107 protein-coding genes and 1 pseudogene (1 of these 108 cut by a window edge) are annotated in these 115,343 nt (G+C 31.8%); 75 read left to right on the forward strand and 33 right to left on the reverse strand.

The genetic code is table 11. The annotated features are described in order from the left end of the window. Positions 1-195 carry the start of a penicillin-binding protein PBP4 gene (gene pbp4, locus MUA21_RS01880; protein ID WP_064209566.1) on the reverse strand. It extends 1,098 nt beyond the left edge of the window, so the window shows 195 of its 1,293 coding nt (coding positions 1-195); its start codon is at positions 193-195; the stop codon falls past the left edge of the window. A 241-nt stretch (positions 196-436) separates the two neighbouring features. On the opposite strand from pbp4, the gene MUA21_RS01885 reads away from it, so the two are divergent. The 12 genes from MUA21_RS01885 to MUA21_RS01940 all read left to right on the forward strand — a co-directional run bounded on the left by MUA21_RS01885 (position 437) and on the right by MUA21_RS01940 (position 13,976). Further along, a complete protein-coding gene (locus tag MUA21_RS01885) occupies positions 437-2,155 on the forward strand; it encodes an ABC transporter ATP-binding protein (RefSeq protein WP_105873850.1) in 1,719 nt (572 codons plus the stop codon). A gap of 338 nt (positions 2,156-2,493) precedes the next feature. Continuing rightward, positions 2,494-3,723 (forward strand): NupC/NupG family nucleoside CNT transporter, encoded by a 1,230-nt coding sequence (locus MUA21_RS01890; RefSeq protein WP_070657593.1) that lies wholly within the window; start codon positions 2,494-2,496, stop codon positions 3,721-3,723. A gap of 634 nt (positions 3,724-4,357) precedes the next feature. Then, a complete protein-coding gene (locus MUA21_RS01895) occupies positions 4,358-5,194 on the forward strand; it encodes a YitT family protein (RefSeq protein ID WP_046207325.1) in 837 nt (278 codons plus the stop codon). A 312-nt stretch (positions 5,195-5,506) separates the two neighbouring features. Next, entirely contained in the window at positions 5,507-6,310 is an 804-nt protein-coding gene (locus MUA21_RS01900; RefSeq protein WP_046207326.1) for an ABC transporter ATP-binding protein, read from the forward strand. 8 nt (positions 6,311-6,318) lie between these two features. Next, positions 6,319-7,320, forward strand: coding sequence for a FecCD family ABC transporter permease (locus MUA21_RS01905; protein ID WP_107525578.1), 1,002 nt, complete (start codon positions 6,319-6,321; stop codon positions 7,318-7,320). After that, complete coding sequence (locus tag MUA21_RS01910) at positions 7,317-8,333, forward strand: FecCD family ABC transporter permease (RefSeq protein ID WP_262561697.1); 1,017 nt, start codon at positions 7,317-7,319, stop codon at positions 8,331-8,333. The genes MUA21_RS01905 and MUA21_RS01910 overlap by 4 nt, the downstream gene beginning before the upstream one ends. A gap of 236 nt (positions 8,334-8,569) precedes the next feature. Continuing rightward, positions 8,570-9,538 carry a dihydroxyacetone kinase subunit DhaK gene (dhaK, locus tag MUA21_RS01915; protein ID WP_262561698.1) on the forward strand — a complete coding sequence of 323 codons (969 nt, stop codon included), beginning with the start codon at positions 8,570-8,572 and terminating at the stop codon, positions 9,536-9,538. A 31-nt stretch (positions 9,539-9,569) separates the two neighbouring features. Further along, the gene (dhaL, locus tag MUA21_RS01920) at positions 9,570-10,145 is read left to right on the forward strand and encodes a dihydroxyacetone kinase subunit DhaL (RefSeq protein ID WP_070657597.1); all 576 of its coding nucleotides are present in this window, start codon (positions 9,570-9,572) and stop codon (positions 10,143-10,145) included. 1 nt (position 10,146) lies between these two features. Then, on the forward strand, positions 10,147-10,512 hold the full coding sequence (gene dhaM / locus MUA21_RS01925) for a dihydroxyacetone kinase phosphoryl donor subunit DhaM (RefSeq protein WP_046207331.1): 366 nt from the start codon (positions 10,147-10,149) through the stop codon (positions 10,510-10,512). 179 nt (positions 10,513-10,691) lie between these two features. Continuing rightward, positions 10,692-11,192, forward strand: coding sequence for a hypothetical protein (locus MUA21_RS01930; protein WP_046207332.1), 501 nt, complete (start codon positions 10,692-10,694; stop codon positions 11,190-11,192). A 537-nt stretch (positions 11,193-11,729) separates the two neighbouring features. Further along, complete coding sequence (locus MUA21_RS01935) at positions 11,730-12,797, forward strand: YkvI family membrane protein (protein ID WP_262561700.1); 1,068 nt, start codon at positions 11,730-11,732, stop codon at positions 12,795-12,797. 147 nt (positions 12,798-12,944) lie between these two features. Then, entirely contained in the window at positions 12,945-13,976 is a 1,032-nt protein-coding gene (locus tag MUA21_RS01940) for an alpha/beta hydrolase (protein ID WP_262561701.1), read from the forward strand. Between the two features lie 369 nt (positions 13,977-14,345). On the opposite strand, the gene MUA21_RS01945 is transcribed toward MUA21_RS01940, so the two are convergent. Further along, positions 14,346-14,852 (reverse strand): GNAT family N-acetyltransferase, encoded by a 507-nt coding sequence (locus MUA21_RS01945; protein WP_262561702.1) that lies wholly within the window; start codon positions 14,850-14,852, stop codon positions 14,346-14,348. A 121-nt stretch (positions 14,853-14,973) separates the two neighbouring features. Between MUA21_RS01945 and MUA21_RS01950 the strand changes: the two genes are divergently transcribed. The 5 genes from MUA21_RS01950 (at position 14,974) to MUA21_RS01970 (ending at position 19,914) form a co-directional block, all read left to right on the forward strand. Then, a complete protein-coding gene (locus tag MUA21_RS01950) occupies positions 14,974-15,891 on the forward strand; it encodes an NAD-dependent epimerase/dehydratase family protein (protein ID WP_107525574.1) in 918 nt (305 codons plus the stop codon). Positions 15,892-15,904: 13 nt separating this feature from the next. Beyond that, positions 15,905-16,579 carry a response regulator transcription factor gene (locus MUA21_RS01955; protein WP_262561703.1) on the forward strand — a complete coding sequence of 225 codons (675 nt, stop codon included), beginning with the start codon at positions 15,905-15,907 and terminating at the stop codon, positions 16,577-16,579. Then, positions 16,572-17,597 (forward strand): sensor histidine kinase, encoded by a 1,026-nt coding sequence (locus MUA21_RS01960; protein WP_046207338.1) that lies wholly within the window; start codon positions 16,572-16,574, stop codon positions 17,595-17,597. The genes MUA21_RS01955 and MUA21_RS01960 overlap by 8 nt, the downstream gene beginning before the upstream one ends. A 678-nt stretch (positions 17,598-18,275) precedes the next feature. Next, entirely contained in the window at positions 18,276-18,893 is a 618-nt protein-coding gene (locus MUA21_RS01965) for a DUF47 domain-containing protein (RefSeq protein ID WP_019468170.1), read from the forward strand. Between the two features lie 13 nt (positions 18,894-18,906). Next, positions 18,907-19,914 (forward strand): inorganic phosphate transporter, encoded by a 1,008-nt coding sequence (locus tag MUA21_RS01970; protein ID WP_046207339.1) that lies wholly within the window; start codon positions 18,907-18,909, stop codon positions 19,912-19,914. 580 nt (positions 19,915-20,494) lie between these two features. Here the strand turns inward: MUA21_RS01970 and MUA21_RS01975 are convergent. After that, on the reverse strand, positions 20,495-21,304 hold the full coding sequence (locus MUA21_RS01975) for a LysM peptidoglycan-binding domain-containing protein (RefSeq protein ID WP_107525571.1): 810 nt from the start codon (positions 21,302-21,304) through the stop codon (positions 20,495-20,497). Between the two features lie 451 nt (positions 21,305-21,755). Here MUA21_RS01975 and MUA21_RS01980 point away from each other — a divergent pair, with 451 nt between their 5' ends. From MUA21_RS01980 to MUA21_RS02000, 5 genes are all read left to right on the forward strand, one after another. Beyond that, entirely contained in the window at positions 21,756-22,418 is a 663-nt protein-coding gene (locus MUA21_RS01980) for a Bax inhibitor-1/YccA family protein (RefSeq protein WP_046207341.1), read from the forward strand. A gap of 463 nt (positions 22,419-22,881) precedes the next feature. Then, positions 22,882-25,032: a helix-turn-helix transcriptional regulator gene (locus MUA21_RS01985; RefSeq protein WP_262561704.1), complete on the forward strand. Its 2,151-nt coding sequence runs from the start codon at positions 22,882-22,884 to the stop codon at positions 25,030-25,032. Positions 25,033-25,198: 166 nt separating this feature from the next. Then, a complete protein-coding gene (locus MUA21_RS01990) occupies positions 25,199-25,555 on the forward strand; it encodes a transcriptional regulator, SarA/Rot family (protein WP_070038999.1) in 357 nt (118 codons plus the stop codon). A gap of 1,018 nt (positions 25,556-26,573) precedes the next feature. Beyond that, positions 26,574-27,290: a YebC/PmpR family DNA-binding transcriptional regulator gene (locus tag MUA21_RS01995; protein WP_107525569.1), complete on the forward strand. Its 717-nt coding sequence runs from the start codon at positions 26,574-26,576 to the stop codon at positions 27,288-27,290. A 1-nt stretch (position 27,291) separates the two neighbouring features. Further along, entirely contained in the window at positions 27,292-27,795 is a 504-nt protein-coding gene (locus MUA21_RS02000; protein ID WP_107525568.1) for a cupin domain-containing protein, read from the forward strand. 68 nt (positions 27,796-27,863) lie between these two features. Here MUA21_RS02000 and MUA21_RS02005 read toward each other — a convergent pair whose 3' ends face one another. After that, positions 27,864-28,976, reverse strand: a complete 1,113-nt coding sequence (locus MUA21_RS02005; RefSeq protein WP_064209556.1) for a 5-methyltetrahydropteroyltriglutamate--homocysteine S-methyltransferase — start codon at positions 28,974-28,976, stop codon at positions 27,864-27,866. 210 nt (positions 28,977-29,186) lie between these two features. Here MUA21_RS02005 and MUA21_RS02010 point away from each other — a divergent pair, with 210 nt between their 5' ends. From MUA21_RS02010 to MUA21_RS02030, 5 genes are all read left to right on the forward strand, one after another. Beyond that, on the forward strand, positions 29,187-29,903 hold the full coding sequence (locus tag MUA21_RS02010) for a ribonuclease FAU-1 family protein (protein WP_107525567.1): 717 nt from the start codon (positions 29,187-29,189) through the stop codon (positions 29,901-29,903). A 170-nt stretch (positions 29,904-30,073) separates the two neighbouring features. After that, positions 30,074-30,928, forward strand: coding sequence for a LysR family transcriptional regulator (locus MUA21_RS02015; RefSeq protein WP_046207348.1), 855 nt, complete (start codon positions 30,074-30,076; stop codon positions 30,926-30,928). Positions 30,929-31,016: 88 nt separating this feature from the next. Continuing rightward, positions 31,017-32,225, forward strand: a complete 1,209-nt coding sequence (locus tag MUA21_RS02020; RefSeq protein WP_107525566.1) for a sugar efflux transporter — start codon at positions 31,017-31,019, stop codon at positions 32,223-32,225. Between the two features lie 6 nt (positions 32,226-32,231). Continuing rightward, on the forward strand, positions 32,232-32,720 hold the full coding sequence (locus tag MUA21_RS02025; RefSeq protein ID WP_107525565.1) for a DUF456 domain-containing protein: 489 nt from the start codon (positions 32,232-32,234) through the stop codon (positions 32,718-32,720). A 158-nt stretch (positions 32,721-32,878) separates the two neighbouring features. Next, positions 32,879-34,039, forward strand: coding sequence for an MFS transporter (locus MUA21_RS02030; RefSeq protein WP_046207351.1), 1,161 nt, complete (start codon positions 32,879-32,881; stop codon positions 34,037-34,039). Positions 34,040-34,115: 76 nt separating this feature from the next. On the opposite strand, the gene MUA21_RS02035 is transcribed toward MUA21_RS02030, so the two are convergent. Beyond that, positions 34,116-34,799 carry a DUF1129 family protein gene (locus MUA21_RS02035; RefSeq protein ID WP_262562231.1) on the reverse strand — a complete coding sequence of 228 codons (684 nt, stop codon included), beginning with the start codon at positions 34,797-34,799 and terminating at the stop codon, positions 34,116-34,118. Between the two features lie 98 nt (positions 34,800-34,897). Here MUA21_RS02035 and MUA21_RS02040 point away from each other — a divergent pair, with 98 nt between their 5' ends. From MUA21_RS02040 to MUA21_RS02055, 4 genes are all read left to right on the forward strand, one after another. Beyond that, positions 34,898-35,359, forward strand: a complete 462-nt coding sequence (locus MUA21_RS02040) for a GNAT family N-acetyltransferase (protein ID WP_107525564.1) — start codon at positions 34,898-34,900, stop codon at positions 35,357-35,359. Between the two features lie 53 nt (positions 35,360-35,412). Continuing rightward, positions 35,413-35,625, forward strand: coding sequence for an SA0632 family lipoprotein (locus MUA21_RS02045; RefSeq protein ID WP_107525563.1), 213 nt, complete (start codon positions 35,413-35,415; stop codon positions 35,623-35,625). A 251-nt stretch (positions 35,626-35,876) separates the two neighbouring features. Continuing rightward, entirely contained in the window at positions 35,877-36,173 is a 297-nt protein-coding gene (locus tag MUA21_RS02050) for a hypothetical protein (RefSeq protein ID WP_262561706.1), read from the forward strand. A gap of 94 nt (positions 36,174-36,267) precedes the next feature. Further along, entirely contained in the window at positions 36,268-36,822 is a 555-nt protein-coding gene (locus tag MUA21_RS02055; RefSeq protein ID WP_064209553.1) for a GNAT family N-acetyltransferase, read from the forward strand. 125 nt (positions 36,823-36,947) lie between these two features. On the opposite strand, the gene MUA21_RS13305 is transcribed toward MUA21_RS02055, so the two are convergent. After that, positions 36,948-38,491 (reverse strand): IS3 family transposase gene (locus MUA21_RS13305; RefSeq protein WP_437129139.1). Its coding sequence is split into 2 segments (ribosomal slippage): positions 36,948-37,814 and positions 37,817-38,491, totalling 1,542 coding nucleotides; the frame shifts between segments, so codons are not numbered across the junction. Between the two features lie 199 nt (positions 38,492-38,690). After that, positions 38,691-40,121 (reverse strand): annotated as a pseudogene (locus MUA21_RS02070) (aminotransferase-like domain-containing protein). A 304-nt stretch (positions 40,122-40,425) separates the two neighbouring features. Here MUA21_RS02070 and MUA21_RS02075 point away from each other — a divergent pair. Next, on the forward strand, positions 40,426-41,043 hold the full coding sequence (locus tag MUA21_RS02075; RefSeq protein ID WP_107525562.1) for a LysE/ArgO family amino acid transporter: 618 nt from the start codon (positions 40,426-40,428) through the stop codon (positions 41,041-41,043). Positions 41,044-41,102: 59 nt separating this feature from the next. On the opposite strand, the gene MUA21_RS02080 is transcribed toward MUA21_RS02075, so the two are convergent. The 4 genes from MUA21_RS02080 to MUA21_RS02095 all read right to left on the reverse strand — a co-directional run bounded on the left by MUA21_RS02080 (position 41,103) and on the right by MUA21_RS02095 (position 43,880). Continuing rightward, positions 41,103-41,669: an LOG family protein gene (locus MUA21_RS02080; RefSeq protein ID WP_046207358.1), complete on the reverse strand. Its 567-nt coding sequence runs from the start codon at positions 41,667-41,669 to the stop codon at positions 41,103-41,105. A gap of 3 nt (positions 41,670-41,672) precedes the next feature. Continuing rightward, on the reverse strand, positions 41,673-42,137 hold the full coding sequence (locus tag MUA21_RS02085; protein WP_262561708.1) for a YaiI/YqxD family protein: 465 nt from the start codon (positions 42,135-42,137) through the stop codon (positions 41,673-41,675). A gap of 5 nt (positions 42,138-42,142) precedes the next feature. Beyond that, the gene (locus MUA21_RS02090) at positions 42,143-42,844 is read right to left on the reverse strand and encodes a hypothetical protein (RefSeq protein WP_262561709.1); all 702 of its coding nucleotides are present in this window, start codon (positions 42,842-42,844) and stop codon (positions 42,143-42,145) included. 160 nt (positions 42,845-43,004) lie between these two features. Beyond that, entirely contained in the window at positions 43,005-43,880 is an 876-nt protein-coding gene (locus MUA21_RS02095) for an undecaprenyl-diphosphate phosphatase (protein ID WP_262561710.1), read from the reverse strand. A gap of 388 nt (positions 43,881-44,268) precedes the next feature. On the opposite strand from MUA21_RS02095, the gene MUA21_RS02100 reads away from it, so the two are divergent. Continuing rightward, positions 44,269-45,894, forward strand: coding sequence for an ABC transporter ATP-binding protein/permease (locus tag MUA21_RS02100; RefSeq protein WP_262561711.1), 1,626 nt, complete (start codon positions 44,269-44,271; stop codon positions 45,892-45,894). Beyond that, the gene (gene cydC / locus MUA21_RS02105) at positions 45,891-47,567 is read left to right on the forward strand and encodes a thiol reductant ABC exporter subunit CydC (protein ID WP_262562232.1); all 1,677 of its coding nucleotides are present in this window, start codon (positions 45,891-45,893) and stop codon (positions 47,565-47,567) included. Before MUA21_RS02100 ends, cydC begins: the two co-directional genes overlap by 4 nt. A 242-nt stretch (positions 47,568-47,809) precedes the next feature. Here the strand turns inward: cydC and mgrA are convergent, their stop codons facing one another. Beyond that, complete coding sequence (gene mgrA / locus MUA21_RS02110) at positions 47,810-48,253, reverse strand: global transcriptional regulator MgrA (protein WP_046207364.1); 444 nt, start codon at positions 48,251-48,253, stop codon at positions 47,810-47,812. A gap of 226 nt (positions 48,254-48,479) precedes the next feature. Between mgrA and MUA21_RS02115 the strand changes: the two genes are divergently transcribed. The 5 genes from MUA21_RS02115 to mdh all read left to right on the forward strand — a co-directional run bounded on the left by MUA21_RS02115 (position 48,480) and on the right by mdh (position 52,516). Continuing rightward, on the forward strand, positions 48,480-49,406 hold the full coding sequence (locus tag MUA21_RS02115; protein ID WP_262561712.1) for a CobW family GTP-binding protein: 927 nt from the start codon (positions 48,480-48,482) through the stop codon (positions 49,404-49,406). A gap of 37 nt (positions 49,407-49,443) precedes the next feature. Continuing rightward, on the forward strand, positions 49,444-50,352 hold the full coding sequence (locus tag MUA21_RS02120) for an aldo/keto reductase (RefSeq protein WP_107525558.1): 909 nt from the start codon (positions 49,444-49,446) through the stop codon (positions 50,350-50,352). 25 nt (positions 50,353-50,377) lie between these two features. Further along, positions 50,378-50,677, forward strand: a complete 300-nt coding sequence (locus MUA21_RS02125) for a hypothetical protein (RefSeq protein WP_064209544.1) — start codon at positions 50,378-50,380, stop codon at positions 50,675-50,677. A gap of 43 nt (positions 50,678-50,720) precedes the next feature. After that, complete coding sequence (locus MUA21_RS02130; RefSeq protein ID WP_070039025.1) at positions 50,721-51,338, forward strand: DedA family protein; 618 nt, start codon at positions 50,721-50,723, stop codon at positions 51,336-51,338. Positions 51,339-51,577: 239 nt separating this feature from the next. Beyond that, positions 51,578-52,516: a malate dehydrogenase gene (gene mdh / locus MUA21_RS02135; protein ID WP_262561713.1), complete on the forward strand. Its 939-nt coding sequence runs from the start codon at positions 51,578-51,580 to the stop codon at positions 52,514-52,516. 76 nt (positions 52,517-52,592) lie between these two features. Here the strand turns inward: mdh and MUA21_RS02140 are convergent, their stop codons facing one another. The 3 genes from MUA21_RS02140 to MUA21_RS02150 form a co-directional block, all read right to left on the reverse strand. Beyond that, entirely contained in the window at positions 52,593-52,868 is a 276-nt protein-coding gene (locus tag MUA21_RS02140; protein ID WP_070657624.1) for a hypothetical protein, read from the reverse strand. Then, a complete protein-coding gene (locus MUA21_RS02145; protein WP_438873798.1) occupies positions 52,865-53,530 on the reverse strand; it encodes a DUF1361 domain-containing protein in 666 nt (221 codons plus the stop codon). The genes MUA21_RS02140 and MUA21_RS02145 overlap by 4 nt, the downstream gene beginning before the upstream one ends. A 735-nt stretch (positions 53,531-54,265) precedes the next feature. Next, complete coding sequence (locus tag MUA21_RS02150; protein WP_064209540.1) at positions 54,266-54,685, reverse strand: PPC domain-containing DNA-binding protein; 420 nt, start codon at positions 54,683-54,685, stop codon at positions 54,266-54,268. A gap of 205 nt (positions 54,686-54,890) precedes the next feature. On the opposite strand from MUA21_RS02150, the gene norA reads away from it, so the two are divergent. From norA to MUA21_RS02205, 11 genes are all read left to right on the forward strand, one after another. Next, positions 54,891-56,051, forward strand: coding sequence for a multidrug efflux MFS transporter NorA (norA, locus tag MUA21_RS02155; protein WP_046207372.1), 1,161 nt, complete (start codon positions 54,891-54,893; stop codon positions 56,049-56,051). A 427-nt stretch (positions 56,052-56,478) separates the two neighbouring features. Beyond that, a complete protein-coding gene (locus tag MUA21_RS02160) occupies positions 56,479-57,225 on the forward strand; it encodes a hypothetical protein (protein WP_262561714.1) in 747 nt (248 codons plus the stop codon). Between the two features lie 164 nt (positions 57,226-57,389). Continuing rightward, positions 57,390-58,262: a UTP--glucose-1-phosphate uridylyltransferase GalU gene (gene galU / locus MUA21_RS02165; RefSeq protein ID WP_046207374.1), complete on the forward strand. Its 873-nt coding sequence runs from the start codon at positions 57,390-57,392 to the stop codon at positions 58,260-58,262. A 75-nt stretch (positions 58,263-58,337) separates the two neighbouring features. Beyond that, positions 58,338-58,817: a Cys-tRNA(Pro) deacylase gene (gene ybaK, locus MUA21_RS02170; protein ID WP_107360216.1), complete on the forward strand. Its 480-nt coding sequence runs from the start codon at positions 58,338-58,340 to the stop codon at positions 58,815-58,817. A gap of 808 nt (positions 58,818-59,625) precedes the next feature. Next, positions 59,626-60,384 carry a DeoR/GlpR family DNA-binding transcription regulator gene (locus MUA21_RS02175; protein ID WP_046207377.1) on the forward strand — a complete coding sequence of 253 codons (759 nt, stop codon included), beginning with the start codon at positions 59,626-59,628 and terminating at the stop codon, positions 60,382-60,384. Next, the gene (gene pfkB, locus MUA21_RS02180; RefSeq protein WP_107526257.1) at positions 60,381-61,304 is read left to right on the forward strand and encodes a 1-phosphofructokinase; all 924 of its coding nucleotides are present in this window, start codon (positions 60,381-60,383) and stop codon (positions 61,302-61,304) included. The genes MUA21_RS02175 and pfkB overlap by 4 nt, the downstream gene beginning before the upstream one ends. 1 nt (position 61,305) lies before the next feature. After that, positions 61,306-63,243 (forward strand): PTS fructose transporter subunit IIABC, encoded by a 1,938-nt coding sequence (locus MUA21_RS02185; protein ID WP_262561715.1) that lies wholly within the window; start codon positions 61,306-61,308, stop codon positions 63,241-63,243. A gap of 170 nt (positions 63,244-63,413) precedes the next feature. After that, on the forward strand, positions 63,414-64,574 hold the full coding sequence (nagA, locus tag MUA21_RS02190; protein ID WP_107526258.1) for an N-acetylglucosamine-6-phosphate deacetylase: 1,161 nt from the start codon (positions 63,414-63,416) through the stop codon (positions 64,572-64,574). A 298-nt stretch (positions 64,575-64,872) separates the two neighbouring features. After that, positions 64,873-66,225, forward strand: a complete 1,353-nt coding sequence (locus MUA21_RS02195) for a hemolysin family protein (protein WP_262561716.1) — start codon at positions 64,873-64,875, stop codon at positions 66,223-66,225. Positions 66,226-66,480: 255 nt separating this feature from the next. Continuing rightward, positions 66,481-67,320 carry an aldo/keto reductase gene (locus tag MUA21_RS02200; protein ID WP_107526260.1) on the forward strand — a complete coding sequence of 280 codons (840 nt, stop codon included), beginning with the start codon at positions 66,481-66,483 and terminating at the stop codon, positions 67,318-67,320. 524 nt (positions 67,321-67,844) lie between these two features. Continuing rightward, a complete protein-coding gene (locus tag MUA21_RS02205; RefSeq protein ID WP_107526261.1) occupies positions 67,845-68,945 on the forward strand; it encodes a glycosyltransferase family 2 protein in 1,101 nt (366 codons plus the stop codon). 539 nt (positions 68,946-69,484) lie between these two features. Here the strand turns inward: MUA21_RS02205 and MUA21_RS02210 are convergent. From MUA21_RS02210 to queC, 5 genes are all read right to left on the reverse strand, one after another. After that, positions 69,485-69,739, reverse strand: coding sequence for a GlsB/YeaQ/YmgE family stress response membrane protein (locus MUA21_RS02210; RefSeq protein WP_070039046.1), 255 nt, complete (start codon positions 69,737-69,739; stop codon positions 69,485-69,487). Between the two features lie 59 nt (positions 69,740-69,798). After that, the gene (locus tag MUA21_RS02215; RefSeq protein ID WP_107526262.1) at positions 69,799-70,395 is read right to left on the reverse strand and encodes a hypothetical protein; all 597 of its coding nucleotides are present in this window, start codon (positions 70,393-70,395) and stop codon (positions 69,799-69,801) included. Positions 70,396-70,637: 242 nt separating this feature from the next. Next, entirely contained in the window at positions 70,638-71,354 is a 717-nt protein-coding gene (gene queE, locus MUA21_RS02220; protein WP_262561717.1) for a 7-carboxy-7-deazaguanine synthase QueE, read from the reverse strand. Beyond that, positions 71,347-71,772 carry a 6-carboxytetrahydropterin synthase QueD gene (gene queD, locus MUA21_RS02225; protein WP_262561718.1) on the reverse strand — a complete coding sequence of 142 codons (426 nt, stop codon included), beginning with the start codon at positions 71,770-71,772 and terminating at the stop codon, positions 71,347-71,349. Before queD ends, queE begins: the two co-directional genes overlap by 8 nt. A 1-nt stretch (position 71,773) precedes the next feature. Continuing rightward, on the reverse strand, positions 71,774-72,445 hold the full coding sequence (gene queC / locus MUA21_RS02230; protein ID WP_046207388.1) for a 7-cyano-7-deazaguanine synthase QueC: 672 nt from the start codon (positions 72,443-72,445) through the stop codon (positions 71,774-71,776). A gap of 250 nt (positions 72,446-72,695) precedes the next feature. Here queC and MUA21_RS02235 point away from each other — a divergent pair, with 250 nt between their 5' ends. The 7 genes from MUA21_RS02235 (at position 72,696) to ltaS (ending at position 80,165) form a co-directional block, all read left to right on the forward strand. Further along, positions 72,696-73,289, forward strand: a complete 594-nt coding sequence (locus MUA21_RS02235; protein ID WP_262561719.1) for an anthranilate synthase component II — start codon at positions 72,696-72,698, stop codon at positions 73,287-73,289. Beyond that, positions 73,273-74,412, forward strand: coding sequence for a chorismate-binding protein (locus MUA21_RS02240; protein WP_046207390.1), 1,140 nt, complete (start codon positions 73,273-73,275; stop codon positions 74,410-74,412). The genes MUA21_RS02235 and MUA21_RS02240 overlap by 17 nt, the downstream gene beginning before the upstream one ends. Beyond that, the gene (locus MUA21_RS02245) at positions 74,412-75,020 is read left to right on the forward strand and encodes an aminotransferase class IV (protein WP_262561720.1); all 609 of its coding nucleotides are present in this window, start codon (positions 74,412-74,414) and stop codon (positions 75,018-75,020) included. Before MUA21_RS02240 ends, MUA21_RS02245 begins: the two co-directional genes overlap by 1 nt. A 197-nt stretch (positions 75,021-75,217) precedes the next feature. Beyond that, the gene (locus MUA21_RS02250; protein WP_071562148.1) at positions 75,218-75,421 is read left to right on the forward strand and encodes a hypothetical protein; all 204 of its coding nucleotides are present in this window, start codon (positions 75,218-75,220) and stop codon (positions 75,419-75,421) included. Positions 75,422-75,443: 22 nt separating this feature from the next. After that, positions 75,444-76,151, forward strand: coding sequence for a 5-oxoprolinase subunit B family protein (locus tag MUA21_RS02255; protein WP_107526267.1), 708 nt, complete (start codon positions 75,444-75,446; stop codon positions 76,149-76,151). Continuing rightward, positions 76,139-77,143, forward strand: a complete 1,005-nt coding sequence (locus MUA21_RS02260) for a 5-oxoprolinase subunit C family protein (protein ID WP_262561722.1) — start codon at positions 76,139-76,141, stop codon at positions 77,141-77,143. Before MUA21_RS02255 ends, MUA21_RS02260 begins: the two co-directional genes overlap by 13 nt. A 1,081-nt stretch (positions 77,144-78,224) precedes the next feature. Beyond that, the gene (gene ltaS / locus MUA21_RS02265; protein WP_046207394.1) at positions 78,225-80,165 is read left to right on the forward strand and encodes a polyglycerol-phosphate lipoteichoic acid synthase LtaS; all 1,941 of its coding nucleotides are present in this window, start codon (positions 78,225-78,227) and stop codon (positions 80,163-80,165) included. 521 nt (positions 80,166-80,686) lie between these two features. Here the strand turns inward: ltaS and MUA21_RS02270 are convergent. Then, positions 80,687-81,505 carry a ZIP family metal transporter gene (locus MUA21_RS02270; protein WP_046207395.1) on the reverse strand — a complete coding sequence of 273 codons (819 nt, stop codon included), beginning with the start codon at positions 81,503-81,505 and terminating at the stop codon, positions 80,687-80,689. 112 nt (positions 81,506-81,617) lie between these two features. Here MUA21_RS02270 and MUA21_RS02275 point away from each other — a divergent pair, with 112 nt between their 5' ends. From MUA21_RS02275 to MUA21_RS02300, 6 genes are all read left to right on the forward strand, one after another. Then, positions 81,618-83,498, forward strand: coding sequence for an ABC-F family ATP-binding cassette domain-containing protein (locus tag MUA21_RS02275; protein WP_064209524.1), 1,881 nt, complete (start codon positions 81,618-81,620; stop codon positions 83,496-83,498). Between the two features lie 13 nt (positions 83,499-83,511). Beyond that, complete coding sequence (gene recQ, locus MUA21_RS02280; protein WP_262561725.1) at positions 83,512-85,290, forward strand: DNA helicase RecQ; 1,779 nt, start codon at positions 83,512-83,514, stop codon at positions 85,288-85,290. Positions 85,291-85,577: 287 nt separating this feature from the next. Then, positions 85,578-86,540 (forward strand): ABC transporter ATP-binding protein, encoded by a 963-nt coding sequence (locus MUA21_RS02285; RefSeq protein ID WP_107526268.1) that lies wholly within the window; start codon positions 85,578-85,580, stop codon positions 86,538-86,540. After that, complete coding sequence (locus MUA21_RS02290) at positions 86,537-88,051, forward strand: ABC transporter permease/substrate-binding protein (protein WP_262561726.1); 1,515 nt, start codon at positions 86,537-86,539, stop codon at positions 88,049-88,051. Before MUA21_RS02285 ends, MUA21_RS02290 begins: the two co-directional genes overlap by 4 nt. A gap of 186 nt (positions 88,052-88,237) precedes the next feature. Next, positions 88,238-89,293 (forward strand): histidinol-phosphate transaminase, encoded by a 1,056-nt coding sequence (gene hisC / locus MUA21_RS02295; RefSeq protein ID WP_107526270.1) that lies wholly within the window; start codon positions 88,238-88,240, stop codon positions 89,291-89,293. A gap of 230 nt (positions 89,294-89,523) precedes the next feature. Further along, positions 89,524-90,072: a 5' nucleotidase, NT5C type gene (locus tag MUA21_RS02300; protein ID WP_107526271.1), complete on the forward strand. Its 549-nt coding sequence runs from the start codon at positions 89,524-89,526 to the stop codon at positions 90,070-90,072. A 238-nt stretch (positions 90,073-90,310) separates the two neighbouring features. Here MUA21_RS02300 and MUA21_RS02305 read toward each other — a convergent pair whose 3' ends face one another. The 5 genes from MUA21_RS02305 to MUA21_RS02325 all read right to left on the reverse strand — a co-directional run bounded on the left by MUA21_RS02305 (position 90,311) and on the right by MUA21_RS02325 (position 96,339). Next, the gene (locus MUA21_RS02305) at positions 90,311-91,252 is read right to left on the reverse strand and encodes a diacylglycerol/lipid kinase family protein (RefSeq protein ID WP_438873800.1); all 942 of its coding nucleotides are present in this window, start codon (positions 91,250-91,252) and stop codon (positions 90,311-90,313) included. 218 nt (positions 91,253-91,470) lie between these two features. Beyond that, on the reverse strand, positions 91,471-92,979 hold the full coding sequence (locus MUA21_RS02310) for a peptide MFS transporter (RefSeq protein ID WP_070039070.1): 1,509 nt from the start codon (positions 92,977-92,979) through the stop codon (positions 91,471-91,473). Between the two features lie 261 nt (positions 92,980-93,240). Next, entirely contained in the window at positions 93,241-94,755 is a 1,515-nt protein-coding gene (locus MUA21_RS02315; protein WP_262561730.1) for a peptide MFS transporter, read from the reverse strand. Between the two features lie 182 nt (positions 94,756-94,937). Beyond that, a complete protein-coding gene (gene queF / locus MUA21_RS02320; protein WP_046207405.1) occupies positions 94,938-95,438 on the reverse strand; it encodes a preQ(1) synthase in 501 nt (166 codons plus the stop codon). A gap of 13 nt (positions 95,439-95,451) precedes the next feature. Further along, the gene (locus tag MUA21_RS02325) at positions 95,452-96,339 is read right to left on the reverse strand and encodes a DMT family transporter (RefSeq protein ID WP_262561731.1); all 888 of its coding nucleotides are present in this window, start codon (positions 96,337-96,339) and stop codon (positions 95,452-95,454) included. A gap of 711 nt (positions 96,340-97,050) precedes the next feature. Here MUA21_RS02325 and nrdI point away from each other — a divergent pair. The 8 genes from nrdI to MUA21_RS02365 all read left to right on the forward strand — a co-directional run bounded on the left by nrdI (position 97,051) and on the right by MUA21_RS02365 (position 105,645). Continuing rightward, positions 97,051-97,449: a class Ib ribonucleoside-diphosphate reductase assembly flavoprotein NrdI gene (gene nrdI, locus MUA21_RS02330; RefSeq protein ID WP_262561732.1), complete on the forward strand. Its 399-nt coding sequence runs from the start codon at positions 97,051-97,053 to the stop codon at positions 97,447-97,449. Further along, positions 97,412-99,517 carry a class 1b ribonucleoside-diphosphate reductase subunit alpha gene (gene nrdE, locus MUA21_RS02335; RefSeq protein ID WP_262561733.1) on the forward strand — a complete coding sequence of 702 codons (2,106 nt, stop codon included), beginning with the start codon at positions 97,412-97,414 and terminating at the stop codon, positions 99,515-99,517. Before nrdI ends, nrdE begins: the two co-directional genes overlap by 38 nt. A 238-nt stretch (positions 99,518-99,755) precedes the next feature. Next, positions 99,756-100,724: a class 1b ribonucleoside-diphosphate reductase subunit beta gene (nrdF, locus tag MUA21_RS02340; protein WP_019469517.1), complete on the forward strand. Its 969-nt coding sequence runs from the start codon at positions 99,756-99,758 to the stop codon at positions 100,722-100,724. A 464-nt stretch (positions 100,725-101,188) separates the two neighbouring features. After that, complete coding sequence (locus MUA21_RS02345) at positions 101,189-102,157, forward strand: ABC transporter permease (RefSeq protein ID WP_262561735.1); 969 nt, start codon at positions 101,189-101,191, stop codon at positions 102,155-102,157. After that, entirely contained in the window at positions 102,147-103,106 is a 960-nt protein-coding gene (locus MUA21_RS02350; RefSeq protein WP_107360119.1) for an iron chelate uptake ABC transporter family permease subunit, read from the forward strand. The genes MUA21_RS02345 and MUA21_RS02350 overlap by 11 nt, the downstream gene beginning before the upstream one ends. Then, positions 103,103-103,903, forward strand: coding sequence for an iron ABC transporter ATP-binding protein (locus tag MUA21_RS02355; protein ID WP_046207411.1), 801 nt, complete (start codon positions 103,103-103,105; stop codon positions 103,901-103,903). Before MUA21_RS02350 ends, MUA21_RS02355 begins: the two co-directional genes overlap by 4 nt. Before the next feature lie 106 nt (positions 103,904-104,009). Further along, a complete protein-coding gene (locus MUA21_RS02360; protein WP_262561736.1) occupies positions 104,010-105,059 on the forward strand; it encodes a ferrated catecholamine ABC transporter substrate-binding lipoprotein SstD in 1,050 nt (349 codons plus the stop codon). Between the two features lie 256 nt (positions 105,060-105,315). After that, complete coding sequence (locus MUA21_RS02365; RefSeq protein ID WP_107525900.1) at positions 105,316-105,645, forward strand: PH domain-containing protein; 330 nt, start codon at positions 105,316-105,318, stop codon at positions 105,643-105,645. Positions 105,646-105,773: 128 nt separating this feature from the next. Here the strand turns inward: MUA21_RS02365 and MUA21_RS02370 are convergent, their stop codons facing one another. From MUA21_RS02370 to MUA21_RS02380, 3 genes are all read right to left on the reverse strand, one after another. After that, positions 105,774-106,088 carry a CHY zinc finger protein gene (locus tag MUA21_RS02370; RefSeq protein WP_070657651.1) on the reverse strand — a complete coding sequence of 105 codons (315 nt, stop codon included), beginning with the start codon at positions 106,086-106,088 and terminating at the stop codon, positions 105,774-105,776. Between the two features lie 12 nt (positions 106,089-106,100). Beyond that, positions 106,101-107,024 (reverse strand): UDP-N-acetylmuramate dehydrogenase, encoded by a 924-nt coding sequence (gene murB / locus MUA21_RS02375; protein ID WP_046207415.1) that lies wholly within the window; start codon positions 107,022-107,024, stop codon positions 106,101-106,103. A gap of 124 nt (positions 107,025-107,148) precedes the next feature. After that, positions 107,149-107,691, reverse strand: coding sequence for a GrpB family protein (locus tag MUA21_RS02380; RefSeq protein ID WP_046207416.1), 543 nt, complete (start codon positions 107,689-107,691; stop codon positions 107,149-107,151). 127 nt (positions 107,692-107,818) lie between these two features. Between MUA21_RS02380 and MUA21_RS02385 the strand changes: the two genes are divergently transcribed. From MUA21_RS02385 to MUA21_RS02400, 4 genes are all read left to right on the forward strand, one after another. Then, positions 107,819-108,706 carry an EMYY motif lipoprotein gene (locus MUA21_RS02385; RefSeq protein WP_073343194.1) on the forward strand — a complete coding sequence of 296 codons (888 nt, stop codon included), beginning with the start codon at positions 107,819-107,821 and terminating at the stop codon, positions 108,704-108,706. 153 nt (positions 108,707-108,859) lie between these two features. Continuing rightward, complete coding sequence (ytxJ, locus tag MUA21_RS02390; protein WP_019469507.1) at positions 108,860-109,180, forward strand: bacillithiol system redox-active protein YtxJ; 321 nt, start codon at positions 108,860-108,862, stop codon at positions 109,178-109,180. Positions 109,181-109,414: 234 nt separating this feature from the next. Further along, positions 109,415-110,539 carry a glycerate kinase gene (locus MUA21_RS02395; RefSeq protein ID WP_107525901.1) on the forward strand — a complete coding sequence of 375 codons (1,125 nt, stop codon included), beginning with the start codon at positions 109,415-109,417 and terminating at the stop codon, positions 110,537-110,539. Between the two features lie 154 nt (positions 110,540-110,693). Continuing rightward, positions 110,694-110,852: a hypothetical protein gene (locus MUA21_RS02400; protein ID WP_176745311.1), complete on the forward strand. Its 159-nt coding sequence runs from the start codon at positions 110,694-110,696 to the stop codon at positions 110,850-110,852. 143 nt (positions 110,853-110,995) lie between these two features. Here MUA21_RS02400 and pepT read toward each other — a convergent pair whose 3' ends face one another. The 4 genes from pepT to gdpS all read right to left on the reverse strand — a co-directional run bounded on the left by pepT (position 110,996) and on the right by gdpS (position 114,960). After that, on the reverse strand, positions 110,996-112,234 hold the full coding sequence (pepT, locus tag MUA21_RS02405) for a peptidase T (protein WP_262561737.1): 1,239 nt from the start codon (positions 112,232-112,234) through the stop codon (positions 110,996-110,998). Between the two features lie 11 nt (positions 112,235-112,245). Continuing rightward, a complete protein-coding gene (locus MUA21_RS02410; RefSeq protein ID WP_046207420.1) occupies positions 112,246-112,746 on the reverse strand; it encodes a threonine/serine exporter family protein in 501 nt (166 codons plus the stop codon). 14 nt (positions 112,747-112,760) lie between these two features. Beyond that, positions 112,761-113,522, reverse strand: a complete 762-nt coding sequence (locus MUA21_RS02415; protein ID WP_262561738.1) for a threonine/serine exporter family protein — start codon at positions 113,520-113,522, stop codon at positions 112,761-112,763. Positions 113,523-113,889: 367 nt separating this feature from the next. Continuing rightward, entirely contained in the window at positions 113,890-114,960 is a 1,071-nt protein-coding gene (gene gdpS, locus MUA21_RS02420; protein WP_046207422.1) for a GGDEF domain-containing protein GdpS, read from the reverse strand. Positions 114,961-115,343 lie beyond the last annotated feature (383 nt).

Raw genomic sequence — 115,343 nt, forward strand, 5'->3', positions numbered from 1 at the left:
ATCAGCGTTATATTGGTAAAGAATTTGACCGGTTTGGGCAATATTTACTGCACCTTCAGGTTGATAATTATCAGTAACATTATAACCATATTGATTTGCCGCCTGTGTAGGTGTGACTGTTTCAGCGTTGGCAAAAGGTGTTATAATTGAACCGACGAAGAGTACAGTTACAATTGCCAGAATTAACTTTCTCATAATTACATTCCCTCTTAATATGTTCTGTTTTATTGCAATAGAGGTATTTTAGCATATTGTATGTAGTTTATAAAATATTAAACAGAAGAATATTTTCTATAAATAATTTATTGAAAATTATTGTGTAAAACATGATAAAATAAATTGAAATTAATTTAACTTAATACTTTAAAATTAATCTGCTCAAAATTAATGTAAGTAAGAGGTAATTTAAAATATTTTTAGAAGAGGTAATTTAGATATGAATCAAGAGAATCCATTATTCTACTTATTTAAAAAATTATCATGGCCTGTTGGACTGATTATCATAGCTGTTTTAATTTCTTCATTAGGTAGTATTACAGGACTAGTAGTTCCTTTTTTTACAGGTAAGCTCGTAGATAAATTTTCTTTTGAAAATATTAATTGGATGTTTATCATAGCATTTATTTCTATATTTATTATGAATGCGTTGCTTAGCGGTATAGGATTATATTTATTGAGTAAAATTGGTGAGAAAATCATTTATGCAATTCGATCCGTTTTATGGAAACACATCATCCACTTAAAAATGCCATTTTTTGATAAAAATGAAAGTGGACAATTGATGAGTCGTTTGACAGACGACACAAAAGTAATCAATGAATTTATTTCACAAAAATTGCCCAACTTATTGCCTTCAGTATTGACTATTATCGGCTCTTTAATAATGTTATTTGTGATGGATTGGCAAATGACTTTGCTGACTTTTATCACGATACCTATATTTGTATTAATTATGATTCCATTAGGTAAAATCATGCAAAATATTTCTAAAAAAACACAGGCAGAGATTGCGAATTTTAGTGGCTTACTAGGTCGTGTATTAACAGAAATGCGCTTAGTTAAAGTTTCACGTACTGAAAAAATAGAGTTAAATAATGCGCATAAGAATTTACAAGAAATATACTTTTTAGGACTAAAGCAAGCTAAGATTACAGCTATTATACAACCTATATCTGGTGTAATTATGCTTTTAACGATTGCAGTTATCTTAGGTTTTGGTGCAATTCGAATTTCTACTGGAGCAATCACAGCAGGAACCTTAATTGCAATGATTTTTTATGTTATTCAACTTACGCAACCTATCATTAATTTATCAACTTTGGTTACAGATTATAAAAAGGCTGTAGGGGCAAGTAGTCGTATATATGAAATCATGGAAGAACCTACTGAAGTTTTTGAAATAGAACAAGCAAAACCAATGATTGATGGTAATTTAACATTTGAAAATGTGCATTTTAAATACGGTAATAAACCAATTCTTACAAATGTGAGTTTTGATATACCATCTGGTAGTATTACTGCTTTTGTAGGACCTTCTGGTTCAGGTAAGAGTACAATTTTCAATATTATTGAACGAATGTATGACATAGAACAAGGTGATATCACTTATGGCGACCAATCGATTTATGATATAGATCTAGGACATTGGCGTGAGAAAATAGGTTATGTCATGCAATCTAATTCAATGATGAATGGCTCAATCAGAGACAACATTTTATATGGCATTAATCGTGAAGTCTCAAACGAAGAATTAATTTACTATGCAAAATTAGCAAATTGTCACGAATTTATTGTAGCGTTTGAAGATGGATATGACACAATTGTTGGCGAGCGAGGTTTGAAATTGTCAGGTGGCCAACGTCAACGTATAGATATTGCCAGAAGTTTTGTTAAAAATCCAGATATCTTATTATTGGATGAGGCAACCGCTAACTTAGACAGCGAAAGTGAGCGAAAGATTCAAGATGCTTTAGAAGAATTGATGGAAAACAGAACAACAATCGTGATTGCCCACAGACTATCTACAATTAAAAAAGCTGAACAAATTATTTTTATTGATAACGGTAGTGTGACAGGCATAGGCACTCATCAGGATTTGATTGGTAATCATGAAAAATATCAACAATTTGTTCATACACAAAATTTAACGAAGTAATATTGAAAACACGTATGATTGGATGCTGGATAAATATATTTTTTGACTATAAACGAACCATAAAATTTTTATTTTATATAATGTACATGCATGGTATAATTATTGTGAATTCATAAGTGACAATCATTTGGGGAATGATAGATTTTTATCAAGAATGAAATTAAATAAATGGATTACAAAATTTAAGATGAGTATATTCGCTGCTATATAACTAAAATTGATAATTAACTTAATGAGCGAGAGCAGATATACTCATCTTAATAATTCTTATACATAATCGAGTGTTGCTTTTAAATATTCAAGTAGTTATTTATTCAATAAGAAATGGTGGGTGTATGATGTTTTTACTTATTAATATTATTGGGTTAATTGTGTTTTTAGGTATTGCTGTACTTTTTTCCAGAAAGAAATCAGATATCCAGTGGAAATCTATTGGCATTTTAGTCGTAATTAACTTATTCTTAGCATGGTTCTTTATGTATTTCCCTTGGGGGAAATTAGCGGTTCAATTATTGGCAAATGGTATATCATGGGTTATTGATTCTGCACATGTAGGTACAGGATTTGCTTTTGCCAGTTGGACAAATACAGAAATGATGGATATGGCTGTGAGTGCGCTATTTCCAATTCTATTAGTAGTACCACTTTTTGATATTTTGATGTATTTTAATATTTTACCCAAAGTTATAGGTGGTATTGGTTGGGCTTTAGCTAAAATTACACGTCAGCCAAAATTCGAATCTTTCTTTGGTATAGAAATGATGTTTTTAGGCAATACAGAAGCATTAGCAGTTTCAAATGAACAATTGAAACGCATGAAAGAAACACGTGTGTTAACAGTGGCAATGATGTCCATGAGTTCGATATCTGGTGCAATTGTTGGCGCGTATGTATCGATGATACCAGGTGACTTAGTACTAACTGCTATTCCTTTAAATATCATTAATGCAATTATAGTTTCTTCTATTTTAAATCCTGTTTCTGTGGAAGAAAAAGAAGATATTATTTATAGTATCCGTAATGAAGAAATTGAAAAACAGCCGTTTTTCTCATTTTTAGGAGATTCAGTATTAAATGCAGGTAAATTGATTTTAATCATCATTGCTTTTGTTATCAGTTTTGTTGCACTTTCTGATTTAATTGACCGTTTTATTAATTTAATCACAGGTATTATCGGTGGTTGGGCTGGTATAAAAGGAAGTTTTGGCCTAGATCAAATTCTCGGTACTTTTATGTATCCATTTGCTTTATTACTAGGATTACCGTTTGATGAGGCATGGATAGTGGCACAACAAATGGCGAAAAAAATTGTGACAAACGAATTTGTGGTGATGGGTCAAATTAAAGATGTTATTGATTCATACTCACCACACAGACGTGCAGTTATTGCAACATTTTTAGTATCGTTTGCGAACTTCTCAACAATAGGGATGATTATTGGAACATTGAAAGGCATTGTAGATAAGAAAACATCTGATTTTGTTTCGCAATATGTTCCAATGATGTTGCTTGCAGGAATTTTAGTATCGTTAATGACAGCTGGATTTGTTGGTTTGTTTGCTTGGTAATGATTGGTTGTAAGTGAATGACTCACTTAAAGATGATATATGTCGAAATAATTGTCTAGGTCTATCAAGCATATAAGATAATTAAATACAGTGAATTTATAATCGATCGTCTTGAAGTAAAAGTTGTATTAATTACTTAGTTGATATCAATAGACGGTAAAAAAAGGAGCGTTATTGATATCAATAACGCTCCTTTTTTATATTAATGCTTGTTCGTATATGTATTATGATGATTTTAAAATAAAAAATAAAGCCAAGTAATTGACGTGAGGAGACACATGCAATATTACTTGGCTTTTACGGGAAATGAATTAATTGTATATTAATAGTAAGGACTAGGTACTAAAAATATACTCGAGCAAAAATTGTTTTGTATGTTACTATAAACAACACAAAGGAGATGGCTTCTTATTGGCAATCAATAAGAAGATAAATTTTATTATAGCAAAGGAAAGTGTATAAGTAAACCGAAAATTCAGAATTTTTGAACTTTTAAAAGTGTAATAAAAAGAAATCTTATAATATCAAGGTTTTACAAGTAAGTGATTCAGAATTTTTTTCAAATATTGTTGTGGTATGTTCGATAGTTTGCTAATATTCAATTGATTGAAGTTAATATGAGGGGGTCATGTGGGTGAATAAAACAGTACGAGATTTGTTATTCGTTATAATTGGGTCATTTATATTTTCAGCAGGCGTTAATACTTTTATTATATCTGCTGATTTAGGCGAGGGAGGCGTGACCGGTATAGCTATCGTACTTTATTATGCCTTTCACATATCTCCTGGTGTAACAAACTTTGTATTTAATGCAGTACTTATCGCTATAGGTTACAAGTTTCTAAGTAAGAGAAGTATGTATTTAACGATAATAGCGACAATATTAATCTCACTATTTTTAGAATTAACAGTGAGTTGGAAAATTGAGACAGGTAATATTTTAGTTAATGCAGTATTTGGTGGCATGTCTGTAGGTCTAGGTATTGGTATTATCGTACTTGCTGGAGGGACAACTGCAGGAACAACGATTTTAGCTAGAATTGCTAATAAATATTTAGATGTTAGTACACCTTATGCACTGTTGTTCTTTGATTTAATTGTTGTTGCAATTTCATTAACAGTAATTCCTGTTCCGAGTGCGTTGGTTACAGTAATCTCACTTTATATCGGTACAAAAGTAATGGATTATGTCATAGAAGGTTTAAATACGAAAAAAGCAATGACGATTATTTCTAGTAAACCAGATGAAATAGCTAAAGTGATTGATGAACAGGTAGGACGTGGGTTGACAATTTTAAATGGCAGAGGCTATTTCTCTAAACAAGAAAAAGACATATTGTATGTTGTTATTACTAAAACACAAGTTAGTAAAGCGAAACGTTTAATCAAACGCATTGATAACGAAGCATTCTTAGTGATTCATGATGTTCGTGATGTTTATGGTAATGGTTTTTTAATTGATGAACATTAAAAATGAAAAAATGCTAATTAAAACCTTGATGTATGGATTAGATCCTACATCAAGGTTTTAATTTGTGTATCGTTACAATAATCCGATAACTAAGAAATTACTTATATCGCTAAAAAACTGTGTGGCAATTTTAAATATATTCATAAACCATACATTTTGCTTGCTATCATAAAACATTTATTAGTCATCATATCTAAAAAATGATATAATATCATCTGTGATAATGATTATCATTTAAAGGACAAATTACAATAAAAATGACATAGATATAGATTGTTTTTGGTACATTTTGTATTAGGAAGAAGGGAAATTATGACTCGATTAGAAGGAGAACAAGTTACGATAGGTTATGGGGATAATGTTATTGTAGATAATTTAGATGTTCATATTCCGACTGGTAAAATCACATCTATTATAGGACCCAATGGTTGTGGAAAGTCTACATTACTAAAAGCATTGTCACGTCTTTTACCGATTAAAGATGGCGAAATTAAATTAGATGGTGAAAATCTGCATACACAATCAACAAAAGAAGTTGCCAAAAAAATTGCGATTTTACCACAATCACCAGAAGTGGCCGATGGACTTACGGTTGGAGAGCTTGTTTCATATGGTCGCTTTCCACATCAAAAAGGATTTGGGAGACTTTCTGCGGAAGATAAAAAGGAAATTGATTGGGCCATGAATGTAACAGGTACTTATGAATTTCGATTACGTTCTATCAACGATTTGAGTGGTGGTCAACGTCAAAGAGTATGGATTGCGATGGCATTGGCTCAAAGAACGGATATTATTTTCTTGGATGAGCCTACAACATATTTAGATATTTCACATCAATTAGAAATTTTAGAATTAATTACCCAATTAAATCAAGAACAAGGTTGTACTATTATTATGGTGTTGCATGATATTAATCAAGCAGTTCGATTCTCAGATCATCTGATTACGATGAAACAAGGAGACATTGTTGCTGCTGGAGGTACAGAAGATGTTTTAACCAAAGAAAACTTAGAAAAAGTATTCAATATAGATGTAGAGATTAGTACAGACCCTAGAACAGGGAAACCTATGCTAGTTACCTATGATTTATGTAGAAAAAGCTATTCAGAAATTTAGGTGTAATCATGGCTACGCAAAAAAAGGGAAAATTAAGCTTCACAACAACATTAATAATTAGTTTGGTTCTGTTAGTCATTGCTTTGATGGTATCAATATTGATTGGAGATGCTAAAATTCACATTTCTACAATATTTGATGCGATATTTAATTATGATAATAAGAATCAACAACATAATATCATTAGTGAAATACGTATACCAAGAGATATAGGAGCAATGCTTGTGGGTGTAGCATTAGCGACTTCAGGTGCAGTCATTCAAGGCGTTACTAAAAATGGTTTAGCAGATCCGAGTTTAATCGGATTAAATTCAGGCGCTTCATTTATGTTAGCGCTAACTTTTGCATTTTATCCAACAGCACCATTTATAGTGCTTATGATTGCAGGATTTATCGGAGCAATCATGGGTGGATTTATTGTATTGATGATTGGCAGGTCAAGAAGTGATGGCTTTAATCCGATGAGAATTATACTGGCCGGAGCTGCCGTAAGTGCTTTGCTAACAGCCTTAAGTCAAGGTGTAGCGTTATTGTTTAGATTAAATCAAAGTTTAACATTTTGGAGCGCTGGTGGAGTTTCTGGTACGACTTGGGGGCAGCTTGTTTGGGCAGCACCATTTATTATTATTGCATTAGTTATCATTATTGCGATGAGTAAACATCTAACTATTTTAAATTTAGGTGAAACTTTAGCAATTGGATTGGGACAAAATGTTGCTTTAACACGTGCAATTGCTTTGATTATATCCATGGTTATGGCAGGTATTGCCGTAGCAATGGTGGGTCAAATAGCATTTGTAGGACTAATGGTTCCACATATTGTACGTTATTTAGTTGGTACAGACTACGCTCGTGTTCTGCCATTAACTGCTGTTATTGGCGGGTTATTGCTACTCGTTGCTGATACGGTAGCGCGCATGTTAGGTGAAGCTCCAGTAGGTGCAATCATTTCATTTATTGGCGTACCTTACTTCTTGTATTTGGTTAAACGAGGAGGACGCTTTTCATGATAGACCCAAAATTAAGATATAAACAGTTCATTACCATGATTATTCTTATAATATTGGTGGTATTCGCATGTGCTTGGAGTATGACTTCAGGTGAATATAAGATGTCTATAGGTACTTTTTTTAAAACGCTTATAGGTCAAGGTGAATATACCGACACACTCATACTTATGGAATTTAGATTTCCGAGAATGGTTATTACTATTTTAGCTGGTGCTGCTTTAGCAATGAGCGGAGCTATCATACAAAGTGTAACTAAAAACCCTTTAGCGGAACCTGGTATTTTAGGTATAAATGCAGGAAGTGGGTTTGCTATAGCACTATTTATTGTAGTTGGTCAAGTGAATGCAGATAATTTTGTATATGTATTACCAATTATAAGTATGATCGGTGGTATACTGACTGCGCTAGTTATTTTTTCATTTAGTTATAATAAAGGAGAAGGTATCACACCAGCAAGTATGGTGTTAGTAGGCGTGGGTATGGCTACTGCTTTAAGTGGTGGGTCCTGGACGTTAATGTCAACATTTGACGAAGATCAATCAGAGTTTATTGCTTCATGGCTTGCGGGTAATATTTGGGGCGATGAATGGGCGTTTGTAATTGCCTTTTTACCTTGGGTCATTGTACTGATACCGTTTTTATTATTAAAAGCGAATGTTTTAAATTTATTAAATACGCATCAACATATTGCTCAAGGTGTAGGTGTGAAAATTGGTAGAGAACGAATTGTATTATTGTTAATAGCAGTAGTTCTGTCGTCAGCTGCAGTATCCGTGGCAGGAGCTATTGGTTTTATAGGTTTGTTAGGTCCACATATTGCTAAATCAATTGTTGGTCCGAGACATCAAATGTTTCTACCAATTTCCATATTTATTGGTGCCTTTTTACTTGTGTTGGCAGACACTGTCGGACAAGTGATATTACAGCCTTCTGGTATGCCAGCTGGTATTGTTGTATCAATCATAGGCGCACCTTATTTTTTATATTTAATGTATAAAACAAAATCAGTTTAAATATGAAAATAGAAATCATTAAATGTTTGTGTGTAATAAATAAGTATGCAATAAAATTTCGTTATAACTAGATAGTCATTTAAGAAAAACATACAGATGGGGGGGTTTAGAATCAATTTTGAAAAAGATTGATTGAGAACCCGCTCTTTTTTTAAATAAACCCTTTGAGTTGTTAGCGTTTACATTTGTGTGTAGGGTATACTATAAGTGAATAGTGAAAACAGGAGGTCCTCAATATGAAAAAGCTCATTAAAGATAAAACACAATTTTTACCAGATATGTTAGATGGTCTTTCGATTTCAAATAAAAATGTCGAAGTAATTGCTGATACGGTGGTTGTACGTAAACATAAAAAAGAAAAAGGCGTAGCGATTGTATCTGGTGGTGGCAGTGGTCATGAGCCAGCACATGCAGGTTACGTAGCGCAAGGTATGTTAGATGCTGCAGTGTGTGGTGAGGTATTTACATCTCCAACGCCAGATAAAATTTTAAGTGCGATTAAAGCTGTGGACAATGGAGATGGTGTACTGCTTGTTGTTAAAAACTATGCAGGTGATGTCATGAATTTTGAAATGGCACAAGAAATGGCAGAAATGGAAGATATCCAAGTAGAAACCGTTGTGGTCAAAGACGATGTTGCTGTTAGTGATGAAGCACAACGTAGAGGTGTTGCTGGTACAGTATTTGTGCATAAAATAGCTGGATATTTAGCAGAAAACGGAGCCTTACTATCGCAAATTAAAGAAAAATTAAATGAATTATTACCAACTATCAAATCAATAGGTATGGCATTAACGCCACCATTGGTTCCAACAACAGGTCAATATGGCTTTGATATAGATGATAAATCTATGGAGATTGGTATCGGTATACATGGTGAAAAAGGTTTCTCACGCCAAAAAGTTGAAAGTGTAGATTTAGTCGTAGAACGATTGATTGCCGAACTATTGAATGAGATAGATGATGAACGACTTATTGTGATGATAAACGGTATGGGAGCTACACCTTTATCTGAACTAAATATTGCAACTAAATACGTGGCACAACAACTCGAAGATAAACAAAAAGACGTAAAATTATGGTTAGTTGGAGACTATATGACTTCATTAGATATGGAAGGTTTATCAATAACATTTTTACCATATACGGAACAAGTTTATGAAGCATTGATTGCACCGACAAGTAGTCCATACTTTAATGCTTAAATAAAAAATATAGGTTAGGAAGTGAAGCGGAATGAATGTGTCAGAGTTAAAAGAGAGATTGCTTAATTTAGTTGATGTCTTTGAAGAGAAAGAATCATTATTAACAGAATTAGATAGAGCAATTGGTGACGGTGATCATGGCGTAAATATGTTAAGAGGGTTTAAAGCTTTACCCGACCAGCTAGATGATAGCTCTGTGTCTGCATTATTAAAATCTACTGGTATGACTTTAATGTCTAATATTGGTGGTGCTTCTGGTCCACTTTATGGATTTAGTTTTGTGAAAATGTCTCAAGTTGTCGGTGATGAAATTGATAAAGAGAATTTAAAAACAATGCTTAACACATTTTCGGAGGCAGTTGCGCAACGTGGAAAAGTAGAGTTAAATGAAAAGACAATGTATGACGTCATTGAACGTACCAACAAAGCGATAAATAATGGTGAAACTTTATCATTTGAAGATTTACAATCTTTAGCAGAAGCAACTAAAGATATAGAAGCAACGAAAGGTAGAGCAGCCTATTTTAAAGAAGCGTCAAAAGGGCATGTGGACCCGGGTGCACAAAGCAGTGTATATATTTTAAACGCATTAATAGGAGCTGATTAATATGACACAAATTATTATTGTAAGCCATAGTAAAGAGATAGCAGATGGTACAAAAGCGTTGGTAAATCAAATGGTAGGAGAGAATATTAAGATTACTGCACAAGGTGGTGTGCATGGTGAAATTGGCACATCATATGATGATATCCAAACAATGGTGAATCAAGTAGATGACGACGCATTATGTTTTTATGACATAGGTTCTGCTGAAATGAATACAGATTTAGCGATTGAGATGTATGAAGGAGAGCATCGTTTAGAAAAAATAGATGCCCCGATTGTTGAAGGTACTTTTACTGCAGCAGTAAATCTTTCTGTAGGAAAAACGATAGATGAAGTGTTAGATGAGTTGAATACGAAATTTGGCTAAGTCAACGTATTAATCAATGATCTCTTTCAAGTAGTTATAATGATATATATAGCGTATGTCGTTCTAACTGCTTCAATTAACTTGACAAAAATATTCTTTTTTATATGAATATATAATTAAGATATGGTAAAATGAGACTTAACTGTTAAAGAAATCTGGATATCTAGGAGGACATTGCAATGAAAGAATTGATACAAAAGCATGTCTTAAACGGCGAATTTGAATCAGTATACCGTCTTATGTCCCAGACAGATTTTATGGAATTTGAAGAAGCTTATATCTCAAGCGCTCATGAAGTGGAAAGTATCATGTTTTATACGTGTATTTTAGATATGATGAAAACTGAAGAAACAGCAGAAATGCATGACTTAGCTTTTCTACTACTCGTTTATCCATTAAGTGAACTACAAGGTGCTTTAGATTCTGCATATTATCATGCAGAGTCATCCATAAAACTTACTGACGGCAAAGAAGTAAAAAGCTTATTACAGATGTTGTTATTACATGCAGTTCCTGAACCAGTCATTTCTGATAAAAAAGCATTAGAGATTTCTCGTCAAATACTTAAACTAGATCCAACAAATAGCGTTGCGCGTAATGTACTAAAAGAAACAGCTAAACGTTTAGATAATGTTGTCGTTGATTTCAATGAACTTAATCGTTTTAAAAATGCACATTAACTTGAGTAAGTGACAGTTAAATCATAGAATAGTGTTTAATTCTGATGTGAAAACAATTGTATATGAAAATGACTTTTTGAGGTTGAGACAAATTGATTGTCTCAACCTTTTTCATGAGCATAGCTCAGGTATTTATTTTAAATCAGTAAAGTTTCTGCTCCGTTTTTATTTTCATTATTGTTATAACATTAATGAAAATAAGACTTAAATTTATTTTTTATATTTGTTTGGTATAGTGGATGATGATGCAATGAAAATTTTTTCAAAAAATTTTTCATTATAATTTTTGAATTATTATGAAATTTAGAAATGTATAAATTTGCAAAAAGTTATTGAAATTTATTCATATTTATAGTGTATCTTGGAATTGACGATTTATTTTTAAAAGATAAAATGAATTATTAAAAAGAAATATATTGCTTAACTATTATGTTTAATTTTAATGAATTGTGCAAATCTTAATTTTCTCATGTTGCAAATTACAGTCAGTACGTTATAATTACAAAATGTGTTAACTATGAGGAGGTTATTTATCACATGGGGTTGAATAAAGAAGCTATAAAAATTGGTTTCGCTTATGTCGGTATCGTAGTAGGTGCTGGCTTTTCAACAGGACAGGAAGTTATGCAATTCTTCTCGCCATATGGCTTATGGTCATATATTGGTGTTTTACTTTCTGGGCTAATTTTAGGATTTATTGGTAGACAAGTTGCGAAAATTGGTACTGCGTTTGACGCACAAAACCATGAATCAACTTTGGACTACTTATTTGGAAATGCGTTCAGTAAAATCGTAGATTACTTACTAATCTTTTTCTTATTTGGTATTTCAGTTACTATGATTGCTGGAGCAGGATCAACATTTCAAGAAAGTTTCGGTGTACCAACGTGGTTAGGTGCATTGATAATGGTAATTGCAATATATATCACACTATTGATGGACTTTAATAAAATCGTACGAGCTTTAGGTATTGTTACGCCATTCTTAATTATATTAGTAGTTATTATTGCTGCTTACTATCTTTTCAATGGTAGTATTTCATTAGGTAAAGTTAACGAAACTGTACCAAGTGACAGCTTATGGTTAGGTATACTTAAAGGTATTAACTATGGTGGTCTTGCATTTGCGGTAGGATTCAGTACTATTGTCGCTATAGGCGGCGATGCTTCAAGACGTCGTGTTTCAGGCGCTGGTGCGCTATTTGGTGGTATTATTTATACCGTGTTATTAGCGTTAATAAACTTTGCATTACAGTCTGAATTTCCAAAAATCAAAGATGCAGATATTCCGATGTTAACATTAGCAAATGCAATTAATCCTTGGATAGCACTAGTGTTATCAGTAATTATGTTAACAGTAATGTATAATACAATTCTTGGTTTAATGTATTCATTTGCAGCGAGATTTACAGAACCGTATAGTAAAAAATATCATATCTTTATCATAGTTATGGTGCTTGTGGCTTATGGTTTAAGCTTTGTAGGTTTCGCAGGTTTAATCAACTATTTATATCCAATAATGGGATATGTTGGTCTTATTGTTGTTATTGGAGTACTTATTAAGTATTACAGTAGAAAACGACAAAACAAGAAATTTATTGCTTAACTTTTAAAAGTGAAAAATTGTAAATTGATATATGATATAACTCAGCTTGCTAACGTTAGCAAGCTGAGTTTTCTAGTTTATTATCCTTGTAATACTATTGTGAACTTATTTATTATGGTACAATGCTTCCGAAAGGAAAGGTAATCTATGAAGAAAAAACATAAATGGACCCTTATCACAACGTTTATCATATTCACGGTTGTAGTAGTGATGGCAGTACTTTTAAAACTACAGTATGATAGACAAAACTCGAGTAGAGTAAATGAAAAAGTTCAAATTAATAATAAAAATGTGAATGCTTTTACAAATATCACATATGGAAAAGGGGCACCCAATAGTCGACTTGATATATTAACGCCAAATGAATTAGATCAAGATAACAAACTTCCAGTCATTTTTTGGATGCATGGCGGAGGATTTATTGCGGGAGATAAACAATATAAAAACCCATTATTATCTAAAATTGCTGAACAAGGATATATTGTGGTGAATATTAATTATGCACTTGCACCAGATTTTAAATATCCTACCCAGTTACAACAGATTGATCAAGCGGTAAGTTTTATTAAGAGAAATAAACATGAGTTACCAATTGATTTCAATCAAGTTATTTTTGGCGGTGATTCCGCAGGTGCGCAGTTATCAAGTCAATACACAGCAATACAAACGAATAAATCTTTAAGAGAGGATATGAACTTTAAGCAACAATTTGAAGCAGATCAGCTTAAAGCAGCTATCTTTTTTGGTGGCTTTTATGACATGAAGACAGTTAGAGCAACAGAATTCCCAAGAATTCAGCTCTTTATGGAAAGCTATACTGGAAAACGAGATTGGGAACAGCAATTTAAGTATATAAGTGAGATGTCTACCATCAATCAAGTTACAGAAGATTATCCGCCAACATTTTTATCTGTGGGCGATGCCGACCCATTTTATAGTCAGAATATTGAATTCTATAAAAAATTAAAGTCAACAGACGTACCGGTAGATACATTATTTTATGACGGTTCTCATAAATTGAGACATCAGTATCAATTTCATATGGAATTGCCAGAATCACAGCAAAATATGAAAGACGTCTTAAGGTTTTTAAGCAGAAATACAACTTCTTCAGGCGTTGAAACAGAATATCAATCTGAAGAAGCGAATCCAAATGGAGTTGAATTAAACCCATATTAGATATCGATGATGTAACTATGTTTGATTTAAATAACATCAATGTTTTAAGAAAATTAAAAAACACTTTCGTTGAATGCAAATGAGATGTATTCATACGGAAGTGTTTTTTTATTAATAATGTATAGACTCGATTTAACTTAGTCGTTCTTTTGACTCAACGATTGAAATTGAAATAGAAGGATATACAGAACATATGGAAGTGATAATCTAAAGGTGTAAGCAAGCTAGGTTTGGTTGGTATCATATACACTTCAATAATGGTTTAATTGTTAAAATATAGATGAAGACGAAGTTGTCATTTGGATATTTATCCAAAAACGATTAAACTGCAAATAAGGAACTATTTACTAATTTATTACATTAAAATCATTAAATTAGTAATTTTGCCATGATATATTTATTATAATATCGATGATCAATAAACAATTTATCTTTAAGTTCTCCTTCGACTTGATAGTTTGCACTTTTAAATAAATCAACAGCGGTCGTATTTTCGGGAACTACTTCAACTTCAATACGGTGAATGTCATGGTTTAAGCACCAAGCTTTTATGGAATTAATTAATGATTGTCCTAATCCTTTTTCACGATAATGCCTTATAACTCCCATAGAAAAGTGTGCTTCATGTCGTGTACGTTCGAAATTTTCGGTAGTGACAATTGCAAATCCTACGAGTTCGCCATTGTTTTCTGCAATATAAATTGCATTAGAAGGAGAAGTTATATAATGTTCTAAGGTTGCAATAGCATCCGTATTAGAGGGCGCATACTCACCAGGATTGTATATCAAATAATCAGATTCATCATAGATTGTACTTAATAGTTTTATAAAAGGTTCTATATCGTTGATACCAATTTCTCGAATTTGATGAACCATATTTGTCCACTCCTCATTTCTAATTTTTAAAACTCAGTTATAGTATAACTTAACATCATTAACATGAATTTACTAGGGAATATTAAAAACAAGAAAAATATATGATAAAGGATGTCGTATAATGAAACCAAATATATTGCTTGCGGGTGTTACAGGTTATATAGGAAAATATCTAATTGAATCCATTAAAGATGAAGGAATCTTATATACATTGTCTAAGTATCCAAAAGAAAAAGAATATCAAGAAATTATTTGGCTTGAAAAAGATATTTATAACTATAATGATGTTTTAACTGCTATGGACGGTATAGATATTGCAATATTTTATTTAGATCCAACCAAGCATTCTGCTAAGCTGACGCATGCAACTGCTAGAGATATCAATTTGATAGCTGCAGATAATTTTGGGAGAGCTGCAGCCAAACAAGGTGTGAGTAAGATAATATATATTAGTGGTAGTCGCTTTGATGTTGAAACGAAGCAGCGTTTATCAGCATACGGTACTAAAGTAGAAGAAACGACGGCAGAAGTGGCCCGCCCTCACGTAGCAGTTGAGTTACAGACTTCGAAATATGATGATGTCAGAAGTGCGTTAAGTATACAACTACCGATGAATTGGACATTAAGCCAAATGGTAACATATTATTTTAAGTGGCTAGATGAAACGAAAGGAACATTGTTGCATACAGCAAAACAAGGGGATAATTTCATTGTGTACATGAAAAACAAATGCAAACCTATACTAGTATTGTGCAAAGAGAATACTGAAAAAGACATCATTACGTTGTATCTTGTGAGTGGTAGAATTGTAAAACCTAATTTAAAAAAGCAAGGGAAATTAGAATTTCGCAAATTAAAAGACACACAACAAGTCATCGTTCATTTGTTTGATTATATTCCTAAATTAATTTGGCCTGTTTATTACTTAATGCAATCACCTTTCCAAGATTTAATGATGCGAGGATTTGAAATTGATTGCCGCATTAAACATTACCAAGGTCGAATTAACTCCGGGGAAAATATAAAATATACAAAATAATTGAGGTGAGCTTATGGAAATTTTATTAGTGGAAGATGATATGACTTTATTTAAGGAACTTAGTGAAGAGTTGGAACAGTGGGACTTTAATGTTAATGGTATCGAAGATTTTAATCTTGTAATAGAGAAGTTTAAAGCGGTTGATCCGGCAATAGTTATTATGGATGTTAAACTACCCAAATATGATGGGTTTTACTGGACGAGAAAGATTCGCGAAATATCAAACATACCAATTTTATTTTTATCTTCAAGAGATAATCCAATGGATCAGGTAATGAGCATGGAATTAGGCGCAGATGACTATGTTCAAAAACCATTTAATACAAACATTTTAATTGTTAAACTACAAGCGATTTATAGACGCGTTTATCAATTTAGTATAGATGAGAAAAGAGTCATAACTTGGCAACAAGCGACACTGGACCTTACTAAGGATAGTATTAATAAAGACGATCTAGTCATATATTTATCTAAAACAGAAATGATTATTTTAGAGATGTTAGTGAAAAAACAAGATACGATTGTTACTAGAGATACATTAATAACTGCACTTTGGGATGATGAAGCATTTGTCAGCGATAATACCTTAACAGTCAATGTGAATCGGTTAAGAAAAAAGCTTGCAGATATTAATATGAAAGATGCAATTGAAACGAAAATCGGTAAGGGATATATGGCTCATGGATAGTATGAAATGGGTATGGTTATTCCTGCGTTCACGTAAAAACTGGATATTTTGGTTGCTCGTTTTACAATTCATCTTTTTAGGTATTGCTTTTTTAGATTATGATTTAAATGTAAATAGTGTTTTATATATAATTATTTTAAATATAGGGTTAAGCTGTATTTTCTTATTATTTACATATTTAAAAGAAGTTAAGTTTTATAAGCACTTAGATGATAATATAGAACCCGAAGCGTTAAAGCATAAATCATTGGCAGATACTCCGTTCCAAGAAGAAATGTTAGCATATTTATATCATCAAATTACGACACAAAAAAGTTTAGTGACTAAGCAAAAACAACAAATCAAATCTACGGAAGCTGCGTTAACAGATTTTGTGCATGATATTAAGACGCCTGTCACTGCTTTAAAATTATTAATTGAAAAAGAAAGCGATGATAATAGAAGACGTGCACTCTTATTTGAATGGACACGTATCAATGACATGCTAGATAAACATCTATTTCTGACTCGATTAGAGTCGCAAAATAAAGATATGTATTATGAAAATGTTTACTTAAAACGTTTAGTTATCGACGAAATACAAATCACTAGATATATTAGCCAAGCGAAAGGTATAGATTTTGAACTTGAATTTGATGACAATTATAAAGTATATACAGATACGAAATGGTGTCGCATGATGATAAGACAAATTCTTTCCAATGCTGTTAAATACAGTGAAAACAGCACGATTCATGTAAGCGGCAAACTACTCGAAAACCATGTGACGTTGGAAATTAAGGATGAAGGTAGAGGAATCAGCAAAAAAGATTTGCCAAGAATTTTTGATAAAGGTTTTACTTCAACGGAAAATCGTAATGAAACGACATCTTCTGGAATTGGTTTATATTTGGTGAAAAATGTAAAAGAGAAATTAGGGATAACTGTTCATATCAATTCTGAAGTTAATAATGGAACGAAAGTGCAATTTGTTTTTCCAAACCAAAATGAAATTGTTAGCATGTTATCTGATTATTGATATTGCTCATGTACGTTGTATAAAAAACTCTATAACCATTAAAAAAGCGACGTTTGACGCATAAATGATGCGATGAACGATAAGAAGGCAATTTCTAATTTTATGGAGAAATTGTCTTTTTTTATTATCAACCTTTGATGCAATTAAAATAAAACATATCTACATTTAACTTTATTTAGGATGAAATAGAGCGCAGAATAAAATTTTTGATAGTATCTACAAATTCAAAAAATCAACTTTCTTTTGAACTAATTGTATCTAATTTAAGTTTGATATATAGAAAAATAATTGTTGCTTAAAAATAGTAATTATGCAAATATTGCTATTGTGTGTTTCGATATATGAATTTATAGATTTTAAAATCATTTTTGAAAAATTATAAATTTCACAGAACAATATACACAAAATTATTAATTTAACGAAAATGTAATGTTAAGAATTTGTAAATTTAATTGTAGGATTGTTAAATTTGTGCTATTTTCAAATAAGGACAAATCAACATTTGTGAGATTTTTTAAACCTAGTAAGCAAAAACTCATTTACATAATTTTAATAAAATTAAAACAGTAATGGGTCTATTGTAAATCTTGCCAATCTTAATTTGTCTAGAAAAGAATGTAATTTTTTAAATTTATTGAAGGTGATTGTATTGGTCACTGTAAATGGAGGATTTTTTGAATGTTTAACAAGAAAAAAGATAAGTTCATGGTGAAACTTGAAGAAATGGTTTTCAACTTAGACCGTGCAGCAATTGAATTTGGTAAAATGGATTTTAATACACACTTAGACCTTAAAGCATACTCAGATAATATTAAAACTTACGAATCACATGGTGACGAGCTCATGCATCAAGTGATTTCGGATTTGAACCAAACATTCATTACACCTATTGAACGTGAGGATATCCTCTCTTTATGTAACGCTATTGATGATGTTTTAGATGCAATAGAAGAAACATCAGCAATGTTTGAAATGTACTCTATAGAATATACCGATGAATATATGGCTGAATTTGTTGATAATATCCAAAAAGCTATTGCTGAAATGAAATTAGCAGTAGGCTTACTTGTCGATAAAAAATTATCTCACATGCGCATTCATTCTATTAATATTAAAGAATTTGAAACTAACTGTGATGGTATATTACGTCAGTCAATTAAACATATTTTTAACAGTGAAACTGATCCTATCACGCTTATTAAAATCAAAGAGATTTATGAAAGTTTAGAAGAAATTGCCGATAAATGTCAAGCTGTAGCGAATAACTTTGAAACAATAATAATGAAAAATAGCTAAGGAGTCCTAACTTATGGAATATATTTTGATTATCACAGTAGCTATCGTTATTTTTTCTTTGATATTTGACTTTATCAATGGTTTCCATGATACAGCCAATGCCGTCGCTACTGCTGTTTCAACACGTGCATTAACTCCTAGAACTGCGATTATTTTGGCGTCAGTTATGAACTTTATTGGTGCGTTAACATTTACTGGAGTTGCAAGTACGATAACAAAAGATATTGTAGACCCATTTAAATTAGAAAATGGTCTAGTTGTGGTTTTAGCTGCTATTATGGCAGCAATTATTTGGAATTTAGTAACTTGGTTTTTTGGAATACCTAGTTCTTCTTCACATGCCTTAATTGGATCAATTGCTGGTGCAGCAATTGCTTCTCAAGGTACATTTGCTGTACTACACTATCAAGGCTTTACAAAAATAATCATAGTATTACTTTTATCACCAGTTATTGCGTTTTGTGTTGGTTTTATTATGTATTCAATTGTTAAAGTAGTTTTCAAAAATGCAAATCTAACGAAAACGAATCGTAACTTTAGATTTTTCCAAATTTTCACTGCTTCATTACAATCATTTTCACATGGTACAAATGATGCACAAAAATCAATGGGGATTATTACTTTAGCACTTATAGTTGCGAATATCCAAACAGGTACAAGCACTGAGCCTCAATTATGGGTTAAGATTGCCTGTGCTACTGCAATGGGGTTAGGTACAGCTGTTGGTGGTTGGAAAATTATCAAAACAGTTGGTGGAAATATAATGAAAATACGTCCAGCTAATGGTGCAGCAGCGGATTTATCTTCTGCTTTAACTATTTTTGTTGCGTCATCACTACATTTCCCACTTTCAACGACACATGTTGTGTCTTCATCTATATTAGGTGTGGGTTCTTCTAACCGCATTAAAGGTGTGAAATGGAATACAGCACAACGTATGATTGTGACTTGGGTAATTACATTGCCTATTTCAGCATTATTAGCTGCTTTAATATATTTTGTGATTAATATTGTTTTATAAATATTAACAAAAATGAGTAATAAATAGCTGAATAACTTTAAAATAAATTCAAGATAAAAATTCTGTGACATAAATACTAGAAAAATAGCACTCAGATGATTCAATTCATCTGAGTGCTTCTTTGTTTTATTCCATAATTCGTATAGTTGGTTCGTATTCTTAGGTAGGGGCTTTATACCTGTAGTCTTCAGCTTGTCCTGTTCCTTCAAGCATCTCGTCAAAATACATGTACACGTATGTAATTTTATATTGAAATACTTAAAAAAGCACTTACGTATATTTAATAAACACTACTATACTAAATTATCAAGATGCTATATCGTATCATCCTAAAATATTTTATACTACCAACATAATAGGGACTTTATTGGTAGTAGGTAGTGTTTTTGTGTGTGCATTTCTGTGCGCTGCCTTTGCTTGTAGTGTTCGACTAATGCTATGTAGTTGTCATAAATGATTGTCGAGATTAAAATATATATAAATAAAGTAAGTAAACAAAATAAAGCGTCAATTTCTATAAAAACCTTATAGAAATTGACGCTTATTTATTAATGTTAGAGGTTTAAGATGCTTCCTCTTTTTAATGAATGTAATTATAGCTAGAAGCAGTAGATGCTGGAATTGTACGATAATCTACTGTACCTGGAGGTGTATTATAATTCATTTCTGATATTAAAATACTGCCATCAGGATTTACTTGCTCAACATATGCAACATGACCAATTGGACCTTCGTAATTTTGCATGATAGAACCAGCAGTTGGCGTGTTGTTTACTGTGTAGCCGTCTGCTGCAGCATTGTTAGCCCAGTGATCAGCATTCCACCAATATGTACTAATTGGTTGTCCAGTTTCTGCTCTACGGTTAAATACATGCCATGTACATTGACCCCAATCATATAAATTAGCGTCACTAGCAGAATTATTACCAGTAGAAGGCGATTGTGTAGCAGTGTTACCAGAACCACCTGAACCACCAACACTTGCTCCATTTGGAATCTTAAGTGATTGACCAGGTTGGATTAAATAACCATTTAGATTGTTCGCTGACATTAATGCATCAACTGAAACACCATAATTGTTAGCAATGATATTTAATGATTCACCAGATTTAACTGTATGTGAAGAACCACCTGATGTTTGTGAAGAAGCGTTTGAACTTGAGCTTTGACCACTTCCACCAATTTCGATAACTTGTCCCGGAAATACCATGTTGTTATCGAGGTTATTGTTTTGTTTAATCTCATCTACTGAAACACCATATTGTTCTGAGATTGTCCATAGTGACTCACCTGATTGTACTGTATGCTGTGTTGATGCTTCAGCTTCATGGTTAGCAATAAATGCTGCTGCACCTGAAGCAGCAGTGACTGCAAATGCAAACTTTTTCAAAAGAACTCCTCCTCACACCTATATAAATAACTCATTTTAAATTAAATATATCTGTTTGATTTTCTTTAATTGAATTCATGTTACATACTAACAAAAATTAGGTGACTTGTGTCTATTGTTATAGAGATGTAACATTATTAACATTTTAGAACATTGAGATGTAAACCTAATAAATACTTTTGTTATGGACTTTAAACGAAATTTTGGTTTTGAAATTCATTTAAAAATTTATGACTTTGTAACATTAGAAAACGTGTGGAATTCAATTAACGTTAACATCTTTTTGGAATTGATAGTTAAAATGTTTGATTTTAGGTGGAATAGTGAAAATGAAAGTAATGCATTTAATATAAACAAAACTTTAACAACATTTAAGCACATTAATCACATATGTTAAAGAATACATTCTAATTAATGTGTAAGATGTTATAACATCTAAGGAGTGAAATGATTGGCTGAATCAACACAACAAATTAATCAAAAACAATCTAAATCAAAGCAGGATAAATCCAATTCTCATGCGTATGGTAAAGTATGGTTATTCTTTATTTATTATTGGATTATTTTTGGCATTGGTTGCTATTTTGGGCAGTTTTTACCCATGGAATGGAGAAAACCACTCTCTATCGTCTTGCTAGTTTTAGTTTTATTTACAGTTTTAACGAATCGTGCACGTAAATATGGATTGGTAATTTCACATATATATGCAATTATTGTCGGTTTATTGTCCTATGCTACATTTACAGCTTATTTGCAAAATTTAGGACCAGAAGTGTTTTATAAAAATGTGTTACTAGCAATAGGTGCTTTTATCGCATTTGGTTTAATTGGCTATTTCATTGTCGATAACGCTTCAGGAATGGGTAAATATTTATTTGTAACATTAGTGGCTCTGATTGTTGCTGGAATCATTGGTATGTTTGTGCATAATCCAATTTTCCATACAATCATTACAGTAGTAGGCTTACTATTATTCTTATTATATACAATATATGATTTTAATCGTATGAAACGTGGTCAGTATTCTCCACGAGAAATGGGATTCAACCTATTTATCAATTTATTACACATTATTAAATATGTACTAAGACTTGCGAATAAATTTAAAAAGTAAATATTAGATTTAAAATTAAAAAATATGAGTTATAAATTCTAATAGAAGTGAGAGCCGTAACTGGATTTTTACAGAAATTCAGTTGCGGTTTTTTTTTTGATTATTATTTTGCTTTTAATTTTTATTTGTCTAGTATCTTAAAATGATCATTACACAATATTCAGCTAATATAAGATTGACATGCAACGATGGCTTTAGTTTATGATTACATAATAATGTTATATAACAACTTATTTTATCATTAATAAAATATAAAAAAGTTAGAATTAAGGACGATGAATGAAAAAATATGTTGACAAATTAAATTATTATATTCAAAATTATGTAATGGTAAAACATGTACTTTGAAACTAAAACAGTGAATGTTCTATTTTCAAAAGATGAAAATATAAAAGAAATAATCAATTTTATAAAAATGATTTTATATGTATGGTGTATAACAGAATATGAGAGAGGTTGGAATATGGAAGTACAGTGTTTAAATATTATTTCTAATAATTTTTATCCTACTAAACGTGTAACAGATGGCATACTAGTATTATTGCCAATAAAAGGAGTATTAGAAATTCAACAATTTACAGCTAATATAAAAGTTGAAACGGAATTGTTAATCGTAAACCATACAGAAATTTTTAGCATTAAACGCAATGAAGCAACCATTTTATTATATATAGCGAGTGATTGGTTTTTAGAACGAGGTTATCCTTTTTTTGATTATCAATACGCCTCTAAGTTGATTCAGTCTACAGCACAATTAACTAAATCCTTAATTGAGCTGACGAAACACTATTTGAACGATACTTTAAGTTATGATATTTATGAAAATTACATGGTCAAAATTGTTGAAATTATTGCTAATGAAGCTAAAGTAGATTCGGATTATTTATCCCAACAAACTGATCACGCATACTTTGGTATTACTGGAGAAATACTTGATTATGTAAATCGTAATTTGAAGCAGCCATTAACATTAAAGTCAATTGCTGACCATATATTTATTTCACAATCAAATATATCTAGTCAATTTTATAGTAAGCTAGATATGAATTTTAAAACTTATGTGGATACATTAAAATTGGCGGCATCTATGAAAGAGCTATTGGATAGTCAACATACCATTGGAGAAATATCTGATTTATACGGTTTTAGTAGTGCAGCACTTTACAGTAAAAAATTCAAGCAATATTACGGTTACACACCTAATCAATATCGTAAACTCTCAAAATACAATAAGTATTTATATTTTCCTTATGAAACATTGAATGTCACATTTAAAGATCAAGTAAAGGCTCAACTTACTCCAAAATTAGAAGATAGTTATGTACAAAACAATGAAATTAGTATTTGTACTGATCATTTTTTGGATAATCGTAATTCGTCCATGATTATTCAAATTTACACAATAGCAGAGTTATACCAATTGTATACTGATCCTAAAATGAGTTATTTGTTTGAAAATGAGAAACAGATTTATATTTATTGCAATATCAACGTAAAAGATATTCAACAATACATTTCTGAACAAAAAACATATAAAGCTTTTGACTTTATCATATCAAACAATGCTAATTTGGTACTTCAAATCTACGAAAGTCAAGATGTTGAAATATATTTGAATCAGATTTGCAAACCCTATGCGGCTTATTTGCAAACTAGCACAAAGTTAAACAAAGATTTACTAAAAAAGATAAGCTATTGTTTTGATTTAAGTACAATGTCAATAAAAGAGATATACCGGAACATTATCAAAATTAAACAATTTAGAGAGAATGTAAAATTTGGTATTGATATTACTCGTTTATTTAATGAACCAGATGCTTTTAAAATGATGGAAGTACAATTAAAGAGAATTGGTTTTGAATACTATTTTGTAGATAATCAAAAGTTATCAGTGCCATGTTTTAATGAATCACATGAAATGCTGTTGACGAAAGAAATTTTTAAATTTAATTATATAAGAAAAATCATGGCAGAAATGTGTTTGGAAGATAGGTATTATTTTTTATTAAATGTAAGAAATAACTTTTTATTGCATGACGAGTCAATGAATATTATTGAGAGTCCACCATTGTTAGTCGGTGTGTTTAAAAGAATATTAAAACATTTTTCAGGCATAGGTGTAGATTTGATACAGCAAATGAACGGTAATGAGGCGTTATACTTATATGATAAAAGTGGTTTCCGTACATTGGTAGGAACTATGTTTCATCGCTTAATAGAAAAAACACGGTATAATGTTTATGAACATGATTTTTATACTATTATTGATCAAGTGGATAAAATTAGCGTTTATATCAGTGATTGGCAAATTATGGAAAATGAAGTTTCAAAACACTATACAACTAAAATGTCTGTTAATATCAATTTCAAAGATTTGAAGTTAAGAAAAAAATATTTAATTTTTAAAGAGACATATAATAATGCACATGGAAATATCAATTGTGTGATACCTTGCAATTTGCGCGAGAAATATCAGTGGTCCGATATATTTATAGAAAAAATTGAATCATATAATCAGCCACGCATAAATGTTTTCGAACATTCATTTAACGACAAATCTTTAAGCGTAGCAATCGATCATAATACTGTACACATTATTGATATTTATAAATAAATATTTAAACCTAAATTATATAATTAATTTAACATGTTTTGTGATATTCAATTTACTGCTGTTCGTAATAATGATAAAGCTATAAAAATAAATGATAAAGACAGAGTTACTTTTTTTAGAGATAATGAAATTGTATTGCTTACTAGCATTTGGAGGTGTAGCAACAATGAATGATGAAAAAAAGGCGCAGTTATTAAAAATTTATAAAAAATATAATAAAGTAATGTCTTATATAGAAAATAAATATAAGCTAACAATGAATGACATTGCTATTTTGGAAATAATACAACAAAATTGTCAACAGCAAAACATGCTGATGCAGCCATTTTTAAAAATTGCGACGACTGAACTCGATTTGAGTCGAACAAAAGTGTTGGCATCAATTCGACGATTAATTAACCAAGATCGTGTAAGCAAATTACGTTCGACAAAAGATGAGAGAAAAGTTTATTTATCGATGACTGAAGAAAATGATAGGAAGTATCACACTTTGTTAGATGAAATTGAAACACAGGTAGACTGAAATATTAAAAATTCATGTTTACATAATGACAATAAAGCTTTAATCAGTTACAAATATTAAATAGTATAATGATACTTCGTGACGAAAGTAGGACAGAAATTTAATTTTATTAAATAGATTTCGTCGTCTCCTCTAATAAGGATGACCTGAGCTTTAGCTCATGCATAAGAACCACTAACCCAACAAGTTGGGAAGTGACATTAAAGATTACCTGAGCTTTAGCTCATGCATAAGAACCACTAACCCAACAAGTTGGGAAGTGGCATTAAGGATGACCTGAGCTTTAGCTCATGCATAAGAACCACTAACCCAACAAGTTGGGAAGTGACATTAAAGATTACCTGAGCTTTAGCTCATTCATAAGAACCACTAACCCAACAAGTTGGGAAGTGGTATTAAAGATTACTTGAGCTTTAGCTTATGCATAAGAACCACTAACCCAACAAGTTGGGAAGTGCAATAAGGATTACCTGAGCTTAAGCTCATGCATAAGAACCACTAACCCAACAAGTTGGGAAGTGGCATTAAAGATTACTTGAGCTTTAGCTTATGCATAAGAACCACTAACCCAACAAGTTGGGAAGTGCAATAAGGATTACCTGAGCTTAAGCTCATGCATAAGAACCACTAACCCAACAAGTTGGGAAGTGCAATAAGGATTACCTGAGCTTAAGCTCATGCATAAGAACCACTAACCCAACAAGTTGGGAAGTGGTTCTTTATATGTTTCAAAATCACTTTTAATATGTATTTAAGTACTCAAAGAAGCGGTTTTCATATCTTAAAATTACCGATGTATAATGTTAAAAGGGGCTAATTCATTCTATATGGATGATACTCTATGTGACAAACAATCAATGTTTGATACAAACTAATAAGTTGCCAAAGGGTATAGATATTTCGAGAGACGTAATAAAAAATACAAGCAAAGTAGTAGGTTAGTCTATGTGATATAATAAAAATATTGTATAATATGATGTACTGACACACGCATTTAATTAGAAAGTGAGATGACATTATGGGACGTAAGTGGAATAATATTAAAGAGAAAAAGGCCCAAAAAGATAAGAATACGAGTAGAATTTATGCTAAATTTGGTAAAGAAATTTACGTAGCGGCTAAATCTGGTGAACCCGATCCAGTATCAAATCAAGCATTAAGATTAACTTTAGAAAGAGCAAAAACATATTCTGTACCAAACCATATTATAGATAGAGCTATTGAAAAAGCTAAAGGTGGCGGCGAAGAAAATTATGATGAGTTGCGATATGAAGGGTTTGGCCCGAATGGCTCTATGATAATCGTAGATGCGCTTACTGATAATGTAAATAGAACTGCATCTGATGTTCGTGCTGCATTTGGTAAAAATGGAGGTAATATGGGAGTTTCTGGATCTGTTGCTTATATGTTTGAACACACTGCAGTATTTGGTGTTGAAGACAAGTCAGCGGATGATGTCTTGGAAAGTTTAATGGAACAAGAGATAGATGTTAAAGATGTCATTGATGAAGATGGTTTAACCATTGTATATGCTGAGCCTGATCAATTTGCCCAAGTGCAAGATGCATTACGTTCATCAGGTGTTGAAACATTTAAAGTAGCGGAATTTGAAATGTTACCACAGTCAGATATTGAGTTATCAGCAGAAGATCAGGAAACATTTGAACAATTAATTGATGCATTAGAAGAATTAGAAGATGTTCAGAATGTATTCCATAATGTGGATTTGAAATAGCATGAATAAAAATCATGAAGTACAAAAATGGATTGACCAATTACAATTACATCCGCATCCAGAAGGTGGCTATTATAAAGAGACTATCAAAGCTGTACCGACTAGCTCAAATCAAAGATCGGCTTATTCGAGCATATACTTTCTTTTAACGCACGATAATATATCACATTTTCATCGAATAGATGCTGATGAAATCTGGTATTATCATGCAGGAGATTCTTTGACTGTTCACATGATATACCCTGATGGCAATTATCAAAAAGTAACAGTTGGCCCCAACATCGAAAGTGGTGATGTATTGCAACATGTTGTTCCAAAGGGCACAATTTTTGCATCGTCTATTGAAGGCTGTGCTGGTTATGCGCTTGTTGGTTGCATGTGTCATCCAGCATTTGAATTTAAACATTTTGAGTTATTGAGTAAAGAGTGGCTAAACGAAACATATCCAGCCTTAAAACACATTAATGATCGTTACGCTTTATCAATAATCGACATTAATAGTTAAATATAAAAGAAAACTCGTATTACTTTCTCGTTAAAACAGTTGTGAAAGTAATACGAGTTTTTTAAATATTATTTTGATGTACCAAAAACTTCATTAGCAATTTCAACAATATAAGCTAACTTTTTCCACTGTTCTTCTTCAGTTAATTTATTGCCTTCTTCAGTAGAAGCAAAGCCACATTGTGGGCTTAGACAAATTTGTTCTAAATCTATATAGTTTTGTGCTTCTTTTATACGTTTTAAAATAGTGGTTTTATCTTCTAATTCACCATTTTTTGATGTGAATAATCCCAACACTGCAAATGAACGATCTTCTGGGAAAAATCTTAAAGGTTCGAAATCACCTGAGCGATTATCATCATATTCTAAGAAGAAACCATCTAATTGTTCTTTAAATAGATATGGAGCGATTGGTTCATAACCACCAGAAATAGCCCACGTAGATTGATAATTTCCACGACAAATATGTGTTGTGATCAATAAATCTTCTGGTAAACCACTGATTGCTTCATTGATAACTTTATAAGCGAGTTGACGTGCAACTTCTTTTTCAGATTCACTTCTATCACGCCCACGTGTATTTTGTGTTCCTGATGTTAAATTTGCCCAATACACATCATCTAGTTGTATATAACGTGCACCGAGATCATAGAATTTTAGTAAACTATCGTGATAAGCTTTTGCTACATCATGCGCAAAATCATTGATATCAGGATAAATGTCTTCATTTAAAATATTAGGATGGAACAATTGATTTGGACTTGGAATAGAAACTTTTGCCGTTGCACGGCCATTTACCTTTTCATATAAAAATTTAAAGTGTTCAAAATGGGGATGATTTGGGTTAAATGTAACTTTATCAACCACCTTAACGTTGTGATTTCTAGTTTCTACACCTTCAAATGTTAAACCACGCTCTGATGTGTAACCTTCAACACCATCTAAGTTTTCTAAGAAATCAAAATGCCACCAACTTCTGCGGAATTCACCATCAGTAATACTATGTAAGCCAATTTCTAGTTGTTTATCTATGATGCGTTCAATTTCCTCATCTTCTATATTTTTTAATGTTTGAGCATTAATAACGTTATTTTGATAATCTTTACGTGCATCTTTTAAACGTTGTGGACGTAGTAAACTTCCTACGTGATCTGCTCTAAATGGTCTTTGTGACGTTGACATATGGCTATCTCCCTTTTTAAAGAATTTTCTGAAAAATATATTAAAAATTTAACAAACTTCTCAACAATTGTCAATTTCGCTTTTACACTATGAAATATAGTACAATAAACATAATTATCTACTCGCTATTAATTAAAAATTTAAATGTAACAAACATAAGATGACATGTAAGGTTCAGTTTTATATAATAATGACAAGGAGTTGGTGGCAGTGAAAGTAAAATATATTGATAAACGTCACTGGCGTCGCATCATTGACCGAGAATATACGGAAGTCAAAGTGAATAATAACAAATTTAAAGGTATTATTGGGTTAGTAACGATGAAAAAGGTACGTGAACCTCTAGAAGTATCGGTCGTAGGACAAAATATTGTTGTGGCTGATGATAACTATCAGTGGTTACAAATATTACCTGAAAAAAAACGTTATAGTATCACAGTGATGTTAGACGACAATGGCAATCCATTAGAATATTACTTTGACATAAATATTAAAAACGTTACGCAAAAAGGAAATGCACGTACGATTGATTTATGCTTGGACGTATTAGCATTACCTAATGGAGAATACGAACTTGTTGATGAAGACGATTTGTTACGCGCGTTAAACCAAGGCCAAATAACCAAGAAGCAATATCACGAAGCTTATATTATCGCGCATCAGTTAATGATTAAAATTGATACAGATTTTACAACTATGCAGAATAAAATTATGTATTGTTTCCATAAAATAAAACAAAAGTCGAAATCTCAAAAGCAATCCTCTTTTAATAAATATAAATTTAAAGGCAAAAAGCATAAAAACGTTGTGTACAATGAGGCTAAACATAAGCCAATAAAAAATTACAATAAGCATCATAATCATTCTAATCAAGATAATAGCAAATCACATCAAAGTAAGATAAAAGATTCTAATGCATCTCAATAATCTTGAAATTGTTATAAAAAATTCCCTATATTAGTCAAGCGTTAACCATGTTATAGTAAACACTGCGAGAATTGAAGAGTATTAAAAGTAATTCATTAGCGCAAAGTAAATAAAAGTAAGGCCACCATAAATAAAGATATTTAGTATTTGTAAAAAATAGGGGGATAATTATGAAGATTGACGATTATCGCTTGTTAACTACATTAGATGAGACGAAAACGCTCAGAAAAGCAGCGGAAATTTTATACATCTCTCAACCAGCAGTAACACAACGATTAAAAGCGATAGAAAATGCATTTGGCGTCGACATATTCATTCGTACAAAAAAACAATTAATAACGACGACTGAAGGCATGATGATTATTGAACATGCACGTGATATGTTGAATAGAGAGCGTCTGTTTTTAGATAAGATGCAAGCACATATCGGTGAAGTAAATGGTACGATTTCTATTGGTTGTTCATCCTTAATAGGGCAAACGTTGTTGCCGGTAGTATTGAATTTGTATACACGACAATTTCCAAATGTAGAAATCCAAGTTCAAGTAGGGTCGAGTGAACAAATTAAAGCTAATCATAGAGATTACCATGTGATGATTATTCGTGGGAATAAAATGATGAATTTAAGCAACACGCATTTATTTAATGACGAACATTATTTTATACATCCTAAAAATCGTAATGATGAAGTAGAAAAGATGCCGTTTATCGAATTTCAGGCTGATCCTATATACATTAATCAAATTAAAGAATGGTATGGCAGCCAAATTGGTCAAGATTATCATGCGATGATTACGGTTGATCAAGTGGCGACATGTAAAGAAATGTTATTAAATGGCGTTGGCGTGACCATATTGCCGGAAATCATGATGAAACACTTAGATAGGGAACAGTTTGCGTTTCAACGCGTAGATATAGACGATAAACCGCTGATTCGTTCTACTTATTTGAGCTATGATCCAAGCATGTTACAGTTGCCGCAAGTTGATTCATTTATTAATTTAATAATGGAATACGTGGAATAACAATTTTAGATAATTGAATATTTTGGTTCATTGATAAATATAACTTTATGAAGAGTTATATGAATTTAATAGGAATAGAGGACGCTAAATGTTTAGTGAATTGTTACATATAAAAAATTACAAATTATTTGTCGTTAATATGATGATGTTAGGTATGGGCATCGCCATTACTGTACCGTATCTGGTATTATTTGCTACAAATGATTTAGGTATGACTTCTAGCCAATATGGGTTGCTATTAGCATTAGCTGCAATTAGCCAATTTACAATGAATACAATTGTAGCACGCTTTTCTGATACACATAGTATCAACAGAAAGACAATTATTATTACTGCACTTTTTATGGGGGCAGTCAGCTTTTCAATTTATTTTTACATTCATGAAATCTGGGTTTTTATAGTAATGTATGCCATTTTTCAAGGTTGTTTTGCCCCAGCCATGCCTCAAATGTATGCGTCAGCAAGAGAATCAATCAATACTTCTACATCAAAGGATAGAGCGAAATTTGCTAACGCTGTATTACGTTCAATGTTTTCATTTGGTTTCTTGTTCGGTCCACTTATTGGTGCATTGTTACTCAGTTTTAAAGGATATGCGGGTTTATTTGGCGGAACGATAACAATCATATTATTCACACTATTATTACAAGTTTTTTTCTTTAAAGATATTCAAACAAAGCGCCCAGTAGCAGATAGTACACATGTTGAAGCGGCGGCACCTAATATGTTGCGTGACAAGGTCTTATTTGTACCCTTTTTAGCTTTTATTTTATTACATATAGGACAATGGATGTACACGTTGAATATGCCATTGTATGTGACGAACTTTTTGAAAGAACCAGAAAGTCGAGTAGGTGTGCTAGCTAGTATTTGTGCAGGACTTGAAGTACCTTTCATGGTCATATTAGGCATTTTATCTGCTAAATTGTCGACACGTACGCTATTGATACTTGGGGGATTATTCGGAGGATTATTTTATTTTAGTATAGGCGTATTTAATAGTCTGATCATGATGATAATAGGACAGGTGTTTCTAGCTATTTTTCTAGCTATTTTACTTGGATTAGGGATTAGTTATTTCCAAGATATTTTACCTGATTTTCCTGGTTATGCATCTACATTATTTGCGAATGCGATGGTTATCGGACAATTATGTGGTAATCTTCTCGGTGGTGTAATGAGTCACTGGGTAGGCTTAGGTAATGTGTTCTTTGTTTCTGCAGGTTCAATTTTTTTAGGTATGATTTTAATATATTTTACAAAAGAACAAAAATTTACAGAAGAAAGTATGGAGTAGATAGAAATGACATTGATTTTATGGTTATGCATTATAGCATCATTTATTTTAGCGTTTATTGGTTTAATAAAGCCAATCATACCGTCAGTACTAGTATTATGGATTGGTTTCTTAATTTATCAATTCGGCTTTGACAATCATCATCTGTCTTGGATATTTTATGTATCGATGGCATTGTTCACAATATTTATCATTATTGCAGATTTCATTATGAATAAATATTTTGTCAGCAAGTTCGGCGGATCAAAATTAAGTGAGTATGCAGCGTTGATTGGTGTTATTGTAGGCTGTTTTGTCTTTCCACCATTTGGAATAATTATTATTCCATTTATAGCTGTGTTAGTAGTTGAATTTATACAAGAGCCGAATTTTTCTAAAGCTTTAAAGGCAAGTTTTGGTTCAGTAATTGCGTTTTTAGCAAGTTCCATCGCTCAAACGATAATAATGATTATTATGGTTGTTTGGTTTTTTATAGATGCATTATTAATCAATTAATCAATGTGATGAAAGATATTACAAACGGTGTACAATCATGGTGAGCACACTTATAGCATAAATAAAGTGAAATTTAAGCAATCTTCTTGTTTTCGTAATTACTACTTTAGTATAATCACTCACATGTGTTAAAAAGCGGAAAAGGAAGGGAGTCTTAAATGAAATATCCAATTGCTATATGGATGCTTGCAATCGGTGCTTTTGCAATCGGAATGACAGAGTTTGTAATTATGGGATTATTGCCAAACATTGCTAGAGATTTTGATGTCAGTGTAAGCCAAGCAGGGCAACTGATTACAGGTTATGCTTTAGGTGTAGCTATCGGTGGGCCTATCATTGTGATGTTAACAATTAAATGGAACAGAAAATATTTATTGTTGGCATTAATGGCGATATTTATTGTAGGAAATATTGCAGCCTCATTTAGCCCGAATTATGGCTTTATGATGACGAGTCGAATTATTACTTCATTAGCTCACGGTTCATTTTTTGGTATAGGTTCAATATTAGCAGCGAGTATGGTTAAGCCAGAAAAGCGTGCGAGTGCGATGGCATTAATGTTTATGGGCTTAAGCATGAGTAATATTTTAGGCGTGCCGTTTGGAACTTTAATCGGACAAAACTTTGGTTGGCCAATGACATTTATTATTATATCAGTCATCGGAGCTTTAGCATTAATAGGTATTATCATATTTGTACCGATGAAAAAAGAAACAGTTAAATCATCTGTATTAAATGAACTGAAAATTTTAAAAGAAAAGCGTTTATGGTTAACCTTAGCTGTTACATTATTCGGATTTAGTAGTGTATTTGCTTACTTTACTTATATATCAACAGTGCTCATTGATGTGTCACATGTACAAGAAAATTTAATCTCATATTTATTGATTATATTTGGTATTGGGGTCACATTAGGTAATGTTGTAGGTGGAAAGCTTGCAGATTGGAATTTAAATAAGGCATTAAAAATAATATTTAGTGTATTTATTTTATATTTCATTTTATTATACTTTGTGCAAATGAATGGATTATTAATGGTAGCAGGTATTTTCTTTTTCGGTCTCATCGGTTTCAGTATGAGTCCGTCGCTACAATATAAAAGTACATTAATTTCACAAGATGCACCAACACTTGCGAGTACACTTAACCAATCAGCATTTAATTTAGGTAATGCTTTGGGTGCATTTATCGGAGGTGTCGTGGTAACAAATTTACCAGTTGCATCGTTAAGTTTAATTGCGCCGATACTAACAGTGATTGGTCTTATTTTCTTATTTATTAATATTGCAATAGAAAAGAAAGAAAATATAACAACATAGGTGAAACATAAACTAAAAACACGTCAGCCACTTCTCGAATTTTAGAAGCTTGTGCTAACGTGTTTTTTAATAGTATTTATAATGAAGCATTGGTGTTTTTATTAGTAAAATGATGATCGATATATAATGCGATTGGAATGAATATAAATGAAATGATAATAAAAGTCCAATTGCTAATTAATAAATAAGGGCCTACAGTTACAAACATCTTTGGAATGAAAAAGACATAAAATATTCCACATACAGATAAAAGTAAAACGAGATATGTTAATAACCAAGATAAGTGTGATGTATTAAAACAACGTATTTGTACAGTTTTAAATAACATCCAAATAAAGAAAAATATGATAGCAATACCTACGATTAAAGTAAGCGGGAAAGTATATAAATATAGTCGTTTTGCACCAATAAAAAAACCAGCAAACCCTTTGAGAAAACAAAAAATACCCACAAAAAGCATAATATGACGCATAATGTATTTGAAAATGTTTCTTATTGTTTCATTTGGTAAACGTCTAAGTTCTCTTTTGGCATGGGCTTTAGGATCGTGATCAAAGAATTCCATTGCTAATGTGCCATCCTTTTCAGCTTCTAATAACTGATTTAAAACACGGTTTAACATTTTTTCAGAATCATGTGGGTTGACACTCAAATCAGCTCTGACATAAGTCATGTAGTTTTCAAACGTATCTCTGTCTGTATTATTTAAGCGCAATGCTTTCACATTGTTTTCACGCATTAATTTATCAGTAGATTTCATTGGCATTTGGCATTCCTTCTTATATATAAAATATATTTATAATGCTAATTATGACGAAAATAGTATTATAAATCAATAACACTTTCAAAGGAGTAATAATGGAGTATTTAAAACAATCACATCAACAATATTTAAATGAAATTGCGGAAATTCATGAACGACAACTTAACCAACAGTATGAGCATTATCAAAACACTACTATTTCTGTTGCATTACGTAAAGAAATGATTGAAAATGGATTAATAGCCAATACTGATGTTGTGATTACCGAAATACAAGACCAACAAATGATTGCTTTTATTTGGGCAAGATATCTAAAGCAATATCAAAAAGTTATTATTGAAATGATGTATGTTTCGGAAGACAATCGAAATCAAGGTATCGCGAAAGCATTAAAAAAAGAGGTTGAAATATGGGCATATAGTAGGGGTGCTTCAGAAATTGAAAGCACGGTAGTCAATCACAACCACGCCATGAAAAATTTGAATTTTAAACTTGGATACTATATAAGTACGGTGACTATGAATAAAAGATTAAGAATAAATAATGAAGATGAGTAAAAATAATGATAAAATTATATTATTATTATGAAATTAACAAAAGGAGTTCTTACATGAAGAAATGTTTAGCACTCATACTAGCATCCACTGTCTTATTGACTGCATGTGGGAAAAAAGATGAAAAAGCAACGTTAGAGAAAGATATTGATAAATTAGAAAAACAAAATAAAGATTTGAAAAAACAAAAAGAAGACTTAGAAAAAGAGAAAGATAAACTGAAAGATAAGTCGAAGAATTTAGAAAAAGATGTTAATGCTGAAACATAAGCTTCTATACTAATTGCGTTACAAATGGATTTCATGCAATATTTCCCAGGAAATTATTGTACTATCGTTTTACAAATTGTTATAATGGGTATCATTAACGTAATGAATATAAAAAGTTTCTAAAAAATAGATTTGAAATTATGAGTCAGTTGCTTAGTATTACTTTATATTAAGTGTGACTTTATAATGAATCATTTATTATACGCAGTTTATAAATAATCATTTTTCATTAGGAGAAAGAGGGAATAACGATGCATGAAAAAGATTTTGTATTATTAGAAGGGCGTTCAATTACGCTCCCAGAATTAGGTAGAGAAATTGAAAGTATTACTGGTAGAGAAATCAAAGATTCGACTGGTGAAATTAAACGTGTTATTGCACATTTACCCAATTTTGAATCTGATACAGATACATTTGTAGCTACTTACAAATTAAATCATAAAAATGATTTCATAGATGCAACATTTACGGCGCCCAAAAGTGAACGTGGTCGGTTGAAAGAAGTAGCTGTAAACGTTGAATTGATTAGCTATATTTCAAGAACATAAGCAATGTTTAATCCATGTGATAGCGCGGTATGAGAATAATCATAACGCGTTATTTTCTATAGAAATTTAATTTCCAGTTTAGAGGTGTAACAGTATGACAGTTTATATAGAAACTGAGCGTTTAAGGTTACGGGACTGGCAAGCAGAAGATTTACTTCCATTTCAGCAGATGAACGCGAATCACCAAGTCCGTAGATATTTTCCAAGTTTATTAAGTTTTCGACGTTCAGAACATGATATGAAAAAGATGAATGATATTATTATCAATCATGATATAGGCCTTTTTGCTGTTGAATTAAAAGAAACAAATGGATGGCTTGGTTTTATCGGATTGAACTATGTACCTAAAGCCAGCAAGTATACGTTTGATGAGCTACCATTCTATGAAATCGGTTGGCGTTTGATCCCCGAAGTGTGGGGGAATGGTTTCGCTACTGAAGGTGCAGAAGCGGTACTCGAATATGCAAAACAGCAGGGGATTAACGAGGTCTATGCATTTACTTCAGAAAATAATGAACCTTCACGTAAGGTTATGGAAAAAATAGGTATGAAACTATATGATTTCTTTGAATATCCAGAATTAAGTAAGTATCATCCACTTAAAAGACATGTTAGATATTATAAAGATTTAACAAAACAAGCAAAATAAAATTGTAAATAAGTAATGTGGTATAAATCCTATTCATATGAAAAAGACTAATCCAATTTTTAATATGAACTGCACCCTGTCAAGTAGACAGTGAAAAAAACAAAATGTTTATGGCTACCTTATATTTACGATATAAGGGTAGCCATTTTTAATGTTATTCTTTCTTGATTAAAAAATTCTATATATGAATTAATTGCTTTTATTGCTGTAGCCTTGTCTTTAAAAATCACTTTTTTTCTTCCTCTAAACAATTCACTTTTAATAGTTCCCCATACACCTTCCATAGGTCCATTATCTATGCAACATCCTGGTCGTGACATACTTTGTTTTATACCAAGTTGCTCTAACGTAACTTTAAATAATCTGCTTGTATATTGATATCCTCTGTCGCTATGCAAGAGTATACCTTCGGTATTCGGCACAAGTTTGACTGCTTTTTTGAGCGTATCTAATACAAATTTATTGTTATTTGAGGTACTTAATTTATGACTGATAATCTGTTTGCTGCCTAAGTCATAAATAGCACTTAAGTAAAGTTTTTTACCATTGCTGAGTTTGAATTCTGTAACGTCAGTTAACCATTTTTTATTTGGGATTTGTTCTTCAAATTTTCTATTTAATATATTATGTGCTGTAATTTCAGGTGTTGTTTTAATATATCGTTTTCTTTTAGGGCGGATAGTAGATTTTAGATTAAGTTGATTCATCAATCTATAGACACGTTTATGATTTACTTTTTGATGTAGTTTAAGTCTTAAATATATGTATATACGACGATATCCATATATGCCTTTGTATTTATTGTAGATATCAACGATATCTTTGATCAATTTTTGGTTTTCAATTTCTTTATTTGATGGTTTGCGATGTAACCATTTATAGTAACTTGAACGTGATATCTTTAATACTGAACATAACCAAGCTATCGGATAAAGGTTTTTAAATGCTTTTACCGTTTGGTATGATGCTTTTTGTCTGATGCCTGTTTCATCAACTTCCTTTCTATTTCTTCTTCCTTTTTTAAAACGTCATTTTCCATTTGAAGAAATTTATTTTTCTCTTTAAGTATCTTAATTTCAGCTTTTAATGCCTCTTCAGGTGTTAATACAGACTGGGGTTTCCCTTTTCCACGTCCATCTTTAAGCCCATCATACCCATGCAAGTTGTACTTTTTTACCCAGTTATATACTTGGCTATAATTGATGTTAAAATGATTTGCTGTTGTCTTATACGATTGACCATGATTCATATAATAATCAACGATTTCCACACGATCTTCAAATGTTAATGATTTATATTTCAATTGATACACCTCGGGTTTTGGAGAATATGTTTTTAATATTTTACCCGATAAATACTTTGAAATCCATTTGTTTACAGTTGAAGTAGTGGGGATATTATATTTAACTACTAAATCAGTTAAAGATAGGCCATCATTTATATATTCGTGCACAACTTTAAGCTTAAATTCATTTGAGTAGGTATTATTTCTCTGAATTGGTAAAAGCACCTTTATTCCATGCTTCTTAAATTTATAATAGTTAATCAATAATGTTCTAGGAGAACAATTTAAATTTAATTTTTGAATTACATTTTTCATACTATATCCTTCTTCATATAAGCTGAAAGCTTTTTGATAAGTTTCAGGTGATAATTTTCTATGAGTCATAAAAAAACTCCCTTCAAAGTTTACATTTTTAAGTGTCTACTTTGAAGGGAGCATATCAAATATATGGATTAGTCTTTTTGTTTACTATGATTTTGTATCGTCCATGCCTGCCTGGGAATGTGATTCAAGCCATTAGTCTCTCATTCATATCATTTCCCTAGGCGTCAGCATGACATAAAAGCGGTATGGTGACTGTGTTTTAAAGTGTTTTGCTTGATGTTAGTTTTTTAATAAGTTGGCTTAATTTTTGTAATGCAAATTCTATATCTTCAATGTTTATATAGGAATAAGAAAATCTTATATGATATTGTGCGTTTTTATCATAAATTTCGCCTGGATTAATTAAAATTTGATTTTGTATCGCTAAATCGAACAGTTTTTTCATGTTTATTGGTACATTTAATTTGAACCAAATATAATAAGAACCTTTAGGTATGGACCAAGTACCTAAATCTTGAAAATGTTGATTTAAAGATGCTAAAAATTTATCACGTCTCTCTATAAGTGCTTGTTTTAAATAATTTAAATGTTGCTCATGGTATAAAGGGTTATTTAGCCATTCAGTTGCGATAAATTGTGATAATGAACTGGCACCATAATCATTTTGCAATTTCAAATTCGCTAAGTGCATAACAACTGATGGTTTACCTATAATCCATCCTACCCTTAAACCAGGGCTTACTGTATTAGATAAACTACTAATATATAGGATATTATCATTCTCTTCTAATGACTTTAAAGGTTGAGGACGATCTCCTTAGAACCACAAGTCGCCATAAACGTCATCTTCTACTATAGGGATTCCTGTTTGTTGGCATTGTTGAAATAATTTATATTTTTCTGTTTGCGTATATGCGTGTTGTGTAGGGTTATGTAAAGTCGGTATACAATACAAAATGCTATTTTTATATAGTGTTTTAGCATTGAAAATAGTGTTAATTTGTTGTTTGATTTTAGATATTGTCAAAAACCTAAGATCTGCTCGAATGTTATGCCATGTATGCACAGAATTTATATATGAGGGCGTTTCTATAATTATCTTTGAATTTGGAATCAGTAAACCATCAGCGATGAGTTTTAATCCTTGCAATGCACCTGAAGTGACGCAAATGTTTGCTTCATCACATTCAATCCCCAATTTTTTAACATGATTTACAATTGCTTTTCTTAAATTTAAATTACCTAAGGGGTGTTCATAATTAGTTTTAAGTGCAGTAGTCGTTTGTTTTGAAAAAATATCTTGAAATTGCTTGTTTGGGATTAATTGTGGACTGAGTTCACCAGTACTTAAACGTAAGATATGCGCATCGAATACTAATTCGTTAATTCGTTGTATAAAGTATTGATTATTTTTAGAAGCGCTATTTTTAATGTAGTCATGCCAATTCATATTATGATTAATATAAGTATTCCAATTACTTTTTGAAACGTATAACCCTTTGCGTGCTTTGCTTTCTAAAATTCCATAACTTTGTAGTGTTTCTAAGGACTGAATAATAGTTGAACGATTGACGCGATATTGAGCTGCCCAATTTCTCTGAGAAGGTAATTTCATACCTGTTTCTAAATCACCATTTTTAATCTTCGAAAGTATATCATCAATAATTGCTTTATATTTTGGCATGAACATGCTAAATCTCCTTTAAGTAATTGGTGGGTTTTTAAAATTATAACTGGTTGGTAAAAATCAATTAAATATATTGTATCATGATTATATATAGAAAAATGGTCGTAACTCATATTTGAATATTTAAAGCTTATGGTTAGTGTATAAGATTCATTCATTTATTGACTACACACGTATCATGTGTCAATAAATACATAACGATAAATAATGATTATGTATTATGAATATCATATTTTGTCTTAGTTAACTTTGAGTGAAAACTGGTACGGTTTAATGATAATTTAGTTTTGAAGAAAGAGGAGATAATATGTTGCAACCAATGATTCATGGTTTGTTTTTAGCTTTGGGTTTAATCTTACCTTTAGGCGCACAAAATGTATTTGTATTTAACCAAGGAGCAAACCAAAAACAATTAATTAAGACTATACCAGTAATTATAGCTGCAGGGTTATGTGATACATTATTAATAGTATTAGCTGTATTAGGGGTGTCAGTCTTATTACTATCACTACCGATGTTACAAATCGTAATTTATTGTGTCGGCTTTATCTTTCTTAGTTACATGGCCTGGTCATTATGGCATGAAAAACCACAAACGCTTGAACGTTATCATTCAATGTCCGCGCGAAAGCAAATTGGATTTGCCATGTCAGTCTCATTATTAAATCCTCATGCAATTATGGATACTATTGGTGTTATAGGAACGAATGCAGCAATATATGAAGGCGTGGATAAAATGTTTTTTACAATCACGACAATTGCTGTTTCTTGGATCTGGTTTATATTTTTGGCAATTGCAGGTAAAGTCGTAGGTAATATTGATAAAAGAGGCAAATATATTTTAATATTAAATAAATTTTCAGCAATAATTATTGTGATTGTTGCATTAATAATATTAAAACAATTACTGGCAATACTATTTTAAGCATAAGAAAAGCAGAGGTAGTGGCATTTGTAGTGCACACATATCTCTGCTTTTAAAATTTAGTCGTAACTTCTAATACCTAATGGTTCATAGTTATGAATCGCTTCGAACAGTGCTTCAGGATTGTTACACAGTGGTGCCAGCGATTGATATTTTTTATCGATAAAGCCTTCATGAATCATATGGTCAATCAATGTTTGCAAAGGCTCAAAAAAGCCGTTGATATTATAGATAGCGATTGGTTTTTCATGAATACCGATTTGCGACCAACTATACATTTCAAAGAATTCTTCTAAAGAACCAGCGCCTCCTGGAGCCATGACAAACGCATCTGCTAATTCTGCCATTTTGTTTTTTCTTTCATGCATAGAATCAACTAAAATGAGTTCGCTTAGTCTTGTACTAGTAATTTCTCGTTCATTTAACATATTTGGCATCACGCCAATAGCACTACCTCCGTGATCTAATACGCCATCTTGAATAGCTCCCATAATACCAACAGAACCAGCACCAAATACTAATTCATAGTTATGTTTAGCCATATAAGTGCCTAATTGGTAAGCTTGTTTCATGTAAGATTCATCTTTACCTTTACTAGCACCGCAATAAACAGCAATTTTTTTCATATTCTATTCCTCCGTAAATAATGACACATCATTAATTATAGACAAAAATTTTTGTTCAAATATCGCAATGTCATCTGTTGTAAAAGCAGATGGGCCTTTAGTGCGCCCGCCACTTTTTCGAAATTGTGCACTCGCATGTCGTTGTTCTAACAAAGTGTTGATATTATTTTGATCAAATATAAATCCTTTATGGTGCATCACAACTTTAGCTTTGTTTAATAATAAACTTGCAAGTCCATAATCCTGTCTTATTACAATATCTTCTGATCGCGTGATTTTAACAATTTTATAGTCGACTGCATCCGGGCCATCATCAACATAAATGACATTGACGTGATCAGGTTGCATTTTTGAAGAAAAATGACTAAAGCTTCGGACAATGGTAACAAAGATGCTTGTCCCTTTTGTCAATTCAACAACAGAATTGGTAACAGGACAAGCATCTCCATCAATGATGACTTGAGTCATAATAATTATTTACCTTTTTCTTCATTGTTTTGCTTTACAATGCTTTTAGCAACATAATTTTTGTATTTTTTGAACTCCGCTAAACGGTCTTTTTTATTTTTTTCGCGAGCTTTGTCTTCTTCTTTATGACGTTTATCAATATTTTTTTGTAATTTTTTATTGAATTTATTTATTTCTTTGCGGTTTTCTTTTTCTAGCTTTTCGCCTTTTTGTTCTGTCTCTTTGTCTAATTTTCCTGGTGTCATGCCAACTTTTTCCATATGTTTATTAGATTTTTTCATAGATTGAATGCGTTGTTTTTGATTATCTTGACGTTTTTTTTCTTCTTCATTGTGGCGTTTTTCTATATTTTTTTGTAATTTCTTTTTCATTTTGTTTGCTTCTTTACGATTTTCTTTTTCAAGTTTTTCGCCTTTTTTCTCAATGTAAGCAGGATCATGTTCTTTAGCAATACGTTTTAATTCACGTTTTTGATCCATATTATGTTTTTTATCAATAACATAATCTTTTGCATTTGCAGATTTATCTACTACTGTATCCTTAATTTGAACAGATTTATTTGCTACGGTTTTTGAAGCTTTAGCAGTTGCATCACTAGCTTTTTTAACATCTGGATGATCTTTAATACGTTTACGTTCAACGATTAACGGTACTAAAAACACAGGCGCTACTGTGATGATTGTTTTAATTAATTGCTTTTTGTCCATACTCGTTGCCTCCAATAATTTTATACTATCTACTTATTACCCCATAATACATCATAATAAACGGTAAATACACGTACTTTCATGGAAATTATTTCTGCAATTTTGGACATGAAATTTAAGAAGAGGCTGGACAAATTACTTGTCTCAGCCTCTAACCGTTTTATTGTCCACTGATTCCCTGACCTATACCAAAACCAAAGTAAAGGATTGCAATAATAATGACTAATACAATTCTATAAATAGCAAATGGAATCAATTTTATTTTACTAATTAAGAATAAGAATGTTTTAATGGCAACTAAACCAACGATAAATGCTGTGATAAACCCTAGGAAGTAAAAACCGATGTGATTTAAATGAATATATTCAAAGTTTTTGACTAGAGATAAACCACTTGCTGCTAACATTACAGGAACTGCCATAATAAATGTGAAATCAGAAGCAGATTTATGGTTCATTTTCATGAGCACACCTGTAGAAATTGTAGAACCAGATCTACTGAAACCAGGCCACATAGCGATAGCTTGGGATAAACCAATTACAAAAGCTTGGAAATAATTAATTTGGTCTACAGTTTGTGGATTCGTAACTTTTTTACTGTATATATCTGCAATAATCATATATATTGCACCGATAAATAATCCAATCATGACTGTTGGGACACTAAATAAATATTTTTCAATAACATCATCAAACATTAAACCAAGTATACCTGCTGGAATCATACCAACGATAATATGTAGTAAGTTTAAGCGTTTAGGTTTTTGACCGATGCCATCGATAGGTTCAGATCTATATTTCCCTATATGTAACATTTCAAAATAACGTTCACGGAATACCCAGGCACCTGCGAATACAGAACCGAGTTGAATTACAATTTTAAAGGTAAACGCAGATTCTGAACCTAAAAATTGAGTTGATTTTAACCACATATCATCTACAAGAATCATATGTCCAGTAGAAGATACAGGTGCAAACTCAGTTAATCCTTCGACAATTCCTAGAATGATTCCTTTTATCAATTCAAGCAATATCATAATTAACCTACTTTCATAATATGGATTATAGTTTATTCATTTTCATTTTATAATAATAGCACATTAAAATTATAAAGTGCCATAGATAAATAAGATTTTGGACTAAAGACTGAGAGAAAAAGTACTTACTTCAGTTAAACGAGCTAAAAGATAAAATAATTGTAAATTTTATTCAGAAAGCCAAACTTCTTTTTGCGAATTTTTATTTATAATTTATTAATTATATAATTATGAAAAGTTTGTTTTTTACTTTTGAATTTTAAGCATTCAATCATTTGATTATAATTATGGCAAAAATATGAATTAAGTAAATAAAAATGTATTAATTTTTGAGCCAATTCATTTCATTTTAATACATTCCATTTATAATATGAACCAGGTGATATTTGTGAAAAGATTAACAAGTTTAGCGATGAAATATAAAATTTATCCGATATTAATGTTTGTAATCAGTACAATATTAGCGATTACTGTAGTCATTCAGAACATTGCTATTGCAGAAATTTTAAATGCAATGTTACGTCATACACATCAAGATTTGTTAATTTTACTACTAGTGACATTAATTGTTTTATTAGCAAGAGCGACATTTAACACAATAAATCAAATGATAGGTAATCGTATGTCTTCTCGCGTTAAATATGATTTACGACGTCAATTGATTTTAAATAAATCTTCAGAACCTATTGGTGTTCAAATTAATACATTGACTGAAAATATAGATGGTATAGCACCATTCTTTAATAGTTACTTTCCTCAAGTTTTTAAGTCTATGATGATACCACTATTTATCATTATTGCAATGTGTTTCATACATTTAAACACGGCTTTAATCATGATTGTTACAGCACCATTTATACCAATGTTTTATATCATTTTTGGGTTGAAAACACGTGATGAGTCTAAAGATAAAATGACTTATTTAAATCAATTTAGTCAACAATTTTTAAATAAAATAAAGGGTTTGATTACTCTCAAACTATTTAATAAAACAGAAGCTACAGAACAATCTTTATATGAAGAAAGTACGACTTTTCGAAATTTAACAATGCGTATTTTAAGAAGTGCTTTTTTATCAGGTTTGATGTTAGAGTTTATCAGTATGCTTGGAATTGGCCTTGTTGCTTTAGAAGCGGGGTTAGGATTAATATTATTTAATAGTATAGATTTTAAAACTGCAGCCATAGCAATTATATTAGCACCGGAATTTTATAATGCTATTAAAGATTTAGGTCAATCTTTTCATACTGGAAAGCAAAGTGAAGGCTCAAGTGATGTTGTCTTCGATTTATTAGATCGACAAGAAGGTTATGTGAAACCACAAGTGCAAACGAATAGTTATCAAAAGCCATTAATACAACTTGAGCATGTGTATTATAAATACAATGATGCACAGCAACATGCTTTGCAAGATATCAACATTAGTATTTATGAAGGGGAACATATTGCATTAATTGGAAAAAGTGGAGCTGGAAAATCTACTTTAGCTCAAGTTATAGTACAACATTTTAAACCACAATATGGTTCTGTTATTTATAAACAACAGTTAAAAATTGGTTTTTTGAGTCAGCATCCCTATATTTTTAATGCATCTATAAGAGATAATATGACGATGTTCCAAAAAATTGAAAAAGATAAAATTTTAGAAGTGCTTGACGATGTTAACTTAAAACATGTTGTCAATGCGTTAGAAAATGGTATTGATACTTGGATTGGTGAAGGTGGAGAGATGCTATCTGGAGGGCAGATGCGAAGAACTGAACTGTCACGGTTATTATTATTACAACCTGATGTACTGATATTCGATGAGCCTGCAACGGGATTAGATGTACAAACTGAGCATGTCATTCAATCTGTGATAAACAGAAAGTTTGAAAATACGACGATCATCACTATCGCACATAGAGAACATACAATAAAAAATGCAGATAGACGTATAAAAATTAATGAAGGTTCCGTTGAAGCTATAAAAGTAATCGAGCAAAATGCGTATAAAGGTGGTGGCTTTTGTTGAGACCACGTATTCAATTTAAGGTAGATAAAGATTTGGTTTTATCTATTATTGTAGGTATATTGGGCAGTTTAACTGCATTAAGCATGTTTTTCTTGAGTGGTTATATGGTGACGCAAAGTGCATTAGGGGCACCATTGTTTGCATTAATGGTTTTAATTGTTTCTGTTAAAATGTTTGGGTTTATACGTGCTGTTGCAAGATATATTGAAAGATTGCTGTCTCACAGAGCCACATTTACTATGTTGAGAAATGTGAGAGTACAATTCTTCAAACATATTATACCTGTCGTGCCAGATGTGTATAGAAAATTTAAATCAAGTGATTTACTTGGGCGCATGGTTGGTAGCGTAGAAGCACTACAAAATATTTATTTAAGAGTTTATTATCCGCCAGTAGTCATTGGTTTAACGGCAATGATTGCAATGGTTGTGACGTTTTATTTTTCATTTGTTCATGCAATTATCATCTTTTTAAGTATGTTGATAACATTGGTTTTAATCCCTTGGTTAAGCACGAAAAAAGCACAATTATTAAAAAGAGATGTTAATCGTGTACAAGACCAATTTTTAAATCAATTTTACGATTATAAAGAAGGGTATCAAGAACTTGCAAGATTTGACCAAACAGCATATTATCAACATCGGGTGTTAAATCAATTGAATCAGTATGAACAAGCACAAGCAAAAGAGCAACGATTCTTATCATTGTATGAATATAGTTTGAATCTGGTTTCAATGATTGCTTTATTTGCAACTTTATATTTAGGTGTTATACAAGTGCAAAATCAACAATTAGATGTTGTTTACTTAACAAGTATTGTTTTGATGATGTTAACATTATTCGAACAAGCAATCCCTATGAGTAATGTGGCTTATTATAAAGCCGAGACGGATGAAGCATTGAGCAATATTAATGAAGTTATTGCTCACCCAATGCAACAAGGCAATCAACCACTATCACTAGAAAGTGATGTGCATCAACCTTTCGTAGAAGTTAAAAATGTTGATTTTAAATATTGGAATCAATCGAATTACACTTTAAAAGAATTGAAATTACGGGTGCATGAAGGTGAACATGTAGCAATTATTGGACCTTCTGGCTCAGGTAAGAGTACCTTATTACAGTTAATATTGGGACTTTATCAAAGTGAAAATGGTGTGGTTTTAATAAATAATCAAGATATTACAACCCTTTTAGATTCAAATAAATACAGTTCGATTAATGCTCTGTTACAGTCACAACAGTTATTTGATGGTACAGTACGTGATAATTTATTCACTGATAAAGATGATGCAGTAATCAAAGAAGTTTTTGATACACTAGGTTTATCGCACATTGAATTAGATAGACACATCACACTTTCAGGTAATACACTGTCTGGCGGTGAGATTCAACGAATGGGTATTGCAAGATTATTATTGAAAGAAGCTCCGATTTGGGTGTTGGACGAGCCTACAACAGCGTTAGATATTTATCATACGAATCATGTGATGGATGAAATTCACAAGCAATCTCAAACACTAATCGTGGCAACACATGATTTACGATTACTACCAAAATTTGATAAAATCGTGGTTATGGTTGACGGTAAAATCATAGAACAAGGAGATTACCAATCGTTACTATCAAATAAAGGCTATTTATATCAAATGGTCACGTTAAATCAAGTGTGACTTTTTAATAAAAGACAGCAATATAAGTACTTGATTTGTAAATGGATAATGTTAAAGATTTAAAGCGAAAACCTGAGCTGTAGCTCATGCATAAGCCCCACTAACCCAACAAGTTGGGAAGTGGGGCTTTAAAATAAACTAGAGCCTAGGACAAATCAATAATGTCCTAAACTCTAGCTTTAAATCAATATATTTAATTAATCAATTTCATAGTGTTTAACCTTAACATTTAGAATTTAGCATTATTTTGCTTTTTCTTCTGTAAAGGCATTAATTACTTTTGAAAGTAATCGATTTAGTTCTTTGTTTTCTTCTGCGCTAAGTGAAGATGCAACTGCCACATCTTGACATGCTGTGTCCAATTCAGGTCGAATTGCTTCACTTTTATCTGTTAAGTGGATAAACACTTCACGTTGATCTACTTCAGAACGTTCACGTTTAATTAAATCAACTTGCTCCATTCTTTTTAGTAATGGAGATACAGTACCTGTATCAAGTGCTAATTCAGTTACGACTTTTTTTACATTAACAGGTGAGTCAGCCCATAAGATTGTTAAAACTAAAAACTGTGGATATGTCAATTTGTATTTTTTAAAGACATTGTTAGAGTAGTAGCGATTTACTTGTCTTTGAGCATTATACAAACTGAAACATAATTGATCCTTTAAATTAAGTGGTTCAGACATAAAGTTCTCCTCCAGACATTCTATCCGTTTTGTTCTTTCTGTTATCGGATTTGAATCCGTCTATTGTTGTGTAACACTTCCTCAAGCATACTTTCACACTGTGCCATGCTAAAATAAAGTATGTATAAAGTTTAGAAGAAAGTCAACATTTTATCAAGTGAAAGGTTAATTATAAGAATAATTAAAGTTTTACGCAAACATTTTTATTTATGAAATGAGTGAGTATATGAAAAATATTAACAATCAAAAAACCCGAATTACGATTATCACAGGATTTTTAGGGAGTGGTAAAACAACTTTTCTTAGTAAATATGTAAAATATTTACAAAAAAACAATGAAAACCCAAGTGTAATCGTAAACGAATACGGTAATTTAGATATAGATAGCTATGCTATTAGCGATGATATTGAGGTTGCGTCAATATTAAATGGTTGCGTATGTTGTGATTTGCAACTAGATTTAATAAAACAATTAAAACATTTTCTAAGCAAAAGTGCAATGCGCCATATAATAATTGAGGCGACAGGTTTAGCACATCCAATTGAAATTATTGCAGCATGCCAGGATCCTGAAATTATTGAACAGGTCGCTCAACCTACAGTAGTAGGCTTGGTGGATGGGCCTCGCTTCTTAAATCGTTTTCAATATACAAACCATACAATTCAATTGATGGAAGAACAATTATCTGTATGCCATGACATAGTGATGAACAAAATGGATCTCATTGATAATCATACACATGAGCTTGATGAAGCAATCCGCAAAATTAATCCAACAGCATCCAAATATTTTACTACATATGCAGATATGGATATGAATCAAATTGCTCTGGTTGAAAATGAAAACCAAATGAATATAAATAACCATGTACATCATCATGGGATAAATCGTCTACATTATCATTTTTCAGGACCTATTCATAGACAATTATTTTATCAATTTATTTTACGGTTGCCAGATAATGTTCTAAGATTAAAGGGATATGTAAAATTTAAAGATATGCCCAACGCTATTTATGAATTTCAATATGCGTTTGGATTACCAGATTATCAAACGATTGATAAAGAAGTACCCTTAACGATTGTTATGATTGGTGAACAATTAGATATAAATCAACTACGAAATCAATTAGATATGCTACAATTTACCTAATTTAAATTAATATACTGAAGAAGGGGTTTGATTCATTATGGAAAGAGTGAAAATTAACCAACATGTATCCTTTTCAAATGTAATACAAGGGTTTTGGAGAGCAAAAGATTGGGATTGGACACCACAACAATTAAATTACTATATTAATGAATTAGTCGAGCGTGGAATTACTACAATGGATCATGCAGATATATACGGTGATTATAGTTGTGAAGGGATTTTTGGAGAAGCGCTTAAATTATCACCTAATCTACGGGAGCATCTTGAAATCGTTTCTAAATGTGGCATTGTATTGCCATCAGAGCATTTGGCGACAGCAAATGGACATCGATACGATCACAGTAAAAAACATATCAGAGAAACTGTGGAACGTTCGCTTAAACAATTGCAAGTAGAACAGTTAGATTCATTATTGATTCATAGACCATCTCCGTTAATGGATCCTCACGAAATCACTGAAGCTGTTAAATCTTTAGTTAAAGAAGGGAAAATCAAATCGTTCGGTGTGTCAAATTTTAACAAATCTCAGTATGATTTATTAAGTGAATGCTTAGTTTGTGATAAATTACATATTACTTTAAATCAATTAGAAGTTTCTCCTTATACATTAGATGCGATTGAAGATGGAACCATTAACTATATGTACAAAGATGATGTTAAAATTATGTCATGGAGTCCGTTGGCTGGAGGGAAACTGTTTGATCTTGAAGACGAAAAATCAGCAAGAATCACTGCGATTATATCTCCATTGGCACAAAAGTATAACGTTACGACAACTGCAATTATAATGTCTTGGTTAAAAAAACATCCAGCGTCAATTATGCCGGTGTTAGGCACGCAAAAGATTAATCGTATTGATGAAGCATTACAAGGTATGACAATAACGTTAACTGACCAAGAATGGTTTGATATTTATACAGCTTCCTTAGGTCATGATATTCCTTAGATTATAATTAGAAGGAGCGTAGAACATGAGTATTCAGAATGAACAACATCATAGAGATCAGTTTAGATTTCAACGCAATTTTATTAACTTTCCTTTTTTAGGTTTTGCAATAGTAATTGCTTTATTAAACATAATATATCCTGACATAAATGTCATGATGGCATTGTTTGGTTTGTTCTTTTTATACAATGGTGGGATATTGTTTGTGGCATTTATAAAGCATTATAAACGTGTGATGGTCTTAGCAATTATCTTAACCTTAATGTCATTAGCACTATTTGGAATGACGATGTATTTATATGCTAAATCAAATAATTTACTATAATGTACAATATTACTTGATATAAATTAGTAGTAGGAGGGCATACATGGAGCAATGGATCACTCATTTTATGGAACAATTTGGTTACTGGGGAATTGCTTTTCTGATATTTTTAGAAAATATCTTCCCTCCTATACCTTCTGAAATCATCTTAACGTTTGGTGGTTTTATGACCACACACTCAAACTTGAGTTTTATTGGTGTAACACTTACATCAACTGTAGGATCTATTGTTGGAGCGATTGCTCTTTATGGCATAGGTGCTTGGATAGGAGAAAGAAATTTATATAAAATTGTAGATCGTTATGGAAAAATAATACGAGTAAAAAGAAGTGATTTAGATAAAACACTGCATTGGTTCGAGCGATACGGTTATTGGACGATATTTTTCTGTAGATTTGTACCTCTTTTAAGAAGTTTAATTTCAATTCCTGCTGGTTTAACACGCATGAATATGCCTTTGTTTTTATTATTTACAACAATTGGTACATTGATTTGGAATATCGTTTTAATTTATTTAGGACAAACAGTTGGTAGCAATTGGCATGTGATTGTGCACTATATGGATATTTACTCTAAAATGATTTATATCGTACTTATTATTTTAGTTATTTTTATTATTTGGAAGTGGTTGAAACGTCAACGAAAGCATAAGCAAAATTAAGCATAAGCTTTGCGAATTCGAACAATATTTTAGTAGCTACTAAAGAATGGTTTGCTTATTAACATCTTATGGTGTGAGATAGCACTTAAATTTATTCAAATTGATTGTATGTGCACACTTTGTCAAAGTTGACTAGGATTGAGATTCATGCATAAGTCTCACTAACGCAATAAATTGAGAAATGTAATTCAAGCATACTAAGACAATTCACTTATCTATCATTATAAGGGGATGATATTATGACAAAACAAAAGGTTTCTATTATAGGTGCTGGCAATACAGGATCTACATTAGCTTTTATTATAGCTAAACATGAATTAGCAGATGTTGTATTAATTGATCAACCTAAAAATGAAGGACAGGTTAAAGGTAAAACACTGGATATATTACAAAGTAGTCCAATTTATGGCTTTGATGTAAATGTTTCAGGCTCAGTAGACTATGCAGATACAAAAGACTCGGATATTGTTGTGATTACTGCTGGGGTGCCACGCAAGCCTGGAATGAGCAGAGATGATTTGGTTAAAATAAATGAACAAGTAATGGAAGATGTCACAAAAGAAATTGTTAAATATTCTCCTGAATGTAAAATAATAGTGCTCACTAATCCGGTTGACGCAATGACCTATTCGGTCTTAAAAGCATCAGGTTTCTCTAAAGAACGCGTTCTTGGACAGTCGGGTATTTTAGATACTGCAAGATATCAGACATTTATAGCGGAAGCTTTAGGCGTTTCGATTAAAGATATTAAAGGATTAGTACTAGGTGGTCATGGAGATACCATGCTTCCGTTAGTTAATGCTACAAATGTTAATGGTGTACCATTGACTAAATTATTAGATGAAACTACTATTAGCCAAATTATTGAACGTACTCGAAAAGGTGGTGCTGAAATAGTAGAATTATTAGGTACTGGTTCTGCCTATTATGCGCCAGCTTCAGCAGTGTATACGATGTTGGAAGCAATTTTAAAAGATCAACAACGCTTATTACCCTCTATAGCATATTTAGAGAATGAATATGGTTTTTCTGATATTTGCTTAGGTGTCCCTACAATATTAGGAGAAAATGGTATAGAACGTATCTTAGAACTCGAGCTTTCTGCTGAAGAATTAAAACAATTACAAATTTCAGCAAATGCTGTTCAACAAGTAAAACAATCGCTAAAAAATAAATAACTTTTTTAAAAAGAAACACCCACAACATGGCTAATAAGTCTGCTGTGGGTGTTTCGTTATATAATTAAATTTGTGATTACATCCTGAAAATACAAATATACACCGCAACGTACTCAAGAAAAGTTAAAATATACATATACTTTAACCTTAACTTTGTTTTAATAGAAACATGCCAATCAGGATATTTACGTTCGTAATAAAATAATTGCAAATAAAATAAACCGATACCTAGTGGTAAACACATGAGTAGAATGCTTTTTGTGTATGAAAATCCTATGTCATGGAGTAAATGTCCAATAATTAGCTGAAATACGATGAGTACAATAAGTAAAATTAAAATATTAAAAGTCATTTTGTATGTTGTACTCCTTTCGCAAATGTATAAATTAAAACTTGAAGCAATACAAGTAATATGACAAATAGGAAAGCATCAAAATCTAAATGATTGATGACTTCTCTGTAAATTCGAAGTGGTTCATTTATAATATAAACAGAATGCAAACGCAAGAACCGTCCGATATAAATACCTAAGCCATTTAAAAACATCATTATTAATATAATAGTTCTATTGAACCAACGATGCGTTGTAAAATTTTCCATTTCTACAAACATTAAAATTAATAAATATAAGGCTAATAAGACACCGGCAACTAAAAAAGTAAAATACATCCATTCAACGATGATTAGCCCTTGATAAAAATTAAAAGTAAATTGATTTAAATGTATTAAATCAGTAACCATATATAGTGTATTGGGTACCATGCATAAAAATATAAGTACAAAAACGATAAATAATGGCCATTCATATTTATATTTCGGTTTAAATAAATTTAATAGTAAGCACAATTCAAATGGAATATATGCTAAAAATAGATTGAGTGTCATAAATTGATAAAATTGGTTAAAGAAAATAGATATAATTATTAAAATTAAAAATATTGTTCTAGCAATGTAACGTGGGGCGATACTTACACCTACTTTCCTTTTAGATTTATATATGTGATAAACACACATGTTCATATAATTATTTTTAGGGGTACAGTTTTAGCTAATGTTAAAAATACGATTTTGTTTGAAAATGTATTTTTAATATTCTCATTGATTAAGTTTAGTTAATGTTTAGTAAATGACAAGCAGTTTAATTTTTAAATAGCAAATAAAAATCCCCTCAAAAAGCTCAATATCAAGGGAACAGCAATATAAAATTACGAATGTGATTTTTCATAATACAATTTATAAACGAAAATTTCAATTATAAACATAATTCGAACCTATTGAAAACGTTTTAAAAATAAAAACAAGTTATACATAAATAGCTATTTTCAAAACAAAGTAAATATAAAGCATTTGAGTTAATATACATTATTTTTAAATTTTCCGTTTTTGAGCGATGAAGTTGTTTACTTTTAAAGCTTATTAGTATGATTTGGAGTTGTAATTTCTCACAAATTCAAACTCAGAGCGTCAAGACGTTTCAAAATGGTAATCGATAAATGTTAGTACAAAAATAATTGAAGTGTGCTAGTTGGCAATATTAAAAGAATGTATATACAGAAAAAACGTTAATTTCAATAGAAATTAACGTTTATGCTTTAGCAAGAGCAAATAACGTTCATGTGTTTTGACTAAGATAGTTTAAATGTATACAAATAATTCCTGGCCTATATATAAATTGTATTTTTTGAAGTTAAACACAGTAAATGTTTTTATGGACTAATGATTCATTATTGTTAAATGGACACCAACAATTTACAAGTCTAATAAATTCAAGCCTATGTCTGCATTGTGTTTACGATTTATATCTAGGTTTGTCATTGTAATGACGATTTCTGCAGTAGCAGATACAACTGCTTTTGTTAAATGACCGCTTAATGTTTCATATTGGTTAGTACCAAAAGTTGCATGTAAATGTGCAAACGGCTTTTCATCAATATGAGAAATATTACCTAACAGGCTAATTAATTCTAAAGGTTCTTTAATTTCCTTTTTTTCATAGGTTTTAGTTTCTAAATTATAGAAATTTAATTCTACGTCGTCACAAGCTCCAATACCACTAACTGTTCCAAATTTACCGTTTTGCTCACGAGCAAGATCCGTTACAGCTTCAATAATATCTTCACCTTGTTCTAGAACTAATACGATAGTATTGCCATCTACTTGATATACCATTTGAAAACCTCCATTCAAATTAATACGTTAATATCATTATACAATTAATTATTTATGAGATGTATAATAGTGTTTGAAAATGTAAGTTTTTCTATTGTTTTTCTATAAGAAAATGTTATAGAATGTTCTAATATTGTGCATTCCTCTAAATTAACGATTCAAAACAAGATGATTAAAAAATGTGTATAAGAATGGAGTGAGAAACGTGAATAAACAATTTTATATTTTATATTTTAATATCTTTTTAGTCTTTTTAGGTATCGGTTTGGTTGTACCAGTGTTACCCGTATACTTAAAAGATTTAGGTTTAAAAGGTAGTGACCTAGGAATTCTTGTTGCGGTCTTTGCACTCGCACAAATGATTATTTCACCATTTGGTGGTACGCTTGCAGATAAATTAGGTAAAAAATTAATTATTTGTATTGGGCTTGCACTTTTTGCGATTTCAGAATTCTTATTTGCCGCAAGCCACACGTTTTCTCTACTAATCGTTTCTAGAATATTAGGTGGGTTTAGTGCTGGAATGGTTATGCCTGGTGTTACAGGGATGATTGCTGATATTTCTATCGGAAGAGATAAAGCGAAGAATTTTGGTTATATGTCTGCAATCATTAATTCAGGTTTCATTTTAGGGCCTGGTTTAGGTGGATTACTAGCAGAAGTTTCACATAGATTACCGTTTTATGTGGCTGGTACTAGTGGTGTGATAGCACTTATATTATCTATCACTTTAATTAAAAATCCAAAAAACGAAACGCAAGATGGTTTTACACATTATCAACCTGAATTATTGTCTAAAATAAATTGGAAAGTGTTTCTCACTCCAGTCATTTTAACACTTGTACTCGCATTTGGTTTGTCGGCGTTCGAAACATTATTCCCTTTATATACAGCCGATAAAGCACACTATTCACCTATAGATATCTCCTTTGCAATTACTGGTGGAGGCATTTTTGGTGCGATATTCCAAGTGTTTTTCTTTGATAAGTTTATGAAATACTTTGAAGAACTTACTTTCATTACTTATGCATTACTTTATTCAGCAATTATATTACTTGCGTTGACATTTATGCATAATTACTGGTCAATTATGATTATTAGTTTTATAGTATTTATTGGATTTGATATGATTCGACCAGCAATTACGAATTATTTTTCTAATATTGCTGGAAATCGCCAAGGATTTGCTGGTGGATTAAACTCGACCTTCACAAGCATGGGGAATTTTATAGGACCATTAGTAGCTGGTACATTATACGATATTAACTTTGAATTCCCACTTTATATGGCAATATTAGTAATGTTTATTGGTATGATAGTAATATTTATTGAGAAATCAATTCGAAATCGTCTAAAAAAATCATAAAATTAATAACGCAGACAAGTTACGATGCTTAAAACGAAATGCTATATATGACATGAGAAAATAAGTCACTATTCTATAAAAGATAATTTAGATTTCTCACAAATAAACTAATATTAAAGGAGTAAGATATGAGATTGGAGTTACCAATTTAATTTCATATTTTATTCCTCTTTAATTTGAAAAATAAAGCAATTCAAACTTTAGAAATATGTTGATTTGTCATGTTAATACTCCTAATTGGTTTAAAAGTGTCTGTATGTATTTATAATTTCAAATATGACACGAATATTAAATTAAGTTGCATACGTAATATTCATGTTACAGAAATTACAATTGTTTTAAATTGTAGTCTATATAAGTTTTTTGTTAAATATTTGTGATAATATGTTGTTGTGATTATTAAAGAGAGATGATTAAGGGGATAAAGTTGAAGAATTTACTATTATCAATATTGGCTTTTCTATTAACATGCTGCTTCATATTTTTATTAGTATTAGTTACTAATCAACAAGTTCTAGCCAAAGTACATGAAACGATATCGAGTTATTCCGATACTAATAATATTGTTCAATCCAAAGCAAGCGCGGAAAAAACAGACTTCGAATCAAACGTGCCGAACGATAAAAAGCATGACGCGCAAAAAGAAAAGCCATATAATGCAAAAAACCATGAGCCGATAGCAAAATTAGCAACGCATGATTTGAATGATAAAGAGGCTGGAGAAATCAATTTGCCTCAATTTTCAGAAGCGCTAAATAAAGCGAAAAAAATGGTAGACAATGATAACCATTCTGAAAATAAATATAATGACTATGGTATTGATAGTACATGTGAGGGAACTTATTACTATATTTTTACTTTCGAAAATAAGCAACATCCCAAAACATATTATAGAGTCACTGTAGATCAAAATAATGAGGCAAGAATATTTGATGATGCTTATCAAGTTCAAAAACATCAAGACCAAGACAAACCGAGAATATCGCCTCATGAATCAGAAGTAATTGCTCAAAAATATGCAAAAGATGCACTAGGAAATAATGCTACCTTGAAAAAAGTTCAAGCTTCAAAGCAAGGTATGTCTTATACATTTTATGATGCGGCAGCAAATAAAGAATATAAAGTTATTGTGAATAAATTGGGTGATGTCATACGTCAACCTGCATTAAAGTAGGGAAATAAAAACATTCAACTTTTAGATACTATTGAAGTTGAATGTTTTTTAGTATCATAAAAAAGTATAAAGTTAAATGTATCGATGTTATTATTATATTAAGACTAAACTGATTTATATTTTGATGAATATTAAATTATTAAAAATTGAAAAGGATGAATGTTTTGAAAAAAATAAAAAAAGCAATTATACCTGCAGCAGGATTAGGTACAAGATTTCTTCCGGCAACAAAAGCTATGCCAAAAGAAATGCTACCAATTTTAGATAAACCAACGATTCAATACATTGTTGAGGAAGCGGCTCGTGCTGGTATTGAAGACATTATAATTGTGACTGGTAAACATAAACGAGCAATTGAAGATCATTTTGATAATCAAAAAGAATTAGAAATGATTTTAGAAGAAAAAGGAAAAACTGATTTATTAGAAAAAGTGAATTACTCTACCGAACTTGCTAATATTTTTTATGTAAGACAAAAAGAACAGAAAGGCTTAGGACATGCGATTTATTCAGCGCGTCAATTTATTGGGGATGAACCTTTTGCCGTATTATTAGGTGATGATATTGTTGAATCTACACAGCCAGCCATCAAACAATTGATGAATACATATGAAGAAACTGGTAAATCCGTAATCGGTGTTCAAGAAGTGGATGAAAACGATACGCATCGTTACGGTATTATTGACCCATTAAGTAAAAGCGGACGTCAATATGAAGTGAATCAATTTGTAGAAAAACCAAAACAAGGAACTGCACCTTCAAATCTAGCAATTATGGGGCGTTATGTGTTAACACCGGATATTTTTGAATATTTAGCAAATCAAGGTAAAGGTGCTGGTGGGGAGATTCAACTGACAGACGCTATTGAAAGAATGAATAAGGAAAGCCAAGTCTATGCCTATGATTTTGAAGGTGAGCGTTATGATGTTGGTGAAAAATTAGGTTTCGTTAAAACTACAATCGAATTCGCTTTAAAAGACCAAGAAATGAAAGCGGCGTTAACGCAATTTATTAAGCAACTTAATCTGGATGAATGATTTGTAATCAAGTTCCTTTATAGATAGAAAATATTTTGATATACATGAAACATTTTAATCATATGAGGTATCGAAATGAAGCAAAAGAAAACGAATGCTATGCGAATGTTAGATCGTCAAAAGATAAACTATAGTGTCAATATTTATGAAATTTCAGATGAACATATAGATGGTACTGAAGTAGCAAATAAAGTAGGCATAGAGGATAAGTATGTTTATAAAACACTTGTTTTAGAAAATAGTGATCATCATCATTTTGTGTTTATTATTCCGGTAAGTAACACATTAGATATGAAAGCGGCGGCACATGCGGTAAATGAAAAGAAACTGCAATTAATGCCTTTAGATGATCTGAAAAAAGTAACAGGCTATATAAGAGGTGGTTGTTCACCGATTGGCATGAAAAAGCAATTTGAAACCGTTGTTGATGAGCAAGCAACAAGTATAGATTCACTTTATATTAGTGGCGGAGCGCGCGGGATACAGATTGAAATGGCAGTAGATGATTTGGTTGAAGTCACCAATGCAAAAGTGATGCACGTCACTCATCATTAACAACGCAAAAATAAATAAAATCACGAAATAGGCATGATTCCATTTCGTGATTATTTAGCAGGCAATAAGTAATTAAATATTTTTTGTAATTTTATAAAATTGAGTGTATTAATGATTTGAATCTTTATTCGAATTTTGCACTCTTTTTTTTATGCGTTTTTTAAATTGACGTTCTACAATCATTAAAAACGTAAGGCTCAATGTAAAAAATGTGAGAGCCATCGTTAGAACAAACATAGATTCTATTGGGAGTAAAAGTAATATAAGTAGTACGATAAAGTTACTAATATATGCATATGTATAGAGTAAAATCATGGTCATTCGTATATATTTGTCGGATGTTTGACTAATAAATTGTAACAGGTTAAACGCCATTTGAAAAAACAACAAAATATATATTATCAAAGTTTGAAAAAACACAAAATCAGTTTTGAATTTTTCACTTATGTATATATTGAGCATCATTAAAATAGCAAAGATAATTGCGGTACTAATTCTGATTCGTCTTTCCCATTTTACAATAGATGATTTTTGCATAACTTCACGGCACTCCTCGTAAGAAATATGTGGAATAAAAAAGATTGTGTTATACATTGTGCATTATAACGTAATGAGATGTATTATCAAGATACTCAAAATGGTTATTAATACATAGTTATGGAGCATAATTATTTATAAAAGGGTCAATCATCAGGGTCAATCATCAAATTTTATTAGCTTTATATGATTGTTTTTGATTGTTTTTGACAATAAATGATTGAAAAAAGAAAGCGCAACCATTATAATGAAAATGAAATGAGGTGAAGGGATGATTACAGAAAAGCGCCAGGAGCTCATATTGACTGAATTGTCAAAAAAAGATTTTTTAACCTTGCAAGAATTAATAGATCGAACTGGATGTAGTGCTTCTACAATTCGCCGAGATTTATCCAAATTACAAAAAATTGGGAAGTTGAAAAGAGTACACGGTGGGGCAATGCTTAATGAATCATCTATTTTAGAACCTAATTTGGCAGATAAACGCGGTACAAATTTAAAGGAAAAACAAGAAATTGCTCGATTAGCAGCACTAGAAATAGAAGACAATGAATGTATTTTTATAGATGCTGGTTCAACTACACTTGAGATGATTCCTTATATTGATGCACAAAATATCATTGTAGTAACAAGTGGTTTGACGCATGTCGAAGAGTTAATTAAACATGGTATACGTACATTTATTTTAGGTGGAGAAATTAAATCGACAACATATGCGACAGTAGGTGCTAGCGCACTTGAAACGTTGAAAAGCTATCGTTTTGATAAAGTATTCCTTGGTATGAACGGTATTGATTTAAAATATGGTTTAACTACACCAGACGAGCAAGAAGCAATTATTAAAAAACACGCGATATATTTAGGTTCGAAAGCGTATGTTTTAGCTGATCATGATAAATACGACAAGGTGTATTTTGCACATGTGCCTGTCGAAACACAAGTTAGCATTGTTACTTCTAAAAAAGTAAAAGAGAGTGACATATTTAAGCAATATACTGAACATTATACATTTATTGGAGGTACACGATGATTTATACGGTAACTTTTAATCCCTCTATTGATTACATCATGTTTGCTGATGATTTTGAATTAAATGGATTAAACAGAGCGACAGAAACTTTTAAATTTGCTGGAGGTAAGGGTATCAATGTTTCAAGGGTATTGAAAACATTGAATGTCCCTTCAACAGCCTTAGGATTTGCAGGTGGATTTCCAGGTCAATTTATAGATGACACTTTAAAAAAAGCAGGTATTCAAACTGATTTTATAGAGATAGATGAAGATACGCGGATTAATGTAAAACTGAAAACTGGTGATGAAACAGAAATAAATGCACCAGGTCCAAATATTTCTCAAACACAATTTGAAAATCTACTCAGACAACTTAAACAAACTTCAAAAAAAGATATAGTAGTCGTGGCAGGAAGTATACCGAAAAGCGTCCCTAAAAATGCTTATGAACAAATTGCAAAAATCATAAAACAAACAGGTGCTCGATTAGTCGTAGATGCTGAAAAAGATTTAGTGGAATCCGTATTAAAATACAACCCACTATTTATTAAACCGAACAAACATGAATTAGAAGTGATGTTTGATACATCAATCAATTCTGACGAAGATGTTATCCATTACGCACAAGAAATTATGAAACAAGGAGCATCATCTGTAATTGTGTCACTTGGTGGTGAGGGCGCAATTTATGTTGATCATAAACATAGTTTGAAAGCGTCAGTACCTCATGGTCAAGTTGTCAATACAGTTGGTTCCGGTGATAGCACTGTGGCAGGCATGATAGCTGGTCTTGAAACAGGATTGACGATTGAAAACGCGTTTAAACAAGCGGTTTCTGCGGGGACAGCGACTGCTTTTAACGATGATTTAGCCTCATACAAAGCCATTGAAGATATTAAAGAACAAGTGACAATTACGACGCTAAAAGGGAGTGAATGAGATGAGAATTACAGAGTTATTAACTCAAGAGACAATAGCTATGGATCTTTCATCAACTGATAAGAATGGAGTCATAGATGAATTAGTGAATCAACTAGATAAAGCAAACAAATTAAACGATGTATCAGTTTTTAAAGAAGCTATTTATAATCGTGAAGCGCAAAGTACCACAGGTATTGGAGAAGGTATTGCGATACCACATGCTAAAGTAGCTGCGGTAGATACGCCTGCTATCGCCTTTGGTAAATCTAAAGCGGGTGTGGATTATCAAAGTTTAGATATGCAACCGGCACATCTGTTCTTTATGATTGCTGCTCCAGAAGGTGGCGCACAAACACATTTAGATGCATTAGCAAAACTATCAGGTATTTTAATGGATGATAAAGTGCGAGAAGATTTACTAAATGCAACGTCTCCACAAGAAGTGTTACAAATCATTGATAAAGCTGATGATGAAGCTACAGAAGAAGTAGAAGAAGAAACCGAAAGTTCTGTCTCTTCAGCTGACACAAATGAACCCTATATATTAGCGGTTACTGCTTGTCCAACGGGCATAGCACATACTTATATGGCTCGCGATGCTTTGAAAAAACAAGCTGAAAAAATGGGAGTTAAAATAAAAGTAGAAACAAATGGATCTGGTGGTATAAAGAATCATCTCACAAATGAAGATATCGAACGTGCAACTGGCGTTATTGTAGCGGCAGATGTGCATGTTGAAACAGCGCGTTTTAATGGTAAGAATGTTGTTGAAGTACCAGTAGCTGATGGAATTAAACGCCCAGAAGAATTAATAAAAATGGCTCAAGATACTTCTCGTAAACCGTTTGTAGCGAGTGCTGATTCAAGTAAGGCACAATCAGAAAGTAATGAAAAGCAAGGTGTCGGTAAGACAATTTATAAACATTTGATGAACGGTGTTTCTAATATGCTACCACTTGTTATAGCTGGTGGTATTTTAATGGCTATTGTGTTCTTGTTTGGTGCAAACTCATTTGATCCAAAAAGTTCAGATTACAATGCGTTCGCAGAACAATTGTGGAATATAGGTAACAAGAGCGCCTTTATGCTAATTATACCTATACTTGCTGGTTATATTGCACGCAGTATTGCAGACAAACCAGGTTTTGCTGCTGGTTTGGTTGGTGGTTTGTTAGCTAGTACAGGTGATTCTGGCTTTATCGGCGGCATTCTTGCAGGTTTCTTAGCAGGTTATTTAACATTAGGCATCAAAAAATTAACAAATGGTATGCCACAATCTCTAGAAGGTTTAAAACCAACTTTAATTTTCCCGGTATTCTCTGTTTCTATAACAGGTTTACTGATGATTTATGTTTTAAATCCTCCAGCATCTTGGTTAAATAATTTATTGCTGAATGGATTACAAAGTTTATCAGGTACTAACATTATGCTATTGGGTCTTGTTATTGGTGCGATGATGGCGATTGATATGGGAGGTCCATTTAATAAAGCAGCTTACGTATTCGCTGTAGCTGCATTGACAGAAGGTAATGCAGCACCAATTACAGCAGCGATGATTGGCGGTATGGTGCCACCGATTGCTATTGCCACAGCAATGTTACTGTTCCGTAAAAAATTCACAAAAGAACAAAAAGGTTCTATTGTTCCAAACTACGTGATGGGGCTATCCTTTATTACTGAAGGAGCAATTCCTTTTGCCGCAGCTGACCCTATTCGTGTAATCCCGTCTATGATGGTGGGTTCAGGTGTAGCAGGTGCAATTGCATTAGGCTTAGGGTCATCCATTCAAGCACCACATGGTGGTATTATTGTTATATTAGGAACAGACTTTAGTCACGTATTACAATCATTGATAGCAATCATTATCGGAGCTATCATAGCAGCAGTTATTTATGGTATGTTAAAACCAAAATTAACAAAAGATGAGATTCAAAGTTCAGAAGCGATGAATGATTAAAATTATAGAGATTCATAATGAAAAGCCAGAAGAAACTCGTGATTGAGTGAAACTTCTGGTTTTTTTATTATTGGCTTTTGAATATAATATAAGCGTTGAATTTGGTAAAATAAAATATAAGTGATGCAAGAAAATTTTAACCTAAAATAATTGAAAAGAAGGTAATATAAATGGTTGAATATGTAATTGAAAATGGACGAATATATACTGAAACTGAAACCATTGATTGCGGTTATATCATCATTAAATCTGGTAAAATTGCTGGTTTAGGTGTAGGAACGTATGAAGGTGATTTACAAACGATCGATGCACAAGGGCATCATATTCTACCTGGTTTTATTGATATTCATATGCATGGTGGCTATGGGGAAGATGCGATGGATGCATCGATGACGGGCTTAAAACATTTATCAGAATCATTGCTATCTGAAGGCACAACGAGTTATTTAGCAACTACAATGACACAATCAGATGAAAATATAACAAAAGCACTTAAAAATATTGCTACATATCAAACACAACAAGATACGAAAAATACAGCTGAAATTGTGGGTATCCATTTAGAAGGTCCGTTTATTTCTGAGCATAAGGTAGGGGCACAAAATCCTGGTTATGTCCAACGACCTTCAGTAGAAAAATTAAAATACTTCCAAAATATAGCGAATAATCACATCAAAGTCGTCACATTTGCACCTGAAGTCGATGGTGCTAAAGAAACGTTGGCAACTTTTAAAGATCAAATTATATTTTCAATTGGACATACTGTTGCGACATTTGATGAGAGCAATGAAGCGGTGGAAAACGGTGCCAAACATGTTACGCATTTATATAATGCAGGTACCCCGTTTGAACATAGAGAACCAGGTCTATTCGGTGCTGCGTGGGTTAATAAAAAATTAAACACTGAAGTTATCGTCGATGGGATTCATTCACATCCAGCTGCTGTAAATATTGCATATAAGCAAAAAGGCAATGAACATTTCTATTTAATTACAGATGCTATGAGAGCAAAAGGTATGCCGGATGGAGAATATGATTTAGGAGGTCAAAATGTCATCGTGAGAGGCTCAGAAGCACGTTTAGCTTCAGGAGCATTAGCGGGAAGTATTTTAAAAATGAATACTGGTTTGCATAATCTTATTAAATTTACAGGTGATACCCTAGATAATCTATGGCGTGTTACGAGCTTAAATCAGGCCATTGCTTTGAACATTGACGATAAAAAAGGTAGCTTAAAAACAGGTAAAGATGCTGATATTGTCATTGTGAACGATGATATTGAAGTTCAGACAACAATTAAAAATGGTGAAATCCATCATTTTATAAAATAAGCATTATTTTAAAGTATATAAACATTTTCAGAACAAAAGATGTAAAATTTAGAAAGTTGACGTGAAAGTGATTTTGCGTTTAAATGGTACATTAGGTGAATATAAAATTTTAATTTGTATAAATTACTTTCGAAATAAGTATTGTGATAAAATAAAATAAATGCGTATTTTTAGGGAGGTGTTACAATGGGAAGGATTTAGCATATAAAACAAACTTAAGCAATCAAATCATATTTTATAAGCAGTCACCTATTGTGACACAAAATTTGGAGGTGAATCCCTAGAAATAGGGAACTAATTGGAAACAGTGACCATAATAAATTTAGTAATATTCTTTTTTTTAATAGCATTAACTACAGTCTTCGTAGGCTCAGAATTTGCATTAGTAAAGGTACGTACTACTAGGATTGAACAACTTGCAACAGAAGGCAATGGTAGTGCACGTGTTGTTAAAAAAATGATTAAAAACCTAGACTATTACTTATCAGCATGTCAATTGGGTATTACAGTGACATCTTTAGGATTAGGTTGGTTAGGTGAACCAACATTTAACAAGTTGCTACACCCATTATTTGAATTAATCCATTTACCTGAAGCACTGACGACAACTATTTCATTTATCGTAGCATTTATCATTGTGACATATCTACATGTTGTTTTGGGTGAGTTAGCACCAAAAACACTTGCTATCCAATATACTGAAAAATTAGCATTGGTTTACGCTAGACCGTTATATTATTTCGGATTTGTAATGAAACCATTAATTTGGTTAATGAATGGTTCAGCAAGAATGATTATTCGTATGTTTGGTGTGGATCCTGATGCAAATAATGATGCCATGTCAGAAGAAGAAATAAAAATTATTATAAATAATAGTTATAATGGTGGAGAAATTAATCAAACAGAATTAGCATATATGCAAAATATTTTTTCATTTGATGAAAGACATGCCAAGGATATCATGGTACCGCGTACACAAATGGTTACATTAAATGAACCGTTTAATGTAGATGAACTATTAGAAACGATTAAGGAACATCAATTCACACGTTACCCAATTACAGAAGACGGCGATAAAGACCATGTTAAAGGGTTTATTAATGTAAAAGAATTTTTAACAGAGTATGCTTCTGGTAAACCGATGAAAGCAAGTAATTATATCCATGATTTACCAATGATTTCTGAAACAACTAGGATTAGTGATGCGCTTATTAGAATGCAGCGTGAACATGTTCACATTAGCTTGATTATCGATGAATATGGTGGTACTGCAGGTATTTTAACGATGGAAGATATCTTAGAAGAAATCGTCGGTGAAATTCGTGATGAGTTTGATGATGATGAAGTCAATGATGTTGTAAGACTAAGTGATAATAAATACCAAATTAACGGTAGAGTGTTATTAGATGATTTAAATGATCGATTTGGTATTGAATTTGAAGATTCTGAAGATATAGATACAATTGGTGGCTGGTTACAGGCACATAATACTAATTTACAACCCAATGATTATGTAGATACACAATATGATCGTTGGATTATATCAGAAGTGGATAATCATCAAATTATCAATGTTATCTTAGAATTTGAATCTAATGAAACACGTCCAACTCCAGAAGAAGATGAAGACGAAGAAAGCAATGATAATTAAGCTATGAGTATGATGCACTAGCAATGTTGAAATTTTTAGCATAGTAATCATCATTTGCTGACAAGATATCAACATATGTTTTGCACCACTCGCATATTACTTGTATGATAAAATATAAGTAGGTATTGCAAAAACTGGGACATCATTGAATGTTCCAGTTTTTTTATAATTATCTTTATAGAAAAGCTAAATGCATAACGTGTTTTTATGTAAAATTGAAAATATATTGATATTAAAAATGAGGAGGATAAGTGTATGTTAGAAGATACATATTATTTAAATAATGGTTATCCTATGCCAAAAGTTGGTTTAGGTGTGTATAAAATCACTGATGAGGAAATGGAAAATGCTGTATCTAGCGCTTTAGATATTGGTTACCGTGCTTTTGATACAGCTTACTTTTATAAAAATGAAATTGCATTAGGCAATGCTTTAAAAAAATCTGATGTACCACGTTCTGAATTATTTATTACATCAAAGATATGGAATGATTATCAAGGATATGATAAAACAATTGAATTTTTTTCAAAATCTATAGAGAATTTAGGTACTGATTATCTAGATTTATTTTTAATACATTGGCCATGTGAGGAAGATGGACTTTTTATTGAAACGTATAAAGCGATGGAAAAATTATATAGAGATGGTCGAATCCGTGCCATTGGGGTATGTAACTTTAAACAACATCATTTAGAAAAATTGATGGCAGAGACAGAAATTACGCCTGCTGTGAACCAAGTGGAGGTACACCCTTATTTCAATCAGCATGATCTACAAGATTTTTGTGATAAGCATGATATTGCAGTGACAGCTTGGATGCCGCTCATGCGAAACCAAGGTTTACTTGAACATCCTATCATTGTTGATATTGCTGAACGTTATAGTAAAACACCTGCACAAATCGTGTTACGTTGGCATTTAGCACATAACCGTTTAATTATACCAAAGTCTAAAACACCTAAACGTATTAAAGAAAATTATGATATTTTTGATTTTAGTTTAGAATTAACGGATATTGCTGAGATTGATAATCTAAATCGAGATGCGCGCCAAGGTAAAGATCCTGATAAAGTACGTATAGGTGATTTAAAGTAATGATCTAAAATAGCAAAATTTAGCTTTGTTTATAAAAATTTGAAGCGAAAGATAGCTGAAAATGGAGAAGTAGTTGCAAATCAAGGTTTATTTTTTAGTAGTTTCTTCAAAAAAGGTGAACGTTAAATATTTTAAATAACGTAGGATAGAGCATGGTGTTCATGACACTTGTTTCTCTATCCTACTTTTTTAATTTTACGAATATATGTTTTATTTCCTTTTCTGACAAATAGTTGATAAACTAAATGGACAATGTTACAACTTTTTACAAAAAAGATATTGAACAATATTTATATGTATATATGCTCTACATTATCATAAAAATTTAAAAACTAAATTTTAGTGTTTCTTAATGACACGAATCATTGGTATTATCTATTTCAAAATTTTTTAAAAGAGTGTAAGTTTTATAATTGATTATTAAGGAAATATAAAAATTGTGTAAATCTAAATGAAAAGAATGGCGAAATAACTGTAAATATTGGTAGAGTAAAATTGAAGTAATTGAAATGAAGGTGTTTATTATGCATATAAGAGTTGTAGTGCCATGTTATAACGAAGGTGAAGTAATATTAAAAACATATCACAAGTTAACTGAAATATTAGATGAAGATAGTCTTAACCGTCACTATAACTATGATTTGCTATTTGTAGATGATGGTAGTCAAGATAAAACGATTAATTATATTCAAGAAATGGCAGCACAGGATGAACATGTAAAATATATTTCATTTAGTAGGAATTTTGGTAAGGAATCAGCAATGATTGCCGGTTTCCAACACAGTGTGGAATGTGATGCTGTTGTGATGATTGATGCTGATTTACAGCACCCGCCAGAGCTTATACCACAGATGATAGATAGTTATTTGGATGGCTATGATCAAGTCGTCGCAAAACGAGATAGAACAGGTGAAAAACGTTCAAGAAAATTTTTAACGCAATGCTATTACAAAGTGATTAATCATTTTGTCGAGGATATTAAACTAGAAGACGGTGTTGGAGATTTTAGATTGCTTAGTCAACGCGCGTTACACTCATTAACATCGTTAAATGAATATAATCGTTTTTCAAAAGGGTTATATGAATGGATTGGCTATAATACTAAAGTTTTTACTTATGAAAATGTTGAAAGAGAAGAAGGTACATCGAAATGGTCATTTGGTAAATTATTGAACTATGGTATAGATGGCTTGATCTCATTTAATAATAAACCATTACGCGCTATGATTTATTTAGGACTGATTGTATTTTTTGTGAGTCTACTTTATATTATATTTAGTTTTGGAAATATTATGATTAATGGTGTGAAAACACCAGGGTACTTTTCAACAATTGCAGCTATTTTATTACTTGGAGGTATCCAACTGATTTCAATCGGTATTGTAGGCGAATATATCGGTAGGATATATTATGAAGTAAAACAGCGACCAAAATATATTGTTCAAGTATCTAATTTAAAGCCGGTAGACAAAACGAAAGGGTTGGACTCTGAATTAGAAATGTCTGAATATCCAGAAGAAGCGGAAGAACAAAATAAAAACAGTATAAATAGAGAAGAACATTTTTATGTACCCTCTCATAAGGTTAAAACTGAAAAGAATAAAACACTTGTTAAACATAGATAATCACTGCCCTCAGGTTATGCTAAAAGCGTAGTCTGGGGGTTTCGTTTATTAAAAAATTGAGTTTAATTGTGCATGGTTGTCCGAGGAGGTGATTTGAGCCTGTGTCTTTCGGCATATCAATCTAAAGCATTATCACATTACAAAATTGTATAAGAGCCAAATTAGTTAAATACTCTTAAAAGCAAAAATAAAAATGTTATAGTCAAAGAAATTTTGATACAGAAGTAATGTTTAGTTTTATAAAGGTTGTTTTAGATTTTAGGTTATTGTTGAGCCCGTACACACAAAGTTAAAATAACAACTCAAGATGATACGAATGACATTTTAAAAAAGATAGATCATAAACCCTCATGATAATAACACTTTAAAAAACAAAAAACGTCAATTTCTAAAGTATTTCAATAGAAATTGACGCTTATTTTTGGTTGAGATTTTAGTATTCCTGAGTGCTTTCGCTATTTAGTCATCTTCTGACGATATAGAAACTATGACATTAAGTTTCAGGAATTTCTTTAAAAACTAAAAAATTAACAAACCATTTATTTTTTACGTAATTTTCCCAATATAAATGATGCAAGGGCAATAAGAATAATTGTTCCAATTAGTGCAGGGAAGATAGCGATACCGCCTAAATGCCAACCCCAATCACCTAATATCCATGAACCTAGTGCAGAACCTACGATACCAGCTATGATATTTCCTAAAATACCTCCAGGGATATCTTTACCGACGATACCACCAGCAATCCAGCCGATTAAACCGCCGACAATTAACATAATAATAAATCCAAACATAAGTATACCTCCTTTTTAAATATCATAATCAATTATTACATACCACAAAATATAATTTGCTAATCATTTTTTTGAAAAAATATATTCTGCCATAATAAAAAAAGTAAGAATAATAAATGTACAATTATAAAGGCATACCAATAAGGTGTTAATAAAGGCATGATTGTAAAAGATAATACAATAATAATTTGGCCAATCACTACTGGTTTGCGAATACGATTCAAGATTTTAATTTGTTCTTTTTCATGTGTTTGGAATGTACTATAGAACAATAAAGTTGCACCTATGAGAAAAATAGCTGGAGCTAAATATGGAATGGACATATAGTAAGAATCTTTACTTGTATCGTATGAAAGGATTAAAGATGTACTCATGATAATCGTTAAAATAAAACCAATAAATTTTTGATCAGTTATGACATATGTTTTTGTTTTTTTATTGAGATACAATTGCAACAATGTCCAAATAATTAAATGGGTGCAAGTATAAAATGTTATGTAATCGTATTTACCAACAAGGACTAAATTAATGATACTATTAATGGTTATTGATAAAAGTATAGAGCTAAACTTAAGTTGTTTGAAATTCTGACGATATAAATCAATACCGAGTATGATTGCTACCGTAGCTATATTTATGATTATATTTATTAGCATGTTGCTCTCCTAACCTAGATACTTCACTGCAACATTATATCAATTAAGTTAGATTTAATCATTTAATAACAGTTGATGTTTTAAAAAATTATAAGTCATTATCTGACATATTGTAAAATTGTTATTATTTTAAATAATTATATTTACAGTGACAATCATTGCTATGTTTTATGTACAAAGTAAAAACCGGTTTATTGTATAGACAAAGAGCATTATACAACGAACCGGTTCATTGACTCAATTTAAACACCTTTTTTATTACTCCAAAGTAAAGTATGTAATTGAGGTAATACATATACATTATTCATATCGCTACTATCCATGACACGATTCACAAGGGCTTCATATAATGAAAGTAACTTTTCTGTGTGAGATTCAACATATTCTCCGTCTAGGTATGGATTCCCAACTTGTAAATAAAATGGCACGTTAGGATATCTATGATGAATCATTTTGGCAAATTCAAAGTCCTCATCATTGAAAATAACTACTTTAAGATTGAGTGTTTCTGGCTTACATTTAGCGATGACATCATCTAAAATAGGTAAATTTGGTTTCATCATTGAGCTAGGTGGTTTTGGACTAATTGTTAAATCATCAATTTGTGTCATCCATGGTTGGAATTTACTGCCTTGTGTTTCTAGGGCGCTTTGTATGCCTTTGTCTTCGAATAAATCGACTAATGTTTGAATGCCTTTTATTAAAGCTGGATTGCCTCCTGAAATTGTTACGTGATTAAATGATTCACCTGCAATGTCATATAATTGCGCATAAATTTCTGTAGCATCCATCATGCGTATTTCTTCTTTTGCACTGCCATCCCATGTAAAACTAGAGTCACACCAACTGCAACGGTAATCACATCCGGCTGTACGTACAAACATGGTTTTGCGGCCGATGACACGACCTTCACCTTGTATCGTTGGACCAAAAATTTTAAGAACAGGTATTTTACTCATGGTTTGGCTCCTTTGGTCGATATATGACATAACTTGTTGGTGTTTCTCTGACGTAAACTTGCAAGCATTGTGGTTTGTTTGGCCTTTGGTTTAATGAAGACTGAACTATCTCATATATTGTTTGTGCCACAATTTCAGTTGAAGGACTTTTACCCTCAAATTGAGGTAACTCATTTAATAATTGATGGTCAAATTGACCGTGTACGAGTTGTTTCAATTCACTAAAATTCACTAAAAACCCATTATGGTCTACGGTATCTCCACCGATTGTTAAGTTGACAAAGTAAGTATGTCCATGCGTACGCATGCATTTTCCAGCGTCTTCACTTGGAATATAATGTGCGGCTGAAAAATTAAAATCCTTATTAAGTTCAAATTGGTAATTGTGGTTAACACTAGGGTAATTTTGTTGGAACATATTAATTCGCTCCTTTTTCTTCTAGATAAGCATTAAGACCGCGTGCGCGTAATTTACAGGCAGGACATTCGCCACATCCTTCGCCAATAATCCCGTTATAACAAGTTAACGTTCGCTTTCGAACGTATTCTAATACACCGAGTTCATCGCTTAAAGCCCACGTTTGTTTTTTATCCAGCCACATTAACGGCGTGTGAATAACGAAATCTTTATCCATAGAGAGGGAAAGTGTAACGTTCATTGACTTAATAAAGCTATCTCGACAATCAGGGTAGCCAGAAAAGTCTGTTTCACATACACCCGTGATAATATGTTTAGTATTTGTCTGATATGCTAGGGCGCCAGCAAAAGATAAGAACAGCAAGTTACGTGCAGGCACAAACGTGTTTGGCATACCACTATCTCCTTCATTTATATCCATATCATGTTGTGTCAATGCGTTAGGAGTGAGTTGAGATAATAGGGACATGTCAAGTATATGGTGCTCGACTGCTTGTTCTTGAGCGATTTGTTTTGCAACCTGAATTTCTGTATCGTGCCTTTGTCCATATTCAAAAGTTACTAAGACAACTTCATCAAAATGTTTTTTTGCCCAAAATAAACAGGTTGTACTATCTTGGCCACCGCTAAATACTACGATGGCTTTATTATTGTTTAATGGCTGTTGTGTCATTATAGTTTACACTCCTTAAAATATCGTGCTAGCTTTGCCATATAAAACTGATGACGCCATAAAAAAACGCCTATCTCTATAAAAAGATAGACGTCGTTCAAGTGTCTAGTTTTTTATAGAGGGTGTCAGCTAGAAACCTCTGTTACATTTATACCGTGACTAGAATAATACATTTAAGCTGTAAAATCAAGTTGAGATTTGGGATAATAACTATATTAGAATAATATATAACTACAAATGAGGTGATTCAATGTTACTTGTAATCGATAATAAAGACTCATTTACGTATAATATCGTGGACTATCTCAAACAATGTTATACAGGGACAATCAAAGTGGTTGATGCGGATGAGATTGATATAGACAAGCTCATCGATATGAAACCATTGGCGATTATCATATCACCAGGACCAGGAACGCCGTCAGATTATCCGATTTTAAATGAAGTCATCACACAATTTATGAATAATGTACCAATTTTAGGGGTATGCTTGGGATTCCAACAAATTATTACTTATTTTGGGGGACGTATTGTAAAGAATCATAAGCCTATCCATGGCCATACAACTTCAATTACCCACACGGGTAAAGGTATTTTCAAAGATTTACCAAAATCATTTAATGTAATGCGTTATCATTCATTAATGGCAGACATACATACATTTCCTGTTGAGCTAAATGTCACAGCAACCAATGATAAAGGAATAATTATGGCCTGTGAGCACCGAGAATGTGCTATTTATGGTGTCCAATATCATCCTGAATCGTTTTTGAGTGAATATGGTATCGAACAAATTAAATTATTTATTGAAAGTGTGGAGGCGCATCATGCAAGTAAAATTTAATTACCAATATTATATAAATGAAACACAAACCGAAACGTATCAATATCTATTTAAAGAATGTTTGAGTAAAAAAATAGCATATCAAATGCAGGATGTTGGAGAAGTCATTCGATTTGCTGAATTACATCAAAGTAAAGGTAAATATGTGGCGTTATACTTACCATATGAAGCGGCAAGTTATTTTAATAATCAGTTAGCAACGATAACGCCTAAAGGTATATTTGTGTATGCTGCTGCATATGTATTTGAATCAGTACACGATGACTTAAATGAACAAGCTTTGGCATATCAGCGTAAATATAATTTTAAATTTCAATATAGACATGCGCGCATGATTGATCATATTAAACAAGTGCAAAAAGCGATTGTAGAAGGTAATACATACCAAGTTAATTATACAACCAGATTGAGTGATGACGTAAAAGGACCGATTTCTGAACTTTATCATGTACTTCAGGGCGGAAATCATGGTCATTATTCTGCTCTGATTGATACAAAAGAAGTTCAAATAGCATCATTATCCCCAGAGCTATTTTTTCAATTTGGCCCATTTAAAAATCAATCCAATATTGTATTAAGTAAGCCGATGAAAGGAACAATAGCCAGAGGAGAAACAGAATTAGAAGATAAGGCACATTTTGAAAAACTTAGAAACTCTACCAAAGATAGAGCAGAAAATGTCATGATTGTTGATTTATTACGGAATGATATAAGTAGAGTAGCCAACACTGGCACAGTTAAAGTATATCAACCGTTTCATATTGAAAGGTATCAAACGGTGTATCAAATGACATCTATGGTTACTGGACAGTTAGCAAACCATGTGAGTTTAGCGCAAGTATTAGAAGCTATTTTCCCTTGTGGTTCAATTACCGGCGCGCCGAAAGTAAACACAATGAAATATATTAAACAATTAGAGCAAACACCGAGAAATGGCTATTGCGGAACTATTGGTTTATTGTTACCTGATGGGAAAGCTATTTTCAATGTACCTATTCGTACAATTCAATATATTAATGGGAAAGCTGTATACGGGGTTGGTGCAGGTATTACCATTGATTCCAACCCAGAATCTGAAGTGCAAGAATTCATCGATAAGACTAAAATTTTGGAGAGATTATAATGCAGTTATTTGAAACATTACGATTAAACTCAGGCAAATTTTCAAGGTTGAGATATCATTATGACAGGATAAAACATTCAGCAAATCAATTCCAAATAACATTTGAAGATGATCAATGGCATGAAACGATTTCTGAAATTAAAAACCACTATTTTACAGGAACGTATAGAGTGAAAATTATTTTATATCCCAATGGCGTTTTTAAATATGAAGTTGCTGAATTACCTCAAAAAGATAGCTTTACGGCAAAAATTGTACCATTAACTCAAATTCAAGATAAACGCATACTTACGAATAAAACGACAAATAGAGATCATTTAGCACATAATCATGAAACTGACCTCATTTTACTTTATGACGAATCAGGAAAAATATTAGAATTTGATATTGGAAATATTATGATCAAAGAAGGAGATCATTATTATACGCCAGTATTTAATGATGATTTTTTAAAAGGATGTAAGAGACAAGAATTAATAGATGAAGGTGAATTAATAGAAAAAGATTATAGTTTGGCAACATTTAAGCAAAAGTTAAGGCAAAATCAAATTCAAGTTTTTCTGATAAATAGTTTAAGAGAGGTTGCCGATGTTGCAATAAATCTATAGAATATAGAAAGTATAAGAAAAATATAAATTTTAATTCTAATAATTGTGTTAAAACGTTATTGCGATAGTGTTTGATATCCATAATTGAATGTATCAAATATGCTACACATAGATATAGTTTAACTGTAAGATATGAAGTAAGTTAAACAAAGTTATATGCGTCTTAAAAATCTAATGTCAGCAAGCGAGGCAAAATAATGATATGGATTTGGATTTTATTAATTATTACGCTAATCGGCCTTACAAAATGGTATGTAACCTATTTAATGAATCACCATAAATATTATATTACTAAGTTAGTCATCACTATTTCATGTGCTATTCAATTTATATTTATCTATGGTTTAGTTAAAGAATTAATACGCTACTTAATACAAATATTAAATGTATTTTATCGATAGACACAATAGATGAGGTGAATTTATGAAGATATATAGTCAAGGTGACCAAGCAATTGTGGTTTCTATAGAAAAGGAAGTTTCCAAAGATTTAACTGATGATTTACTCGCATTAAAAACATATCTTATTAATAAAAATTATCCTTTTATTACAGAAATTGTACCAACAGAGTCGGATATGATGATTTGTTATGATGCTAGAGATATGATTAAACATCACAATATAAAATCACCTTTTTTATATATGAAGGCTCTTTTGCAATCTGTTCAATTAGAGATAAAACATGTAGAAGAAACACCCTCACCCATTCAAATACCTGTAGTATATGGTGGAGACTTTGGACCAGATTTAGCATCCTTGCTAAAATATTATAAAATGGATTTCGACAAATTTGTAAAATTATATACAAATTCGAATTTTTTCGTATCAATGATGGGCTATTCTCCAGGATTTCCGTATTTAACAGGGATGGATAAACGCTTATTTGTCAATCACACAGGTGGCAAAAAAGCATTTATTCCTGCAGGATCAGTGATTATAGAAGGTAAGAAAACTGGTATTACTACAATTGATACTTATGGTGATTGGCTAGTGATAGGCTACACACCAGTGGAATTATTTAATCCACATCAAACAGATTTTACAACTTTAAAATTAGGGGATAATGTGCAATTTCAAGCTGTGTCAGAGGATGCATTGGATTTAGGAGGATTTAAACCATGTCAATCATAATAGAAAATGAAGGATTGTTCTCAAGTTTTCAAGATTTTGGGCGTATCGGTTATGAACACAATGGTGTAATCCCTAGTGGTGCTTTAGATCCATTATCACATGAAATTGCAAATCGATTAGTAGCCAACGATAAACATGAAGCTACTTTAGAAATGACCAATAGAATGGCAAGTATTCGTTTTACTGAACCGACTTTAATTGCATTAAGTGGTGGCAGTTTTAAAGCTAAAACTGCTAATTTAAAAGTTTTACCCAATAAACTTTATTTAATGGAAAAAGGTGATGTACTCGAGTTTACAGAAACTTCACGGACATCAAGAGTCTATTTAGCCGTTGGTGGAGGATTCGAGCTAGATGAATGGTTGGGTTCTACTTCAACTGATTTTATGTCTAAACTTGGTGGTTTTCATGGGCGCAAACTAGAAAAAGGTGACGAAATCAATATGAAACGTGATTATACAGAACGTCACCATAAACTTTTTGAAAATCTTGAACATACACATCAGACTGACTGGGGTATAGATGGCTATGCGCTTTCTTTTAATTATATGTCAGATGTATTTCATGTCATTAAAAATAAAGGAACAGAAGATTTTAATCAAAATGCTTTAAATCGTTTTACTTACGGGGAACATAAAGTGACAAGTAAAGCGAATAGGGTAGGCATGTATGTCGAAGGCCAACCTGTTAAAGCATTTTATGAAGATATGCCCGCACATCAATCTGTACAAATAGGAACAATTCAAGTTAAGAGAGATGGTACGCCAATTATTTTGTTAAATGATCATTACACTTTAGGGAGCTATCCACAAATAGGGACAATTGCCAGTTATCATTTAACTAAGTTAGGTCAAAAACATCCTGGTACTAAATTGAAATTTCAATTTATAGATGTTGAAACGGCCGAAAAGAACTTAATAAAATATACTAATTGGTTGAATCAACTGTTTCATGGTATCGAGTATAGAATGCAATTAGAAATGTTAAAATAATGTACACTAATAGTAAATGAAGTGTATGTGTGTATAGCAAAATGTTAAGAGCATTAGTATTTAAAATTAATAATCAGTTAATCTATAAAACATTATTATATTAAGACGCTTTTGAGCTAAAGAATCTTAGAACAAATAAAAGTGTCTTGGACAAGTGAAAAAAGGCAATTTCTATTGAAATATTATAGAAATTGTCTTTTTCAATATTGTTTTATTTATAGTTAGCTCATTGAGTTAGTACTTGAGTTTCTATAGATTTATATCTCAAGCTGCTTTTTTATGTTGGATGATTTTTATAATATGTCTGTTGCTTTCGACAAATACTTAAGTAAAATATAGTTCTAAATTAATGTTTACAATACTTGGTCAATGATTATTCAAAAGCGTTCAGCTATAGCAATTATTTCGTAGATTTACTTATGGTCTTTCGTATTTATTATCAACAGCATGAATGTCGGATATGATAAGATTTAGTAATTACTTAAGTCATTCTGTATAATTTAACCTTTATTTAAATAGGTCCAAGGCCTGATTAATTTATTAAATAGAACAAGTATAATTATAAAGGAAATTTAAATTTTAACCTTATTTTAATCGCGTATTCATAATAGGTTAATGATACCTTCATAAAACGGTTAAATCAGCTTTTTAAATTAAAAAAAGTGTGTTTTTACTTGATATTAGTCAAGAATTGCTTTATATTTATTAATTGAATTATAATCGTTTTATTACAATGATATTACAGAGTGAACGCAGTGTAAAAACGATGTAAAACATAACAAAACGCATTAACATAATTTATATTACAACAAATATAATTTTTCACAAAAGAACAAATAAAATTCATTGAAAATAAAAAATTGCTACTTTATAAAAATAAATTAGTGACATAAGAAAAAAAGATGTGTTTTAAAAGAAAATACAGGAGTTACCGTGTTTTTTAACTTAAATTTTAACTTTCGCAAATAACGATAAAGATGTTGGTAGAAATTATCACTTACGCGCTAACAACGGGTACAAAGCATTTAATCTAGCTAGGTATTAGCACAAACTTTTATTAATTTATATCGGGGGAACAGACATGAGTCTACACAAAAAGAAACTAACTCTTTTTGCGTTTTTTATTTTAACTGTTATAACAGTTACTGCTAAAACGTATTTTTCATACTATGTTGACTTTTCTTTAGGTGTTAAAGGGTTAGTTCAAAATTTAATTTTATTAATGAATCCATATAGCTTAATTGCATTAGTATTGAGTATTTTCTTATTCTTCAAAGGTAAGAAAGCATTTTGGTTTATCTTTATAGGAGGTTTTATTTTAACCTTCTTATTATACGCAAATGTTGTATATTTCAGATTCTTCTCTGATTTCTTGACTTTTAGTACATTAAATCAAGTAGGAAATGTTGAATCAATGGGTGGCGCTGTATCAGCTTCATTTAAATGGTATGACTTTGTTTACTTTATCGATACAATCATTTATTTATTTGTATTAATCTTCAAACAAAAATGGTTAGATAAGCGTGTGTTTAGCAAGAAGTTTGTTCCAGTAATCATGGCAGCGTCTGTTGCATTATTCTTCTTAAACCTAGCTTTTGCAGAATCTGATCGTCCAGAATTATTAACGCGTACATTCGATCATAAATATTTAGTGAAATACTTAGGTCCATATAACTTCACAGTTTATGATGGTGTAAAAACGATTCAAAATAATCAACAAAAAGCGTTAGCAAATGAAGATGATTTGACAAAAGTTTTAAATTATACGAAACAAAAACAAACACAACCAAACCCAGAATATTTCGGTGCAGCAAAGAAAAAAAATGTGATTAAAATACACTTAGAAAGTTTCCAAACTTTCTTGATAAACAAAAAAGTAAATGGCGAGGAAGTTACACCATTCTTAAATAAACTTTCTTCTGGTAATGAAGATTTTAGATATTATCCGAACTTCTTCCACCAGACAGGACAAGGTAAAACTTCAGACTCAGAATTCACTATGGATAACAGTTTATATGGTTTACCACAAGGTTCGGCATTCTCACTTAAAGGGGATAACACGTACCAATCATTGCCAGCTATTATGCATCAACAACAAGGATACACATCTAGCGTAATGCACGGTGATTATAAAACTTTCTGGAACCGTGACCAAGTATACAAACATTTTGGTGTAGATAAGTTTTATGATGCAACATATTTTGATATGTCAGAAGAAAACCAAGAGAACTTAGGTCTGAAAGATAAAGAATTCTTTGATGAATCAGCTGATTATTTAGCGAAGGAAAAAGAACCTTTCTATAGTCACTTAATAACGCTAACAAACCATTATCCATTTACATTATCTCCAGAAGATGCATCAATTGATAAACCAAATACTGGTGATTCAACAGTTGACGGTTATGTTCAGACAGCGAGATATTTAGACGAATCGTTAGAACAGTTTGTAAATGAATTGAAGAAAAAAGGTATCTATGATGATTCCGTTATTATGATTTATGGTGACCATTATGGTATTTCTGAAAACCATAATAAAGCGATGGAAAAATTATTAGGTGAAGACATTACACCAGCTAAGTTTACAGATTTAAACCGAACAGGCTTCTGGTTGAAAATACCTGGTAAAGAAGGTACTGTTGATAAAACTTATGCTGGACAAGCAGATGTAATGCCAACATTATTACATTTAATGGGTATTGATACTAAAAATTATCTCATGATGGGTACAGACTTATTGTCAAAAGATCATAATGACACAGTACCGTTTAGAAATGGTGACTTTGTAACGAAAGATTACAAATATGTAAATGGTAGAATATATGATAATAAAAATAATGAGCCAGTTACAGAAAAACCAAGCGATTTTGATAAACGCAAACAACAAGCTGAAAAAGACTTGCAAATGAGTGATGACGTCCTAAATGGTGATTTATTGAGATTTTATGATAACCCTGACTTTGATAAAGTGAAACCATCAAACTATAAATATGAAACAGGTCCACAAGGACAAGAGAAAAAATAATTAATACTTTAGCCCTAATCCATTATTTAAAATGGATTAGGGCTTTTATATATATGTAAGTGTATTGAATGGTATTTTATGATGCGCATGATGATTGTATTAAATTATTTAATATGAATGAACTTTAAGCAGGGTAGGATAGCAGATTAGTACATATCCAGAGCAAACATGCACATTATAAAAAAGAATGCTAAAAAGGCTAGAACATAAATCCCCATTCTCAAAATGAGATTGTTTGAGACATTTAGTTCTTGGACAAATGTGACGTATTTTGGCGAGACGCTTGAGTGAATAGGAGAAGCTGAAGACTACAGGCTGAAGCTGTTCCCCTAAGAAATTGAATCACCAATATGAAGTATTGAAAAAATAGAAGCACTCAGATGAATTGAATTAAATCATCTGAGTGCTATTTTTCTTGTATTTACCCCAAAATCTTTGTTTTGAACTTGAGACGATTGTCTCGGCTTCATCATTTTTTTATTTAAAAAATGGATTCAAGTTATTTCTTTTTCTTTTACCTTTTATCCAAGTGCAACGTCTAAAATCATCATGATAGTAAAACCTAGCATTAAACTTAATGTTGCTAAATCAGTATTATTACTAGCTTGAGAGTCTGGTATAAGTTCTTCTACAACTACAAATATCATCGCTCCAGCGGCAAAGGCGAGTGCGTATGGTAACATAGGTGTAATGAACAGTACTGCAGCAGCACCTATAGTAGCAAATATGGGCTCAACAATTGCAGATGCTTGACCATAATTAAAAGCTTTCCATCTTGAAGCCCCTGCTGCTCTGATAGGCATAGAAAGCGCAGCACCTTCGGGAATATTTTGAATCCCGATACCAATTGCCAAACCAAGTGCGCCTAAGAAAGTGGCTTGTCCATTACCGGCTACTACACCACCAAATGCTACACCAATAGAAAGCCCCTCTGGTATGTTATGGAGTGTAATAGCCAATACAAGTAATGTATTTTTATTGAGCTTTTTTGTTCCTACACCTTCTTGGTATTGGTTAGTGTCTTGGGTGTTTGGGTGAATGTGTGGGATAATTAAATCTAACGCGCGTATAAAAAAACCGCCCAATAAAAAACCTATTGCTGCTGGTAACCATGCAATAGATGAACCTGAACCATAATCAATAGATGGTTGTAATAGAGACCAGAAACTGGCAGCAATCATTATGCCTGCAGCAAAACCTTGCATTGAGTTCAGTATTTTATCATTAACTCTTTTAAATATAAAAACTGCAGCAGCCCCTAATGCAGTCAACAACCAAGTGATGATACCGGCGATGAGTGCTTGGATAAAAGGAGGTAAGTCTTGAAAAAAATCTGACATAAGCTACGCTCCCTTGTATCATTTGAGTTCAAAAAGGTGTATAATATATAGAACTGAAATTAAGTTTAACAGAATTAATTATAATTTTCGATATTAAAAAGGATGTTGGACGATGGAAGCCTACAAAATTGAACATTTACATAAATCATATGCAGATAAAATCATTTTTGATGATTTGCATCTGTCTATTTCTGAAGGAGAAAAAATAGGTCTTGTAGGTATTAATGGTACAGGCAAAAGTACTTTGTTAAAGGTAATCGCTGGTTTGGATGAAGACTTCGAGGCAGAGGTTTCACATCCTAATGCATATCGCATACGTTATTCGTCTCAAAAGCAAGAATTCGAAGAAAATTTAACGGTTTTTGAAGCGGTATTAACGTCAGAGACAAAGACACTTCAAGTGATACGTTCATATGAAGCTGCTGTAACAAAATATAGTGAGACACAGAATGAGACAGATTTTCAACAGATGATGCAAGCACAAGAAGCAATGGATACATATCAAGCTTGGGATTATAGTGCTGAAATCAAAACTATTTTATCAAAGCTAGGCATCAATGATACGACTAAAAAAGTGAGAGAACTTTCGGGTGGCCAACAAAAACGAGTTGGTCTTGCTAAAACACTTATAGAGCAACCAGATTTATTACTCTTGGATGAACCTACGAACCATTTAGATTTTGAGTCAATTAGTTGGCTAATTAATTATGTTAAACAATACCCACATACAGTGCTGTTCGTAACTCATGATCGTTATTTTTTAAATGAAGTATCATCTCGTATTATTGAATTAGATCGTGGGAAATTAACTACTTATCCCGGTAATTATGAAGATTACATCGCACAACGCGCTGAAAATGAAGTCGTAGAGCAAAAACAACAAGCGAAACAACGTGCATTATATAAACAAGAATTAGCTTGGATGCGTGCAGGAGTTAAAGCACGTTCTACTAAACAACAAGCACGAAAAAATAGATTTAAAGATTTAGAACATGATGTAAAAAATCAACAACAACAAGATAAAGCTTCTTTAAATCTTGCATATTCACGTTTAGGTAAACAAGTTTTTGAACTTGAAAACGTGTCAAAACACATCGGCGATAAGGTATTGTTTGAACACATCACAGAAATTATACAAAATGGACAACAAATTGGTATCGTTGGACCAAATGGCGCCGGTAAAACAACATTACTGAATATTTTGAATGGTGATGACCAAGCGTTCGAAGGGGCATTGAAAGTTGGTCAAACTGTTAAAATTGCTTACTTCAGACAGACAGAAGCGCGCTTAGATCGAGACATCAGAATGATCGATTACTTGCGTGAAGAAAGTGAAGTAGCTAAAGAAAAAGATGGAACTGCTGTTTCTGTTACACAGTTGTTAGAACGCTTTTTATTCCCTAGTGCAACGCATGGAAAAAAGGTGTATAAATTATCTGGTGGAGAACAAAAAAGATTGTATCTATTAAAATTATTAGTACATCAACCTAATGTTCTATTATTAGATGAACCGACGAATGACTTGGATACAGAAACTTTAACCATTTTAGAAGATTATATCGCTACTTTTGGTGGTACAGTCATCACGGTGAGTCATGATAGATATTTTTTAAATAAAGTTGCTCAAGAATATTGGTATATTCATGATGGCAAATTAGAACGTATTATAGGAAGTTTTGATGACTATGAAGCATATAAAAAAGAGATAGATAAACGCCAAATGCAAGAAAAGCAACAATCAAAAGTGAAACCAACATATGCAAAGAAAAAGAAAAAGGGTCTATCATATAAAGAAAAACAAGAATATGAAACAATTATTGCGCGTATTGAAACAACCGAACATAGATTAGAAGAGATCGAACAAGAAATGGTTGAAGCAAGTTCTGATTACGCTAAAGTCAAAGAATTAAATGAAGAACAACAAAATCTTAATACGTTGTATGAAGATGATATAACAAGATGGAGCGAGCTTGAAGAATTAAAAGAACAATGAGGGATTATATAACATGGAAGCAACATTATCACATTATTTTGGCTATGACACATTCCGTCCAGGTCAAAAAGAAATAATAACTAAAGTAATGGATCATCATAATGTGCTTGGCGTTTTACCAACTGGTGGGGGAAAATCAATTTGTTATCAAGTGCCGGGATTAATGCTAGGTGGTACCACAATCGTAATCAGCCCATTAATTTCACTTATGAAAGATCAAGTTGATCAATTGAAGGCCATGGGGATTCGCGCAGCATATTTAAATAGTAGTTTGACACAAAAGCAACAAAAAGATATTCAAACACAACTGAAAAGTGGGGAAATCCAATTTTTATATGTTGCACCAGAACGTTTTGATAATGCCAATTTTATGCGCTTATTACAGCAGTTAGATATACACTTAGTTGCGTTTGATGAAGCCCATTGTATTTCAAAATGGGGACATGATTTTAGACCAAGTTATCAGGAAGTCATCCATAAAGTTTTTGCACTACCACAAGATTTTTCAATTGTAGCATTAACAGCAACAGCAACAATCGAAGTACAAAAAGATATTATGGATCGCTTAAACATCGATAAACACGATGAAATTAAAACAAGTACGAAACGACGAAATTTAATATTTCAAGTTAATCCAACGTATCAGCGTCAAAAGTTCGTATTAGAATATGTTAAAGATCATCAAAAAGAAGCAGGCATTATATATTGTTCGACACGTAAACAAGTAGAAGAACTACATGAAGCATTAGAAAACAATAAAATTAGCAGCACAATATATCATGCTGGTTTATCCAATAAAGAGCGGGAAGCAGCTCAAAATGATTTTGTATATGATCGTGTGCGTGTCGTAGTTGCAACGAATGCATTCGGTATGGGGATTGATAAATCTAATGTGCGCTTTGTGATTCACTATAACATGCCTGGTGATTTAGAATCGTATTATCAAGAAGCGGGTCGTGCAGGTCGTGATGGACTGAAAAGTGATTGCATCCTTTTATTCAGTGATAGAGACATTGGTTTACACCAATATTTTATTTCATCTTCAAAAGCAGACGATGATTACAAAGAAAAAATGGGTGAAAAATTGAATAAAATGCTACTATATACGAAAACTAAAAAGTGTCTAGAAGCAACACTCGTACATTATTTTGAACCCAATGAAAAACTAGAAGAGTGTGAGCAATGTAGTAATTGTGTTAGAGAAAATAAAACATATGACATGACGAACGAAGCGAAAATGATCGTAAGTTGTATTGCACGTATGAAACAGCAAGAAAGTTATAGTGTCATTATTCAAGTTTTAAGGGGTGAAGACTCTGATTATATTCACTATTGTGATTATAATCAATTGTCCACACATGGCATTATGAAAAACTATACGACATCTGAACTCAGTCATCTTATGGATGAATTGCGATTTAAAGGATTTTTAAATGAGCATGATGAAATATTGATTTGCGATGTATCTGTAAAGGAATTGCTAAATAATCAAATTTCAATTTATACAACACCATTTAAACGTAAATCAAAAGAAAAAGTTAACATCAATACCGTAGAAGGCGTAGACCGTGCCTTATTTGATGAATTAGTTGCCGTGCGTAAACAATTAAGTGAAAAATTAACTATTCCACCAGTAAGTATTTTTTCAGATTTTACTTTGGAAGAATTTGCCAAGAGAAAACCAGAATCAAAGCAAGATATGATCTTAATTGATGGTGTCGGAAGTTATAAATTAAAACACTACTGTCCAATATTTTTAGAAACAATACAATCTTATAAAGCTCAAATTTAGTTGAGCAAATAATTGTTTTTAGAATATATAATCTCATATACTTAATTTTAACGGTATTAGTATTTTACATTGAAATAATTGCGATAAATACGAAGTTAATTTGACAACTATTAATATACTATACAAGTACAAATGTAATAGTGATATTGATCGGTTTCAATTAACTTCGTTTTTGTTTTATCTAACTATGTTCAAAAGGGTTAAATGATACATAAATCGGTTATGTGTTAACTATGTGAATTTTTTTAAGTGATAGTAAAGGCAATGAAAAGAGTGAGGGTGAAAAATTGATAGAATTTAAAAATGTAATCAAACGTTATGGGGATAAAAAGGCTGTAGATGATCTTAGCTTTAATATAAAAGAAGGTGAGTTTTTTGTTTTAATCGGACCTTCAGGTTGTGGTAAAACAACGACATTAAAAATGATTAATCGTTTAATTTCATTAACAGAGGGGTTTATTTATTTTAAAGGTAAACCAATTAGTGACTATCCAGTATATGAAATGCGTTGGGATATTGGTTATGTCTTGCAACAAATTGCATTATTTCCACATTTAACAATAAAAGAAAATATTGCACAAGTACCACAAATGAAAAAATGGAAAGACGTGGATATTGATGAACGTATAGATGAGTTGTTAAATATGGTTGGCTTAGAGCCAGAACTTTTTAAAGATAGAAAACCAGATGAACTATCAGGTGGGCAACAACAACGTGTTGGTGTGGTGCGTGCATTAGCCGCAGACCCACCAGTTATATTGATGGACGAACCTTTCAGTGCATTAGATCCAATCAGTCGAGAAAAACTACAAGATGATTTAATAGCATTACAGCAAAAAATAAAGAAAACAATCGTTTTTGTAACACATGATATACAAGAAGCGATGAAACTTGCTGACAGAATTTGTCTATTAAACAAAGGACATGTAGAGCAAATAGATACACCTGAAAATATGGTTAATCATCCTAAAAGTGATTTTGTAAAACAATTTGTTGGGGATAAATCACTTAAAATAGAAAAAGATATTAAACTATCAGAACTTATTGGAGAATTAACGATTGATGAACAGGCAGCTACCAAAGGCTATCCTATTGTTAACAGCGACGTCTCTATTAAAAACATTTATAGTGATTTAGCTAATCATGATGCTATCATTATTAATGATGAATCGACTGCTACTCAACATGTGCTTAAACGCGAAGATATGTTTAAATATCTATCCGAGCATACAAGGGGTGGTCAAAGATGAATGAATTAATAAATACACTTTCAGGTCGAAAGGGACAATTGTTAACTACGATATTTGAGCATATCCAAATATCATTTATTGCATTGCTCATTGCTGCAATAATTGGAGTACCATTAGGTATTTTGCTCACGAAGACACGTAAGATTTCTGAAATTGTGATGAATATTGCGGCAGTACTACAGACAATACCATCATTAGCATTGCTTGGTTTGATGATACCACTGTTTGGTATTGGTAAGGTACCAGCAGTGATTGCGTTAGTAGTGTATGCATTATTACCGATATTAAGAAACACATACACTGGTATCAATGAAGTGGATAGCTCATTAATTGAGGCAGCTAAGGGTATCGGTATGAAGCCAGGAAGAAGATTAACGAAAGTGGAATTACCCATAGCTATGCCAGTAATTATGGCAGGTATTAGAACAGCTATGGTATTGATTATAGGGACTGCTACATTAGCAGCTTTAATTGGTGCTGGTGGTCTTGGTGATTTGATTCTTTTAGGTATAGATAGAAATGACACATCATTGATCATTATTGGAGCGATTCCCGCAGCTTTATTAGCAATTCTTTTTGATTTAGTTTTACGGTATATGCAAAAGCTGTCCTATAAAAAGTTACTTATTTCTCTAGGTGCAATTATTATAATTCTGCTATTAGTGATTATTGGACCAATGTTTGCTCAAAAAGGAGATAAAATTACATTAGCAGGTAAACTTGGGTCAGAACCATCTGTAATTACAAATATGTATAAAATTTTAATTGAAGAAGAAACAGATGATACAGTAGATGTTAAAGACGGCATGGGGAAAACTTCATTCCTATTTAATGCTTTGAAATCTGACGATATAGATGGCTACCTTGAGTTTACAGGTACTGTACTTGGAGAGTTAACAAAGGAAGATTTGAAATCTAAACAAGAAAATAAGGTATATCAACAAGCAAAATCAAGTTTAGAAGATAAATACGATATGACTATGTTAAAACCAATGAAATATAACAATACTTATTCATTGGCAGTTAAAAAAGATTTTGCGAAAAAACATAACCTTAAAACGATAGGTGACTTAAACAAAGTAAGTGACCAAATTAAGCCAGGTTTCACATTAGAGTTTAATGATCGTGGTGATGGTTATCCAGCTGTTAAAAAAGCATATGATTTAGATTTTGGAGAAGTTAAGACGATGGAGCCGAAATTAAGATATCAAGCAGTTGAAAGCGGAGATATTAACTTAATTGACGCATATTCAACAGATGCCGAATTAAAACAATACGATATGGTTGTTTTAGAAGATGATAAAAAGGTATTCCCACCATATCAAGGTGCACCTATGTTTAAAACATCATATTTAAAGGAACATCCTGAAATCAAAGCACCACTTAACAAATTAGCAGGTAAGATATCTGATGAAGATATGCAACAAATGAATTATGAAGTTACAGTGAAAAAACAAGATCCTTATGAGGTAGCTAAAAACTATTTAGAAAAACATAATTTAATTGATTAATTCATAAGACAATACGAGTTTAACAATGTGTTTTACTATGTTAAAGCACACATTAAGTTGAACTCGTATTTATATTTGATTAAATTCTCACTTCAAAAAAGTTACATTGATTTTCAATGGAAATAAGGTATATAATGGTTACTAAGTTTTGAAATTTCTGTAAATTTAAGGAGGCCCGAATCAACAATGAAAAAACAAATAGAACAATTATCAGCATATCAACCAGGCTTATCACCAAGAGCACTAAAAGAACAATACGGGATTGAGGGTGAACTTTATAAATTAGCTTCTAATGAAAATTTATATGGACCGTCACCTAAAGTGAAAGACGCAATCACGCAGCATTTAGATGAATTGCAATTTTATCCTGAAACGGGTTCTCCGTTAATTAAAGAAGCAATAAGTGAGCATTTGAATGTTGATCCAGCACGTATTTTATTCGGTGCAGGATTAGATGAAGTGATATTAATGATTTCACGTGCTGTTTTAACTGAAGGAGATAAAATTGTTACAAGTGAAATGACTTTTGGTCAGTATTATCATAATGCCATAGTAGAAGCAGCAGATGTTGTTCAGGTACCACTAAAAGATGGTGGGTTTGATTTAGAAGGCATACTTTCTGAAGTTGATGATAACACTAAACTTGTATGGCTATGTAACCCTAATAATCCTACTGGCACATATTTTACACATGATGAATTGCAACGTTTCTTGTCACGTGTGCCTCAAGAAATACCAGTAATTATAGATGAAGCCTATGTTGAATTCGTGACAGCTGAAGACTTTCCAAATTCATTAGCACTACAAGAGCAATTTTCCAATGCTTTCTTACTTAGAACGTTCTCTAAAGCATATGGATTAGCAGGTATGCGTATTGGATATGTGGTCGCTGCTCAAGAAGCAATTGAAAAGTGGAATATTATACGACCACCATTTAATGTAGGGCGTTTATCAGAACATGCTGCACTTGCTGCATTAGAAGATCAAGCGTATTTAGATTCTATTCGTGAAAAAAATGCTCGAGAAAGAGCAAAATTCTTTGATTCAGTTAGTAGTCCTAAATTAAATCCAAGCCAAACGAACTTCATTTTTGTGAATACATCACGACCTCACGAATTGTATGAAGCATTGTTAAAACAGGGGTGCATTACAAGAGAATTTCCGAATGGTGTCAGAATTACGATTGGCTTCCCTGAGCAAAATGATAAAATGATCGAAGTATTAAATAACTTTGATTTATAACAAACATCATCTATAACGTTCAATAAATTAAAATGTATAAAGCTTGAACTATATAATAAAAATATTTAATTTATATAGTATATTATGATAGGCTTATGTATAATTTTGGTTTCATTGAACGTTTTTTGCTATACTAATAATGATAAACAGGGTCATGTTGTCAGATGATTAATGTAATCATGCGTGATCATTGTTAGTGAATGAGAACTTAAAAGGGAGTAGAGTATGAGATGACTAGAAAATCAATTGCTATTGATATGGACGAAGTACTTGCTGATACAGTAGGTGCACTGATTGAAGATGTGAACAAACGTACAGATTTAGGTATAACCTATGATATGTTGGACGGTAAAAAATTACGTCACGCAATGCCCGAACATGATGGCTTATTGCATGAAATTTTACGCGAACCAGGTTTTTTCAAAAAATTAAAAGTGATGGCACATGCTCAAGAAGTTGTGAAAAAATTAACTGAATACTATGATGTTTATATTGCTACTGCTGCAATGGATGTTCCTACATCATTTCATGATAAATATGAATGGTTAAGAGAGTATTTTCCATTTTTAGATCCACAGCACTTTGTTTTTTGTGGACGTAAAGATATCGTAAATGCAGACTATCTCATAGATGACAACCCTCGTCAGTTAGCTATATTTACAGGTAAGTCAATTATGTATACTGCGTCTCATAATGTAAACGATGATCGTTTTACACGTGTAGATGACTGGTATGATGTTGAAAAGTATTTCTTAGGTGACCGTGATTATGATATATAAATTTAATGACATGAACGTATCTTTGTGTGTTTAAATATGTAATTTTAATGATGCTATACTTAAAATGTGCAGAATCTTGAAAATCCATGAGTGAGCGGGCGATAAGTTCAAGTGTACCTATTTATACTTTAAGTGAGTAAACATTTCTAAACGCTATATCAAAAGGACTAATCCATTGTGTACGTGGATTAGTCCTTTTTAATAAGATTTTATTTAGTAAACATTATATATAGTGTATTTATTCATATTCATTATCAGGCGTATTTTCAGGTAACGTTAAAATTTGTATTGCTTCAGGTATGACTTCAATATGGATAGGTGTTTTTAATGCAATTTCTCCGTCGATGTCCACCTTCATTTCCGGTGTGGTCTCTATTTTGATATCTTTAGATAATAAATGCTGAATACCGTTTGTCATATGGTTCCAGTTCATGCTATCTCTTTGTTTAAATATATCACTCAATACACTCGAACTGTGTTCTTTAAAAATAAATAAATTCAGATAACCATCACTAGGTGAAAGGTCTGTTAAAGGTATGCGACTGCCTCCTATAAATGACCCATTTGCAACAACGAGCATTGCAGTATTACCATCAATAACTTTACCGTCAACGGTTAATTGATAATCAAAATGCTCCGGATTAAGCAAAGTTTTAACCGTAGATCCTACGTAACTCAATTTGCCGAAGATGTCCTTATTACCGTTTTGAACATTTTCTGCATTTTGAACAATGAGCCCCAATCCAGCAAAGTTTAGTGCGTATTGATCATTGATTTTCATAACATCATAAGACTGCAACTCTGATTGAATAAGTTGTTGACTGGCTATTTTATGACGTGGACTCAGGTTTAATGTTTTAACAAAATCATTAAATGTGCCACCTGGAATAATACCAATAGGGATATTCAATTCATGTTGCATTATGCCATTGATTAATTCATTGACAGTACCATCGCCACCAAGTAGGAAAATGATATCTACATCGTCACTATAACTTTGGTCTTTAATCTTCTGACAAAATCTTATAATATCACCTTCGTCTTCACTTAGTTGGAGCGACAGATGTTTACAAAATGTAGTTAAGGAAGCTGCCACATCTCCAAGTCCTCGATATATATCTTTAATACCACTGTATTCATGATAAAATAAGACACCGTGTTTGAATTTAGTATTTTCCAATTTTTTCACCATATTCTTTTAAATTTTGTTGCTTATTCACTTTACCCATATTTTCATAGTTATAATTATATAGGAAGAGTTGGTGGCATTTACTTCATTTTTAAATTTTTTGCTGTGACAATTTTTCGCAAGGATGAATAAGATAATGTTTATCTGACCTTTAGCGCATGAAAAAACCCACTTACTCAATAAAGTGAGAAGTGGGCTTGATACGTATGCTATTTAATGCCACGCATACCTTTGACGATTTTTGGTACAAATGCTAAAACAATCAAACTAACTACAATTGCAATACTTCCTAAAAATAGGAAATAATTTTTGTGTCCCAGAGGCTCAATGAGCTTCACTAAAGTACCATTTATAGCTTGCGCACAGGCATTTGTTAATAACCATAAACTCATCATTTGTGTGTTGAAAGCTTTTGGTGCGAGTTTAACTGCTGCACTGTTACCTGTAGGTGATAAACAGAGTTCACCGATAACACAAATAATATAAGACAAAATAACCCAGTTGACACTAATGTCTGCTCCGCCAGCTGAATGTCCAATAGAGCCAATCATTATGTAAGAAGCACCTGCTAATATTGCGCCTAGAACAAATTTTGTTGCTATGCTTGGTTGACGTCGAGCCATTTTGGCCCAAATCAATGAAACCACTGGCGCTAACAATACAATAAATAACGGATTTATCGACTGGAAGAGTGTAGGGCCGAAATCTGTTTTCCACCCAAATAGATTTAATTTCATGTCACTGCTTTCAAATGCAAAGAGATTAAGAACGTTAGCACCTTGTTCTTGAATAGACCAGAAAATTACGCCAAGTATAAATAGCGGTATAAATGCGATTACTCTTGAGCGTTCATCATCTGTGACTTCTTTACTTCGAATCATAATTGTGAAATATACGATTGGTAAGGCAATCCCTAGTATAAGTACTGTTGTACTAACTAAATTAAATGATAATGTGCCTGTTAAGCCAGTAATTAATAATACAACTGCAATGATTACAATGATTGCAGCAAATAAAATACCATATTTTTTCTTCTCGCTTTTATTCAATGGGTTAGTTGGTTTTGTTCCAATTTGACCTAAATTTCTTTTATTGAAAAATATATACCAAACAAGTCCAAGCGCCATACCAATGGCAGCGATTAAGAACCCGCCGTGGAAGTTACCTGTATGTACAAAGCGATCTAGAATAATAGGTGAAATTAATCCGCCTAAGTTAACCGACATATAGAATATAACAAAACCAGCATCTATTCGTGTATCTCTATCGGGATATAATCTACCAACAATATTTGAAATGCTTGGCTTCATTAAACCAGAACCTACAATAATAAAGAACATAGAAATAAATAATCCTATGATATCTAAAGGTAAACTTAAGAAGATATGTCCAATAATGATTAGAACACCACCGTAAAACGTTGCTCCGCGTGTCCCTGTAATTCTATCGGAAATCCATCCGCCGAGTACAGATGTCATGTATATCAGTGCCCCGTATACTGCCATAATTGACTGAGCAGTACTTTTATCCATGCCGAGTCCACCATCTTTAATAGCGAAATACATGTAGAAAATGAGTAAGGCACGCATACCGTAATAGCTGAACCTCTCCCAAAATTCAACAAAGAATAATACGCCTAGCCCTTTAGGGTGTCCAAAAAATCCTTTTTGTGGGATGGATTGAACCGCTTGTTCATGGGCTTTATCTTGATTTTGCATAAAAACATTCCCCGTCCTTTCAATACTCCCTATAAGAATGTATAAAAATGATTTTACGCTTAATTAAATTAAATTTCAATAATATTCTTAAAACAACAATATTCGAAATATTCTGATTTATTTTCAATTTATATAAGCATAAATCTTTATTTATTTATATTTAAATGGGTGGCAGTGTATTATTATACAAAAAAAGCAATATAGAAATCTGATTTCAAAGATTTCTATATTGCTCACTTAGAAATATCATAATTTAAGCAATTAATATACACCTTTCATCGCACGTTTTACTTTTGGTGAAATGATTAAGAGTATAACCCCAATAACGACTGCTACTAATCCTGAGTACATAAAGTAATCACTTTGATTCATTTTTGTATATACAACTACAAGCTGGGCATTAAGACCCTGTGCAGTTGCGTTACTTAACATCCATAAACTCATCATACGTGCAGTAAATGTCAGTGGTGCAAGTTTTGTAGTTGTTGATAAACCAACAGGTGATATACACAATTCACCAATTGATATTAATAAGAAGCTTAGTACAAGCCATAGAGGATTAATCAACTCATTTCCTGATGCTAACGGAATAATCATCACTAAATATGAAAGGCCTGCAATGATAGCTCCAAAAGCAAATTTATGAACTGTTGGTGGATTATGTTTTCCTAGTTTCATCCATAAAGTTGCAAATACTGGTGCAAGTATCACAATGAATACTGGATTTAATGATTGTGCCCAAGAAGCAGGAATTGAAAAATCAATTAAACCATTGGTTAATGTTTTCATTTCTAATTGAGTTTTTGTATCTGCAAACGTCGCAAGTATCGTTGAACCTTGCTCTTGAATCATCCAAAATGCCACAGATGTGATATATAAAGGTACGTAACTGTAGACTCGTGAACGTTCATCTTTTGTAACATCTTTGCTCACAATCATATTAATAAATATGTATATAGGTAGTACGATTCCTAAAATTGTGATTAAAAGACTAAAGTTTCCTAATGTAAGTGCATTATTTAAATGTAAAATAAATAAATAGATTAAAAATAAAACAATGACGCCAACAGTGATTAAAGTGAATTTTTTGATTTCTGGTTTTGTTAATGGATTTGGCACATTACGACCTGCAAGGCCAAGATATTTTTTACGTTTTAAAATATAAACGACTAATCCACAGAACATACCGATTGCTGCTGCTAAGAAACCTGCGTGGAAACTGATTCTTGTTTGTAGATAGCCTGTAAGTAGTGGTGCAAATATACTACCTAAATTAATTCCCATATAGAATAACGTAAAAGCTGCATCTCTTCTAACATCGTTACGTTCGTATAATTCTCCTACTGTTGTAGAAATATTTGGTTTTAATAACCCTGTACCAGCGATAATAACACCAAGTGCAATTAGTACAAGTGTTAAATTGTTTGGTAACGAAAGTAAAATATGTCCAATCATAATGAGGAATCCACCATAGAAAACTGCATCTTGTGTACCAGTGATTCTATCTGCAATCCATCCTCCGATGATACCTGACATATAAATTAAAGTACCGTAGATTGCGACAATTTGCATGGCAACACTTTGCGGCAATCCAAAGCCTCCATCAGCCACGGCATAATATAAGTAAAAAATTAAAATGGCTTTCATACCATAATAACTGAATCTCTCCCAAAATTCAGTGAAGAATAAAGTGCTTAGTCCTTTTGGATGCCCAAAGAAACCTTTGTTTGGGATGTCTTTAATAATTTCTTCATGTGTATAATTCGATCTTTTCATAATTTCCCTCCCCTTTAACGGTTGGATATATTTTATACTGTATCTCATAATTTAACAAGTATGAATTGATTTAATATAAAATACATTCAAAAATACAAAAATAAAATATTTTAATAAAAAAAGCTGTTAAGCCTTTATCGAACGAGACTTAACAACTTTTGGTTTTTGTTTATCCTATTGTATTAACGATTATCTATTTTTTCTGGATAGAGATCATGATTCATTAAACGATGTTCTGCCATTTTTTCATATTTACTGTCAGGGCGACCATAGTTTGTATAAGGATCAATAGATATACCACCACGAGGCGTGAATTTTCCCCAAACTTCTATATAATGTGGATCCATTAAGTCGATGAGATCATTCATAATAATATTCATACAGTCCTCATGAAAATCGCCATGATTTCTAAAGCTAAATAAATACAATTTTAATGATTTAGATTCTACCATTTTAATATTTGGAATATACGAAATATAAATAGTAGCAAAATCAGGTTGACCCGTAATAGGGCATAAAGATGTAAACTCAGGACAATTAAATTTAACAAAATAATCACGGCCCGGGTGTTTATTATCAAATGATTCTAATACATCTGGTCGATAATCAAAATCATATTTATTATTTTGGTTTCCTAGTAAAGTAATATCTTTTAAATCTTCATGTTTACGTCCTTCAGACATCGTAATTGCTCCTTTAATATTTAGATTTTTGTTCCTTTTTCTGAACGGTTAACGGTTGGCGTCTTGCTTTTTCAAACATATAATAGCTTGCACCAATAATAATGATATAACCTAGAATTGCATAGAAATCTGGTGACTCACCAAATAAAATAAAACCAAATAGCGCGGTGAATATAATAGATGCGTACGTAAATATTGAAATATCTTTAGCCGGGGCAAAACTATAGGCTAAGGTAATACCTATTTGACCAGCAGCCGCAGCTAAGCCAGCACCGATTAAATAAACAACTTGCATGACAGACATTGGTTCGAATGTAAATATCGTAAATGGAATGAGTGCTATTATAGAGAAGAAAGAAAAATAAAAAACAATCGTATATGGTGCCTCTTTGCTACTTAATGCTCTAACACAAGTATAGGCACTTGCCGCGAAGATACCTGATAGTAATCCGGCAATCGCTGGAATCATAGAAGAAGAAAACTCAGGTTTCACAACGAATAACATACCCAAAATGGCTACGATCATAGCAATAAATTGGTAATTGCGTACTTTTTCATTTAAGAAAATCAAACTAAGTAGTATCGTCCAAAAAGGATTTAATTTCATTAATGTATCTGCGTCACTAAGAATCATATGGTCGATGGCATATATATTTAATAATACGCCAATTAAGCCAAGCGCAGAACGAGATATTAATAAAGGCTGGCTACTCAATTTACCAAAAAGTGGTTGTTTGTACTTAAATATAAAATACAAAGGAATAAACATTGCCACTAGGTTTCTTGCCAATGATTTTTGAAAGACAGGGAGATCTCCAGCTAATCTAAAAAAAACAGACATAAAGCTAAAACCAACTGCAGAAATTAGAATAGCAATAATACCTTTTATTTTTGGATTCACATATATCGCCTCAATTTTAAAATTTTAACGTATCTATATTAGCATAGTTAATTAGAAAATGTATATATGCTTGAATTTAAAAGGGAAATATATTAAAGTATAAATACGAACAAATGTTCTGTTTGTATAGTGTTTCATTAAGAAATTTTAAAAGTAATTAAGTATACCAATTAGTTCTAAAATATAATATATGAAGCGCAATATATAAGGTCTAGGGCTAGATAATCCAGATATATCAAGCTTTAAAAAGAAATTAAAAAAAGCAAGCATTGAGCCTCTAAAAGTCGAAAAAATATTTTTTAAAAATTTAAAATTGAGTTTAAGGTTGAATTGGTGCCATTTTCATACTGTTTTCATTGTTTTGACATAAATTAAAGACTTTTAATAAGGCGATGAGTTATGTATAATGAAACACATAATATAGTATTAATGGCCAGGGCGAAACACTATATATTGTGTTTTGATACGTGGTCAATTTATTTATAATAAATCAAATTTTAAGTAAAATCACACAGTTTCAGGCTTTAAATAATGACAAATAAGGCATTAATACTTAAATGTTGAGTTTTTACATACCTACTTATAGAATTACAAGTTACTATATATAGTGGTTATTTCAATCATTTAATACATTCAAAAACAACACCTCGAAAGCCTTACAATTTTTGATTTTCCAACTTACGTATTTCTATTTAGAAAGAAGGTGAGCCAATGAAAGTGGTATATTTTTCGTTTTCCGGCAATGTGCGCAGATTTATAAAAAAAACCGAACTGACAAATGTTATGGAAATCACGCAAAATAATTGTTCAGAGAGAATTGAGGAGCCATTCGTTTTGGTCACTGGGACAATAGGATTTGGTGAGGTACCCCAACCAGTTCAAGCGTTTTTAGAAGTAAATGATGATTTATTAAAAGCTGTTGCAGCTAGCGGAAACCGTAATTGGGGACAAAATTTCGCAAAAGCTGGACGATTAATTTCGGAACGTTACCAAGTTCCATTATTATTGAAGTTTGAAGTACAGGGCACTGCAGATGATATAAATGAATTTAAAGATAAGGTGGGAAATTTCAATGAAGATTATGGACGAGAAGAAATACAATCATATTGAATTAAACAATGAGGTTACAAAAAGAAAAGATAATGGTTTCTTTAATTTGGAAAAGGATCAAGAAGCACTAGCAGTTTATTTAGAAGAGATTCAAGATAAGACAATCTATTTTGATACTGAAATTGAACGCTTACATTATCTCGTGGATAACGATTTTTATTTTGACGTTTTTGAAAAATATTCAGAAGCGGATTTACAAGAAATTACAGATTATGCTAAAAGTATTGACTTTCGTTTTGCCAGTTATATGTCAGCAAGTAAATTCTTTAAAGACTATGCGTTGAAGACAAACGATAAAACACAGTTCTTAGAAGATTATAAGCAACATGTTGTAATCGTTGCACTATATCTAGCAAATGGTCATAAACCGACAGCTAGACAACTTATCTCAGCTATGATTGAACAACGTTACCAACCAGCAACGCCAACGTTTTTAAATGCTGGGCGTGCGCGTCGTGGTGAGCTTGTGTCATGTTTCTTACTAGAAGTAGACGACAGTTTAAATTCAATCAATTTTATAGATTCTACAGCGAAACAGTTAAGTAAAATTGGTGGCGGTGTTGCTATCAACTTATCTAAATTGCGTGCTAGAGGAGAAGCGATTAAAGGTATTAAAGGCGTGGCAAAAGGTGTATTACCTGTTGCTAAATCTCTTGAAGGTGGATTTAGCTATGCTGACCAATTAGGACAACGTCCTGGGGCTGGTGCTGTGTACTTAAATATTTTCCATTATGATGTAGAAGAATTTTTAGATACTAAAAAAGTTAACGCGGATGAAGATTTACGATTATCAACTATTTCTACTGGTTTAATTGTACCTTCAAAATTCTTTGAACTGGCAAAAGAAGGTAAAGACTTTTATATGTTCGCACCACATACAGTTTATAATGAATATGGTGTAACGTTAGATGACATTAATTTAGATGAATACTACGAAAGTTTAGTAGCCAATCCAAATGTTGATAAAAAGAAAAAAGATGCTCGTGAAATGCTAAATATGATTGCACAAACACAACTGCAATCTGGTTATCCTTATCTAATGTTTAAAGATAATGCGAATAAAGTACATCCTAACTCTAATATTGGTCAAATTAAAATGAGTAACTTATGTACAGAAATCTTCCAATTACAAGAAACGTCTATTATTAACGATTATGGTATCGAAGACGAAATAAAACGTGATATATCTTGTAACTTAGGATCTTTAAATATTGTTAATGTTATGGAATCTGGAAAATTTAAAGATTCAGTGCACACAGGCATGGATGCATTGACAGTGGTCAGTGATGAAGCAAATATACAAAATGCGCCAGGTGTTAGAAAAGCTAATAGTGAATTACATTCAGTTGGATTAGGCGTTATGAATCTACATGGTTATCTAGCTAAAAATAAAATTGGTTATGAGTCTGAAGAAGCAAAAGATTTTGCTAACATATTCTTCATGATGATGAACTATTATTCAATTGAAAGATCCATGGAAATTGCAAAAGATAGACAAGAAACATTTAAAGACTTTGATAAATCAGATTATGCGAATGGGAAATATTTTGAGTTTTACACTTCGCAAACGTTTACACCAAAATATGAAAAAGTACGTAAATTATTTGAAGGTTTAGAAATTCCTTCACCTGAAGATTGGAAAGCATTACAAAAAGAAGTTGAAACTCACGGCTTATTCCACGCATATCGTTTAGCGATTGCACCAACACAAAGTATTTCTTATGTTCAAAATGCGACAAGTTCAGTTATGCCGATAGTTGACCAAATTGAGCGCCGTACTTACGGTAATGCAGAAACGTTTTATCCAATGCCATTCTTATCACCAGAAACAATGTGGTATTACAAATCTGCATTCAATACTGATCAAATGAAATTAATCGATTTAATTGCTACGATCCAAACACATGTGGATCAAGGTATTTCTACAATTCTTTATGTAAACTCAGAGATATCAACACGTGAATTATCTAGATTATATGTTTATGCACATCATAAAGGGTTGAAATCTTTATATTACACTAGAAATAAATTATTAAGTGTTGAAGAATGTACGAGTTGTGCAATATAAAACGAGGCTATCTAATTTAATGAACAAGGAAATATGAATCTTGAAATATCGCATATGTTTTAAAAACAAAAAGGTAATGCATTAAGTGAACATGATTTAAATTAAAGTGTATCAACATTATAGAAATAGAGTCACTTATGCAGAGGGATAGAAAATCTAAAGATATATTTAGATTTCTGTCCCACTTTCTGTGTTTTATAATTCAAATAAATATTTACTAGATAGGGGAATTATCTAAATGAAAGCAGTCAATTGGAATACTCAAGAAGATATGACAAATATGTTTTGGCGACAAAATATTTCGCAAATGTGGGTAGAAACTGAATTTAAAGTTTCAAAAGATATTGCAAGTTGGAAAACATTATCCGATGAAGAAAAAAATGCATTTAAAAAAGCATTAGCAGGTTTAACTGGTCTGGATACACACCAAGCAGATGATGGCATGCCATTAATCATGTTACATACTACAGATTTACGTAAAAAAGCGGTTTATTCCTTTATGGCGATGATGGAACAAATTCATGCTAAAAGTTATTCTCACATCTTTACAACTTTATTACCATCTAGCGAAACAAACTACTTATTAGATAAATGGGTCCTAGAAGAGCCACATTTGAAATTTAAATCGGATAAAATTGTAAATAATTATCATAAATTATGGGGTAAAGAAGCATCGATTTATGATCAATATATCGCACGTGTATCAAGTGTTTTTCTAGAAACATTTTTATTCTATTCTGGTTTCTATTACCCATTATATTTAGCTGGGCAAGGTAAAATGACAACCTCAGGAGAAATCATTCGTAAAATTTTATTAGATGAATCTATTCATGGTGTGTTTACTGGGATGGATGCGCAAAGTTTACGAAATGAATTGTCTGAAAGTGAAAAACAACAAGCAGACCAAGAAATGTATAAACTATTAGATGAATTATATAAAAACGAAGTTTCTTATACACAATCTTTATATGATGACATCGGTTTAACTGAAGATGTGCTTAACTATGTAAGATATAATGGTAACAAAGCATTATCAAACCTTGGATTTGATCCGTACTTTGAAGAGAGAGAATTTAATCCAATTATCGAAAATGCGCTAGATACATCTACAAAAAACCATGATTTCTTCTCTGTTAAAGGCGATGGTTATACATTAGCGCTAAACGTTGAAGCATTACAAGATGAAGATTTTATTTTTGAAGACTAAATTGTGACCATTTCAACTATCATAATAATATAAAATTTAGTGATTGCAGATGTCTGAAATATAAGCAATTTTTAATCACCAATAAACGTCAGTTTCTATTGAAATTATATAGAAATTGACGTTTTTTAATTTGTATAAGTTTCGTTCGATGTACTACAATTTACAAATTTTATGCCAATACAACTAATTCGAACACTAATTTTGTTTTATGTAATAGTTAAATGAGTGATTCAAGTGAAACGACAAAAATTTCTATAAATACTTGAGTATAAAATGAAAGTACTTGATTAAATGTCTTAGTTTCTAATTTAGATATTTTTGACATAAATGGAGAATTGTTTTGATAATCTCTATTATTGCTATTGAATTTACTTGCAAAGATGATAAAATTTAATTTATAGGTATTGATAATGATTATCACATTCAATACGATATAGCGTTTATGAAAGGATTAATTACTCACTATGAAATTTTTACTAAATGGCGTTGTCTTAGCTATTATTTTATTCTTTTTAACTATCCTTTCTTTATTTATAGGCGTTAGTAAAGTATCGATTACTGATATTTTTCATTTAACGCATGAACAAATAAATATCATCGTGTCTAGTAGGATCCCCAGAACTATAAGTATCTTAATCTCTGGCAGTACTTTAGCGCTTTCTGGACTTATTATGCAGCAGATGATGCAAAATAAATTTGTGAGTCCAACGACAGCAGGGACAATGGAATGGGCCAAGTTAGGTATTTTAATATCAATGATATTTTTTCCACAAGAGAATATTATTATTAAATTAATATTTGCAGTAATATTAAGCATCGGTGGCACATTCTTATTTGTTAAATTAGTACAGTACATAAGATTCACAGATGTTATTTTTATTCCACTTTTAGGTATTATGCTTGGTGGTATTGTGTCTAGCTTAGCGACATTTCTTGCTCTAAAAACGAATACTGTACAAAGTGTAGGCAACTGGCTTAACGGAAATTTTGCTATCATTACGAGTGGTAGATATGAAATATTATACTTAAGCATTCCTTTATTAATACTTACATATATATTTGCTAATCATTTCACGATTGCAGGGATGGGGAAAGATTTTAGTAATAACTTAGGCGTTAACTATAAAAAAATAATAAATATTGGTTTATTTATCACTGCGACTATAACAGCGCTTGTAGTTGTTACAGTGGGGACATTACCATTTTTAGGCCTCATTGTTCCGAATATTGTGTCAATTTTTAGAGGTGATCATTTAAAACAAGCATTGCCTCATACAGCAATGTTAGGGGCAGTATTTGTTATGTTTTCTGACATAATTGGTAGGATTATTGTCTATCCATATGAAATAAATATTGGTTTAACAATTGGTGTTTTTGGCACGATTATTTTCTTAATCTTATTGATGAAAGGAAGACATAATTATGCAGATTAGTGCTAAATCAAAGTTAATGATATTAATCGCTATCACTTTATGTGTTGCTTTAATTTATCTTTTCATCGGTATTGATTTCGAAATTTTTAGATACCAGTTTATCAGCCGTTTTAGAAAATTAGTGCTTATGCTATTGGTAGGTGGAGCAATTGCAGCTTCAGTAGTCATTTTTCAGGCAATTACAACGAATCGTTTGTTAACACCGTCGATTATGGGGCTTGATGCTGTATATATGTTTGTGAAAGTATTGCTAGTATTTGTGTTTGGTGTACAGTCTGCATTTGTTACTAATATATATTTAAGTTTTGCTACTTCACTGTTAGTAATGGTTGTATTTTCACTATTACTATTTCAAGGTATCTTTAGAATTGGTGATGTGTCAATATACTTTATTTTACTCATAGGAGTTATTTTAGGCACTTTCTTCAGAAGTATCACTGGATTTTTAGAACTGATTATTAATCCTGAAGACTTTTTGGCAGTCCAGAGTTCAATGTTTGCCAATTTTGATGCTTCCAATAGTAAATTGGTGATGCTGTGCGGAGTTATATTAATGATATTAATCCTTATTACAGTGATTGCGATACCGTATTTAGATGTACTTTTATTAGGCAAAGACCAAGCAATTAATTTAGGTTTGTCTTATAAAATGGTTACAAGATTATTACTTATACTTGTTGCGATATTAGTATCCATCTCTACTTCATTGGTAGGTCCAATTACATTTTTAGGATTGTTAACAGTTAATCTAGCACACGAATTGATGAAAACCTATGAACATAAATATATATTGCCGGCAACGATTTGTTTAAGTTGGTTGAGTTTATTTATTGCACAGAGTGTAGTGGAAAATTTATTTGAAGCGACGACGCAAGTGAGTATCATTATAGACTTAGTAGGTGGAACGTACTTTATCTATCTATTAATTAAAAGGAGACATGCGAATTGATACGTGTTCAAGGATTGACTAAAACGATTCAGGATAAAACGATTTTAAATGACATTAATGTAGAAATCAGTAAAGGGCGTTTAACTTCAATGATAGGTCCAAACGGCGCTGGTAAGAGTACCTTATTATCAGCAATCACACGCTTGATTGATTTCGATAAAGGAACTATTGAGATTGAGGGGAAAGCTATATCTGAATATAAAAGTAATGAGTTATCTAAAAAATTATCTATTTTGAAACAGGCCAATCATACTGAGTTAAATATTACTGTGGAGCAACTTGTTAATTTTGGAAGATTTCCATATTCGAAAGGACGCTTAAATGAGGCGGATCGAGCGCAAGTTGAGTATGCACTTGAGTTATTGAATCTTAAAGAAATTAGACACCGTTACTTAAAAACATTGTCAGGTGGTCAACGACAACGTGCATATGTAGCTATGACGATAGCACAGGACACAGAGTATATTTTGCTTGATGAACCATTAAATAATTTAGACATGAAACATTCAGTTCAAATTATGAAAACATTACGTCAACTCGCTAAATCACTCAATAAAACTATTGTTGTTGTCATACATGATATTAATTTTGCTTCGTGCTATTCAGATGACATCATTGCATTGAAAGATGGAGAAATGGTCAAAGCAAGTACTAAAGATGAAGTTATACAAGAAGATACGCTTAAGACACTATATGATATGGACGTTAAAATTGAAGACATTCGCGGACAACGTATTTGTGTATATTTTGATGAAGAAACAGCAGAGTATGAACTATCGATATTACAATCAGTCTAAAATGAAATGGTTGTTAATGAAGGGAGTGATGCAACTGCAACGTTGTTCATTTTAAAAGGCATATTGAAATGGTGATTAACTTTATTATTCCAGGAGGATTAAACATATGAAGAAATTTGCTTTATTTATGGTTATAGGTTTAATGTTTTTATTAGTAGCATGTAGTAATGGAGGTTCAGACGACAAGAAGTCATCTGACACAAAATCAGATAATAATGAATCAAACAAAACAGTTAAAATAGAAAATAATTATAAAGCTAATGGTGAAAAGCGTGATGGCAGTGACGCAAAATCTGTAAAAGAATCAGTTGATGTTCCAGTAAATCCTAAAAATGCAGTTGTCTTTGATTATGGTGCATTAGATACATTAAAAGAGTTAGGACTTGGAGATAAAGTTAAAGCACTTCCTAAAGGTGAAGATGCTAAATCATTACCAGATTTCTTAAGTGAATTTAAAAGTGATAAATATTTAAATACTGGTAGTTTGAAAGAAGTGAATTATGACAAAGTTGCAGAAGCAAAACCTGAGGTAATATTCATATCTGGACGTACAGCTAACCAAAAAAACTTGGATGAATTTAAAAAAGCAGCACCAGATGCTAAAGTTGTTTACATAGGCGTAGATAATAAAGATGAAGTTAAGTCGCTTAAAGCCAACGCTGAAAAAATAGGTAAAATTTATCAAAAAGAAGATGAAGTTAAGTCTCTTAATAAAAAATTAGACGATAAAATCGCAGGTATAAAAGAAAAAACAAAAGATTTAAAAGATCAAAAAGCGTTATATTTATTAGTAAATGAAGGTGAATTATCAACATTTGGTCCAGGTGAACGTTTTGGTTCTATGATATTTAATACAATGGGCTTTACACCAGCAGATAAAGAAATTAAAGAAAGTAATCATGGACAAAATGTTACAAATGAATATGTTGCAGAAAAAAATCCTGGTATTATTTTTGCGATGGACCGCGGACAAGCTGTAGCAGGTAAATCTACTGCTAAAAAAGCATTGAGCAATGATGTCATCAAAGATGTTGATGCGATTAAACATAGTAAAGTATATGAATTGGATCCAAAACTTTGGTACTTCTCAAGTGGTTCAACAACAACTGCAATTAAACAAATTGAAGAAGTTGAGAAAGCATTAGATAAAAAATAATAATAGGCATAAGTGGGGATTGTCTTAATAACGTATACTAATAGCAGTGAAAATCACTTTAAACGTGAATTCACTGCTTTTTTAATATGGTATAGTCTTGCTTACCAATAGTTATTAAATGTGACAGGGGTGCGCTTGATTAGTCTCAATTGTTTTTTGTTTGGCTCAGTACTAAAATGACATTGAGCACTTAAGTAATAAATTGATTTAAAAACTTGTATAATGAATAAAAACAGTAAAAGAAGGTGACATAAAAATGATTTTAGATAATGTGAACCCAAATGATTTATTTCCAACAGAAAAGAAAGGACCTAGTGTATTGGGTACGATAGAGTATTCTGTACAAGGTTCTACAGAATTTGAAGGTGCGTTTATTGCTACAAACGAACGCATTATTTTAAATGTAGATATGAATGGGGAATTCTATTATAGAAGTATAGGTTATGATGAAGTAGAGAAAATTACATACGAAGACGGTCGCATTCATTTCACATTTAATATTGGACCAATGCCGATGAAAGATATACAAAAAGGTGATACAGAAGCGTTTGTACAATTTGTAAAGGACAAAATAAACATTCAATAAGAAGATAGTGTTTAAGAGAACGTGCCTCTACTATGTTTAAAATGGATTTACGATATTTGAATATATCAAAGAGCGAGACAGAAATTAGAAAAATAAATTTCTGTCTCGCTCTTATTGTTAAACGCCAATTATATAGAAAAGTACGTGCTGTAATGATATTTACAGCGATTATTAAAATGGGCATCACAGTTTGGACAAGCTTCAATCAACATATATGCATTGATTGTCATTTCATGTTTACATACACCACATAAAATAGCTTTTGTATTAAACTCTTCAGTTTCCCATCTTTGTATTGGATGAGAGGTGTCTTCATTATGACATTTATAACATGGATAATATTTATTACAGCATTTGAATTTAATTGCTATTACATCTAACGGTGTATGGTAATGTGTACAACGTGTCTCGCTATCTACAGTTGCACCATATATTTTTGGCATCTTATAACACTCCTAACGTTCAATAGGATGCTCACCGATGATTCTAACTTCTGGATGAAGTTCAACATCAAATTTAGCTTTAACTGTTTTTTGTACGTGATGTATTAAATCTTCGTAATCAGTTGCAGTACCTTTATCTACGTTTACCATAAAACCTGCATGTTTCTTTGATACTTCTACGCCACCTATGCGATAGCCTTGTAGATTTGAATCTTGTATTAATTTACCAGCAAAATGTCCTGGTGGTCGTTGAAAGACGCTGCCACAAGATGGATATTCTAGTGGCTGTTTTGTTTCCCTTCTTTCAGTCAAATCATCCATTTTCTCTTGGATATCTTGTAGATTGCCAGGCGTTAATGTAAATGCAGCTTCTAATACAACTAAGTGTTCTTTTTGAACGATACTATTACGATAATCTAACTCAAGCTCTTTGTTTGTTAGTGTGATTAAGTCTCCTTTTTCATTAACGCATAGGGCATAATCGATACAATCTTTGACTTCACCACCATAAGCCCCCGCATTCATAAATACAGCACCGCCAATTGACCCTGGGATACCACAGGCAAACTCCAATCCAGTTAGTGCATTGTCTCGTGCAGTACGTGATACATCAATAATTGCAGCACCACTTCCTGAGATGATTGCATCATCTGAAACATCAATATAATCTAACTGGAGTAAACTGATGACAATGCCTCTAATTCCACCTTCTCGGATAATAATGTTTGAACCATTCCCTAAATACGTGACGGGGATATCGTTTGTGTAAGCAAAATGGACGATAGCTTGTACATGCTCATTTTGCGTTGGAGATAAGTAATAATCTGCTTGACCTCCCGTTTCAGTGTATGTATAGCGTTTTAGTGGTTCGTCAACTTTTATAATATTTTTTGGAACTATTGCTTCTAATTCTTTTAAGATGTCATCTTTATGCAATTATAGAACATCCTTTCCTGTTGAATTCATTTATATATTATACCAATGATTTAACTTGTTTGCTAAACAGTATATCGCTTTATTGAAAACGATTCAGTTTATTTATTCTTTTAATATTTAAACGTTAGTGATGTGTGTTCGATAAATCTTTATTAATTTCACGGAGTAGTTGTTTAAAAAGTAATTGTTTCTGATTTTCGTATTCACGAATTGGCGCTGTATCAGTTGCTAAATTGTACTTTTGTTTTCCGAAATGAGTTGCTGAAGATGCATTGATTGTTAAATAATAATTTGTCTTCAGATAATCATTATAAAGTTGTGAGTCTATTTGAACAATATGTAATCGAGCAATTTGTTTTAAATCAATGAGATTATTAAATTGAGCCATAACTACTTTTTTGTGATATGGATGATGAAGTCTATAAAAACCTTGATAATTTAGTCTTTTTTCATCTAAAGCAGTGATATCATGTAAATCATCTACCCCTACTAATACATCTAAAATAGGTTCAGTAGGGTAGTTGAAGTGGCTAGTCCCTCCAATATGATGTGTTGTTTTTACTGGTGTATCTAAAAGGGTCAATAATTTATGACGTAGCATCTTATATTGTTTAATAAAAGTTTGCTGAACATCTTCTTTGATAAAAGGTTGAACATCCGAATACATTGAATTAAATCACTCCTTTAAATGATCAAAATAAATTGTTAAACTATAAATTCTGGAATAATATATCATATATTATTTTCAAGTTAAATAAGTTTCTGTATAATACGTAATGATAAGGAGTGCAGAAATGAAAAAATTAATGTGCTTTGTTTTATTAGTTTGTTTTGCTGTCGTAATTGTTGCTTGCGGACATGAAGGTGCCAACGAATTTAAAGATTTCGATAGCACTTTAAATGATGTAAAGCAAAAAGAAAAGGCGTTCAATAAAGAAATGGATTCTATTGATTTAGAAAACATTAATGATTTAAGTAAAACAGATATGACTGATAAAAACAAAAAAGAATTTAATCAATTGCAAAACAATTTGAATAGCAAGTTAATACCTAAATTTGAAGCATATGAGAAAGCTACAAAAAATCTGCCAGCACAGTCCGAAGAAACCAAAGAATTAAAATCTAAATATTTAACATCAATCAAAAAGAAAAAAGCTGCGATTGATGAACTTAAAACATTTGTTGATTTATACAATCAGTCAGTTAAAGCAAATGAAGATATTTTAGATTATACAAAACTTTTCGAAAAGAATAGATCACAAGTAGAAGAAAATATGAAAAAAGCTAATAATGCAGGTGAAAGTGTTAAAGGCTTTAAAGAGAAATTAGAACAAAATAATAAAGATTTAAAAAATACAGCGGAAAAAGAATCAAATGCTAGAAGTGCTAAATCAGAGCAACAAGCCATTGAAAATCAAATTATGCCATTAATAAAAAAACAAATTAAAGACTTAAACAAGGCAGAAATTACAGATGGTTATGTGAATGATGCGCGTAAAAATACGATTGAGATGTACTACAGCTTACAAAATTACTATGAAACAAGAGAAGAGACAATTGAAATTGGTGAAGCAATAGCTAAAATAGACATCAATCAATTACCGAAAGAAAGTAAAGATTTAAAACAATATGATAAGGATTTTAATAAAAAGTATGCCGAAATAAAAGGTAAATATCAATAATAAATTATTCAATTAAGTTATGAGATTTGTAATAAACTGTTAACAATAAAAAGGTAATTGTGTATAATTGGAAACAATGATATGTGAATATCATTGGAATTTCACACTTTTAGATACAATGTGGTGTGTTAAATATTTTTAGAGGTGAATAGAATGGCTATAAAGCTGAGTTCGATTGACCAGTTTGAGCAAGTTTTAGAAGAAAATAAATATGTATTTGTGCTGAAACATAGTGAAACATGTCCTATTTCAGCCAATGCTATTGATCAATTTAACAAATTTTTATATGAAAGAGATATGGATGGTTATTATTTAATCGTACAACAAGAAAGAGCTTTATCAGATTATATAGAAGAAAAAACAAATGTAAAACATGAATCGCCACAAGCATTTTATTTTGTGAAGGGACAAGCGATTTGGAATGCAAGTCACGATCATATTAATGTGAAATCTTTGGCAGGCGCTGAAGAGTAAAAAATAAATATTTAAAAATGAAACGCTTGTTAAGCTTTAAGTTATATTAAAAGGTTTAGCAAGCGTTTCTTATAATGTGAAAAATTGTGTTTTGGCATGTATAATATAAAGTTGAATTAGTCATAAATCCACGGGTAATTGAATATTGATCATTTTATCAGGCGTGGTATTCGCGTCAATTTAAAAATAAAGCTATGAAAAATGTAAGGTAATATGAATATTAGAGGTGACAAAATGAAAGTATTAGTAGCGATGGATGAATTTAATGGTATTATATCTAGCTATCAAGCCAATCGGTATGTAGAAGAAGCGGTTGCTAGCCAAATAGAGAAAGCGGATATCGTACAAGTACCGTTGTTTAATGGTCGGCATGAATTGATGGATTCTGTCTTTTTATGGCAATCAGGTACCAAATACAGAGTGGTTGCCCATGATGCAGATATGAATGAAGTAGAAGCAGTTTATGGTATTACAGATAATGGCATGACAATTATTGAAGGCAATCTATTTTTAAAAGGACAACGACCAATTATAGAAAGAACAAGTTATGGTTTAGGTGAAATTATACTTGATGCAATAGAAAATGGTGCTGAACATTTAATTATTTCGTTAGGTGCTATTGGTAGTTTTGACGGTGGTGCTGGTATGCTTCAAGCACTCGGAGCTAAATTTTATGATGACGAAGCGCAAGAAATCGATGTTACGCAAGGCAGTCGTGTACTAAAATATATTAGACGTATAGATATTTCTCAAGTTAATCCAAAATTGAAAGATATGAGAATTCAACTTATGTCAGATTTTGATAGTAAATTATATGGTAAAAATAGTGAAATTATGCAAACATATGAAAATTACCAAATTTCGCATCAAGAAGCGGCTGAGGTAGATAATTTAATTTGGTATTTAAGTGAGATGTTTAAAGCTGAATTGAAAACTGCACTAGGGCCTATTCAAAGAGGTGGCGCTGGTGGAGGTATAGCTGCAGTGTTAAACGGCTTATATGATGCTGAGATTATGACAAGTCATGAACTAGTGGATCAGATTACACATTTAGAATCATTAATTCAACAAGCAGATTTAATAATATTTGGTGAAGGTGTGAACGAACAAGATCAAATTTTAGAAACGACGACCGTTCGCTTAGCTGAGTTAGCTACAAAATATAATAAACCGTCGATTGCCATTTGTGCTACTGATGATAAATTTGATTTGTTTGAATCGATGGGTGTAACAGCAATGTTTAATACATTTATCGAAATGCCGCAATCCTTTACAGATTTTAAAATGGGCATTCAAATTAGACATTATACGGTTCAAGCGATTAAGTTATTGAAAACACAATTTGATGTTAATCAATAAAACAAGTATGCATCGTTGTCTATAGATGTGCTAGAACGATAAAATTACTAATTAAACATCGGCAAAATTGCCCTGAACAACTTGTACCAAGTAAAACCGCCAATTTCTGTAGATTTACAATAGAAATTGACGGTTTTTTTAATAGCGTTTGGAGATGATGAAAAATAGCACCATTATAACGATGACACCTGATGGCATTGTAGGTTTAAGCAAGCATAACATTGCAAAAGGTATGGGAACGTGGACTAGAAATGTATGCATAACCAAAATGATAAAACATAAATTTAAAAAAGAGGATGGAACAGAAATCTGATTATATTAAAAAGATTTCGTCGTTCCACCCTGGCAAGTAAAAAGTGATTACATAAGCTAGCTCAAGCATAAGCCTTAATAACGCAATAAATTGAGCGGCAATATTAAGGATTACCTGAGCTAGCGCTCTAAATGGTACCGATATTACTTATTATTTTGATAAGTTACTACTACTTCTTGGGCGATACCAACTATAACCTCAACCGCTTTTTCCATGACATCAATAGATGCATATTCGAAAGGACCATGGAAATTATCACAGCCAGTAAAAATGTTAGGGGTTGGCATTCCCATAAATGAAAGTTGTGAACCATCTGTACCACCACGGATTGGTTCAGTATTAGCTGGGATATCTAATTTGTCAAAGACACGTTTAGGAATATCTATAACATGTGGCATAGGCTTGATTTTTTCTCCCATATTGTAATACTGATCGTTTATTTCAACTTCAATGGGTTCATCTTCAAAATGACTATTGATATCATTTTTAATTTCTACTAAACGTTTTTTACGTAAATCAAACTCATGTTTATCATGATCACGAATAATATAGTAAAGCTTTGCTTTCTCAACATCACCATCAAATTTCATTAAATGATAAAAACCTTCATAACCTTCTGTACGTTCAGGCACCTCATTTTGTGGTAAAAGTGCATTGAATTGCTGGCCTAAAAGTACAGCGTTGACCATCGCATCTTTTGCGGAACCTGGATGAACATTTACACCATGACAAGTTACAGTCGCTTCTGCAGCGTTAAAACTTTCGTATTGTAACTCACCAAATTGACTACCATCCATTGTATATGCAAAGTCAGCATTAAAACGTTCGACATCAAATGCATGTGGCCCTTTACCGATTTCTTCATCCGGTGTAAAAGCTACTCTGATACGACCATGTTTGATTTCTGGATGCGATGTCAAATGTTTTAAACCTTCCATAATTTCAACGACGCCAGCTTTGTCATCTGCTCCTAATAGCGAAGTACCATCTGTGATCATTAAAGTATGTCCTTCTACTTGTTTCATTGCAGGAAAGACATCTTGGCTTAAAACTCGATTTGTATCACCAAGCTGAATTGGTTTCCCATCATAACGCTCAATGATTTGTGGATTGACATTTGTGGCATTGAAATCAGGTGAAGTATCAACATGTGCTAAAAAACCGACAGTCGGGATAACTTCGTCTACATTACTTTCTAATGTTGCAAATAAATAGCCATTTTCATCAACATCAGTTTCTAAACCCAAATCAGTTAATTCATCATTCAATAAATCCAATAAATCCCACTGCTTTTTAGTGGAAGGTGTTGAATTTGAAAGTGGATCAGATTGTGTATCAATTTTGACATATCGCGTAAGTCGTTCAATAATATCATTTTTCATAAAAACACCCCTTATGCTCTGTTATTCATATTATATGATTTCTTATATATTTTACCATTCATTTTACCAATATGTTGTTTTATGCGTGTATAAATATAATAAATAATCTCTGCACACAGAATACCAAAAGCAATTGCACCCGAAATAAGTGTTACTTCGAGAAATGTATTGACGGCATGTGTATATTGGTTACTCACTAAGTAACGTGTTGCTTCATACGCAAGTCCTCCAGGGACAAGCGGAATAATGCCAGGCACAATAAAGATGATGACTGGTCTTTTATAACGTCTACTCATGGTATGACTCATAATTGCTAATATAAAACTCCCTAGAAATGACGCCATAACTTTGCCTAATTCTAAATCAAGGGTTACTTTATAAATAATCCATCCCATAGCACCAACGAAACCACAAGCTAAAAGGAGACGTCGAGGTGCATTAAAAATAACAGAAAATAGCATCGTTGCTAAATAACTAATAATAAACTGTAAGACATAGTAGCCAATGACCATTTGAGCACTCCTTTTTAAAATATTAATAATACGATTGCAACACCAGCGCCTATAGCAAATGATGTTAGTGCCGCTTCGACACCGCGAGACATACCAGCGACGAGTTCTCCTGCCATAAGGTCACGAATAGCATTTGTAATTAAAATACCAGGAACTAATGGCATGACACCTGCAATGGTAATAATATCTTGGTTTGCTGCCATGCCTAATTTTGAAAATGAAGCTGCTATCGTAATCACAACTGCAGCACTAATAAATTCTGAAAAGAACTTTATTTGTATATAACGTTGAACAAAGTCAAAAGTTAAAAATGCACCAGCTCCTGCAAGAATTGCAAAAAAGAAGTCATTCATAACTCCACCAAACATAAATAAGAAGAAGCCACATGCTATGGCGGCAGCAAAAAATTTAGTGATAGATGAAAACTGTAGTGATGCATGATGTAAATGTATGAGTTCAGATTTTGCTTCATCTATACTTAATTGATTACTAGAAATCTTTCTAGATAAACTATTTGTTAATGCAATTTTTTCTAGATCAGTCGTACGCTCACGTATACGGATAAGTCTTGTATTTGTACGGTTATTGAGTGAAAATATAATCGCTGTAGATGTTACAAAACTATATGTATCATCTAAGCCAAAACTTGCTGAAATTCTATTCATCGTATCTTCAACGCGATAAGTTTCAGCGCCACTTTCAAGCAATATTCTGCCTGCGATGAGCACAACGTCAATCACTTTATCTTCATCAATGATAGTGATCGAATCAGACATAGCTGGGCACCTCCTAAATTTTTCGTAAATCAATCAATAGAAAGTTTACCGTGTACTAAGGTAACTTTCAATAGTATTTATTTCAGTACAGATTGTTATTATCATTAACCACCTATATTGTAACAAACTTAAATTTATAAATGATATGTTTAATTATAAAAAATATTGAAGTCATGCATATGAGTTGTTATAGCTTAAGCATATTTGCATGTGTACACTAACGATTTAATCACGTTACTTTCAAAAGTGATTTGTTATGGATTATGTTGAATTCGCCATATTTGAATAGACCGTTCCATGATATAAATTAAAAAGCTTGAGATATATAATTTAAATTATCCCAAGCTTTGAAAATACATTTATTTAGTTATAATTTAACTATAGGGTTAAACATCACTTGATTACGACCTTCATTTTTAGCCATATGCAACATATCATCTGCAACTTTAAAGACGGTACGTTGAGATTTATAATCATCTTTAGTTAGGTATCCGACACCAATAGAGACTGATAATTTAATCATTTCTTTGTTTGGTAAATGGAAAGTAGATTGTTCAACGCCTTTACGGATACTTTCACTTAACTTAACACATTGGTCTAGTGTGTAGTCATATAATACTACAGAAAACTCTTCACCACCATTACGGTAAATACTAAATTGTTCAGGCACATAGTTTTTTAATAATTGTGCGATTTGTCGTAATACAGCATCACCTGAATCATGTGAATACATGTCGTTAACATCTTTAAAACCATCAATATCAATGAGTAGTAAACCTAAGCTTTCATCATTTTCTTCTGCAATGCGTGTAGTTTCATTCAAATGTCTATCGAATTCTTTAACATTGCCTAAACCAGTCAAATAATCAAATCTATCTTCATTCTCATAGCGATTTACTAATGAGAAGAAATGCCAAATATCTACGAATGTAATCGAAGAAGTGATGGTTAAAACGAATGATAACGGTATCATATATAGTACTTCTTTAAATTCATAATACGGACTAATCAATGATAAGATGACAAATATGACTAGCGTAATTAAGTTGAGTATTTGTAATGAGATAATATCATTTTGTTTTAAAAATGGACCTATTGCTCCAACAATGATGGCTATTACAATTAAAATCATTGCAGTTATAATCGTATAATCACCAATTAATACATTAACTAAAGATACGATAAACGCTGCTAAAACTGTATAAACCATATTTGTATATCTACCTAAAAATAAAATCGGCACAAAAGATAAATAGAGGACATACTCATTAAAGATAGGGACAGGTTTAACAGATAATAATAATGCTACAATGGTCATTAAAATCGTGACGTATTCTTTTGAAAACACCATATTCTTATTTTCAGAGTACTGTAATCGGTGGAATAAATAAATTCCTGCGACAGTGACCGCAATATTATAAATAATAGCTTCAAACATTTTTCTTACGCTCCTTTAAATAAACACTTAGTCATTGTAAGTGAAAAGTTACATTTTGTCATCATTGATATTTAGAAATTAATAACATTCGTTTAAAATTCATGTTAAAATACTTATTTGAGTGATTGTAAAATATATAAATTGATTATTCTATAAAAAAGAAAGTGAATTTCGGCGTTGAACTCTGCTAATGATTACATTACTATTTGTATTACTAAAAGTACATCGTGTATTATAGACTTAATTGAATCGTTTATAGAATTTTCGATACATATATCAAGTGAACTATGTTTTGAAAATATACAAGTGTATATCCATAACCAAATATGATTTCATATTTAGAATATTTATAGAGACTTTAAACTCAAATTCAAAATTATAAA

The organism is Staphylococcus ureilyticus, assembly GCF_025558845.1.
Lineage (GTDB): Bacteria > Bacillota > Bacilli > Staphylococcales > Staphylococcaceae > Staphylococcus > Staphylococcus ureilyticus.

Bases quoted from the DNA above. Each gene is read 5' to 3' on its own strand.
- MUA21_RS01885 (WP_105873850.1), top strand. From the start codon at position 437: ATGAATCAAGAGAATCCATTATTCTACTTATTTAAAAAATTATCATGG.
- MUA21_RS01890 (WP_070657593.1), top strand. From the start codon at position 2,494: ATGTTTTTACTTATTAATATTATTGGGTTAATTGTGTTTTTAGGTATT.
- MUA21_RS01900 (WP_046207326.1), top strand. From the start codon at position 5,507: ATGACTCGATTAGAAGGAGAACAAGTTACGATAGGTTATGGGGATAAT.
- MUA21_RS01905 (WP_107525578.1), top strand. From the start codon at position 6,319: ATGGCTACGCAAAAAAAGGGAAAATTAAGCTTCACAACAACATTAATA.
- MUA21_RS01910 (WP_262561697.1), top strand. From the start codon at position 7,317: ATGATAGACCCAAAATTAAGATATAAACAGTTCATTACCATGATTATT.
- dhaK (WP_262561698.1), top strand. From the start codon at position 8,570: ATGAAAAAGCTCATTAAAGATAAAACACAATTTTTACCAGATATGTTA.
- dhaL (WP_070657597.1), top strand. From the start codon at position 9,570: ATGAATGTGTCAGAGTTAAAAGAGAGATTGCTTAATTTAGTTGATGTC.
- dhaM (WP_046207331.1), top strand. From the start codon at position 10,147: ATGACACAAATTATTATTGTAAGCCATAGTAAAGAGATAGCAGATGGT.
- MUA21_RS01930 (WP_046207332.1), top strand. From the start codon at position 10,692: ATGAAAGAATTGATACAAAAGCATGTCTTAAACGGCGAATTTGAATCA.
- MUA21_RS01935 (WP_262561700.1), top strand. From the start codon at position 11,730: ATGGGGTTGAATAAAGAAGCTATAAAAATTGGTTTCGCTTATGTCGGT.
- MUA21_RS01940 (WP_262561701.1), top strand. From the start codon at position 12,945: ATGAAGAAAAAACATAAATGGACCCTTATCACAACGTTTATCATATTC.
- MUA21_RS01945 (WP_262561702.1), bottom strand. From the start codon at position 14,852: ATGGTTCATCAAATTCGAGAAATTGGTATCAACGATATAGAACCTTTT.
- MUA21_RS01950 (WP_107525574.1), top strand. From the start codon at position 14,974: ATGAAACCAAATATATTGCTTGCGGGTGTTACAGGTTATATAGGAAAA.
- MUA21_RS01955 (WP_262561703.1), top strand. From the start codon at position 15,905: ATGGAAATTTTATTAGTGGAAGATGATATGACTTTATTTAAGGAACTT.
- MUA21_RS01960 (WP_046207338.1), top strand. From the start codon at position 16,572: ATGGATAGTATGAAATGGGTATGGTTATTCCTGCGTTCACGTAAAAAC.
- MUA21_RS01965 (WP_019468170.1), top strand. From the start codon at position 18,276: ATGTTTAACAAGAAAAAAGATAAGTTCATGGTGAAACTTGAAGAAATG.
- MUA21_RS01970 (WP_046207339.1), top strand. From the start codon at position 18,907: ATGGAATATATTTTGATTATCACAGTAGCTATCGTTATTTTTTCTTTG.
- MUA21_RS01985 (WP_262561704.1), top strand. From the start codon at position 22,882: ATGGAAGTACAGTGTTTAAATATTATTTCTAATAATTTTTATCCTACT.
- MUA21_RS01990 (WP_070038999.1), top strand. From the start codon at position 25,199: ATGAATGATGAAAAAAAGGCGCAGTTATTAAAAATTTATAAAAAATAT.
- MUA21_RS01995 (WP_107525569.1), top strand. From the start codon at position 26,574: ATGGGACGTAAGTGGAATAATATTAAAGAGAAAAAGGCCCAAAAAGAT.
- MUA21_RS02000 (WP_107525568.1), top strand. From the start codon at position 27,292: ATGAATAAAAATCATGAAGTACAAAAATGGATTGACCAATTACAATTA.
- MUA21_RS02005 (WP_064209556.1), bottom strand. From the start codon at position 28,976: ATGTCAACGTCACAAAGACCATTTAGAGCAGATCACGTAGGAAGTTTA.
- MUA21_RS02015 (WP_046207348.1), top strand. From the start codon at position 30,074: ATGAAGATTGACGATTATCGCTTGTTAACTACATTAGATGAGACGAAA.
- MUA21_RS02020 (WP_107525566.1), top strand. From the start codon at position 31,017: ATGTTTAGTGAATTGTTACATATAAAAAATTACAAATTATTTGTCGTT.
- MUA21_RS02025 (WP_107525565.1), top strand. From the start codon at position 32,232: ATGACATTGATTTTATGGTTATGCATTATAGCATCATTTATTTTAGCG.
- MUA21_RS02030 (WP_046207351.1), top strand. From the start codon at position 32,879: ATGAAATATCCAATTGCTATATGGATGCTTGCAATCGGTGCTTTTGCA.
- MUA21_RS02035 (WP_262562231.1), bottom strand. From the start codon at position 34,799: ATGAAATCTACTGATAAATTAATGCGTGAAAACAATGTGAAAGCATTG.
- MUA21_RS02040 (WP_107525564.1), top strand. From the start codon at position 34,898: ATGGAGTATTTAAAACAATCACATCAACAATATTTAAATGAAATTGCG.
- MUA21_RS02045 (WP_107525563.1), top strand. From the start codon at position 35,413: ATGAAGAAATGTTTAGCACTCATACTAGCATCCACTGTCTTATTGACT.
- MUA21_RS02050 (WP_262561706.1), top strand. From the start codon at position 35,877: ATGCATGAAAAAGATTTTGTATTATTAGAAGGGCGTTCAATTACGCTC.
- MUA21_RS02055 (WP_064209553.1), top strand. From the start codon at position 36,268: ATGACAGTTTATATAGAAACTGAGCGTTTAAGGTTACGGGACTGGCAA.
- MUA21_RS02075 (WP_107525562.1), top strand. From the start codon at position 40,426: ATGTTGCAACCAATGATTCATGGTTTGTTTTTAGCTTTGGGTTTAATC.
- MUA21_RS02080 (WP_046207358.1), bottom strand. From the start codon at position 41,669: ATGAAAAAAATTGCTGTTTATTGCGGTGCTAGTAAAGGTAAAGATGAA.
- MUA21_RS02085 (WP_262561708.1), bottom strand. From the start codon at position 42,137: ATGACTCAAGTCATCATTGATGGAGATGCTTGTCCTGTTACCAATTCT.
- MUA21_RS02090 (WP_262561709.1), bottom strand. From the start codon at position 42,844: ATGGACAAAAAGCAATTAATTAAAACAATCATCACAGTAGCGCCTGTG.
- MUA21_RS02095 (WP_262561710.1), bottom strand. From the start codon at position 43,880: ATGATATTGCTTGAATTGATAAAAGGAATCATTCTAGGAATTGTCGAA.
- mgrA (WP_046207364.1), bottom strand. From the start codon at position 48,253: ATGTCTGAACCACTTAATTTAAAGGATCAATTATGTTTCAGTTTGTAT.
- MUA21_RS02115 (WP_262561712.1), top strand. From the start codon at position 48,480: ATGAAAAATATTAACAATCAAAAAACCCGAATTACGATTATCACAGGA.
- MUA21_RS02120 (WP_107525558.1), top strand. From the start codon at position 49,444: ATGGAAAGAGTGAAAATTAACCAACATGTATCCTTTTCAAATGTAATA.
- MUA21_RS02125 (WP_064209544.1), top strand. From the start codon at position 50,378: ATGAGTATTCAGAATGAACAACATCATAGAGATCAGTTTAGATTTCAA.
- MUA21_RS02130 (WP_070039025.1), top strand. From the start codon at position 50,721: ATGGAGCAATGGATCACTCATTTTATGGAACAATTTGGTTACTGGGGA.
- mdh (WP_262561713.1), top strand. From the start codon at position 51,578: ATGACAAAACAAAAGGTTTCTATTATAGGTGCTGGCAATACAGGATCT.
- MUA21_RS02140 (WP_070657624.1), bottom strand. From the start codon at position 52,868: ATGACTTTTAATATTTTAATTTTACTTATTGTACTCATCGTATTTCAG.
- MUA21_RS02145 (WP_438873798.1), bottom strand. From the start codon at position 53,530: ATGTGTGTTTATCACATATATAAATCTAAAAGGAAAGTAGGTGTAAGT.
- MUA21_RS02150 (WP_064209540.1), bottom strand. From the start codon at position 54,685: ATGGTATATCAAGTAGATGGCAATACTATCGTATTAGTTCTAGAACAA.
- ybaK (WP_107360216.1), top strand. From the start codon at position 58,338: ATGAAGCAAAAGAAAACGAATGCTATGCGAATGTTAGATCGTCAAAAG.
- MUA21_RS02175 (WP_046207377.1), top strand. From the start codon at position 59,626: ATGATTACAGAAAAGCGCCAGGAGCTCATATTGACTGAATTGTCAAAA.
- pfkB (WP_107526257.1), top strand. From the start codon at position 60,381: ATGATTTATACGGTAACTTTTAATCCCTCTATTGATTACATCATGTTT.
- MUA21_RS02185 (WP_262561715.1), top strand. From the start codon at position 61,306: ATGAGAATTACAGAGTTATTAACTCAAGAGACAATAGCTATGGATCTT.
- nagA (WP_107526258.1), top strand. From the start codon at position 63,414: ATGGTTGAATATGTAATTGAAAATGGACGAATATATACTGAAACTGAA.
- MUA21_RS02200 (WP_107526260.1), top strand. From the start codon at position 66,481: ATGTTAGAAGATACATATTATTTAAATAATGGTTATCCTATGCCAAAA.
- MUA21_RS02205 (WP_107526261.1), top strand. From the start codon at position 67,845: ATGCATATAAGAGTTGTAGTGCCATGTTATAACGAAGGTGAAGTAATA.
- MUA21_RS02210 (WP_070039046.1), bottom strand. From the start codon at position 69,739: ATGTTTGGATTTATTATTATGTTAATTGTCGGCGGTTTAATCGGCTGG.
- MUA21_RS02215 (WP_107526262.1), bottom strand. From the start codon at position 70,395: ATGCTAATAAATATAATCATAAATATAGCTACGGTAGCAATCATACTC.
- queE (WP_262561717.1), bottom strand. From the start codon at position 71,354: ATGAGTAAAATACCTGTTCTTAAAATTTTTGGTCCAACGATACAAGGT.
- queD (WP_262561718.1), bottom strand. From the start codon at position 71,772: ATGTTCCAACAAAATTACCCTAGTGTTAACCACAATTACCAATTTGAA.
- queC (WP_046207388.1), bottom strand. From the start codon at position 72,445: ATGACACAACAGCCATTAAACAATAATAAAGCCATCGTAGTATTTAGC.
- MUA21_RS02235 (WP_262561719.1), top strand. From the start codon at position 72,696: ATGTTACTTGTAATCGATAATAAAGACTCATTTACGTATAATATCGTG.
- MUA21_RS02240 (WP_046207390.1), top strand. From the start codon at position 73,273: ATGCAAGTAAAATTTAATTACCAATATTATATAAATGAAACACAAACC.
- MUA21_RS02245 (WP_262561720.1), top strand. From the start codon at position 74,412: ATGCAGTTATTTGAAACATTACGATTAAACTCAGGCAAATTTTCAAGG.
- MUA21_RS02250 (WP_071562148.1), top strand. From the start codon at position 75,218: ATGATATGGATTTGGATTTTATTAATTATTACGCTAATCGGCCTTACA.
- MUA21_RS02255 (WP_107526267.1), top strand. From the start codon at position 75,444: ATGAAGATATATAGTCAAGGTGACCAAGCAATTGTGGTTTCTATAGAA.
- MUA21_RS02260 (WP_262561722.1), top strand. From the start codon at position 76,139: ATGTCAATCATAATAGAAAATGAAGGATTGTTCTCAAGTTTTCAAGAT.
- ltaS (WP_046207394.1), top strand. From the start codon at position 78,225: ATGAGTCTACACAAAAAGAAACTAACTCTTTTTGCGTTTTTTATTTTA.
- MUA21_RS02270 (WP_046207395.1), bottom strand. From the start codon at position 81,505: ATGTCAGATTTTTTTCAAGACTTACCTCCTTTTATCCAAGCACTCATC.
- MUA21_RS02275 (WP_064209524.1), top strand. From the start codon at position 81,618: ATGGAAGCCTACAAAATTGAACATTTACATAAATCATATGCAGATAAA.
- recQ (WP_262561725.1), top strand. From the start codon at position 83,512: ATGGAAGCAACATTATCACATTATTTTGGCTATGACACATTCCGTCCA.
- MUA21_RS02290 (WP_262561726.1), top strand. From the start codon at position 86,537: ATGAATGAATTAATAAATACACTTTCAGGTCGAAAGGGACAATTGTTA.
- hisC (WP_107526270.1), top strand. From the start codon at position 88,238: ATGAAAAAACAAATAGAACAATTATCAGCATATCAACCAGGCTTATCA.
- MUA21_RS02300 (WP_107526271.1), top strand. From the start codon at position 89,524: ATGACTAGAAAATCAATTGCTATTGATATGGACGAAGTACTTGCTGAT.
- MUA21_RS02310 (WP_070039070.1), bottom strand. From the start codon at position 92,979: ATGCAAAATCAAGATAAAGCCCATGAACAAGCGGTTCAATCCATCCCA.
- MUA21_RS02315 (WP_262561730.1), bottom strand. From the start codon at position 94,755: ATGAAAAGATCGAATTATACACATGAAGAAATTATTAAAGACATCCCA.
- queF (WP_046207405.1), bottom strand. From the start codon at position 95,438: ATGTCTGAAGGACGTAAACATGAAGATTTAAAAGATATTACTTTACTA.
- nrdI (WP_262561732.1), top strand. From the start codon at position 97,051: ATGAAAGTGGTATATTTTTCGTTTTCCGGCAATGTGCGCAGATTTATA.
- nrdE (WP_262561733.1), top strand. From the start codon at position 97,412: ATGAAGATTATGGACGAGAAGAAATACAATCATATTGAATTAAACAAT.
- nrdF (WP_019469517.1), top strand. From the start codon at position 99,756: ATGAAAGCAGTCAATTGGAATACTCAAGAAGATATGACAAATATGTTT.
- MUA21_RS02345 (WP_262561735.1), top strand. From the start codon at position 101,189: ATGAAATTTTTACTAAATGGCGTTGTCTTAGCTATTATTTTATTCTTT.
- MUA21_RS02350 (WP_107360119.1), top strand. From the start codon at position 102,147: ATGCAGATTAGTGCTAAATCAAAGTTAATGATATTAATCGCTATCACT.
- MUA21_RS02360 (WP_262561736.1), top strand. From the start codon at position 104,010: ATGAAGAAATTTGCTTTATTTATGGTTATAGGTTTAATGTTTTTATTA.
- MUA21_RS02365 (WP_107525900.1), top strand. From the start codon at position 105,316: ATGATTTTAGATAATGTGAACCCAAATGATTTATTTCCAACAGAAAAG.
- MUA21_RS02370 (WP_070657651.1), bottom strand. From the start codon at position 106,088: ATGCCAAAAATATATGGTGCAACTGTAGATAGCGAGACACGTTGTACA.
- MUA21_RS02380 (WP_046207416.1), bottom strand. From the start codon at position 107,691: ATGTATTCGGATGTTCAACCTTTTATCAAAGAAGATGTTCAGCAAACT.
- MUA21_RS02385 (WP_073343194.1), top strand. From the start codon at position 107,819: ATGAAAAAATTAATGTGCTTTGTTTTATTAGTTTGTTTTGCTGTCGTA.
- ytxJ (WP_019469507.1), top strand. From the start codon at position 108,860: ATGGCTATAAAGCTGAGTTCGATTGACCAGTTTGAGCAAGTTTTAGAA.
- MUA21_RS02395 (WP_107525901.1), top strand. From the start codon at position 109,415: ATGAAAGTATTAGTAGCGATGGATGAATTTAATGGTATTATATCTAGC.
- MUA21_RS02400 (WP_176745311.1), top strand. From the start codon at position 110,694: ATGATGAAAAATAGCACCATTATAACGATGACACCTGATGGCATTGTA.
- pepT (WP_262561737.1), bottom strand. From the start codon at position 112,234: ATGAAAAATGATATTATTGAACGACTTACGCGATATGTCAAAATTGAT.
- MUA21_RS02410 (WP_046207420.1), bottom strand. From the start codon at position 112,746: ATGGTCATTGGCTACTATGTCTTACAGTTTATTATTAGTTATTTAGCA.
- MUA21_RS02415 (WP_262561738.1), bottom strand. From the start codon at position 113,522: ATGTCTGATTCGATCACTATCATTGATGAAGATAAAGTGATTGACGTT.
- gdpS (WP_046207422.1), bottom strand. From the start codon at position 114,960: ATGTTTGAAGCTATTATTTATAATATTGCGGTCACTGTCGCAGGAATT.